Raw genomic sequence first — 115,343 nt, 5'->3', positions numbered from 1 at the left:
TGGAGGCTGGAGATTTAGTTGTTGCTGATGGTAGAATTTTAGAGAACTTCTCTCTTAAGGTTAATGAAAGTTCATTAACTGGTGAATCAGAAAGTGTGGACAAGTTTTCTGAAGTTATTAATAAAGAAGAAGTTGCTCTAGGTGATCAAAAAAATATGGTTTTCTCTAGTTCACTAGTTACTTATGGAAGAGCTACCGTTCTTGTAACTAATACTGGGATGAACTCTGAGCTTGGTAAGATAGCTACTCTAATGGAAGAAACCCAGGAAAAAAGCACCCCTCTTCAAGTTTCCCTAGATGAATTTTCTAAGAAGTTAGCCTTTGGAATAATTGGGATTTGCGTTATTGTATTTGGATTAAGTATGTATAGAGGTATTGATCTATTGGATTCATTAATGTTTGCAGTTGCTCTTGCTGTTGCCGCTATTCCTGAAGCTCTTAGTTCTATAGTTACGATTGTTCTTGCTATAGGTACACAATCAATGGCTAAAGAAAATGCTATTATTAAAAAGCTAAAAGCTGTTGAGGGTCTTGGCTGCGTATCAGTTATTTGTTCAGATAAAACTGGTACATTAACACAAAATAAGATGACTGTAAAAAAGATTTTTGTAGACAATAAGTTAATTGATAGTAATAAAATAAATCTTAAAGATTTTGATTCAAATTTCCTTTTAACTAGCTCTATACTATGTAATGATTCTACTTCTATAGATGGTGCTGAGATAGGTGATCCAACAGAAGTTGCCTTAGTAAACTTAGGACATAAATACTCTTTAAATGAAATTGAATGTAGAGGCATTTACCCAAGGCTTAAAGAAATTCCTTTCGATTCTGATAGAAAACTTATGAGTACGCTCCATGAGATTGATGGAAAAAATATAATGGTTACTAAAGGTGCTCTTGATGTATTACTTAATAGAGTGACTTCAATAAAAACTTCAAATGGAGTAATAAACTTCACCAACAATGATAAAATAAATATAAATAATGTTAATACAGAACTGTCATCTCAAGGATTAAGAGTTTTAGCTTTTGCTTATAGAGAACTTGACGAAAATAAAGACCTTAATTTAGATGACGAGTATAATTACACTTTCTTAGGCTTAATTTCAATGATTGATCCACCTAGAGAAGAATCTAAAGCAGCTGTTAGTGATTGTATTAAAGCTTCCATTAAACCAATTATGATCACTGGAGACCACAAGATTACGGCTTCTGCTATTGCTAAAGAAATTGGAATATTACAAGAAGGTGACTCAGCAGTAGAAGGATTAGAACTTGATAAAATGTCTGATGATGAACTTAATTCAAAATTAGAACACATTTCAGTTTATGCTAGAGTATCTCCTGAACATAAAATAAGAATAGTAAAAGCATGGCAAAATAAAGGTAAGATAGTTGCAATGACTGGAGATGGTGTTAATGATGCTCCTGCATTAAAACAAGCTGATATTGGTATTGCAATGGGTATAACAGGTACTGAAGTTTCAAAAGATGCTGCTTCTATGATTTTAACAGACGATAACTTTGCTACTATTGTTAAATCAGTTACTAACGGAAGAAATATTTATGCTAATATAAAGAATTCAATTAAATTCCTACTTTCAGGTAATACTTCTGGAATTCTTGCAGTACTATATTCATCAATATTTGCGCTTCCTGTTCCATTTGCTGCTGTACACTTATTATTCATAAACTTATTAACAGATAGTTTACCTGCTATTGCAATTGGTATGGAAAAATCTAAAAAAGATGTTTTAAAAGATAAACCTAGAGATGCTAAAGAATCTATTTTAACTAAAGATTTTATCATAGATATCTTCAGTCAGGGCTTGCTTATTGGAATATTTACTATGATCTCTTATCACATTGGTTTAGCTACAGGAAATCATGGACTTGCTATGACAATGGCATTTAGTACTTTATGTTTAGCTAGATTATTCCACGGATTTAACTGCCGAGGTAAAAAATCAATTTTTGCTCTTGGAGTTTTCAATAATAAATTCAGTTGGATTGCCTTTATATCAGGTGTTGTACTTGTAAATGCGGTTTTACTTATACCATCACTTCAAGGATTATTTGAAATAACTCCACTTACTACTAATGAATTAATGTTAGTTCACTTATTTGCTTTCATTCCAACTTTAATAATACAGACTGTTAAGGTTATTAGAGATTTTATTGAAGGAAATAAGGAAAAAATCAAGAAAAAAGACACTAGCACCTCAAATATGAGAGCTGCATAAAATACTCTTAAATTTATATAATTAGATCAAGTAAAAGGGCTATATCAAAATTATTTAATTATTTTGATATAGCCCTTATTATTCTTATTTCTCGTTTTTATTTATTGCCACCGCTATATGATTTTATATACATTTCCCTGATTTCACTCAAATTAAAGGATACCTTGGATTTGCACCTGTGCATTGATCATCAAAAGCTTGCTCAACCATTTCATCCATTGATGCATAGAATTTCTCTTCGGAAACACCAAATTCTTTTATACTCTTAGGAATTCCAACTTTTGCTTTTAAGTTATCTATTGCTCTAATTAATAGTTCAACTTTTTCTTCTTCTGTATTCCCTCCTAGATTTAAATAATCAGCTATTCTAGCATATCTCCATCCTGCATTTGGATACTTATATTGTGGGAAAGCTGCTTGCTTTCTAGGTGCATCTGTTGCATTAAATCTAATTACCTCATCTATTAGTAATGCATTTGCAATTCCATGTGGAACATGGTGGAAAGCGCCTAACTTATGAGCCATTGAGTGGCATATTCCTAAGAATGCATTTGCAAAAGCCATACCCGCCACAGAAGACGCATGAGCCATCTTTTCTCTAGCCTTGACATTTGTAGTACCGCCGTTATATGCATCAGGTAAGTATTTAAAGGTTAACCTAATAGCCTCTAATGCTAATCCATTTGTGTATTCAGATGCTAGCACTGAAACGTACGCTTCAATTGCATGAACTAAAGCATCTATTCCTGATGCAGCAGTTAACCCTTTAGGCATGCTCATCATAAGTTCTGCATCTATTATAGCCATATTAGGAGTTAATGCATAATCTGCAAGTGGATACTTAACTCCTGTTTGCTCATCAGTTATAACTGCAAATGGAGTTACCTCTGAACCTGTTCCTGCTGAGGTTGGTATTGCAACTAAAATCGCCTTTTCTCCCATTGGTGGGAATTCATATACTCTCTTTCTAATATCCATAAATCTCATAGCCAAATCTTCGAATCTAACATCTGGGTGTTCATACATTACCCACATAATTTTTGCAGCATCCATAGATGATCCTCCACCTATGGCTATAATAACATCTGGATTAAATTCTCTCATAGCATCTGCTCCTAATTTAGCAGCTTTTAATGTTGGATCAGGCTCTACATCTGAAAATATTTTATATTCAATATGATTTTTACTTAGAATATCTGTAATTTTATGAGTATACCCTAGGTCAAATAATACTCTATCTGTTACTATAAATGCTCTTTTCTTCTTCATTGCATTCAATTCTTCTAAAGCGACCGGAAGACATCCAAATTTAAAGTAAATTTTATCCGGAACTCTAAACCAAAGCATATTTTCTCTCCTCTCGGCAATTCTCTTAACATTAATTAAGTGCTTAGGACCTACATTTTCTGATATTGAATTTCCTCCCCAAGATCCACAGCCAAGAGTTAATGATGGTGCTAATTTAAAGTTATATATATCCCCAATTGCACCTTGAGATGCAGGCATATTTATTAAAGTTCTAGCAGTCTTCATAGCTACTCCGAACTTCTCTATTCTCTCAACTGACTCTACTTGATTTGTATAAAGTATTGATGTATGCCCAAATCCACCTAATTCTATCATTCTTGAAGCTAATCTTAAGGCATCATCGAAAGTTTTAGCTTTGTACATTCCTAATATTGGCGATAATTTTTCATGTGAAAATGGTTCTTCTAATTCAGGTGATTCAACCTCTCCGATTAACACTTTAACAGCTTCGGATACCTCTACCCCAGCCATTTTTGCTATCTTGTAAGCTGATTGACCAACAATTTCTGAATTTAATGATCCCTTTGAATCTAATATTATGCTTCTAACCTTATCGATTTCTTCTCCCTCAAGGATATACGCACCTCTTTCATCTAATTCTTTTCTAACTTCACCATATACTGATTCCATTGCTATTATGCTCTGTTCTGATGCGCAAACTACTCCATTATCAAAAGTTTTAGAAAGCAAAATTGAGTTTACAGCCATTTTTATATGAGCTGTATCATCAATTATTGCTGGAGTATTTCCTGCACCAACTCCAATAGCCGGTTTTCCTGATGAATATGCTGCTCTAACCATTCCTGGGCCACCTGTAGCTAATATAATATCAGATTCTGCCATTACATTTCTGGATAATTCTATTGATGGCTCATCTATCCATCCAATTATTCCCTTTGGGGCCCCAGCTCTTTCTGCTGCTTCTAGAACTATTTTTGCTGATGCTATTGTTGAATTTTTTGCTCTTGGATGTGGACTTATAATTATTCCGTTTCGCGTCTTCAAAGCAATCAAAGTTTTAAATATGGCTGTTGATGTAGGATTTGTTGTTGGTACGATTGCAGCAATTACTCCTATAGGTTCAGCTATATGAGTTATTCCAAACATTTCGTCTCTCTCAATAACACCACAAGTTTTTGTATCTTTATATTGATTATATATGTACTCTGCTGCAAAGTGATTTTTTATTACCTTATCTTCTACTATACCCATGCCGCTTTCTTCTACTGCCATTTTAGCAAGAGTAATTCTTGCATCATTAGCCGCCATAGCTGCCTGTCTAAATATTTCATCTACATCTTCTTGAGAGAACTTTGCGAATTCTCTTTGAGCTTCTCTTATTTGCTCTATTCTTTTTGTTAGTTCTTCTGTATTTGTAACTCTCATTTCTTACCTCCAAATTTTTTTATTTTTATCGTAAATGTTGTTTATTACTATTAATCAGTTTTCTTTATTCCAAATAAACTTATGCATGGTTTGTGCTAAAATTAAAATTTAATCACTTGAGCATATGTAATATTTTACACAAACAACTGTATTGTTATGTTGTTAGATTCTATAGTATACTAATAGCAGTTATCTATTAATTTCTTTTAACTTAGGAGGAACTATGAACAAAATTATTGAAAAGGCTAAAATTACCCACGACTTGAATAAAGAAGAAATACTAGAATTATTACAAAATGATGATATAAATGAAGAACTTTTTAAGGCTGCCGATGAAGTCCGTCAAAAATATTTAGGTGATTATGTTCACTTAAGAGGATTGATCGAATTTACAAATATCTGCAAAAGAAATTGTCTTTATTGCGGATTAAGAAAAGATAATAAAAATCTTGAGAGATATAGATTGACTCAGGAAGAAATAATAGACTTCGCTAAAAAGGCTATCAGCTATGGTTATAAAACTCTTGTACTACAAGGTGGTGAAGATGATTATTTTACTAAAGAAAGAATGGTAAACATAGTAAAGGAAATAAAAAAACTAGGTGTCGCTTTAACCTTAAGTTTAGGTGAAAAAACCTATGATGAATATAAAGCATTTAAGGATGCTGGGGCTGATAGGTACTTAATACGTATTGAAACTACTGATAAAAAACTCTATGAAGATATGGATCCTAATATGAGCTTTGAAGAAAGATTAAATTGCTTAAACAACTTAAGAGAATTAGGATATGAAGTTGGAAGTGGTATACTTATCGGTTTGCCAAATCAAACTTTAGACTCCATTGCTAGTGATATTCTTTTCTTTAAAGAAATCAATGCAGATATGATAGGAATAGGTCCATTTATACCAAATGAAGATACTCCTTTAAAAGATGCTCAAGGCGGGACACTTACTTTAGCATTAAAGGTTATGGCTTTAACTAGATTAATGCTTCCTGATATAAATATTCCTGCAACAACTGCAATGGAATCCTTAGCTCCAAACGGAAGAATAGTTGCACTTCAAAGTGGCGCTAATGTTGTAATGCCTAATGTTACTGAAGGTGAATATAGAAAGCTTTATGCACTGTATCCTGGTAAAATATGTACAGGTGATACTCCTGCACACTGCAGAGGATGTATCACAGGTAAAGTAACTGGAATAGGTAGAATAATCTCAGATGGTTACGGCTTTAGAGGTAACCAAAATACCAACCCACACTAAAACTAGATTTACGGAATAATCAACCGAAAGGGAGAGGCATCTGTTGCTCGATTGCTAGAGAATATGTCTGTGGATTTCTATCAGTAAAAGTTGTGCCCATTCCTGCTTGCTCCTGAGCCAACGCTCAGGACAAGCAAAAATGGAACAACTTTTGCTGAAGAAATACCAACAGTCATATTCTCAATGCAACACTGCGCAAAAGATGCCTCTCCCTTTCTGGTAAGAACATATATCTTAATATTCTACTATAGCCTCTATAAAAGTTTTATGCATTGGCCGTGACCTGTAGCTATGAATTTAGGATTTAGCTTTAAAAGGTTTTGTTGTAATTCAGCTCTTTTATTTGAATCAGGCACTTGTTCATGGCTAATGTTATTCACTTCGTCATCCCAATTGGATTCTACAACTGTGCCTGATGCTTCACCTAAATTAAACATTAAATCACTGCTGAAAAATATATTACGTTTGTTTTCTAGGATTAATAATCCTCCCCATAAGTGCATTTCGGAAGGATAATTAATAAACTCTAATTCATATTCATTAGTCGTCAATCTTTCTCCATCTCTTTTGATAACAAACTCATCTGTTATCCCAAAACCGCTTAGCTGACGTGCTGTTACTTCTGAACAAATTGGTTTTGCCTGTGGAAAATTTTCCAGAATTATCTCTAAACCACCGCATTCGTCTCCTTCAAAGTGTGAAATGAAGATATATTTTAGTTCCTTTCCATTAAGCGCTTCTTTTAATTGTGGTATCAAAGCTTCTGCTTGATGTATATTCCCTGTGTGTACTAGCAAAGGATCATCAGCTGATAAAAGATATTGATGAAATGTTAAGTTAATTGGTTGAACATAATTACTAAATTGATGTAAATCATTATAAATAACTGTCATATCTTATCTCCTGTAAATCTAATATTTATTAAGTTTTTTAATGTTGATACTGATTATATGACTTAGATAGTTTAACGTCAAGCATGTAATCTATGCAATTCTTACTTAATAATCCTTCTTAAAAGGTTAATCTTATTCTTAAATGGAGCAAATCTAAACGGAAACTCCATATATGTTCCTCTCCTCACTATGCTTTTCTCATGAGTAAATGAATCAAAACTATGTTTTCCATGGTACGCTCCCATGCCGCTAGTACCTACTCCCCCAAAAGGAAGATTAGGTGTTCCTACATGCAAAATAGTATCATTTATTGTAACGCCTCCTGATGAAGTCTCTTTTATAATCCGTTTTATGTTATTTTCATCTTCCGAAAAATAATATAAAGCTAGAGGCTTGCTTTTATTATTTACATACTGTATTACTTCCTTTAAATTATCAAAAGTCATAACAGGTAGAATTGGTCCAAATATTTCTTCTTCCAATACTTTTGCCTTTTCATCTAAATCAGTTAAAATAGTTGGCTCAAAAAATAGTGACTTTTCATCATAATTTCCACCATAATATATATTTCCTTCATTCAAGTATTGGGATAATCTCTCTAATTCTCGTTTATTTATTATTCTAGGAAAATCATCGCACTCTCTAATATTGTGGCCATATTGAAATTTAATTTCTTCCACTATTAGATCCAATAACTTTTCCTTAACTTCGTTGTGAACAAATAAGTAATCTGGAGCAACACAGGTTTGACCTGCATTTAATAATTTTCCCCAAACAATCCTTTTTGCTGCCATCTTTAAATTAGCCCCTTTATCAATTATACAAGGACTCTTTCCTCCAAGTTCCAGCGTTACTGGAATTAATCGTTTCGCTGCCTTTTCCATTATTATTTTCCCAACTCTTATACTTCCAGTAAAAAAAATATAGTCAAATTCTTGTTCCAATAACTCTTCAACGCACTCTTTTCCTTTATCTGCCCCTACTACTTTGATATATTCTTCATTAAAATTATCATTAATAATTCTTTCTATTAAATGCGATGTATTAACAGCGCTCTCAGAAGGTTTAATAATTACAGTATTTCCTGCTGAAATAGCCCCAACAAGTGGCAGTATAACTAATTGAAAAGGATAGTTAAATGGACCTATAATTAAAACTGTACCATAAGGCTGTTTTTCAATATAAGTTTTACTTGGAAAAAACATTATAGAACTTTTAATGCTTCTTCTCTTACTCCACTTTCTTATACTTTTTAAATGCGTGTTTATCTCTTCATATACCATAGAAATTTCGGTAAGGTAACTTTCAAAATCTGATTTATGCAAATCTTTTTTTAATGCATCTATTATATACTGTTCATTATCTTTAATTATCTTCTTAAGCTTTATTAAAATATCTCTTCTAAAATTTATATCTAATTGTTCCCCTCTTTGAAAAAACTCTATTTGTTTATTTATTAATTCCTTAACTCCCATAATTACTCCCTTGAAAATTCGGCTATTTATAAACCTAGCCCTTATAATAAACAAAATCCTTACCAAATAAGTTTAATGGAATTTTGAATTCAGGGAATCCAAATACATATGGTGCCAACTCATATAGTTGATAATAAATTACAAGATTATCATCCTCTATATAGAAATTCTGATTTTCGCTAATACCTTTAAATTCAGCCCCTGAATCAAAATAGTTTTCAGGATTCTTGTTTATCTGTTCTTTTATTTCTTTATTAATTATACCAGTATAATTATACCCTTTACTAAATAATTCTTTTAATGTTACTAAACCTTCTTTTTCTTTATCAACTGTATATGATGTCTTGGTCGTCATTCCATGAGCCCCACCTAAGAACTCATAATAATCATTATATAAACTAACAAATAACTTATTATCTTCAACTACTTTATACCTTGAATAAATTTCATAAGGAAATCTCGGCCTTTCTTTCTTTATATCATCAAAATATTCTTTTGATGTCTTTTCAGCTTCCTCTACTTTAGGCAGAATATCACTATTTATTTTATCATTTATCGTCTCTACCTTTTTTTCATCATATCCATCAGAAAACTGCGGTATCTTTAAATCTTCTTTTAAGTAATCTAGATTCTTATTTACAGACTTTTCCCCAAGTTTAATTTGTCTTTGAATTTGTATTTTATTACTTATACACATTTGCTGTGGATAAGTTGTAAATAACATTGAGCCTATCATTATTATTCCTAATATATTAGCTATAGTGCCCATATCAGCACCTCCTTTATTTATACCATTTGCGACTTTATTCGTTATATATCCACAAAACAAACATGTCAAATTATGTATATTAACATTTTTATAACATGTTATCCACAACCGATTGTGGATAATGTTAATAAGTTGTACTATTTTTATATTATGCTACTCTTTTAATAATCTTATTCTAACTACATACTCTAAGATACATATAAAATATCTATAAATAGAATACTAATTATTATATTAAAGGACATAATTATAAGAGATAATGTTAAACATTTAATTTGGAGGTGATTAATAAACTTATGTATGAAAAAAATACCTTAAGAAAAATTTTCAACTCTAATAAATTATTGATTGTTATAATCGCTTTTTTTATATTATGTGGATATTTAATATATGAAAACTTTTTATCTAAAAAATTTATAAACGACAACTTTTCTTCAATAAATTATTCAGATTTTAATACTAAAGAACTGCCAAACCAAAAATCTGATATTGATAGTAAAAATACCGCCTTACAATCTAGATCATTTAATACAAGTGAATTAGTTAATGATAATAGAGGTGTTCCTGTCTTATATTATCATTCTGTTAAAGAATCAGCTGATAATGAAGTTACTATAACTCCTAAAATGCTAAAACAGCAGCTTGAATACATAAAAGATCAAGGTTATACCACAATAACTATGAATGAATTAAAAGATTATTTATTAAATAATTCTCCAATCCCTAAAAAAAGTATGATTATTACTTTTGATGATGGTTATATGGATAATTATAATTATGCTTTTCCAATACTAAAAGATTTAAATATGGTGGCTACTATATTTTGTATTACATCTAATTTAGATGGTTCCTACTATTTATCAAAAGATGCTATAAAGGAAATGTCTGATTACGGAATAGATATCGAAAGTCATACTGTCACTCATCCAAAATTAGATGCTCTTTCCTACGAAAATCAATTGACTGAATTAAAAAACTCAAAGAAATCATTAGAGGAAATAACAGGTAAGGAGGTTAATTCTATAGCTTATCCTTTTGGTAATTTTAATGATGATACTATAAAAGCTTCAAAGAATGCTGGCTATATATTAGGATTTACTACTAAAAGAGGCTTTTCAGATAGGAATGATAATACACTTAGACTTGACAGAATTTATATAAGCTCCAAATATAATATGGATACTTTCAAAGAAATTATAAATAAAACAGAAAAATAACTCCTGCGCAAGAGTTATTTTTCTGTTTTATTTTCATCTTCCGATAAATATTTAGGTAACTTCTGCTGATTACCTGCATTATTTATTACTATAGGAATTTTATTTTCAGTTATAATTTTATTTGTCTTATCAAATAATCCGTACTTTATCGCTTGTCCATTTATTGTAATTAAAGTTTTCTTACTTAAATCTAACATATTATTATTAATAGCATATTCGAAGGTATCAGCAATAGCCTCATCAACATCTTTATTTAACATATTAACATCATTAATAAGTTCTTTCCCCTTCTCCGTAGGTGAATATGCATATATAACTTTATTATATTTATTGATATGTATCTTAATGACTGATGTAGTTTCTATCACGACTATACTTTGAGCTCTTCTATATTCAATAATAATACCACTTACAATCACTATTAGGATTAATAAAAGGATAGAAATATGTATTCTATAATTTTTTAAAGTTTTTTTCAAACTCCCCTCACATACATCTCCTGGATTTATTTTATCATTAGTTTTTATTCTTAAAAATTCACCTTTTGACGTTACTATGTATGCAGATTTTTTTGATGACTTTATTACTAATCCTTTATATATCTGTTGTTTGTTATTTTTAACATATCCTCCATTGTTATCTTCTCTTAATACTATTCTCAGATAATCCTGTATTCCCCTATAGTTTGGATTAGATAATATCAAATAATAAGCTAGGATATAATCCCTCCACTTTTCTATGTACTCTGATTTAATTTTAGTTAATTTACTCAATCTCGATATAGGCAAATCTAATTTATTGACTATTATGTTAAGTAATTCATCATTTTCAATTATGTAATGTGCAACATTTAAAGCTATATTCCTATCAACTTCCTTTAAATTATAGTTTACTAAATCTTTAATCAAAACATTGTATTTAGTTAATTCTTTTAGAAATAAGGCTATCTGCCTATTTCTAGTATCTTCTGCCGAATCTCCTACTAATAACATTGATGGGATGGAAGCAAATATATATTTATCTTTAATAAAGTTTATATTTTCCATGAAATTAACACCCCTTTAAAATATTAACCCTTTATATAACTTCTTCATACTATGTTATTATAGCATAGAAAAATGCTTATCCATAAAGTTTTATCTACCTAGCTTCTAATTTTAAAACAATATTTGGGAGATATTTTATGAAAGGAAAAGTAATATATGTAGATTTTATAAAAAAACATCGAATAACATTAGTGCGGTTTATTCTAAATAAAATTGTTAATTTATTATTCAAAAAATTAAATACGTCTAGAACTAAATATAAGAAAGATATCTATATGACTAAAAAGAAAAGCATTTCTAATTAATACATCAGCCAACGCTATATTATATTTAATTTATATAAACCTTATATTATGTTAGAATGTATATACATTACTAAAAACATTAAATGAGGTGAATATATGAGAGTAGGATTAGGATACGATGTGCATAAGTTGGTTGAGAATAGAAAGTTAATACTAGGTGGAGTTGAAATCCCGTATGAGAAAGGTTTATTGGGTCATTCAGATGCGGATGTTCTTCTTCATGCGATAATGGATTCTTTGTTAGGAGCATGTGCACTTGGAGACATTGGCAGACACTTCCCTGATACGGATAATAGCTTCAAAGGTATTTCTAGCATTAAATTACTTAAAGAAACCGGAATACTTATTCTCAAAGCCGGATATAAGGTAAATAATATAGATGCCACAATAATAGCTCAGAAACCCAAAATGCTTCCTTACATTGAAAATATGAGAGAAAATATATCAAAGGCTCTTAATATAGATATTGATTGTATAAATATTAAAGCTACAACTGAAGAAGGCCTCGGATTTACTGGTGAGCTGCTAGGAATTTCTGCTCAAAGCATAGCTTCTGTTGAAAATCACGAAAATTCTAAGATCTTGAAATAAAAATCAACTAAATATTTTCAATAAAAATAGAAGAAAAATTAGCTATAATTTCTCTTCTATTTTCTTATTATTAATTATAAATGATTATACGATACTCATTTGGTGCCTAATAACACCTTAAAATACTTCAGTTAAGTCTTTACACAAGACCTTTCTAAACTTCTCTCCTTTAACAGGATCGGTTGATGCACACTTGCAGATATCTTTCCATTCATCTATTTTCATATTTATCTTAGCTTCTAATTCTTCTTCTGTACCTGTTAATAGAGTAGATGAAATTACAAATTCGCCCAATTCCTCAGCGGTCCAAAAAATTTTAAAATATATAAATTCTCTGTTATCTCCCATCCATTTCTTGTTAAAGTCTATAACAAACTTTTTTAACTCTTCCTCTGCTCTATTAGATGGCAAATTCCATAAACTCCGCACAAATTCATAATCTCTTCTCATATTAAAAGCTGTATCCTTATTTATTTTCTTTTCTTTTTCTCCTTCACGTATAATCTTATCAACAGTTAAGCTTGGTATTTTAGTTACTAGTCTCTCTTTCCCATATATCCATCTATAAAAAGATTCCTGTAAAAATGAATATTGGATATATCCAATTATACTTTGAAAATTAGGGAAGTATCCCCATATATTATTTATCCCATTTCTATCTCCAAACATAAGACTATGAAAATAAATGCTTCTTTCAGTAGGAGGTTTCTGCATAAACATATGTCCCCTTATTGTCTTATTCTTGCTGATAACGTTTTCCCAAAAAGTTAATGAATTATAATTTTCCCTCACTTCTACTCACCTTCCCAATAAAAAATCTATAAGATATAATATATTATTAACTATCATTATATTATATGGTATGTAATACTCTATATTCCAAATTAATGTACTGTTTTAAAGAGACAATATCTCTTATTACTATACTATCCCTTAATTTCATTTTTATTCCTATAGTTCAATTATTTAATATATATATATTAAATTTGATATTTTCAATTGATTACTTTATAATAATACATGTTAAATACTTTGATGTAAGATACGAGTTATTTTCATTTCTGTCAATAGTTGAGAACTAATAATTCTAATTTAATATAATATAAATAAATTTTTAAATACTCTATATATCTAGGTATATGAGTTAAATTCTAAGGAGGATTTAAACATTGTGTTTATGTGAAATATGTAATGCTGAAGCTGATATACATCATATTGTTCACAGAAGTGAAGGCGGCTTTGATATAGAATTAAATTATAAATATTTATGTCCATCTCATCATAGAGGAAAATATGGGCCCCATCAATCAAAGGAAGTTGATCTTAGATACAAACTAGATCTTCAAGTTAAGTTATATGAAATGTTAAAAAAAGACTATTACTCTTTTAAGGAATTAGCTCTAGAATTAAATATACCTAAAAACACTCTTAAACGAATAACAAAAAATTTAAAACTATATAAAGAAGGCTATAAAAAATCAGAAGTAATCTTCAAAATAATGGGAGAAAAAACTTATTCTGAGGAAATGATTGTTAACCTAACTTTAGATAAATTGATTGAAGATAATTATTAAATTTTTCAATTCTATTATATAGGTTATCTATATAATTATGATTTTTTAACACTAAGGCCACTAGCTTAATTAATAAGCTAGTGGCTTCACTTTATATATTTACTATTAATAAATTATGTTATCTGTGTGTATTGGTGCAGATGAAGGGAGTCGAACCCTTACACCCTAAGGCGCTAGATCCTAAGTCTAGTGCGTCTGCCAATTCCGCCACATCTGCATACCAATATTATACATCTTTTCAATATATTAAATCAAGTTAAATTTATGCTCTATATTAAATCATTAATTCACGATATATTATAACGGCTTAAATCTTCATACTCATCTTCGTACTCTTTAATCTCTTTATATCTTATATAATTTTTTAGTTCTGCTACTTTTGCACACCCCCAACCAAAATCTTTTGTTGGTGGTAAGTCTGCCTCTAATTCTTCTAAAGGAGATAAACTTAGATCAACGAAGTTTTCTACTAATGATAAGTGTATATCCTCATAAGCTGAGTATCTAATAATATATTCATCATTTGAAGGAATTATTAAGTCTTTTAGTTCTTCTTCTAATGGTAAATCAGATTCTCTCATATAATCTAAATCTTTTAATACCACTTCCGGAGTTTTCTCAACTATTGATTCTTCATCAATAACAGATTTTTCTATTATATTTAATTCTTCAATAGTGAAGGTTTTCTCTTGAATATCATCTTCCTTTTCAATCCTAAATTTCCTTACTTTGTTGATTAAATCTTCAGCCTTATCTAATAGAACCTCTGAACTTCCATTTACCTTTTCCGCAAGTATTGCAAGTTCTACTGATGAATCTGTTACTTGTTCTAGCGAATTTGATGAATTTTTTATTTCTTCCGATAATTCATAAACTGTTTCAACTATTAAGTCCTTATTATGACTAATATCCTTAAATGCACTATCTATACTCGAAACCTTAGGAGTGATTTCTTTAACCAATTCAGCTATTTCTGAAAAGGAATCCGACGCCTCATAAATTTTATTTTTTTGATTTTCAAGTTCGCTATCCATGTTTTTGGATTCTTCTACAACTTTATTTAACACGTTAACAAGTCTATTTATTATCTTATGTATATTTTGTGCTGATGCTTTACTCTTATCTGAAAGTTTCCTAACTTCTTGTGCTATAACATTAAATCCTCTTCCTGCTTCTCCTGCACTGGCTGCCTCAATAGCTGCATTAAACGCCAAAAGATTTATCTGCTCTGATATTCCGTTCATAATGTTAATAACTTCACTTACGTTTTTCATATCCCCTTGTATATACTCAATACTAACCGCAAATCTTTCAAAGCTATTATTAACACTTACAATTCCACTATTTAATTCCTCGATATCTTTAGTACCTGCTAGTGATTTATTGCTTATTACTGAGACATCTTGATTAATTAGATGCACATTATTTTTAACTAAATTTATCCTATCTCCAAACTCAGCTAGTTTATTTGTTATATCTTCAAATTCAGAGCTTTGCTTACTAGTAGTGATTGCAACTTCTCCTATTGATGCAGATATTTCTTCTGTAAGAATTGCTAATTTTTCTGCAACTTCAGTTAGTGATAGTGAACCGTCTCTAACTACATTAGCATTATCTCTTACAGATTTAATCATTACTCCTACCGACTCTTTAGCTTGCCCTACACTTGTACATATTTCACTAATTTCATCATTTACTTTAGTATATTTCTTATCAATCTGTGAGTAAAAGTCCCCTTTTGCTATGCTATCTACGTAATTTTTAGCTCCTAATAGCCTGTTTATCATCTTTATAGTAAATCCTATTATTATAACTGATATTAATAAAATCATAATTATTGTCACAATGGCATCAACCATTCCTAAACTGTCTAGTGCACTTAATAAATCTTTTTCTTCAACTGTGATTCCAATAGAAAGACCTGTCTCTCCTATTGGGCTATATGTCATATATCTTACCTTTCCATCATAAGTGTACTTTCCAACTCCAGATTGGGTTCCAATAATCATGCTTTTACCAATATTATTTAAATCGCCTAAGGATTCTTTATCAGACGTCATATTAGTTATGTTTTTATTTTCAGTCACAAGACTTTCATCTTCCGCTACTATAAAATTTCCATTCCTATCGACAATTAATGAATTTCCTGTTCTTAAGAAAGTTGTTTCCTTATTTATAGTAGAAAAATCCATACAATCCTTTACTGATGTAATAACTCCAATAACATTACTTGATGAATCTTTAATCGGCACTGAATATGATATAACCTTTTTATTAGTAATTGGATCCACATATGGATTAGTTATCGCATTATCTCCTTTTATTGATTTCATGAAACTTTGCGTTGTTTTTATCTCTTTTTTATTCCCTAATGTATCTATTGATTTTCCATTCTTATCACTAATACTCATCACTAGCTGACCAGTTGCTTTTAATGCAGGTATAAGAATCTCCACTTTTTCTTCTAAAGGGATACCTTCATTACTAATTATAGGATTGCTTGCAATCATCTCAAGATTCTTAATTTCACTTTTAATTTGGTCATCTGCTCTTCCGGCTGCAGTCTTGGTTACTTCCGACATTACATTTAAGTTACTTTCCCTTAATGAATTGCTTGCAAATTTATACCCAAGTTCAGATAACAATATAAATGCTATTAGCAGCATTGGTATTAAGAACATTATAATTTTTACTTTTATACTTTTATTTTTCTTATTCATTTCTACCTCCTGAAATAAATACCTAAATACAACTTTACATATTTCAATCTTATTCCATCTTGATAAACTTCTTATTAAAATCAGATTAAAACATTGTTAAAACAGGTAAAATATTTTTCAAGAATTTTTCACTTATAGATTTTTTTCTTAATTTATTGACATTCAAAAATTCAATGATTATAATGAAAATATTAATTACTATAATAAACACGTTGATGAGGACAGTAAGCTAAAATTTTATTTTTCAGAGAGAGAATATACTGGTGTGATTATTCTTAAATAAATTTAGACTGAAAACCACCTCTGAGTGGCTCTAATAAAGCCCGTATTTATCGCGTTATGATAAGCTTAAGTGACCTATTTTGTTGGTTTTTAGATAGTTATGTACTTTTCTATATAATTAAACTATTAATAGGTAATTAGAGTGGAACCACGGATATTACTTCGCCTCTATTTTTAGGGATGAAGTTTTTTTATTTGAAAAAATTATATAATTTATATAATGATTACTTAATCAATATTATTATTGAAATTATGTAAATTACAGAAATTATAATGTTTTATATATTGAAAGGAGTTTTAACAATGATAAAAGTAACTTTAAAAGATGGATCAGTTAAAGAATTTGAAGCTGGTTTATCAGTTTACGAAATTGCTAAATCAATTAGTGAAGGTTTAGCTAGAAATGCCTGCTGTGGTGTTGTTAACGGCAAGGTTGTCGACCTTAGAGAAGAAATAAATAAAGATGTAGAGTTAAGTATATGTACCTTTGATTCTCAGGAAGGTAAGGATGCATTGAGACACAGTGTATCTCACGTTTTAGCCTATGCAGTAAAAAGATTATTCCCAGAAACAAAATTAGCTATAGGTCCTTCTATTGTGAATGGCTTTTACTACGATTTTGACAGTGAAACATCATTCACTGCTGCTGATTTAGAAAAACTTGAAGCAGAAATGCAAAAAATAATAAAAGAAAATCCTTCAATCGAAAGATTTACACTTCCAAGAAACGAAGCTTTGGAATTAATGAAAGATGAACCATATAAAGTAGAATTGATAAATGATCTTCCTGAAGGCGAAGTGATTTCTTTCTATAAAATAGGTGAATTCACTGATTTATGCGCTGGTCCTCATCTTATATCAATAAAATCAGTTAAGGCAATTAAGCTTATTAGAAGTGCTGGCGCTTATTGGAAAGGTGACGAGAAGAACAAGATGCTTACTAGAATTTATGGTACTGCATTCTTAAAGAAAGCAGATTTAGATGAGCACTTAGAAGCTTTGGAAGAAGCTAAAAAGAGAGACCATAATAAATTAGGTAGAGAACTTGGAATCTTCACAACTGACGAAAAAGTAGGTCAGGGTCTTCCATTGCTAATGCCTAAGGGTGCTAAGATATTCCAAACTCTTCAAAGATGGATTGAAGACGAAGAAGCTAAGAGAGGATATGTATTAACTAAAACTCCTTTCATGTCTAAGAATGATTTATTTAAAGCTTCTGGACACTGGGATCACTATAAAGATGGTATGTTTATTTTAGGAAACGAAGAAACAGATTCAGAAGTCTTAGCTTTAAGACCAATGACTTGCCCATTCCAATTTACTGTATATAATGCAGAACAACACAGCTATAGAGATCTTCCAATAAGATATAATGAAACTTCTACTCTATTTAGAAAAGAAGCTTCAGGTGAAATGCACGGTCTTATAAGAGTAAGACAATTTACATTAGCAGAAGGTCATATAGTTTGTACTCCTGAGCAAGTAGAAGAAGAATTTAAAGGGGTAATTGATTTAATAGATTATGTTATGTCTACTTTAGGAATAGATGGGGATATAACTTATAGATTCTCTAAATGGGATCCAAACAATACTGAAAAATATATAAATAATCCTGAAGCATGGGAATCTACTCAAAATCAAATGAGAATTATTTTAGATCACTTAAATATAAACTATACTGAAGCTGAAGGTGAAGCTGCATTCTACGGACCAAAGCTTGATATTCAATTTAAGAATGTTCATGGTAAAGAAGATACTATAATAACAGTTCAAATCGACTTTGCTTTAGCTGAAAGATTAGGGATGTCTTATATTGATAAAAATGGAGAAAAGAAAATACCATTTGTTATCCATAGATCATCAATTGGATGCTATGAAAGAACTATAGCAATGCTTATAGAAAAATATGCTGGTGCATTCCCTACATGGCTTGCTCCAGTTCAAGTAAAAGTATTACCAATCTCTGATAAATACAATGATTATGCTGAATCAGTTGTTAAAACTTTAAGAAACAACGGCGTTAAAGTTGAATCAGATTACAGAGCTGAAAAAATCGGCTATAAGATTAGAGAAGCAAGACTTGAAAGAACTCCTTACATCCTAGTTGTTGGAGAAAAAGAAGCTGCAAACAGCGAAGTTTCTGTAAGAAGTAGGAAAAACGATGATGAAGGTGCTGTAAAGTTAGATGCATTCATCGAAAGAATTGTAAAAGAAATAGAAAACAAAGAAAGATAAACTTAAGTATATAAGTTAACGAAATGAGAAGTATGTTTTATTCCGGTTTCTAGGAATTTAGATGGGTAATTCTAAGACTAGAAGTTGCATCAAAAATGCTAGCCTCAAAAACAAGTTTTGAACTAGCATTTTCGAACAACTTCTAGTCAAGAATTATAACCATCTAAATTCCAATGAAACACTTCACAAAACATACTTCTCATTTCTGTTAATATCTACACTTAAGTTATATATATGAAATATAACAAAAAGCACTAAATTGAAAGTTGCTCACTTTAAGTATATACAGCTTTCATTTAGTGCTTTTTATTAATTTGATAAAATACAGACTAAATATAATTTTATCTGTCTAAAAATATTGATTTAATATAACATTAAGTTTTTCTAATAATATCCCTCTTCAATATCTGGGTAGTGTTCCTTTATGTTATTTAACTGTCTTTGTAGTTTACTAATTTGTTTTTTTGTATTATCAATTAATGAATTTTTATCCTTAAGCTTCTCCTCGCTTTTATCTACTAGTTCATTACTTTCTTTAATTTGCTTTTCTAACTCTGAGAAGACAGAATATTCTTTTTTAAAATAAGGCTTTTGTTTTGCCTCCTCGATCAAGCGCTTTTCAGCTTCTACCATATTAGATTCATTAATTAGTTTACTAGCCTGCTCTTTCCACATGTCTGGAGAAAACATACTTTTTAAGGTCCCAAGCTTACTTTTAGATTCATTTATATTATTCTCTGCCATTTCTTTTTTATTGCGCAGTCTTTCAAAGCTTATATATGATGGTAAAAGAATTCTTTTATCTGATTTCAGTACAATCTCTTTGAATTCATCTTTATACATATTATATCTTTCAACCAGCACCCCATTAGTTCGCAATAATTCTGCATTATTAATTTCCAACTCCTGCTTTTCCTTTAGCAATGATTCTAATACGTTTTCCTTATTTTCTTTCTCTATGAAAATATCATTATATCGCTGCTGTTTATGTTTCCATAAATCAACCATTCTATCATAACAATCAAAGTTAACATTATCTTCTACATCTAAACTCATTATTTCAGCTATTAGTAATGGCAGTAATTCTTCCTGCTGTTTTTGACTTATGGAAGTAATTCCGCTGCTTAGAGCCATAAGAATCATAAAATACTCATTTGGAAATCTTAAATTTTGACGTTCTCCATCATAAAAGCTGTCTGATAATGGTCTTTTAGAAATTAAACTATCAATCTCAAGTATAACTGCTGCCACTTCTCTAAATGATGTAATATTACCCAAACTAACCATTATTGATAGGAAAACAAATACTTGGGATTTTATAGATATTTTTAATGTTGTTTCTGACATATTGTCTAAATCAAACTTATCATAATATATTTTAGTTTTCCCAATATTCTCTTCATTTTGTTTTAGTTTCATAATAATTTTATAGATTTTATCCACTAAAATATCATGTATTTGAATATTAGCATTTTTGTTTTTTAGTGAAATTAATATTTTCTCTAAATAATATGAACCTATAGCATCTAGCTTTCTTATTCTTCCTTTGAAATCTTTTTTATCCACAAGAATTTGATAAGCTCTCTCTACTATATTCTCTACAGATTGTACAAATTGTCTTCTATTATATATAACGCCTACATGCATTTGTGATAAATTTATTAATTTATAATATAACACTAATTTAATTTCATCATCACTTATATTGCTTAAATCCTCTAAATTTTTACTTAATGATGTTAGAAATTTTTCCTCATTGGATTTTAGTAAAGTCTCTTTAGATTTACTTATTATATTATTTGATTTATTAGCACTGTTAATAATAGTATATGCAATTCTAAGTTCCCTACCTTTTAAGCCAATGAACCGCTTATATATATAACCATTCCTTACTTCCCTTTTAATCCTTTCATCCAATATTCCCTTAAATATAGATATTTTTCTTTTGGCCTCAATTGTATTTTTATTATAAATAACTATATTTTCATTAAATATTGAATCTTCAAAGCTAATTTTCATATTAATATTATTCTTCTGTAATTCTAGTATTTTTTGCAAGTCTCTATCGTATGAAAATTCCATAGTTTCTAGTATGTCCTGATATTGATTAGTTAGCTTCGATAAGTTTTCATATGACTGCCTTACTATTTTTAATTCTTTCTCAATATAATGTTCTTTCGTCTCTATTGTATTTTCTTCTTCATCCAAAAATTTAATTGTATGCTTTAATTCTTGATTTTCTATCTCAGCCTTAACAAGTTGACTTTCTTTTTCAAACAGTAACTCCTGGTTCTCATTACATTTTTCTTTTAATATTTCTAATTTCTTAATATAAGTTTTATAATTTTTTTCTATATCTGAAACCTGTTTTCTTTGAAATTCAATCTTTTTAATTGATATTTTGTGACATTCTTCTAAAATTTCCTTTTCTCGCTTTATTTCAATTATAGTTTTATTTACATCACTAATTATTTTAGGTTTGTTGCTAAGTTGAATAATTTTTTTTCTTAGATTATTTATTTGTTTATCCTTTTGTAAAATATCTTTTTGTATTTTACAAATTTCCTTTTCCATATACTCAATGGTACTTGGTGCCCTAAAGTTTAAATCACCAATTAACTCTACCGTAAGTGGTTCCGTTTCTTTTAAATACCAACATAAAATATTATGCATAGTTTCCAAAATCTCTATTGGATGCTTAGATATCTTTTTATTATTTCGTGATACATGCTCATATCCATTAACCAGTATAATTTCTATATAATTATATATTTTTTCTGGCAACGAAAATTTTGGGCTAGAATTAATATTATTAAATAAATTCCAAGCTGAAACATTGCTTTCTATATTATTTTTTTCAGCTATATCTTTCAGAAAAACTTCTAGAACTTTTCTAACAATGACCTTTGTAATTATGGGAAAGTACTCACATGCATGTTCAGCTTTAATTAACTCACAGTAATATTTTTCTATACTAGTTCTTCTAAGGTAGGCAAAATTATTTTCATTGTGTTCCATAAGCTCTCCCCCATATATGTAAGTTATCCACTATATATGCACTACCCAATAAATTCTTTTTCAGTAATAATAAAATCTACCGGAACATCCTGTTCATTCATTGGCACTTTATCTAATACTTGAAAATTGTATGCCAATGCTAATTTTATTATTCTTTCTATATTATCTTTTGTAATTTTCTTAAAATATCTATCATAAAAACCTGCACCATAACCCATTCTACCGCCATTTCTATCAAACGCTACGCCTGGGACAACAATTAAATCTAGTTCATTGGGATTAATACACGGCTCATTCTTTGATGGCTCTAAAATACCATAATTACTTTTTATAAGGTTATCAAAGGATTTAATTTCTACAGCATCCATAATTCTCGTTTCAAATTCTGTTCTTGGTACATAAATTTTTTTATTATCTTTTAACGCCTTGTTTATTATTAATCTAGTGTCTATTTCTGAATCATAGGATATATAAACAAATATATTTGTTGCATCCTTATAAAATTTACTTTCGTAAAATTTATTTAATATCTTTTTATCCATCTTTTCTTTTTCAACATTATCTATATCTTTACGCTTAGTTAAAATCTCTTTTCTTAATGTTTTTTTATCATTAGAGATGCTCATAATATCAGCCTCCACAATTATATTTTCGCATGTTAATAAAGATCATTTACTTCATTTATAAATAGTCTTCCACTTTGATTATTTACCATATTAATTATAATTTTACTTATTTAATTATGTTGTGTCTACGCTTTTATTCATGCCCTTATATCTAAGGAATATTTGATGTAATATATACGTGATAAGTAATATTCTATAACGAATCTAATAACTGCATTGATTATGCATATATCTTTTAATATAATAGAATGAACATATAATACGTATTTAAATAGGAGATTAATTATGAAATACGAAATTGAGTTAATACTACAAGATAAATTTAAACCAACATTTTGGTCTGGTGGTATAGCCACTGAATTAATAACGTACCCACTAAATTCTGATTATGCTAGCAGAAACTTTTTATGGAGACTTGGTGTTGCTAAAATTGATATATCAGAATCTACATTCAGTAACCTGCCAAATGTTTCACGTAAGTTTATGGTTACTGAAGGGCAAATAACTCTTAATCATGAGGGTAAATATAACAAGTTACTTAAACCCTTTGATCAAGATAGTTTTATGGGTGATTGGACAACTACAACTGCTGGAAAAGCATCCGTTTTTAATTTAATGACAAGAGAAAATTATAGCGGTGAATTAATACATCTAAATATTCCTCCTAATAATTATATTGATTTTAAATATAATGCTTTACCTAATAAAGATTTAGTCTATATCTGCTTTTATGTAGTTGATGGAAGCTTTAAATCTGATGTTGATAGTAAAAATTTCGAACTTAATTCTAAAGATTTATTATTACTAAACAACGTAAAGTTGAATTCCATACACGAATTCACTCTATGGAACAATTCTTCTAAAGCAACCAACATAATAGTAAGTATAATTTATCATAAATAAATCATTTATATAAAGGTATATCTCAAGCTAGAAATTATAGTTTGAGATATACCTCTTCATTCTTTATACTACTTTTATAGTTGCAATTCCTTAATTTCAATTTTATTCTTTTTAAAGACAACTTCTTTTTTCACTTCGTGATTTTCTATATCTATAGTAATTCTATAAATTTCAGGACACCCTTCTTCTCTCCACTTTTTCATGTATTTTGCAGTTGCATCAATATCTGTATAGTAGTTTTGATCATAGTGATCCGAAAATTCTAAGTACGATATTATACTTTTCTTATCTAGTGAAAATCTTTCCTTATCTACATTATTATATATTGGGACAAAAAATCTTAAAGGTACTTCGTATTCATATCTAGATTTTCCTTTAATAAATTTTGATTCCATAAGTGCTCTTTTGAATAAAATATTATCCTTACTAGCCTCATCAACCTTTAACTTAAATATTATCTTTCCACTTTTATTTTTTTCTAACTTCGCCCTAATCATTTGCTCACCATCTGTCTGAATTTTTGTATTACTTCTTTTATTTTATCATGACTAGGGCCTGCTGTCTAAAACTAAAAAGTGTCATTATAAGCTTTCCACTTTCTGTTCTTATTTTTATACTTGATTAATACCCTAGACATACACCAAAATTACATAAAACTCCTCGTAATTTAAATATTTTCTTTGTCAAAAAGTAATATAAAAAAGAAACACTTATCCTTTTTAACAAGTGTTTCCTTTTAAATACATATCGTTAAGTTATCTCATATTATGATTAATAATTTTCTAAAAATACTTCAAAATATCCTTGTGGATGCACACAAGCAGGACATGCAATAGGTGCTTCTTGCCCCTCGTATATATACCCACAATTATTACACTTCCAAAGAACCACTTCATCCTTTTTGAATACTGTTCCTTCTTCTATGTTTTTCGCAAGCTTTTTATATCTAATTTCATGTCTCTCTTCAACTTCACTTATTTTCCTATAAGCTACTGCAACTTCTGGATATCCTTCTTGTTCAGCAATTTCTGCAAAACTTGGGTATAGGTCTGTCCATTCTTCATTTTCGCCTGCTGCTGCTGCAAGCAGGTTCTTTAATGTTTTATCATGAAAAGAAACAGGAAAAGACGCCTGTATTTCTATCGCCTCATCTACATAATCAGTTTTAAGAAATTTATAGAATCTTTTTGCATGTTCTTTTTCTTGTTCTGCAGTTTCTATAAATATGTTAGCAATTTGCACAAATCCCTCTTTTTTAGCAATACTTGAATAGTAAGTATATCTAGTTCTTGCCTGACACTCTCCAGCGAATGACTTCATTAAATTCTCTGCTGTTTTACTTCCTTTTAAACTCTTCATCGCTCTACCTCCCATGATTTTTCTATAAATTTATATACTAATTTATACCTAAATTATACCATTATATCTACAATTCATCCAGATTAACTTTTAACCTCCTTTCCTTTAGCCTATTACTAATTATGACGTAGATATTATATCCTCATAAAATTATCCAAATATAATATTTAACCTATAAAGAAAAGGAAATCAAGTTTTCATTTCTTAATTTCCTTTATTACTTATACATATATAATATTCTATTTATTAATCTAAATTAAAATTATTTAGTTCCGTATCTAATTTTTCCGCTAATACTTGGAGTTCATCTGCATATTTTGTAAATCTATCCATGGCAGCAGTTATTTCTTCTGTTGATGCTGTCACTTCTTCTGATGCAGAAGCTGTTTCCTGTGATATAGATGATATATTCTCTATTTCTGATACTGCACTTTGCTTCCTTTTATTTATTTCTACTATAGCTAATTTTACTTCTTCAACTTTATTAATCATTGTTCCAATTGAATTAAGGATCTCACTAAATATTTGTTGAGTCTCGCTTACTGCCAAATCTTGCTCGATAACTATGCTCTCCGTAGATTTAATAGCACTTACAGCTGTATCAGATTTCTTCTGTATGTTTGCTATAATTACCTTAATCTCTTCTGTTGATTCCTTAGATTGTTCTGCAAGCTTTCTTATCTCTTCTGCAACGACTGCAAATCCCTTACCTGCTTCTCCGGCACGTGCTGATTCTATACTTGCATTTAGTGAGAGAAGATTTGTCTGCTCTGTTATTTGAGATATTGTTTCAGATATTGTATTTATCTTTTTAGTACTTTCATTCATATCTTGTACTATATCATTAACTTCAGAAGTAGCTGTTTTGGTTTTATGTGATTTTTCTATTAAAGTATCAATCATAGATAATCCTTTATCACCTAAATCCTTAGCACTTATAGAAAGCCTGTCCATTTCGTTTGAGTTTACGCTGATTTCATCTAATCCATCTGATAAATTATTCATCTGCGCAACTCCATTTTGAGCATTTTGCGCTTGATCGGTAGCACCTTGTGAAACCCCTTCAATTGCTCTTGCAACTTCTCCAATTGAAGCTGTTACTTCTTCTGACATACTTGCAAGGTTTGATGACGTTTCCAACACTATTCTAGATGATGTTGTAACATTATTCATTAGCCCTGATATATTTTTCATCATTCCATTAAAAGAATGAGCTAAATCCATAAATTCATCATTTGTTGATGACGATATAGATACTGTTAAATCACCATTCGATGCTTTTTCAAATACTTCTTTTAATTTCTTAATATTTTGAGCTATCCCCTTACTTAAGAATAAAGATAATACTATAGAAATCAAGAAGATCACTAATACTATAATTAATGTTGTAATCCATATTGAATATGTGTCATTTGTTATTTCTTTCTCATCTATCGTGGCCACCATTTTCCATCCAGTAACATTATTGGTCTCATATACTCCAAACTTATTTGCATTATTATATTCATAAGCTACAAAACCTTTTTCTGATGTCTTCACTTCATTCCAAATTGAAAGTTTAGATGCTGCATCAGTACCTACTACGTCTTTGTTAGGATGTGCTATAATGCTCTTACCTTCAATATCAGAGATAAATACGTATCCTGTAGTTCCTACTTTTTTTGTGGCTACTTTTTCAGTAAGTGTTTCTAATGAAACATTCATTGCACATACGCCTATGACTCTTCCGTCTCTTTCTACTGTCTTTGCTAGTGATACAACACTTTTACCAGTTTGAGCATCTTTAAATGGTAGAGTCACTATCACTTTCCCTCTGTTATCCATAGCCTGCTTATACCAAGGCCTTTCCCTAGGATCAAATCCTTCAGGCATTTTATTATTAGGATATATTTGAAACTGCCCATCAACTGTCCCAAAGTATGAACTAAATATATTATTATTACTTTCTTTTACACCACGTAAAAGGTCTTGTATATATGTTGCCTGTTCGCTATCATCAGCATTAACGAAATTATGATTTGTCGATAGAATATTAATTATACTGCCAAACCCATTAAAATAATTATTGATACCATCATTTACTTCTAAAAGTGTCTGTTGACTTGTCACCTTTAATTTTTCATTAAGAATTGATTTGGCCTGCATATTTGCACCATATCCCAAAATAAGTAGTGGGATTATACATATTCCTACTAAGCTAATAATGAGTTTACTCCGGATGCTGTTAAGTTTAATTTTTTTCTTCTTCATCATAAAACCTCTCTTCACAAATAATATAATTCACAATTTAATATAAAGGTAAATTACTATCGTCCATTTTTATATTGTTCTATAGTTTCAACAATATGTTACATATTACTTTTATTATCGCACCATAATCCCATCTCTTTACTTTATTGCAGCAATATTATTAATTTTTTATCGACAAAAAAGTCGAAAAAAGAGTATAAATTCATTTTATCTAAATTCGAAACAAAGATCTCTTTGTCAGATAATTGATCTCTTTTTAATTTCTGATTTGCAAGTCCATCATATTTACTTATTTCTTTAAATCATATTCCCTAAGCAATATGCTCCAACAATAATTACTAACCTCAATTGCAACCTCAATTGCAAAAAGCTGATTTATCTTGATTCTATTTGTATACTTTTAATATAATATGTATATATACCATAAAAATATATACATTAATAACTATGTGGAGGAGGATGCATCTTGGACAATTCTTTCAAATCTGATATGAGTATTTTTAATAATGATATATCCTTTCTAATTGAACTTAGAGCCAAGCCACAAATATTAGAAATAGTTACACAGAAGCATTTAGCAGAAATTTCTGACGAAATACCTATACAAGATAAGAAAAATGATTTAATTATTTGGAATGCAATGTATACTCGGCAAATAGTTGAAAATGGAATTCTAACTAGGTACCTTCATCCTGTATATAACAAGTTTTATGATTTAATTCCAACCCTCAATACTTTGCAATCCCTTCAAGATCTTGAAATACAAATGATAGATACATATATAAACTTGCTTATAAATGATGTCGAAGTAAAAGATAACTTTGTTATAAATAGAATTTTAAAACATCTTCATCTAAATATTGAGAGTAAGATATCCTTGAAACAGTTATCTAGCGATTTAAATCTATCTGAGGGCTATATATCTGATTGTTTCAAAAAACATATGGGGATAACTATAATGAAATACGCAAAGAAAATAAGAATTGATAGGGCTAAGGTGTTACTTGTTACTACTACAAATAGTATTTTAGAAATTAGTTTAACGTTAGGTTTTCATGATCAAAGTCATTTTCATAAAGTCTTTAAATATTTTACTGGTGTTTCACCTTCTGAATATAGAAATAGTAATTTTGGATGAAAAACGTAGCTTTTACTAAAATAAAGAGACTAAAAATTTAGGCTCCTAAATTTTTAATCTCTTTATAAGTTTAATTCAATTCGGTATCGATACCAAATCAAACAAATTTAACTCAATATCAGAAATTACAACTTCCAAACATCTTCATTGTATTGAGCAATTGTACGATCCGAAGAGAAGAATCCTGCCTTGCTGATATTAATTAATACTTTCTTATTCCAAGTTTCCCTATCTTCATAATCCTTAAATACAATATCTTTAGTTTCAATATAATCTTCAACATCAAGTAAAGTCATAAACCAGTCTTTATTGATTAACTCTTTGTGAAGTCTTGTAAGGTTTTCTTCATCTCCAATTGCCACCATTTCATCGCTGATAATAAAATCAACTAATTCTCTGATTGCTGGCTTTTCATAGAATTTCTTAGAAACGTAATCTTCTTTCTTATAGTGCTCGATAACTGTTTCAGAAGATTCCCCAAATATATAGATATTTTCATCTCCGACTAACTCATGAATTTCAACGTTAGCTCCATCTTCAGTTCCTAATGTCAATGCGCCATTTAGCATAAACTTCATATTACCAGTACCTGATGCTTCCTTAGATGCAAGAGAAATTTGTTCTGATACATCACAAGCAGGTATTAATTTAGAAGCCTTAGTTACATTATAGTTTTCGACCATAACAACTTTTAAATACTTGTTAACCTCTGGATCATTATTAATAATTTCTTGTAAGCAAAGAATAGTATGAATTATATCTTGAGCAATTATATAGGCTGGTGCGGCCTTAGCTCCAAATATCATAGTTATAGGCGTAGTTGGCTTGTTACCGTTCTTTATATCTAAATACTTATGAATGATGTAAAGTACATTCATTTGTTGTCTCTTATACTCATGAAGTCTCTTAATTTGAATATCAAAGATAGAATTTTCATCGATTTCAACGCCTTGAGTTTCTTTTAAATATTCCTTTAATTCAAGCTTATTTGCTTTCTTGATTTCTCCAAGTTTATTTAATACTTCTTTATCGTCTATAAACTTAGCTAATTCTTCTAACTTAGTAGCATCTTTCTTATATCCTTCACCAATAAGTTCATCTATATAACTTGCTAACTTATTATTACAGTGAATTAACCATCTTCTGAATGTAATACCATTAGTTTTATTATTAAATTTTTCTGGATATATATCATAGAATGATTTTAATTCTTCTTCTTTTAAGATCTCAGTATGTAAAGCAGCAACTCCGTTTACACTGTATCCATAGTGAATATCCATATGAGCCATATGCACTCTTTTATCTTTATCTATAATAGCTACTTTCTCATCTTTAAATTTAAGCTTAACTTGGTTATCCAGCTCTCTAATGATTGGTAATAGATGCGGTACAACTTTTTGTAAATAAGCTATTGGCCATTTTTCTAATGCTTCTGCTAATATTGTATGATTCGTATAAGCACAAGTCTTTGATACTATTTCAATAGCCTCAGACATCGGTATTCCTTTTTCCCCGAGTAGTCTTATTAATTCAGGAATAACCATAGATGGATGCGTATCATTAATTTGAACTACAGCATATTCATGTAATTTATGAAGATCATGCCCGTTTTCTTCTGCTTCAAGTAAAATTAATTGAGCAGCATTACTAACCATAAAGTATTGTTGATATATTCTTAATAAATGCCCAGCCTCATCACTATCGTCTGGATATAAGAATAATGTTAAATTCTTTTTGATGTCCTCTTTATTAAAGTTAATTCCTTCTTTAACCAAAGTTTCATCTATAGTATCAATATCGAATAGACGAAGTTTATTTGAAGCCTCTTGATCATATCCAGTTACATCTATATCATAAAGTGTTGAAGTAGCTGTAAATCCAGCAAATGGAACTTCAAATTTAATGTTAGATTTGTTTAACCAGCTTTGACTTGTTATCCATGGATTCTTAACTGTGTTTTGTTTGCGATCTTCAAAAACTTGTTGAAATAATCCAAAATGATAGTTTAATCCTACACCATCTCCATTTAATCCTAAAGTTGCAATAGAATCTATGAAACAAGCCGCTAATCTTCCAAGACCACCATTTCCTAATGAAGGCTCTAATTCAACTTCTTCAATTTCAGCTAACTCCTTACCATTCTTAGCTAAAACCTCTTTAATCTCTTCATAAAGACCTAAGTTAATTAAGTTATTAGACATTAATTTACCTATTAAAAATTCAGCAGAAATATAATATAACTTTCTCTTTCCCTTATTAGCTCCCTTTTTCTTGATTGTTCCCTTTGTTAATTCTAATAATGCTAAATAGATTTCTTCGTTACTCGCCTTACTAATTACCTTGTTAAACCTTTTCTTTAAGATCTCACTTAAATTCTTTTCTAACATATAATTTCCCACCTCAATTAAATTATTTATTTTTATCCCATAGCTAGCATCTGTATCAAGTTTCACTTGATACCCATGAGTAATATCTTCGATTTAGCCTTATTATATCAATTTATATACAACTTGATTGTATATTTCATATATATTTTGTATATTTATAATGTGAATTTCAAAACATATTCTCTTTCTAGTAAGATAGGTTCAAATCTTATATTACTAATGTTGTTAACTGTTAAAAATATAAATTAATATTATGACATATTAGAAAAACATTGTATAATTTTTATAAAACACTTTATTAAGGAGATGCTTTTATGATTATAAAAAATGAAGATGCAGTTATGCAATTCCCTGATGATAACACAAATAGAAAAATTTTAGCTAATGGAGACAGCTTATTAGGTGCAAGAGTTATATTTGATAAAACAACTACTTCAGTTGTTCCTCACACTCATCCACATGACCAATTTACATACGTATTAAAGGGTAAATTAAAATTTATAATAGATGGAGAAGAAACTATAGTAACTGCTGGAGATTCTTTACTTTTCCCTTCAAATGTCCCTCATGGATGCATTATTTTGGAAGAAGGTTCGGAATTATTAGATGTATTCACGCCAACAAGAGAAGACTTTTTAAAATAATTGCTGACCTTTTATTTTAAAACTTTATAATCTGTTTTGATTTTATATGAACAATTAAAACGGCACATCACAATGCAGCATGACAACTGTACCTGTGATGTGCTCTCAAAACGTGATTAAAAATTTTTGTTATGTAATTAAAGTTGAATGACCAGAATTATCTTCTAAGCATTTATACATACCTCTGAAGCCTGCATATTTCCTATAAATATTTATATATTTTTCTATGTATATAGTAAAAAAGTTATATATATTTATATAAAAGTATTTTTCTATATACATATATACCTTTAAAAATATATTCCTAAGAATAGCATTTAAATTCTCTTATCTAAACTTTTACTGCTTTTAATATATACATACCAGTAAACTACCCCTACCAAAATGCCGCCTCCAATTATGTTTCCTAGTGTTACAGGAATTAAGTTTTTAATAAAAAATGTTTCCCAGTTCAAGTGCTCAAGTTTTTCTGGTGTCACTCCTAACACAAGAGCCGCATCCGTTAATGCCTTGCTGTTTTTAGCCAGGACACCTGCTGGAATGTAATACATATTAGCTACACAATGCTCAAATCCTGAGGTTATAAAAAGCCATATAGGAAAAAATATAGCGAATATTTTTCCTGTCATATCTTTAGCACCATATGCCATCCACACAGCCAAACATACAAGCCAGTTACACATGATTCCAAGAAATAAACCTTGAGTAAATGTAAGCCCTACTTTATATGCCGCAATTTTTATTGTTACTGCGCCAAGCATACTATCTCCACTGTTAAAAAGACCAGACTTATTCATCATATAGGCTATAAATACAGAACCTATAAAGTTTCCGACATAAACATAAAACCAGTTTTTTAGCATTGCTTTTATACTCACTTTTTTATCTAGCACACCAGCAAGCATCATTGTATTACCCGTAAAGAGCTCTCCTCCTGCAATTAAAACCAACATGAGCCCAGTTCCAAAAACAGCACCGGCTAAAACCTTCCCTAATCCATAAGTTTCTGCCTTTGCTAAAAGGTTAAAAGATGCCATATTTGAACCCTCAGCGGCAAAGGCAATGAACGCACCTGCTAGGAATCCAAGTATAAGCATATTAATAATAGTCATCTTTGATTTCTTAATACCAGTTTGTATTATTTCTTCAGTAATTTCTAATGGTGTTAAATAATTCTTTGTACTCATTTTAAATCTACTACTCAGTTCAGACGTTACTTATTAGTTTATATTTTTACGAGTAGCTTCTCCTTTCCACATTTGGTAAATGATATTCATTATCATTTTATATAACCAGTATACTTTATTTTTTTTATATAATCAAGAAAGGATATTATATACAAGAAATTCCCGATTTGGATATCGTAAATTCTACTAGTGCAACTCTATAAGTTACTGCTTAATTCGTTATTCTTTTCAATTCATCAAACTTAGCAACTATAATATCTACCTCATTATTTACCTTAGAAAAATTACTTCTAGCTTGCTGAATATTATTTACCCTATTTTTTAATTTTTCTATTTCATCATTTGCTTCCTTCGTCAAAGAATATATCTTTTTCAGTGTATCATTCATACTTACAACTAATTCCTTTGTACCAATAGAAAGCTTTTTAACTTCATCTGCAACTACTGAAAACCCTCTCCCCGCATCACCTGCTCTTGCCGCTTCTATTGATGCATTAAGCGCTAGCAAGTTAGTTCTAGATGCAACAGCATTTATTTCAGATGAAATATTTTCTATAAATTTTGTATGATTTAAGAGATCTTCAAAGGTTGAAATGAAATTACTCACTTCATTTCCTCCTCTGCTTGCTACTTCCTCTGAAAAATTTATATTCCCCTTCATATCGTTTAATAAATTTGATATAGTTTCAATACATTCTTTAACCTGAGTTTCTTCATTATTGACTATGCTTCTATTCTCTTTCCCTTGCATTTTCTTCTCCTCCTTAAAGTTCGCTTATTAAATCATCTAAAAAACTATTTATAATACTTAAGCCTTCTTTATCATATTTGCTTAATATTTTCACAAACTTTTCATGTTCAATTTTATGAAGTATTTCATGTATTTTAAAGACTTCTTTCCCTTGTGCTGTCAAGGTATAATAAATTTCTTTTTTATTATTTTCCAAATGATTCCCTTTTATTAACTTTTTCTTTAATAACTTACTAGTAATCTTCGATATGGCACCTTTCGTCATATTTAATTCTTTTGCTATAAATGTTGAATTAGTCAATTGATTTTTTCCAATACACTCAATCGCGTGAACTTCTGAAAGCATTAGGCTCATATTGTTAAAATCTTTATGATCATTTTTGATTAACAAATCCTTCATTTCTTTCTCATGACTATCTAACGAATTATTTATATTATCAAAGGCTGCTATCAATTTATTTATTGTTATATCTATCTCAAATTTTGTATTTTCTGTTTTCATAATTCTGATCTCCTTTTAATTATTAATTTCTTTGGAAACAATTATATTATATTCTATTTCAAGCGCTTATTCAATGCATTTTCCAAAAATAGTTTACAAGGAAATAATATTGTGATATTATAATATCGTTTCCTAGGAAATTAAATATTATATTGGAGGTTATAAAATGAAAATTGATTTAAGTTTTAAAATTGAAAAAGAAATATTGGACGAGATGCTATCTTCACTAAAAACTACTAATGAAGTTGCCGAAAGATCTGGGCATGTAGGAACCCATCTAGATGTCATGGACGGAGAATTTTCAATAGACAATATCATAACAAAAGGCAAAATATTTGATATAAGCCATATCAAAACTGAAGAGGTAAAATTAGAAGATTTAGATTTAAGCAGTGTAAAAGAAAATGATTTCATATTATTTCATTCAGGAATATTAAAGCAATATGGATACGGCTCTAAAGAATATTTATCAACATACATTGAGTTATCTGATGACTTAGTAAATTATCTTATTGAAAAGAAAGTAAGTTTTATAGGTGTAGATATGGCGGGAGCTAAGAAGCCTAAAGATCATCCTCGCATTGACTCACATTGTGCGAAAAATGGCATTTTTATTATAGAAAATCTTGTTAATTTAGATTTATTGTTAAAAGAAACTCTCAATAAATCCTTCACAGTATATACTTTCCCTATAAACATGAGCGGCTTTTCTGGTCTATCTTGTAGAGTAATAGCTGAAGTATAAATTTATAGATTCCAAACTATCAAGCGTTGTGATATTTTGGGGTTGAAACTGTAATGGCCATATAGGTTTATATGTTCCTAATTAAAAAATACCCGGAGCAGTATTGTTCCGGGTATTACCTTATTCAGGATTTTAATGATGTTTACCATTTGCTTTAGCCACTTAAGTTATTGTCCGTCCTCCTCTTTTGAAGAATAGTAATTTATGCTCGACGAGAACTTAATCGTAGAGATTAAATTACTTTAATAGAATGAAGCAACTAATTGCTAATCCCTCGCGCTTTCGATTCGTCTTAGCTTCTCAGTGTCTCTAGCTGGAGGTGCACCGAAGAAGCGGGAGTACTCTCGATTAAACTGTGAGGGACTCTGATAGCCAACTTGATATGCGGCACTAGCCACTGCATAGCCCTCAAATGCCATGAGATTTCTGGCCTCCAAAAGCCTTAACTGCTTTTGAAATTGAATTGGACTTAAACCCGTTGCCTGTTTAAACTGGCGGTGAAAGGTATTTATAGCCATACCAGACTTTAATGCGATCTCACTGATGTCAATTGACTTCGTATAGTTATCGCGAAGCCATTTTACAATCTGAGAAATCTTAGAAAAATTACTTTCTCTCAAGCCAAGTTGCCTCAGATACCATCCTTGTGGCCCCATCAGAACTCGATAAAGGATTTCGCGTTCATAAACCGGTGCAAGCGCTGGAATATCTCTTGGAGTTTTTATTAATCGTAATAACCGTAACCATGCCTCCATGAATTCGATGTCTATTTCACAAGTTGCAAACTTCTCAGAAGCAGTGGGTAAGAGGCCTTCAGGAAGATCTCTCAGCAAACTCTGAAGAACATTCTGATTTAGCTCAAGGCCTAGGGACATATAAGGACTACCATCACAGCTTGGATGTACACTCGCCGTTGCAGGAACATGTATTGGCAACACGTAATATGAAGGCCCTCTCATGGCAGTACTACGTTCCCCAATTAAAAGAATTTTTGTTCCTTGAATCGTAAAACCAATCATCGGCTTGTAGAGTGCTGTGAGCTGATGTGTTGGAATGTCTCCCTTAATCATGCTTAGCCCTGGTACTCCAGTTTCAATTGGTCGAGTGCCTGCTATTTTCATTAGGTCGATAATTTCATCTAAAATTTTATTCATGCACATATTCTATCACATCACTTTCTATTTTTCAACTGAATCCCAAACCCCAGGGCATTTTTAGGCTTTTTAAAATACAAAAAGCAGCGCATAATTCGAACAATTTTAATACTAGTGATATTTTTAGGCAATAAAGTGGCACCATTAGGTCTAGTTTATTTCAGCAGAAACAGCTAAAATAAAATCAAAATTGAACAACAAAACAAGGAGGATCTTATTATGAAAATTGCAATAGTAACAGGTGGAAGTAATGGAATTGGAAAAGCAACTGCACTTGAGCTTGGGAAACGCGGAATAAGCGTCATCCTCACATACAATTCCTATAAAAACAGAGCAGAGGACATTGTTAAGGAAATTGAAAAGAATAATGGCGTTCGGGCTGTAGCACTGAAATTGGATCTGACTCAAAGATTAACATTCGAAGGTTTCGTTCAGGAAGTGAAGAGGAAGCTCAAAGAAGTTTGGAATAGAACTACTTTTGATTACTTAGTAAATAATGGTGGTGTAGGTGGACCAATGATGTTCACGGAAATGAGCGAAGAGTACTTTGACAAGATTCTTAATACGAACTTCAAAGGACCAGTTTTCTTAACGCAACATCTTGTTCGATTCATGGAAGAATCTGGATCGATTGTGAGTACCTCGAGCTCATCCAAGAACCAATCATTTCCTGGTTATTCTGCCTACGGTTCGTTAAAAGCAGCGTTGTCATCTTGGACTCGCTACATCGCCAAGGAACTTGCACCACGAAAAATTCGAGTAAACGCAGTTTCTCCTGGCCCTACTCACAGCAATTTTGGCGATGGAGCATTCGATAAACATCCCGAATTCATTAAGCCACTAGCTGATCAATCTGCATTCGGCCGAATAGGACAACCAGAAGATCTTGCTAAGGTCATTGTGAACTTATTATCTGATGATTTCGGCTGGGTAACAGCCCAAGACATCGAAGTGTCTGGCGGACACTTGCTTTAAGAAGATTAAAAAGATATAGCAACTCAAATTAATAATATTTATGGAATGGGCACTTCTGTAGGTTTAGAATAAAGTTTGATCAAAAAAACAATGACTGTAAATCCTATTTCTCCATAAAATTAAAGAATAATATTTTGAACAAAGTTTAATCAAAATATTATTCTTTCAATTTTTATCTACTTTTCTATATATTTATACTTTATTATTCTACAGTTACTGATTTAGCTAAGTTTCTTGGCTTATCTATATCGCAGCCTTTATTTCTAGCTGTGTAATAAGCTAAAAGTTGTAATGCAACTACAGCTACTATTGGTGAAACTAAGTTAAGAAGTTCTGGTATTCTTATTATCTTATCAAAAATCGATTCATCTAAATCATCATTTTCATAAGCAATAGCAATTACTTCTGCTCCTCTAGCTTTAACCTCAACTATATTACTTATCATTTTTTCTCTTAATGATTTTTGAGTTAATAAAGCTATTACTTTAGTTTTTTCTTCAATTAATGCTATTGTTCCATGCTTTAATTCTCCACCAGCATAAGCTTCTGAGTGGATATATGAAATTTCTTTAAGTTTTAATGATGCTTCTATACATAATGCGTAATCAGCACCTCTTCCTAAATAGAACACATCTTTTTCGTCAGTTAAAAGATTTGCAATTTCCTCTATTTCACTTGCTCTGTCTAAGATTACTTTAACTTTTTCAGGTACTAATAATAAAGCTTCTCTTAATTCTTTATCTAATTCCTTAGTCATTAAACCTCTTAATTCACTGAACTGCATTGCTAGTAAATACATTACAACAACTTGTGTTGTATATGCTTTAGTAGAAGCCACTGCTATTTCTGGGCCTGCCATTGTATATATTACATTGTCAGCTTCTCTAGAAATACTGCTTCCTACAACGTTAGTTATAGCTAGAGTTCTAGCTCCAACTTTTTTACAATCTCTAAGAACAGCTAATGTGTCAGCAGTTTCTCCTGATTGACTTAATGTGATTACAAGAGATTTATTAGTTACTAATGGATCTTTATATCTAAATTCTGATGCAATATCAACTTCAACTGGAATTTTTGCTAATCTTTCAATAGCTACTCTTCCCATAAGACCTGCATTATACGCAGTTCCACAAGCAATTATAAAGATTCTATCTATATTATCAAGCTCTTCTTTTGTTAACTTAAAGTCTTCAAAAGTGATATCATGATCCATTGATAATCTAGATGTCATTGTATCTCTAAGAGCTTTTGGTTGTTCGTTGATTTCCTTTAACATGAATGAATCATATCCACCTTTTTCAGCAGCATCTTCATTCCAAGTTACTTTAAATACATCTTTCTTTATTTCTGTTCCGTCAGCACTAAAAATTTTAGCGCCATCTTTATCTAATACAACGAATTCTCTATCTTCTAAAAGATAAATGTCTCTTGTATAACTAATTATTGCTGGAATATCTGAAGCGATAAATGTTTCCCCTTCTCCTAAACCTACAATTAATGGACTATCTTTTCTTACTGCAACTAATTTATCAGGTTCCTGTCCACTTACTACTCCAAGAGCATAACTTCCGTTTAATCTTTCAGTCGCTTTTACAACTGCTTTGAAAAGATCTCCTTCATAGTAGTAATGAATTAAGTTTGGTATTACTTCAGTATCTGTTTGAGATATGAATTCATATCCTTGTTCTTTAAGCCAATGTCTAAGTTCAATATAGTTTTCTATAATTCCATTATGAACTACAGTAATATCTCCTTTTGAACTTTGGTGTGGATGTGAATTAATATCTGATGGTTCTCCATGAGTTGCCCATCTAGTATGACCGATACCTATTGTTCCTTCAGCTTTACCTTCTCCTAGATTATCACTTAAATTAGTAAGACGACCTTTGTGCTTTTCGATGCTTACCTTACCTTCATTAACAACGGCAATACCAGCTGAGTCATAGCCTCTATACTCTAACTTTGATAACCCATCTACTAAAAAAGATTTTGCTGATTTACTTCCAAAATATCCAACTATTCCGCACATATTTATTCTTCCTCTCTTTTTTCACATATTAAATTTTATTCTTCTTTTAATTTCATTCTAGCCAAATAAAAAAAGGCATAATAATCCTAGAAATTAAAACTAAAACAAAGGTTTTAACACCAAGCTGAATTTGTGCTGCAAATCGCTTTACAGTTTTACCAGCCGTTTACGGTAGTGCGATACCGTGGGGCACCCGCCGAAGTTTCGATACTCCCCAACCTCGTCAACGTAAGTGAAAGTCCAAATCTTCGATTTGGTAGCTTGAACTTACTCAGCGAACGAATGTGAGTCGAGTTTCCTTTAACAAAAAACCATCTTTTCACTAACTTCATTTCTAACTGAGCATCACTTAGTCCTGGCGCTTTTTTGAATTTAAAAATTTCTCTTACCTATACTCTTCACCTCCACATTTCCTTTTATGCCTCTTTGACTATTTTATCATATTATTTTCAATTGTCTATATTAATATATATATTTAAATATTACTTTTTGGTTACATTACAAATTCATAAACATTTAATGTAATTTATTGAATTTTAATAATTATTTTTACTAATCCGACATATTTTAAGGTGGATAAAAATCCACCTTAAATTTATTTCCTATATTGCTAAAACATCTTCATAAGCTTTTTCTATTCTTTCCAATAACTCATCATCGCTTATATTAGCTACCTCTGCCACAGCGCCTTTTATGCCCTTTTCTTTTATTAGTTCTTGTAGTTTTACACATTGAGCATCCTCTTCATTCTTATAGTGAAGAGCTGCACCAACTCCTAATAATAGATTATCTACATCTAAGTCAAAGCCTTTAGCAGTCATTAATGGTTTTATTAATCTATCGCTATCACTTAATTTTCTAAGTGGCTCTCTTCCAACTCTTGATACATCATCTTTCAAATAAGGATTTTTAAATCTTCCAATGATTTTATCAATATATTTAAAATGAGCTTCTTGATCAAGTTTATGTTTTTCTACTAATCCCATTCCACTTTCTTTCATAGCATTTTTAACAACATTATATATCTTTTCATCCGCTATACTTTCATCTATTGTACTATAACCTTTCAAATTACCAATGTATGCTGTAATTGCATGCCCAGTATTTAATGTAAATAATTTTCTTTCTATATATGCCATTAAATTATCTGCTAAATTCATGCCTTCTATTGCTGGAATTTCTCCTTTAAATGCTTTTTCTTCAACATTCCATTCATAGAACTTTTCAACTACAACATCTAAGATATTTTCACTTTTTACTGGCGGAACTATTCTATCTACTGAACAATCTGGGAATCCAACAAATTCTTCTAAGTAAGCTTTTTCTTCTTCATTTAAACATTTTTCAACTTCAGCTTTTAACTGCGAACTTGCTTTTATTGCATTTTCACATGCAATAATATTTAATGGTGTTTTAATTCCAGCTTCTTTTCTAAGTTGTATTCCTTTAGCAATTGTAGGCGCTATTCTTGGCAATACCACTAGGCCTACTGCAGTAGTTATAATATCAGATTCCTTTATTTCTTGTAAAACTTCATCATTTATTGAGATAACTCCGCTTATATTTTCAACAACTACTTCTTCACACTCTACATCCATAACATGTATTGTGTATTTTTTATCTTCATTGATTTTATCGATTACTTCTTTATTCACATCTGCAAAAACTACATGATATCCAGCTTTTGAAAGTAACGCACCTATGAATCCTCTTCCTATGTTTCCTGCTCCAAATTGAATCGCCTTCATATTACATTTCTCCTTCTTCAGATATAATTTCCATTATTTCTTCTGGAGTTTTTGCATTTCTAAGTTTTTCAACGTTTTCTTCATATTGAATAGTTAAAGCTATTTGAGATAATATCTCCATATGCTCATCACCTTTTCCAGCTATTCCTATTACTATATATGCAGTGTTACCTTCGCCAAAATCTACTCCATTAGGATATTGTGCTATTACTATTCCTGTTTCAAGTATTTCCTTTTTATATTCATTCATACCGTGAGGAATCGCGACTCCATTTCCCATGTATGTTGTAACTTCTTCTTCTCTTGCTTTCATTCCTTCTATATAATTATCTTTAACGTAACCTCCATCTATTAGAAGCTTACCAACTCTTTCTATTGCTTTGTCCTTAGATTCTGACGCAACATTTAATACTATTCCTTCTTTTACTAAAATTCCTTTTTCCATTAGTCTTCCTCCTCGTTATTAATGATATTAATTAAATAATCTCTAATATCTATTGCATTACTTAGTTTTAGTGTTTCAATAAATTCTTTCTTTTCTATTAATGAAACACTTATCTTTCCAAGAATCTTAAGTATATAATTACTTTCAGCATTTCTTGCAAACATAACTATAAATGTATCTACTTGTTCTGTCGAAAAGCCTATGCTCTTCATATCTAAAGGTGTATTTATTCTATATACCCCTACAAACGGAGAAGTAATTGTATCACTTCTAGTATGTATCAGCGCTACACGGCTGCCTGGTATAACTACATTACCATTTTCTTCTCGTTTAAAAATAAGTTCTCTTATTATTTCTTTGTCTCTTGCAATATTAATTTCGCGAAGATCTTCAACTATAAAATCAATTAAATCTACAAACGACTTACTATCTGATTTCTTTAATTGAAAATTCTTCACCATATTGTTAGCCAATTCATATTCATCATTTGTGACATCATTATCTCTTGTTTCTTCGAACAATTCTGATTCTTTTTTATTATTTTTTGCTTTAAAGTTGAAAATAAAATTACTGATATTCTCTATATCGGCTTCTGTCATAAAATGAGATACAACAATCACATTTTCCTTTTCTTTAAAATTAACCGGAACCGTTGATAAGATCAAATCATATTCATTTTTATTGATTATATTATTAATATCGTGTAAAGACACAACATCTATAACACCTATATCATTGAAAAGAGCCTTTACTTTATTACATAATATTCTTGCCGTACCTATACCACTTGGGCATACAACAAGTACTTTAATATTCTTTAACCTTGCTTGCTGCTTTTGAACCGAAACGGCAATATGCATAGTTATATACCCAACCTCTTCTGGAGGGATTTTAAAATTATACCTTGAAAATACTAATCTACAGGTATTTTTTATAATCTTATATAACTCTGAATAATGTTCCTTTATTTCATTAATTAATGGGTTTATAACTTTTAATCCTAAATTTAACATGTAAAAAGTTTGCCTAAAATGTTGAGCTAAGTCCTTTATTAACTGTTCATCTTTTGCTATATCCACATGTATTTTCTTCGATATCTCTTCTGTAACTTCTTTAGAGATATTCTCATAATTGATATCTGATTCTATAAGATTATTGTTATTAAATAAAACCTTATAGTCACTCAAATATAGACACAAATAAACTAATTCATCTTCAGGTATACTTATATTATTCTTTTCTAGCACTTCACCCAAATGTTGAATTGCCTTATATTCCTGTAGCGATAGGATATTGTTTTTAATTTCATCTGGCAGAGAAATAACTTCTTCATTTTCAGTCTTTCTTATAGATAAAAGCACTTGGATGAATAGACTCAGATATTTAACATCATTCCCCTTAAGATAACCTAAATCTATTTTTCTCAATACATCCTTTACCAATTTAACAACTTCATTTCCAAAAATAACATTAAAAAAAGTTGTAATTATAGGGTCAACTTTTTCATCATATAGAAATGCTACTAAGTCCTCAAAAACTTTAAAATCAAAGAATAATTCTACTAATGTGTTTCTTTTATTCCACTCTGATCCTTGAATACTTATTCCATAACTTCGTTTTCTAATTACACATAAGTTCTTAGAAAGAAGCCTTTCTTCAATAGCATCTATATCGAGACTTATGCTTCCCATTACCACATTAAATTTATGGCAAAAGTATGATGCTTTTAAGGGTTCCTTGCTAACTAGTAATTCACAAATGATTACTATCTGTCTTTGTTCCTTACTAAATATCCATGGAATTGGAATCATTTCTAATGATTTTTTTATTTCCCCTATATTATCTTTATTTCCTGAAATACTTAAATTCATATCCTCATCATTAAATATAACTGCACCATTTTTTTTTAAATTTTTATTTATAGACGAGATTTCTCTTAAAATTGTTCTTTCGCTAATATCAAGATCCTTTTGAATCCGTTTTATATTAAACGTTCCTTCATTCAATATTGTACTTAATATAAACTGTTGCCTAGGCGTTAAATTACTCATATACTTCACCTGATTCATTTATTATTTTTTAGAGTATTTATGACTTTGTAATACATAAAACATTCTATAGAATATTAACACGAGTGTTTAAATATCGCCAATTCAGCATTTTATGTTCTTTTGTAAATAGATTTTCCAAATACAGAAGGTCTCATACTCAGTCACAAGATAAAATTATTCATTTAACTTTAGTAAAATACTAATTTCATCCTTTTAATATCAAAATAATAACATAAACGTTATCACTAAACTGTCAGGTTATCTAATATTATTACTTCTTTCACTTTCTATATTAAACCATATAAAATTCGTTTTCAATTTAAACAAGTTCAAAATTGTGATACGTTTCCAGTGACAAATTTAAAGTATATGTATTTAACTTTGAAATTTCTTCTTTAATCTGCAGTATCTCTTCTCTTATGTACATTACCTCTTTGCTTATTTGACTATCCATCATTACCATGATCCCTCTTATGTGTGTAGTGCCTTGATGAGTATTAATACTTCACCAAGGCACTTATTCCCATCAATGATTAGCTACTATTCAGCCTTATCGAAAGCATTTATAAACATTTGTTTAATTTCCTTTATTAATGGATATCTTGAATTTGCCCCTGTACATTGATTATCAAAAGCCTGCTCTGACATCTCATATAAAGTTGCATAGAATTACTTTTCTGTTACTGCAGCTTCTTCCTTAATCTCTTCTTTATTATCATAAACATTAATAAACATTTGTTTTATTTCACTTACTAATGGATATCTTGGATTTGCTCCTGTACATAGATCATCAAAAGATAATTCGGACATCTTATCTAAAGTAGCATAGAATTTCTTTTCTGTTACTCCTGCTTCTTTAATTGTCATTGGAAGATTTAACTTCATCTTTAATTCATCTATTGCCTTAATTAATGCCTCTATATTTTCGTCATCTGTTTCTCCTCCTAATTGTAGATAATCAGCCATCTTTGCATATCTAGATTTAGCACTTGGATATTTATATTGTGGGAACGCAGTTTGCTTTCTTGGATCTTCTACTGAGTTAAATTTAATTACTTCATTAATTAATATTGCATTTGCAGTTCCGTGTGGTACGTGGTGTTCTGCACCTAATTTATGTGCCATTGAGTGACATACTCCAAGGAATGCATTTGCAAATGCCATACCAGCTATTGTTGATGCATGAGCCATCTTTTCTCTTGCCTTTACATTAATTGTTCCTTCAGTGTATGCAAGTGGTAGATATTTAAATATCAATCTTGCTGCTTCTAATGCTAAACCATTAGAATAATCTGAAGCAAGAACTGATACATAAGCTTCTATTGCATGAACTAGAGCATCTATACCTGATGATGCAGTTAATCCTCTTGGCATATTCATCATTAATTCTGCATCAATGATAGCCATATTAGGAGTTAATTGATAATCAGCTAATGGATATTTTACTCCTGTCTTTTCATCAGTAATAACTGCAAATGGTGTAACTTCTGAACCAGTACCTGCTGATGTTGGTACAGCAACAAAAGAAGCTTTTTTACCAATCTTAGGCATATTGTAGATTCTCTTTCTGATATCCATAAATATCATTGCTAAATCTTCGAACGCTACATCTGGTTGTTCATAAAGAACCCACATAATTTTAGCAGCATCCATTGGTGAACCTCCACCAACTGCTATTATTGTATCAGGCTCAAAGTTAAGCATTTCTTTAGCACCTTTTCTTGCACTTTCAAGAGTTGGATCGGGCTGAACATCATAGAATATTCTATAGTCTACACCTATTTTTTCTAATACCTTAGTAACATTTTCAAGAATTCCTAAATCATATAAAATCTTATCCGTTACAATAAATGCTTTTTTCTTTTCCATATCCTTTAGTTCTTCAAGAGCCATTCCTAAACAGCCATATTTAAAGTAAATCTTTTCTGGAACCTTGAACCAAAGCATATTTTCTCTCCTTCTTGCTACACTCTTAATATTTAATAAATGCTTAACTCCAACATTTTCTGATATTGAGTTTCCCCCCCAAGAACCGCAGCCTAAAGTAAATGATGGTGCTATTCTAAAGTTATATGTATCACCTGCTGCACCATGTGAAGCTGGCATATTGACAAATGTTCTTGAAGTTTTCATTGCTGCACCAAAGGCTTCAATTCTATCTTTGCAAGTCAATTCGTTAGTATATAAAACTGAAGTATGACCCATACCGCCGTATGCTAAAATCTTGCAAGCTTTATCTAAAGCATCATCAAAAGTTTTTGCCTTGTACATAGCTAACACTGGAGATAATTTTTCGTGAGATAATGGTTCTTCAGGTCCGATTAATTCTACTTCTCCAATTAATACTTTTGTATCTTCTGGAACTTCAATTCCAGCTAATTGTGCTATTCTAAAAGCTGATTGACCAACTATATCTCCATTTATAGCACCATTTATTAATACTGTTTTTCTTACTTTATCTATTTCATCACCAGTTAAGAAATAAGTTCCTCTTTCAATAAACTCATTTTTAATTTCATCATAAACTTTATCTATTACAATAATAGCTTGTTCTGATGCACATATAACACCATTATCAAAAGTCTTTGAAAGAAGAATTGAGTTAACAGCCATTTTAATATGAGCAGTTTCATCAATGATAACTGGTGTATTACCTGCACCAACACCTAGCGCTGGTTTACCTGATGAGTAAGCAGCCTTAACCATTGCTGGCCCCCCTGTAGCAAGGATGATATCAGCTTCCTTCATAACTACTCCTGAAAGTTCAATTGATGGTTCATCTATCCAGCCTATTATTCCTTCTGGAGCACCCGCTTTAACTGCTGCATCAAGAACTATTCTAGCTGCTTCTATTGTTGACTTTTTTGCTCTCGGGTGTGGTGAGAAAATTACACCATTCCTTGTTTTTAAAGATATTAATGCTTTAAATATAGCAGTAGATGTTGGATTAGTTGTTGGAACGATCGCTGCAACAACACCAATTGGTTCTGCAACTTTGGTGATACCAAAAGCATCATCTGTTTCTAAAATGCCGCAAGTTTTTTCATTTTTATATTTATTATAAACATATTCAGACGCTAAATGATTCTTAATAACTTTATCTTCAAATATCCCCATACGAGATTCTTCTACAGCCATCTTAGCAAGTGGTATTCTTGCATCAAGCGCTGCCATTGCTGCTTCTCTGAAGATTTTGTCTACCTGCTCTTGTGTATAAGTAGCATATTTCTCTTGAGCAGCTCTAATTTGCTCCATTTTTTTCTTTAACTGATCAACATTTGTAACTTTCATTAATATTCGCCCCTTTTAAATTATTTAATATATCTTCTGGTTTATACTTTTCAATAAAACTAAACATCTCAAACATTGTTTGTTAAATATCAATCAATATTTGAGGTAAAAAAAGAAAAAATGTTTATTTTTTCCCCTCTTAAAAAGCCATTATCATGGTTTTATTTCATTTTTTCCTATTTTATAGTTAATTTTTTAACACTCGTACGCCATATTTCTAATAAGATAAACATTTATTTGAATTATGATTATTATATAATTTAATTAAATTTATACTCAATCGAATATAATATTTGACTTTTTCATAATTCTGCTTATTACCATATTAAATTGAAGATTATTTCTAAATATTCTTAGATTGATATTTTTTTAACTTTCAATCTCAAAAAAAATTAATATAATTCTCATTTAATATTTACTTGTATACAATAAAGGACACTGAAATCAGTTGTCCTTTATTGTAACCATAATTTAGTTTATTATTTTAATGTGCTTATAAACTCATCATATTTAGAACGATCTAAGAAGTTCTTAACTGTGATTATATTGGCTGTATTTGCTGATTTTTTTGCTCTTTCAACTAAGTTTTCTTGAGTAAATACTACATCAGCATCTTGCGGAATACTATCAACTGATGAATGCTTAACTGCAACATCATTAATTCCAGCATCCTTTAAAGCCTTTTTAAGAATAGATTCTCCCATTGCAGAAGATCCCATACCTGCATCACAAGCGAAAACTATTAATTTAACATCAGATTTTGATACTTTAACTGTTGTTTCTGCAGCTTTTGAACCTTTGCTTTCTGCTTTCATACCTTTCATCTTAGCTTGAGCTTCATCAATATTTCCTTCATTCTCATCATCTTTTGAAGCCTTAAGAATTACTGATCCCACTAAGAAAGATACAATCGCACCTACTGCAACTCCTGCTAAAACTGAGAAATATCCTCCTTTTGGTGTCATTGCCATTACTGCAAATATACTACCTGGTGAAGCTGGTGCTGCAAGTCCAGCATTAGTTAATACGAAAACTAAATCTGCACAGATTCCTCCAGCTATTGCTGCTACTATTAATACTGGTTTCATTAAAATGTATGGGAAGTATATTTCGTGTATTCCTCCAAGGAAGTGAATGATTATTGCTCCTGGAGCTGATTGTTTTGCATTTCCCTTACCGTATAAAGTATAAGCTAAAAGTATACCAAGCCCTGGACCTGGATTTGCTTCAAGTAAGAAGAATATTGATTTACCCACTTCTTGTGCTTGTTGTATTCCAAGTGGAGATAATATTCCATGATTAATTGCATTGTTTAAGAATAGTACCTTAGCTGGTTCAATGAAAATATCTATTAATGGTAGAAGACCCATGTTAGTAACTATAGTTGCTAAAGCACCTAATGTGTTTGAAAAAGCAGTAACTACTGGTTCAATACACGTATAACCTATAAGTGATACAATCGCACCAAATATACCAGCTGAAAAGTTATTTACTAACATTTCAAATCCTGTTGGAACTTTTCCTTCAAATAATTGATCTACCTTTTTGATTACGAATCCACCAAATGGTCCCATAATCATTGCACCTAAGAACATTGGAATAGAAGCACCTACTACAACTCCTGCTGTTGCTATTGCACCAACTACAGCACCTCTTTGACCATATACTAGTTTACCACCAGTGTACCCAATAAGTATTGGTAATAAGTAAGTTATCATTGGACCTACTAGCTTACCAAAGTATTCATTTGGAACCCATCCTGTAGGAATAAATAATGCCGTTATTAAACCCCAAGCAATAAATGCACCGATGTTAGGTAATACCATACCACTTAAAAAACTACCTAATCTTTGTACGCTTCCCTTAAGAGACGTTTTGTTAGTTTCCATAATAAAACCTCCATTTATTTAATTAATATAATTTAATATTAGTTCTTTCATTTACTATCTTAAACTATGCGTAAAACCTTTTCAATTTAAACAACTTCAAAATTGAGTCACGTTTTCAATGACAAATTTAAAATTTCTAATATTCAAGGTCTAAAAAGCCATAAACACTAAACCAAGCGTACTTTACCCCCAATAAACTTCCTACTTAAACTAATACAGAAAACAGCAAAAAAAATAGTAACTTCTAATTAAATTATTAAAAGTTACTATTTCAGTTCACCTAATTATACTCTCGATATGATTTTAAAAAGCCAACCACGGCCTTTGTATTTTTTCTTTTAATGTATTATAACTATCTATTGCAGTCCTCAATTGAATATCTAAATCTTGACTATTTGCAACTTGGGTATCATAATCTGATTTTGTCATCAGACCTAAATCATATTTTAGTTTTAATGTACTAAGTTGTCTATTATTTATCTGTATGCTACTCTTCAGATAATTTATATTGTCTTCTGTGGCAAGCAAATTGGTATATATAGTTTTAAGCGATTCCTTGTAAGTTTTTTTAGTTTCTTCTAACGTAGTTTCTTGAGTGTACACTCCTAACTTACTATTTAAATAAGCTAATCTCAATGATAGAGTAGTTGTATATGCACTTATATTAGTATTGTATTGATTCATATCATCAACATATTTCATATATGCGCCTAAATCATCAGTGTTTGCAGGTTTTGAAGGCTTCTTCGTAATTGCTTCATTGGTTTTATCTTCTGCTTTCTTTACATCCTCTTCGGACACTTGATTATCTTTGTCATCATAGTAATCTTTTTTTAACTTCAATAATTCACTACTATATTTTAGATACTTATCTATTGCATTATCCAAATATTCATCTATTGAACCATCTATTTTAAGTTGTTCATACTTAATATCTTGCTCCAAAGTGAACTTTGTTACATCCTTGCCTGTTAGTACCTTAAAACTATCTTGAGCATCTCTAAGTGTATTTATGCTTAAATTTTGTTGATTTTGTAAACTTTGAATTTGTAACTCCGTACTATCAAAATCTATTGAAGTCATGATGCCTAAATCTTTCTTTAATTTAGCATTACTAATATCCTTCTTTTTAAGCTCTAATATTTTTGAAGCCTTGTCTATTTTCATTTGGCTTGTAACTATATTATTGTAAGCAGTAGTAGTTTTTTGTACAAGCTTATCTTCATCAAAGTCTCTTTGTTGTTTCAACTGGCTTAATGTATTATCATTAATATCTTCATCGTAGTCCTTGTGGTCACTATCAGCATCCTTGGCATCATCAATTTTTTCATTAATATCATTAACCTTATCTTGATAGCTTATTTTCTTTTCATCTAATGCTAGAGTATTACTATTACTTATTGCTGCTTTTATAGCATCATCTAAAGTAAGAAGGACTTTTCCGTTTACTTGTATTTGTACATTTGCAGTAGTATTATTAGTACTTTCTACATTGTCTGATGCAAAAGCTGGAACAATACTTCCGCTTATAATACTTATACCAATCGCAAATGCAACAATCTTATTTACGTTCTTTCTCATGTTTATTCTCCTCTTATTTAAATTTTATCTTACTATTAAATACATTATTTTAAAGAATTAAAGGTTCCATTTCTAACTTGTCCTAATAAATCTAATAATACTCCTTACTTACTAAGTTGTAAAATTAATAATAACTGGAATATATTATTTTTTTCTTAACTAAAACTTAATTCCACCTTATAATTCCTATTAAATTTTTAGATATTGTGTTAATAAATTGAAACTATATAATGATTATATTTTTATAACTATTATAAGTCAATAATCTTTTATATTGTTTTCAGATTGTTAATAGTTTATAATTAAGTAATATACTATTACGTAAGGAAGGATTGTTTTTATATGGATAAAGATAACTTATTCAAAGTAGCTGATTCTTTAGTAAACTTTTTATGGATTATTAAAAAGTATGTACTTAAGGAAAATGATATTGCAAAAAATTTTCAATCTCCAGAAAAAGTTATAGAAGGTTGTATTCCCGATTTTTCGATACCACCATCACATATTAAGGTTATCTTTTATCTTGCTGAATTCAATTCATCTCCTATTTCTCAAATTGCAGAAAACTTAAATATATCAAAGTCTAATATGACTCCAATTATAGATAACTTAATTAGTCACGGATTAGTTAATAGATATTCCGACTCTAACGATCGAAGAATTCTTCGAGTTGAGTTAACAAAAAAAACTTTCGATTTATTGGATTCTTTTCGAGTTGCAATTTGCAATTCATTTGTTGATAAAATATCCGAACTCTCAGACGACGAAATAAGCACGTTAGATGAATCCATCTCAAACCTTATAACCATAATACGAAAACTAAAATAGAATATAACGCATAGTTAAAGGTCTGATTGAATTGATATTCAATCAGACCTTATTTTTACTTTTATATTTCTTATTTTTCCATTGCTTCCTTAAATGACTCTATTAAATCGTCAATATCCTCAAGCCCAACAGATACTCTTATTAATGTATCTGTTATTCCAAGCTCTTCTCTCTCTTCTTTTGGTATTGATGCATGGCTCATCTTAGCTGGGTATGAAACTATAGTTTCAACACTACCTAAACTAACAGCTACAGCTACATTCTTTACGTTATTTAAGAATACTTTTGTTCTATCAAATGTTTTAAATTTAAAAGATAATACTGCCCCTGCTCCATCTGCTTGCTCTAGATGCAATTCTCTTCCTTCCATCGAAGGTAGTCCAAGATAGTACACCTTCTCAACTTCTTCTCTTGACTCAAGCCATTCGGCTAATTTTTGAGCACTTTTTTGAAGCGCATCTAACCTAACTTTTAATGTTTTTATACCTCTAACTAAAAGCCATGAGTCTTGTGGTCCAAGTACTGCACCAAAAGTATTTTGTATTTGATAAACTCTATCTCCTAATTCTTTTGTTTTAGTTACAACAAGACCTGCTATAACATCACTGTGTCCTCCAAGAAATTTAGTTGCGCTGTGTACAACGATATCTATACCAAGCTCAATAGGTCTTTGTAGATATGGTGACATAAATGTATTATCCACTATAGTTATCGCACCATTTTCTTTAGCTAATTTACTAGCTGCTCTTAAATCTGTAACTTTTAACAATGGATTTGAAGGTGTTTCTAAATAAAGTCCCTTAGTATTTTCTTTAAACGCTTTTTCTATCTCTTCAATATTTGACGCATCTACAAAAGTAAATTCGATATTAAATCTCGAGAATAATTTTGTAGTAGCTCTATACGTCCCTCCATATACATCTCCACAGATTATAACATGATCTCCTGATGAGAATATTGACAATACTGAACAAATAGCTGCCATCCCTGATGCAAATGCAAATCCACATTCACCACCTTCAAGCTCGGCTATCAATTTTTCTACCACATCTCTAGTTGGATTTCCTGATCTTGCATAATCATATTTTCCGAAATTCTCTATGTCAAATTGGTGAAATGTTGATGTTTGATATATCGGAGTGCTTACCGATCCTGTTGTAGGATCTATGTCTCCACTTGCATGTATTAATTTAGTTCCAAAATTCATATTTAACGCCCCATTCTTATTTTTATTGTTTCTTACTTTAAAGCTATATAATCTATTTTCCAATTGCATTTTCTAAATCTTTTATCAGATCATCTATATTTTCTATTCCAACTGATAATCTAAGTAAATACTCATCTACACCTAATCTTTTCTTTATATCTTCTGGAATTTCTGAATGGGTTTGAGTTATTGGATATGTTATTAGTGTTTCAACTCCACCCAAACTTTCTGCAAATCTTATTATTTTAACTCTTTCTAGAATATTCGGAATTAATTCTTTATCTTTTACTCTAAATGATAATGTTGCCCCAAAACCAGTTGATTGTCCTTTGTTTACTTCGTAACCCTCGAAATTCTCTAATCCTACATAATAAACTTTTTCTACCTTAGGGTTACTTTCTAAAAATTTTGCTATCTTTATTGTATTTTCTTGTGACCTTTCTAGTCTTATATGTAAAGTCTTTATCCCTCTTAAAATTAACCATGAATCAAATGGCGATAAAGTCGCACCTGTTGACATATGAATTCTCCTAAGCTTTTGTAGAATTTCTTCATCATTTGCTACAATAAATCCTGCCAATAAATCGTGATGTCCTCCTAAGAACTTCGTTCCACTGTGAACTACTAAATCAGCTCCCAATTCTAACGGCCTTTGATAGTAAGGAGTCAAGAAAGTATTATCCACAATTAACAATAAACCATTCTCTTTAGTTATCTCTGCCACCGCTCTTATGTCCGTTACCTTCATCATTGGATTAGAAGGAGTTTCTATAAGAATAGCCTTTGTATTTTCTTTAAGAGAATTTAATATATTCTGTGTATCTGTAGTATCAATAAATGTTGCTTCTAATCCAAAATCTCTAAAAATATCATCAAATAATCTATATGTGCCTCCATATAAATCATCAGACAAAATTATATGGTCTCCAGATTTAAACAAGTGTATACAGGCCGTAATTGCTGCAACTCCTGAGGAAAACCCTATTGCTGATTTGCCACCTTCTAAAACAGCTAATGTTTTTTCAGCTTCTTCTCGAGTAGGATTTTGAGCTCTTGCATAATCATACCCAGTACTATTATTAAGCCCATGATGTTTAAATGTGGCAGCTTGATATATTGGAAAGCTTATAGCGCCTGTAGCTTCATCTCCACCTGATATCCCACTGACTGCAATTGTTTCAAAAGATTTTTTTAAAGTCATTGTTTTGCCTCCTTTAATTTGTTTTGCTTAATGCATTCTTTATTGCTAATAACGTAGATAATAGTAATTAAAAAAGCCACTTCAAAAATAAGAAGTGACTTTGTAGCCATAACATAAGTTCTAATAAGACTTAATTCCTCTCATTTTTCAAGATATTCTCTTGCAGGATTTAGCACCAACGAAAAAACTTATATAAAATTTTTTTCAGGTTGCCGGGTTTCAAAGGGCCAGTCCCTCCACCACTCTTAATAAGATTAACTTATCCAGATATTTTTTTGTTAATACTAATTATACATAGTTACAGAGACTTGTCAATAAATATTAGTAAAAATATCGACTTTCTATGTCATTAAAATTATAGAATGTTTTTTTATACTTTGAAAATTCTTTTCAATAAAAGAGAAGATAGCCAAATTAGGTTTTCAATCAAACCATAGTGACTATCTTCTGAAACTAAATTCTACTTATGCATACTTGTATTAAATATGTGATTGAGATTTACTCATTATTATTTTTATAAACTTATTCGTATCTTAAGGCTTCAATCGGATCAAGGCTTGCCGCTTTTTTAGCTGGATAGTATCCAAAAAATACACCTATTGCCATTGAAAAAGTGAAACTTATTAAAATTGTTGGTACAGATATCGATATTGGTGATTTTAATACCAGACATGCAATTATTCCCATTCCAATTCCCAGTACTATTCCTATTGTACCACCAATTGTACATATTATGACCGACTCAGTTATGAATTGCATTTTTATATGGCTACTTTTAGCCCCAAGAGCCTTTCTTGTTCCTATTTCTCTTGTTCTTTCTGTAACAGATACAAGCATTATATTCATTACTCCAATTCCACCTACGAGTAATGCTATTGCTGCAATTACAGATATGCCCATGGATATCATACCAAGTACTGATGTAATTGATTCTGCTTCATTTTGAAGATTCATAACTTGCAATTCCCAATACTTATTATTTTTATATAACTTATCTGTATACTTCTTCATATCCTTAACAAATTTTTCTGAATCAACATTTGTATTTGGTTTAATCATAAAACCATAGTAATTTTTATTCTTCTGCTCTGCTTTTGCAGTAGTTATAGGAATATATAAGCTAGTTTGTATATCCTTTTCTTTTGCCGCGGTCCCTCCTCCTTGAAGAAATGATGGAGGCTGATATTTATATACTCCTACAATAACATAGGTTTCAATACTATCTTGTACATAGACCTTTATTTCTTTTCCTATAGGATCAGACTTTCCTTTAAAAATATTATTTACGAGTTTATCTGAAACTACTGCGCTTTTTTTCATGCCTTTAATATCTTTATCGGAAATGAATCTCCCACTAATCATCTTTACATTATTAACGTCTTTATATCCATCATTTACTCCTGTAGTCGTTATATTAGCATACACGTATCCATCTTTTACTTTTCCTTGTCCTGTATCCGAATCTATACTTATATTGCTAATTCTATCCGAAAACGCTTCCTTAATTGAGTTTATCTGCTCCAAAGTAATAAGGTCACTATCTTCTGGTGATTTACCCGAATATCCTCTGTCAGAACCATCTTCACTCTTTTCTCTTACCTGAACCATCATATTATTAGCACCTAGCTTATCTAACTCACCTGATACTTTTGCAGTTATCGCACTTCCGATGGATACAATTCCTATAACAGAAGATATTCCAATGATAATTCCAAGCATAGTTAATAGTGATCGCATTTTACTTGCCCTTATTCCTGCTACTGCAAGTAATATATTTTCTTTTATAAACATATCTTTTCACCATCTGGAAATTTTTTAACATACTTGTCATTATACTCTTCTGATACTATATTTCCATCCTTTAGCGTTATAATTCTTTCCGTTTCCTCTGCAAGCTCATGGTTGTGAGTAATAAACACTATAGTCTTACCCTCTACTTCATGTACCTTATGAAACAAATCCATAACTAATCTTCCTGTTGAGGAGTCAAGAGCTCCAGTTGGTTCATCTGCTAATATTATACTAGGTTCATTTGCAAGTGCACGAGCAATAGCAACTCTTTGTTTTTGTCCCCCTGATAACTCGTTAGGAAGATGCTTCATTCTATCTTCCATTCCAACAAGTTCTAAAAGCTTTTCTGCTCTTTCTCTTCTTTCATGCCTATTCATTCCATAATAAAGCATTGGTAACTCAACATTTTTTAAGGCTGAGCTTCTTGGTATTAAATTATAGGTCTGAAATACAAATCCTATTTTTTTATTTCTCACTTCTGATAATCCATTATCTGTTTTTTCACCAACATTTGTACCATTTAAAATATATGTTCCGGAAGTTGGCCTGTCCAGTGCTCCTATAATATTCATTAAGGTACTTTTCCCTGATCCTGATGCACCAACTATTGATACAAATTCACCTTCTTTTATTGTTATATCTATATCTTTAAGGATATCTAATTGATTGGGAGTTCCAATATAAAAGCTTTTAACAATATTTCTCATATCTATTATATTATCTTTCAAAAAGTTCACCCCTCATTTATCTTAATTTTTTCTCCAACTTTACAAGTCGAAGGATCATCAATTATGATAATTCCATCAGAAATTCCCTCACCTGAAATTTCAACATTAAAATCAGATTCAACCCCTGTATCTACTGGAATCTCCTTAACTATATACTTATTAGGCTTATCATCAGCTTTTTCTGCTATATATATACTTTTACTATCATTATTTTGAACTATACTCTCAGATGAAACTGCAAAAATATCTGATTTCTCATTTAAAATAACATTTACTCTCGCATTCATACCAATTTTTATATTTTCATTGATGCCATTAATCTTTATTTTAGCTTCAAAACCTGTATCATTACCTGTCCCTTGTGATTGAGCTGTTGATTTAACTTGAGTCATATCACCCTTCTTAGCAGTTGGACTAACACTTATAACTTCTCCCTGAATAATTTCTTCTCCTGTTCCATCCGTCTTTATTTCGGCTCTTTGTCCTACTTTAATATTTGCTATATCAACCTCTTTTATTGATGCCGTTATTTCCATATTATCTAAGTTTTCTATTTGAAATAAAACCCCATTTCCAGAATTCCCGACAACAGCATTTACAACTGTAACTGTGCCATCAACCGTAGCTTTAATTGTACAATTATCTAATTGCTGCTTTTGTTTTTCTATTGCAATTCTTTGGCTATTATTGTTGCTGTTATTTTGTGCTGTATCATAAGTGCTCTTAGCTGTAGTCAGGGCTTGATTCACCTTAACTTTTGCATTATCTAATGCTACTATAGATTTCTCATAATCTGATTTTGCAGTTTCATAATCTATTTGAAATTTATTTAATTCACTCTTTGAAATTGCTTCATTATCAAATAAAGCTTTGTTATTCTCATAGATATTTTTCTTATCATCATAATTAATCTTTGCTAATTTTAGAGTTTCTTCAGCGTTCTTTATCTCCCCATTCGAGTTACTATTATATAACCGTAATTCATCATCATATGCTTTTCTTGCACTATCAAGCTGCACCTTAGCATTGGCTTCTGATACGTCAGCAGTAACTACAGCTTGTTCAATATCTTTTTCTAATCCTCCCGTATCTAATATAGCTAAAACATCTCCTGCTTTTACTTTATCTCCAGCCTTAATCTTGACCTCTTTTACCGGATTACTTATTGTACTATATATATTGGTAGTCTCCTGAGATTTTATTTCTCCTAAGACATTCACACTATTTATGATTTTTCCCTTTGATAAAACTGTATGTTTGATCTCTAAGGCTGGTTTAGGCATAACTACTTTAACTATTACAAATATTGCTGCTATTAAAAATATTGTACACAGTAATATTACTTTTTTACTTGGTTTCTTTTTCAGTTCTAATCCTTTTAGGATTATGCCTTTAGGTTTTAATTTCTTAATATCTAACTTTGGCATTTATAAATTCCCCCAATCTTTATAATTTTCATTGATTCATATGTAATACAAGTAGTTAACATAAATTCATTCTACTCTTCTATGCTTTCCCCTCATTGGTTTATGTACTTTACTACCATTCACATTAGTTCACATATATGGTCCCGTCTAATACTCAATAAGTATATCATTACAAATATAATATAACTCTTAATAAAACATTAACTTTTCCTTAAACAACATTATTTATATAAATGTGAATCTGATAATTATATAGTAAATCACTTTCATTCAATGTTATATTGATAATCCTTACATTTATCTTTCAATTTTGTAATAAAAAAATATAAGAACACAGCCTTTGATATGCTCCCTTCTAGGTAGACAGTTGAAATAATAAAACTGTTTTACTTAGAAGGGAGTAATTTTATGTCTAGAAATATCTTACCTAAAGAAAAACTTCAGGCAGTAAAAGAACATTTAGATGGAAAAGGTAGCTATGATTCTATTGCAAAGAAATATGGGGTGACCAGCGCACCTTTTAGAAAGTGGATTGCTAAATATCGGACTTTCGGAGAAAGCGCATTTATCCGAACTGGACATAATGCATGCTATAGCTCAGCCTTTAAACATAAGGTTGTTAATGCTTATATTTGTGGAGAAGGTTCATTGCAAGAATTAGCCGTAAAATACAAAATTCCATCAAATGATACTATATCTAAATGGGTTTTGAAGTATAATGGTCATGAGAAGCTGAAAGCTTATGGAGCAGGAGGGAAAACGATCATGATCAAAGGAAGAAAAACCACATTTGAAGAACGAGTTGAAATTGTACAATACTGCATTGCACATGAACATAATTATAAAGAAACATCAGAAAAATACCAGATTTCATATCAACAGGCTAGAGGCTATACTGTGAAATATGAAAAGGTTGGAATAGATGGCCTTCAAGACAGGCGCGGGAAGTGTAAACCCGAAGCTGAGATGAATGAATTGGAAAAATTGCGAGCAGAGAACAAGATTTTACGTGCTGAAAAGGAACGAGCTGAAATGGAGGTTTCCTTCTTAAAAAAACTCGAGGAGATAGAAAGGAGGCGGGGCTAAGCCGAGTTCGCCATGAATATATTTATCAGGCAATCAAAGAAGAAAATGCAAAATATAATTATCCTGTGCAAGCCTTATGCAAACTTGGTCGGGTTTCAAGAGCTGGTTACTATAAGTGGCTAAAAAGAGATGTTACCTTGAATGAAAGTGAAAATAGGCTCATTGCTGACAAGATTGAAAAGATTCACGAGAAGAGTCCAGACAAAGGGTATCGACGAATTCGAGATGACCTAGAACGCTATCATGATATCAAAGTGAATGATAAGCGTGTATTGCGTATTTGTCGTAAACTAGATATTCAATCTACCATAAAATATAAGAATAACGGTTGTACTAGACAGGCTAAGAATCCTCAATATATTGCGGAGAACCTTTTAAATCGAGAATTCAGTGCTTCCGCTCCGAATGAAAAATGGCTTACTGATGTAACAGAATTCAAGTATTATGTTCATGGTGAGAAGCGTAAAGTTTACTTAAGTGCTATTTTGGATCTTTATGATCGCCGAATCGTATCTTATGTTATTCGAGATACTAACAATAACTCATTGGTATTTGATACTATAGATGATGCTATTGCGAAAGAACCGAAGGCTCATCCCCTTTTTCATAGTGACAGGGGTTTTCAATATACCAACCGTGTATTTCATCAAAAGCTTACAGATGCAGGAATGACACAAAGTATGTCAAGAGTTGGAAAATGTATTGATAACGGACCGATGGAAGGTTTTTGGGGAATTATCAAGAGAGAGCGATACTACGGAAAACAATTTACAGATAAGATGTCTTTAGTAAAGATGATTGAAGAATATATCGATTATTACAACAATATACGCTTGCAGAGAAATCTTGGTGTATTAACACCGATGGAAAAGCATGAAATATATTTACATGCAGCATAAAAACTGCCAGCAGGTTAGACCCACTGGCAGAAAATTTTTTTATTTTTTTAATTGTCTACTTGACGGGAAGCAGTTCACTTTATATATTCTCTTTCCATTTATCATTATACATTTCTTAATAATTAATAAAAAAAGATGTAAGCGGATTTCATATTTTTGAAATTCACTTACATCTTAAATTATATAGATCTTATAACCCCTATAATTTAAAATAATATTTCCATTTTTATCTATCATTAAATTAATTTTAACCTAATGTAAAAAATTCATCTTTAATTCTTCCATTTAATGTTGGTGATAATTCATTTAAGTTTTTTAATATATTTATCTTGTTTTCACCGCTAGCTAAGGTAGGGATATAATCATTTCTGTCGTTTCTTGATGATATCATAGCGGGTAACACTTTATATTCAAAACCAACTAGTTTATTATCTTCAACCTTAACTTTAGTTTGAAGTATCAATGTTCTTTTATCAGGAGGGTTTGAGTTCCCTCCAAAGCAAAAGTTTCCCATGGAATATGCTATAAGTCTGCCTTTATAGCTTTCCATACTTTGAATAACATGAGGATGTGAGCCTATGACAGCATCAGCTCCATTATCAATAGCAAATCTCGCCAAGTTCTCTTGAACATCATATGGCCTATATGATCGCTCTATTCCCCAATGAAAATATGGGATTACAATTTCTGCGCCTTGCTTTCTTAAATCACTAATATCATTTGCTATTTTTACTCTCAAATCTTTTGAGTATTCCCAACCTGTATATCCCAAAAATCCAAACTTAACTCCTTTGATGTCTTTTAATATCTTATATCCTTCACCACAAATATCAACACTATTTGATTTCAAAGTATTAATTGTATCACTTATACCTTGACTACCATAATCATAAATATGATTATTGGCTATTGTAACACCATCTATAGATGCATTCGTAAGAATATTAACATATTCCTTAGGTCCTTTAAAATTATAAAACACCTCTCCATCTTTATGCGCTTTAACATTTGAGTCAGTAAATGTAGTCTCTAAATTCACTAATGTATAATCATCATTCTTAAATATATCTGATACATTTTGCATGAAATAAGAATAATTCCTTCCGCTATTAATGAATGCTGCCGGTAAACTACCGTCATAAGTAAATTTAGTATCAGTCCCTAGCGTAAAATCTCCAGCAAAGGAAATTAAAATCTCCTTCTTAACTGATTCTTTTACGATATTATCTTCATGCTTATCTTCATTAGTTGTTTCACTTATGATTTCATTATTTATTATATTACTATTAATTTCATTTTTCTGGATATTGGGAGTATTTATACTTTTCAAATATAACCCGAATCCACTAACAATGAATATACTTGCGACAATTGAAATAAAACTTCTTAAATAACCATTTTGTTTCTTCAAAGCTCCTTGACGTTTTTTTTCATGCTTATTGTAATTTCTTCTACTCATATATAGTCCCCCAATTTCTAGACTTTGAGTTATCTTTATACAAATATTAACACATTATACATTAAGCTTCTATAAATATGATCTTATTTTCTTAGATTTTATATACATTAATAACATCTTTCAGTTCTTCTGCAATAGTAGTTTGTTCATAAATAGCCTTAACAATAGTCCCCACTTGCTCAGTAACTTCATCCACATTTTTTTGTATATCTTGTGATTTACTAGCTGTCTCTACTGCATTTAAGCTTACTCTATTAATTCCTTGGGTTATTTGCATAATAATTTCTTCAATAGTCATGCTAGTATTTTGAACCTCTTCTGCCATGTTAGTAATTAATCTTGAATCATTTTCATAGCTAGTTGCTGTCTCAATTAATAGTTCATAATCACTATCTACATCTTCTTGTAAAAATGAAAGTAAATCTTTGCTATGCTCGCTCAAATTACTAAAAGCACCTTGTACCTCGCTGATGATCTTTTTTATTTTATCAACGGTATCTGTGCTTTGTTCAGCTAATTTCCTTACCTCGTCAGCAACTACAGCGAAACCTTTTCCTTGCTCTCCAGCCCTTGCTGCCTCTATTGCTGCATTAAGTGCCAAAAGATTAGTTTGCTCTGATACTCCTGCAATTACATCTGCCATCATTTTGATATCTTGTACCACACTGCCTTGCTCAATCGCATTAGTAATATTCTCAATCTTCTCTAAGTATATTCTCCTCGCATTTTCTGCAGCTGTTTGTCCCTTTTCTTTAACATGAATTGCTTTGTTTCTTATAGTTTCCGCAGATTTATTATCTGTTACTGCAAGTTCATTTAAGCCCGATACTACTGTCTTTATTTCAAATGTTGACGTATTCACTTCCTGGGAAACTGCACTTAGCTGTTCAACCTCACTAGAAATCACTTCAGTTGAAGAATTAACTTCCAATATTCTATTATTTATGCTATTAACTATATTATTAAGTTCTTCACTTGATCCTATTAATAGCTTTGAATAAGAATATATATTACCAACCATTGATCTATTAGCATTTATTGCTTCATTTAAACTTTCTATAACGTCTCCGAACTCTTTATCATAATTTCCTACAAGTTTTATGGTTAAATCACCTGCTCTTAATGAATGTGAAAATTTGCTCAATTCATTTAGAGGCTTAAGTATTCCTCTAATAATTATAATCGCAAGTATTAGAGTAACTATAAATCCAGCAATGGAAACAATAATTGATATATTAGTAAATTTATTTACCGAATTCTCAAGTTCTGTAATAGATGCTCTCATGCTTTGCTTTGTCATTGTCTGAACCGCTGCATTATTGATTATCTCCTGAGTTACTCCTAATTCTTTCACAATACTTTTCATTTGATTAATGCAAACGCTTGCTATTATAAGCATAAAGCTTAATACAATAATATAACTAACTATGATTCTATTTTTTAAGCTTGTTCCATTTCTCTTATTTTTTTCTCTTTTTATCTTCATTGTACTCTCCCTTTCTATAATAGTTTTAGTAAATCATTAGTTCTTTTGCTTGATTTTTAATTATCTCACCATTTAATTTTGTCGTTAAACGTTAACAAATGTCGTAAATCATATGTACTACTCTTCCATAAATAATTATCCAAGAGTAGTACATATAAAATAAAAGAACCCTCTAAAACTAAAAATATTTTTAATTTTTATAAGAATTCTTTTGTATTACATACTTATTTTTATAATATTATTTTTTAGACTATGAGTGAGTTTGCCCATTTAATCATTTAAAATGCTTATTATTAATAAATCCAATCGCAATCGCTTGCAGCTTTAAATAATACTTATTAAATTGAAAGTATTATTTAAAGGACTCTCTTTTTACAAGTTTAGTATCAATAATATAGTGGTCTATTGATTTTTCATCATTTTCCAAGGAGTCTATTAAGATTTTTACTGCATAATATCCAAGTTCAGCCGAATTAATATCTATTGATGATAGTGATGGACTTTGAAATTCATCTAGTGGATTATTATTAAACCCTACTACATCTATATTTCTTATATTGTTCTCTTTAAGAACTTTTAATGTTCCAAAAGCTAACACGTCATCTTCTACTATTATAGCCGTAGGTGTAGCTTTCTCTAATAATCTTACAGTTCCAATTCTACCTTCTTGTTCATTAAACTCCTTAACCATGACAACATTATTATCTTGTATTGATATCCCATTAATCTCACACGCCACTTTAAATCCCTTAAATCTATCCTTAGTTACATTCCATTCCTTTTTAGCCCCTAGGAAAGCAATATTTTTATGACCTTTTTTTATAAGTTCATTTACTAAATTATAAGTAGCTTGGAAATTATCATTATCAACCCATAACACATCCTCTGTCTCTTCCGGTCTTCCAATTACTACAAATGGGAACTGTGTTTCCTTAAGATACTTAATACTTTTATCCTCAGTTCTCGCACGTAATAAACATATTCCATCGACCAAATTACTAGTGATAAAATTATTAATGTACTCCAATTCTGTCTTCTCATCCTCACTAAATGCGTAAGTTATATAATATTTCTTATTTTGAGCGTAGCTGCTCATACCTTTCATTGCTTGGATAAAAAACGTACTAGTTATCAAATCATGAGCTTCACTTGGTAAAACTACACCTAAAATTCTGCTTTTCTTATTAGCTAGACTCCTAGCTATGGCATTAGGTCTATATTTTAAACGTTTTATTGCCTCCCTAACTTTCTCCTTAGTTTCTTCACTTATTTGTGAACTATCGGATATAACCCTAGATACGGTTGATGGTGATACATTTGCTTCTTTTGCTACTTCTTTTATTGTAACTTTCATATCCTCTACTCCTTTCTATACTAATAAACCACTGTAACATTTATTAATATTTATTTTAAAGCTTCTAAAATAAAAGCTTAAAAGTAGAATCTATTATTATAAGACTCTACTCATCTTAAATATTCTTATCTTTGCAGATAATTTGCTCTAATAATCTTAATATTATCATACCTATAAAAATGTTACAAACAGTATATTACTAAGTTTTACTAACAACAAAATTTACCGTACGGTTGTTAGTAAAGCCTCCAAATAAATAATAAGAAACTCCTAAATAAACAAGTGAAAATACCCTCTATTTATTAATATGGAAATAATCTTCACAATATATAAATTAATATTGCAAAGATTATTTAAGTAAATTCATATTAATTTTATAGATCTTGTACACTGTCTATATTAGACTTTTTATTTGTTCTTCCATAGATTTCAGTAAGCTTATTAATTTTTTCAGCCAAATCATCTGTTATTAATGATCCTTTTACTCTCCAACGCCAGTTATTTCCCAGTGTTGATGGTAAGTTAATTCTCGCTTCATTTCCTAAATCTAAGAAGTCTTGCATCTGAGCTATAGCAATATCCGCAATGCTACTCCAAGCCCCTCTTATGAACCCCCAATTATAGCCTTCCTCTTTGCTTAAGCCTAAATATTCTATAGCATTTTTAACTTGCTCTTTTGGCGCTGTTGTCTCCATCCACCCTCTAACAGTATCATTGTCATGAGTACCAGTATAAACTATAAAGTTCTTTTCATAATTATGAGGTAAAAAAGGATTTTCACTATCTGAATCGAATCCAAATGTTAATATTTTCATTCCTGGGAAACCAGTATTATTTCTCAATTTAATGGTTTCTTCAGTTAATGTTCCCAAATCTTCAGCAATTATATTAACATCTCCTAGCTCATCCTTAATTGCATTAAATACTTTTATTCCAGGTCCTTTTATCCATTCACCATTTTCTGCTGTATCATCACCATAAGGAATTGACCAATATGATTCAAATCCCTTAAAATGATCTATTCTAAGCACATCATATAGATTTAAACTTTGTCTTATACGATCAACCCACCATTTGTAATCTGTTTTCTCCATATAGTTCCAATCATAAATTGGATTTCCCCACAATTGTCCCGTTGCCGAGAATATATCAGGCGGACATCCAGCAACCTTTAGTGGCTTTAATGTCTTTTTATGAAGTAAAAACGCCTCAGGGTTGGCCCACACATCAGCACTATCTTCTGCAACATATATAGGCATATCTCCTACTATTTCAATATCTAATTCATTTATATATGATTTTAAGTTTTCCCATTGTTTATAAAATTCATATTGTAGGAACTTCCAGAATCCTATTTCATCGATTAATAGTTTTTTATACTTTTCGATAGCTTCTGGTTTCCTTAGTTTGATGTCTTCATCCCATGTCTGCCAGCTTTTTAAACCGAAATGATTTTTAACAGCCATATATAATGCATAATCTTCAAGCCAATATGTCTCTTTTTCTTCAAATTTTTTTGCATCTTTAGAATCTTGTATTTTAAAATTTTCATACGCTTTTCTTAAAACCTTGAATTTTTCTACAAATATTACACCATAATCAATATCCTCAGTATATTCACCAAAGCTAACTGTCTCGTAGTCTTCCTTACTAAGTAAGCCATCTTTTCTTAATATCTCAAAATCTATGAAATACGGATTTCCAGCAAATGCTGAAAAAGATTGATAAGGTGAATCACCATAACTCGTAGGGCCTAAGGGCAGAATCTGCCAGTACCTTTGTCCTGCTTTCTTTAAAAAATCTCCGAATTCATATGCTTCATTACCAAAGGTTCCTATTCCGTATTCTCCTGGTAGCGAAGCAATGTGCATAATAATACCACTACCTCTATTCATATCTTCCTCCTATTTTCACCTTTCGTTCTAAATATTCTGCGGAAATTTATACTCTCTCACAGCTTAAGCAAGCGTTTGCGTAAAAACCTATAAATTAGTTATTGTTAACTATAACAATCTAAATAACTCTATTCTGCCATAGTTAAAAATCAAGAGACTATCCTCAAAAGTATTTCTTAAACTATTCTAATTTATAGAGTTTCTTAACTAAAATTTAAATTATACCTTTTCTAACCTGCTCTACAATATTATGATTTATTGATATATATTAAATCTTGATTAAAAATCCGCATTTCATTAAATTACTACATTAAGCAACTTTTAAAGTAGTCTCTAAATTCTTATCAATAATTATTTTATTGATCCTTGAACAATCCCTGCAATTATTTGCTTTTGAACAAAGAAGTAGAATATAACTATTGGAATTATAGCTAAAATCAATGCCGCCATTGCTAATTCCCATTGTTTTGAGAATGCTCCAAAAAAATTATTCATAGCTAGTGGTATAGTATTTATTTTGCCGTTTACTGTTAAGAATGGTAACAAGAAATCATTCCATACCCATATACTATTTAATACTGCTACTGTAACAGTAGTTGGTTTTAATAATGGTAATATTACTTTTAAATAAGTTTGCCATTTACTGCATCCGTCTATAGTTGCCGCCTCTTCAACTTCTTTTGGTATACCTTTAATAAATCCATGAAATAAGAATATGCTCATACTAACACCAAATCCTATATACATAAATATAAGACCATAGTGAGTACCTAACATCTTAATAGGACCAATTTGAATCTTTGCCATCCATTTTACAAGTGGTAGCATTACAGCCTGGAATGGTACTATCATTCCTGAAGTGAATACATAAAATATTATCTTACTCTTCTTACTTTGATCACGGACCAATACCCATGCAGCCATTGAAGAAAATAAAATTATTAATGCTACGCTTCCAACTGTTATCACCATTGAATTAATAAATGAGTTTAGCATATCCATTCTATTTATAGCATCTAAATAGTTTTTTAAATTCCATGTAGTTGGTAACCCTGTGGTATTCGCAAAAATTTCCCTTCTTGTTTTAAATGAATTTATGAACATTAAGTAGAAGGGTGCCATGTATAATATTAGTAATGCCCACGCAAATCCTTCTAGGAATTTCAGCCTTCCAGTATAGCTATCTAACGTTTTTAACTTTTTATTTGATTTACTTTTTTCTGCATTATTAACCATTTTACTTGCTTCCATTATGCTTCTACCTCCTTCTTTTTGTTGAAGTAAACTTGTGTTAAAGAAATAGTAGTTACAAGTATAAAGAATATAATAGCTTTAGCTTGCCCTATCCCCATATTATTTACTACAAACGCTTCTTTATATATATTTAAAGCTAACATTTCAGTAGTTTTTGCGGGTGTTAGAGAGAAGTTTAAGTCAAATAATTTAAACGAATTAGCTAAAGTTAAAAATAAACAAATCGTCATTCCTTGTCTTACCATAGGTATAGTTATATTCTTAAACGTATGCCATCCATTTGCTCCATCAATATGTGCTGCCTCTATTAAGTCAGTTGGGACATTTTCAAGAGCCGCTACGTAAATTACCATTATATATCCAGCATATTGCCATGTTGAAACAATTAGCATCGCAAACATTGCTGTACCTGCATCCTGTAATAGGGATGTCGAAAGCGCTTTGCTTCCGAAAACCTGACCAAGTCCAGTAAATACTGAGTTAAACATAAATTGCCATATAAATCCTAGGATAAGCCCTCCTATTAGATTTGGCATAAAGAATCCAGTTCTTAAGAAATTATTAGTTTTTAATTTTCTTGTAACTGCATATGCTAGTCCAAAACCAACTAAATTAATACTTATTACACTTGCAATTGTGTATAATATAGTTATTTTTAAAGAATATATGAATTGTTCATCTTTAACAAGATTTATATAATTCTTTATTCCAACAAAATCATATTCCGGATTCGCACCATTCCAATTTGTAAATGTATAATAAATACCAATTATGAATGGGATTATTACTACCATTGTTATTGCAAATAGAGATGGACCTACAAAAATCCAAAAATCTCTACTATCTTTCATTTTCTTACCCATATACTTGCTCCTTTCTAATAATATTTATTATTATGTTCTAAGACTTATATATAAATTCTTATAAAATATTCATGAGGAAGTTTTAGTTTCCCCATGAATCCATTTTGAACTTTTTAATTTATTATTGTTTAGCTTTTTGTTCCGCGTCCTGAAGACCTTGTAACATATCTTTCTTAGCTTGCGCTCCCATGTCAGTTGTAAGGAACTTAGAGAATACAGGTCCTATATTATTCATTGTAAATCCATCTGGTAGATTAGTAAATGCCCATGGAAGTGTTTTCCCTGCTTTATTATACTCAGATATTGATTTATTTAATTTATTGTCACTTTCAACTGCAAAGTTTGTGAATGCAGGGATCATGTTCATATCTTTAACTAGTGATTCTTGACCAGTTTTGCTATTAACCATCCAATCTAAGAATTCTTTAGCTTCTTTATTAACTTTTGAGTCTTTATTTACTACCCAGTACATTGGAACCCCTACTGGAATTGATCCACTTACCTTTGTATCATTATTGATAGCTAAAGGTGCAAATCCCATATCAAATTTAGCATCTAAATTCTTTAAATCTCCAGCAACCCAGTTACCTTGGTGTAGGAATGCAGTTTTTCCAAGTGCGAAGTTACCAACTTGATTACTGTAATCTATTGTATCTAATGTTTTTCCTCCGCCATATTTGCAAAGTAATTCTACAAGATTCATCCAATCATTAAATTGTTTATTATTAACTAAATCTGCTTTTCCTGCAACGTAGTCTTGCGTAAATTGTTTTGGATTTTCTTGAGCTGCTAACGGAATATTAAATGTATGATTACCAGTTACCCAAGTTTCTTTAGTTGTATATGATACAACATTATCAATTCCTAATTCAGCTTTTTTGCTATCCAATTTTTCAAATGCTGCTTTTAACTTATCAAATGTATCTATAGATTTGGCATCGATTCCAGCCTTGTCCAAAATTTCTTTATTATATATTAGTCCATAACCTTCTGTTGCTGCTGGCATACCATATACTTTTCCGTCAAAGGTAACTGTATCTAATGTTCCCTTAACAGCATTACTTACCCATTTTTCTGAGCTTAAATCGTCAATTTTATGTTTCCAAACTCCATAATCTCCTGCACCTTGGATCATAAATATATCTGGTTCAGTACCTTTTTGGAATTCTGCTTTTAGTGATGCACCATAGTCTGCACCTCCACCTACTGAAGTAATTTCTACTTTGACTCCTTTTTCTGCCTCATACTTTTTAGCTAGTTCTTGAAGCGCATCGTTAATTTCAACCTTTAATTGAAATACTTTAATTGTTTTTCCACTTCCAGAATCGCTTGTATTCTTTGACTCAGTGCTTGATGATGTTCCACATCCAACCATAGTTCCAACTAATAGCGTAGAAGCCAAAATTGTTGATAAAAATTTTTTTGTTTTCATGTGAATACCCCTCCATTAAAATTCATTTGATTTTTGATTTTTTTCAAAAACCTTATACTATATTATATAACATATATCTAAAATTTTATTTTTAGATATATAATGTTAACATATTTTGAAATTTCTTTCGCAAGCGTTTGCGCAATTTTGAAAAAATTTAGTCCTTCTAGTATTTCTCATACTATCTAGACTCATGTTAACCTTTTCTCGAAGTAAATTCTTCTTTATGATTTAAGTATATCAATTAAAGAAAACTTTTACAAGTAATATTTTTCTTAATTATAAGGAAATTTTGATAGTTTTTCTTTTATTTATTATTAATTTCTCCGTTATAATACGGTTTTAACAAAATCGGTTGCATAAATTTATTATAATACATTTATTCATAAACTCGTACTGTTTTCCTTTATTAATAATGATTTTTCTCTTCTAGTTAATCTTTTTATTTCATACTCTCTCCTCATAGCATCTCTTTTATCCTCAAATATTTCGTGATATGCTAACTTAACAGGGCCTCTGCCTTTTGTATATTTCGCTCCAATTCCATTTGAATGCATTTCAATTCTCTTTTCTAGATTATTTGTCCACCCCGTGTAAAATGTCCCATCTGAACATTCCACGATATATACATAATTCATTTATTACCTCTACTTCTACATTAAAAATTGTATTGATTTCTGCATAAACCAGAAAATCTTTCATAATAAATTATATCAAAAAAGAAGACGAGCATCTAATATAAATCTCGTCTTCTAAAAATATAAATATTATTTTATATTAGTCTACCTTAGCTGTATCTATCCAGCTCATCATTCCTCTTAATTCCTTACCAACTTTTTCGATTGGATGTTCAGCTTCCATTCTTCTTCTTGCATTGAATCCTGGTCTATTAGTTTCATTTTCTAATAACCAGTTCTTAGCGAATGTACCGTCTTGGATTTCAGTAAGAACTTTCTTCATTTCTTTCTTAGTTTCATCAGTGATTATTCTTCTACCAATTTGGTAATCTCCATATTCAGCTGTATCTGAAATTGAATATCTCATCATGCTTAATCCACCTTGATATAATAAATCAACGATTAATTTCATTTCATGCATACATTCAAAATAAGCATTTTCCGGAGCATATCCTGCTTCTACCAAAGTTTCAAATCCTGCTTTGATAAGTTCTGAAACCCCACCACAAAGTACTGCTTGTTCTCCGAATAAATCAGTTTCTGTTTCATCTTTAAATGTAGTTTCAAGAATACCAGCTCTTGCTCCACCAACTCCATTAGCATATGCTAAAGCGTATTGTTTTGCTTTTCCTGTTGCATCTTGGTGTACAGCAATTAAGCAAGGTACTCCAGCACCTTCAGTATATGTTCTTCTTACTAAATGCCCTGGTCCTTTAGGTGCAACCATAAATACGTCAACGTATGATGGCGGAACTATTTGACCAAAGTGTATGTTAAATCCATGAGCAAATACTAATGCATTTCCTTCTTCTAAGTTTGGAGCAATTTCTTCGTTATATATTTTTCCTTGCTTTTCATCTGGTAATAAAATCATGATTAAATCTGCTGCTTTTGCTGCATCTGCAACTGTAGCAACTTGTAATCCAGCTGCTTCAGCTTTAGCCCAAGATTTACTTCCGTTATATAATCCAACAACAACGTCCACTCCACTTTCATGAAGATTTAGCGCATGCGCATGACCTTGGCTACCATAACCTATTATAGCAACTTTCTTTCCTTTTAATAAATTTAAATCTGTGTCCTTTTCGTAATACATTTTTGGCATTTTAATTACCCTCCTAGTTATTATTAATATCTTCTTCGCTTATTATTTGATTAATTGGTGCACCAGGTGCAACCATAGGAAAAACTTTTTTATCACTGTTTATTAGATAATCTATAAGAACTGGACCTTCTGAATCCAGAGCTTTTCTAAGTATATAGTCTATTTCATCCACTTCAGTTATTCTAAATGCTTTGGCTCCAAAAGCCTCAGCAAGCTTAACATAATCTGTAGGTCTATCTAAGGTTGTTTGAGAATATCTTCCTTCATAGAAAAAGTCCTGCCATTGTCTTACCATTCCTAGGCAATTATTATTCATAATTACTTGGATTAATGGAAGTCTATTTTTAACTGCAGTAACTAATTCATTACAATTCATCCCAAAACTTCCGTCACCAGCAATATTAATTACTCTTTTATCTGGCTTACCAACTTGAGCTCCGATTGCAGCCCCAAGACCATATCCCATTGTTCCAAGACCGCCAGATGTTATGAAAGTTCTTTCATTTCTAAAATTGAAGTATTGTGCCGTCCACATTTGGTGTTGACCTACTTCAGTAGATATTATGAAACTTCCGTCATTTAACTTATTTAACTTATCAAAGAATAATTCTGGTGTTAAACCACAATCTGATTTAACCTTCTTATTTTCTTTTAAGCTGTTTATTGTATTAATCCATTCTTCGTTTCGCTTTACGTTAATTAAAGGTATTAATTGACTTAATGCTACTTTCAAATCTCCTACAATACAAGTATCAACTTTAACATTTTTATTTATTTCTGCTGGATCAACATCTATTTGTAGCACTTTTGCATTCTTAATATGATTTTGATTACTTATAACTCTATCACTAAATCTAGCTCCAAGTGTTATTAATAAATCACATTTAGTTGCAGCAATATTTGATGCTTTTGTTCCATGCATGCCTATCATTCCTGTATATAATTCATGATTATTAGGAAATTCCGCCATACACATAAGTGATGTTGATACAGGTGAATTTATCTTTTCCGCAAAGCTTAAAAGTTCCTCTGTTGCCTCAGCTATCCCAATACCACCGCCTGCATATATAAGTGGTCTTTTACTTTGATTTATTAAATCTACGGCTTCTTGTAAAGACTTTTCTGTAATATATTCAGATTTTCTAACGACTTCTTTAGGAAATATTTTATTGTACTGAGTTTTATCAGCAGTAATATCCTTTGGAATATCTATTAATACCGGTCCTGGTCTACCCTCCTGTGCTATATAAAAGGCTTCCTTAATTATATTTTGAAGTTCATTAACATCCCTTACAATATAATTATGTTTTGTTATGGGCATTGTTATTCCAGTTATATCAACTTCTTGGAAACTATCCTTTCCAAGCAATGGTTGAGCCACATTTCCTGTAATAGCAACCATAGGAATCGAATCCATATATGCTGTCGCGATGCCTGTTACTAAATTAGTAGCTCCTGGCCCTGATGTTGCAAGACAAACCCCTACTTTTCCAGTAGCTCTTGCATATCCATCAGCTGCATGAGATGCACCTTGTTCATGACAAGTTAAAATATGATTTATTTTATCTTTATACTTGTATAATTCGTCATATATATTTAATACTGCTCCACCTGGATATCCAAATATAGTCTCTACTCCTTCATCAAGTAATGACTTTATTAAGATTTCAGCCCCCGTTAATAACATTTTACTCACTCCCTTGCTTATAAAATGGTCTTAAATTCACAATTAAGGATGAAATCTCTTTGAAATTTCTTAAGTATACCTATTAATCAAAAACTTTTTTATTCCTTCATTATATATTGTGAATTATATATTATTAAAATTTTCTTCTATTACTTACAGAGCCTATTGTACCGTAACATTCAGTAGTTAATGGATGAAATTTCTTTATACCCTCTATAAAGTAAATCTCTCCATTAACAATAAATTATCTTACTATTTTAGTTTCCCACAAACTAATTTTCCCATTTCAACTGTTCCAACTTTTTTCTTACCTTCTGTCATTATATCGCCTGTTCTATACCCATCTTCAAGAACTGCAAGAACTGCTTTTTCGATTTCTTTAGCTTCTTCCTCTAACGAGAAGCTATATCTAAGCATCATAGCCGCTGAAAGGATAGTTGCTAGTGGATTTGCAATTCCTTGTCCTGCTATATCAGGTGCACTTCCGTGGATCGGCTCATACATTCCAAGAGTTCCTTCCCCAAGTGAAGCTGATGGTAACATCCCAATTGATCCTGTAACCATACTAGCTTCATCTGATAAGATATCTCCAAATATGTTCGAAGTTACAATCACATCAAATTGATTTGGATCTTTAACTAATTGCATCGCTGCATTATCAACATATAAGTGATTCACCTCAACTTCTGGATAGTCCTTAGCCATTTCATTAACTACACTTCTCCAAAGTCTTGAGCTCTCTAATATATTCGCTTTATCAACACTTGTAAGCTTTTTATTTCTCTTCATTGCTGTTTCAAATCCGATTTTAGCGATTCTCGTTATTTCATTTACGTTATATCTTTCAGTATCATAAGCGCTCTTTACTCCATTGATTTCTTCTAATCCTCTTTCTCCGAAGTAAATACCACCAGTTAATTCTCTAACGATGCAAATATCTATTCCATCTTTAACAATGCTATCTTTAAGTGGTGATTCATTTTTTAATGGAGCATATAGTATAGCAGGTCTCAAGTTACAGTAAAGATTTAACGCCCCTCTTAATCCTAATAACGCTTGTTCCGGTCTTATTTTTGCTGTAGGATCATCCCATTTAGGTCCTCCGACAGCTCCAAGTAAAACCGCATCACTATTTTTGCAAGCTTCTAAAGTTGCTTCAGGAAGTGGTGTTCCTTCCTTATCTATAGCACATCCTCCAGCTAATACATACTCATATTCAAATCTATGCCCAAATTTATCCCCGATAACTTTTAAAACTTTTATAGTTTCATCTATTACTTCTGGTCCTATCCCATCTCCAGGTATTACAGCTATATTATATTTCATTATAAAAATCCCCCTCTTATAATTACCTATTTTCTTATTGCTTTTTATAAATAAACTCTTTATATATTTAATTATTATTATCTCTTTATTGATAAAATATATCAAGTTAACTTTTCTATAATCTTCTTATTATCTATATTTTATTACTATCTATTTTTTATATATCCGATTAATCCATCATTATCAATTATCTTTTGCATAAATTCCGGGAATGCTTCTCCTTGATATTCCTTATTCTTAGTTAAATTTTTAATAAGCCCTGTTGTGAAATCAACTTCTAACTCATCACCCGCATCAATATTCTTCACCGCTTCATCACATTCTAAAATTGGTAAACCAATATTAATTGAATTTCTATAGAATATTCTAGCAAAAGTCGATGCAATAACACAGCTAACTCCAGCTGTCTTAATTGCAAGTGGTGCGTGCTCTCTTGAGGAACCACAACCAAAGTTTTTATTGGCAACAATTATGTCCCCATCTTCTACATTTTTAACAAAATCAACATCTATATCTTCCATACAGTGTGCAGCAAGTTCTTTAGCATCTGATGTATTTAAATATCTTGCTGGGATTATTACGTCTGTATCTACATTATCTCCATATTTGAAAACTTTACCTTTTACGCTCATTACTAAATACCTCCTATACTAATTCTGGGTCAGTTATTTTCCCAGTTAATGCAGATGCAGCAGCCACTGCTGGACTTGCAAGATAAACTTCAGATTCAACATGCCCCATTCTTCCTACGAAATTTCTATTTGTTGTTGATATGCATCTTTCACCTTTTGCTAAAATCCCCATATGTCCACCTAAACATGGTCCACAAGTTGGTGTCGAGAATGCCGCTCCAGCTTCAACTAAATCTGTCACTATTCCTTCTTTTATTGCTTGTAAGTAAATCTTTTGAGTTCCAGGAATAACTATACATCTGATACCTTTCTTAACTTTCTTTCCTTTTAGGATATCTCTAGCTACTCTTAAATCTGAAATTCTACCATTAGTACATGACCCAATTACTACTTGATCAATAACTACATCTCCAGTATTATCAATTGTTCTTGTGTTATCTGGTAAATGAGGGAACGAAACTGTTGGTCTTAATGCGCTTAAATCAATTTCAAATACTTCATCATATTCTGCATCTTCATCAGATTCATATTTAGCCCATTCTCTAGACGCGTGATCTTTTAAATATTCAATTGTTTTATCGTCAACTGGGAATATCCCATTCTTTCCACCAGCTTCGATTGCCATATTTGCCATTGTGAATCTATCATCCATTGAAAGATATTGTAATCCATCACCTACAAATTCCATTGATTTGTATAATGCTCCATCAACACCAATCATTCCGATTATGTGTAATATTATATCTTTTCCACTTACCCATTTTGCAGGCTTATTCTTAAGAACAAATTTTAAAGCTGATGGCACCTTAAACCAGCACTTTCCTGTAGCCATACCAGCTGCCATATCAGTTGATCCTATACCTGTCGAGAACGCTCCAAGAGCTCCATATGTACAAGTGTGTGAATCAGCACCTATAACAACATCACCTGCAACTACTAATCCTTTTTCAGGTAGTAAGCAATGCTCAATTCCCATTTCCCCAACTTCAAAGAAATTTTCTATTTCCATATTTTGAGCGAATTCTCTAATATACTTAACTTGTTCTGCTGCTTTTATATCCTTATTAGGAGTAAAGTGATCTGGAACTATAGCTATCTGACTTTTACTAAATACTTTATCTGTTCCAAACTTTTGAAATTCATTTACAGCTACTGGAGTTGTAATATCATTCCCTAATACTAAATCAAGATTTGCCTCAATTAATTGCCCAGCTTTTACTGATTCTAATCCTGCATGTGCTGCTAAGATTTTTTGTGTCATCGTCATTCCCATTTTTTAATCATCTCCTTAAAAATATGCTTTTACTTTTCTCTCAATATCTTTGATTAGTTTATATTCTATTGAATCTACAAGAGCTATCCAACTAGCTTGAATTACATCTCGAGACACCCCAACAGTACTCCAGCTTTCAACTCCGTCTGTTGATTCAATCAAAACTCTTACCTTTGCTTCTGTTGCATTTTCTGAGTCCAAGACTCTAACCTTATAATCCACAAGTCGTGCTTGTTTTAATTCTGGATAAAAAACCTCAAGGGCTTTTCTAATTGCTTTATCCAGTGCATTTACCGGCCCCTCTCCCTCTGCTGCTGTCATCTCATTCTTTCCATCAACAGTGATGTTTATTAATGCGGTTGAGGAGAATTCTTCCAACCCATAAGGTTGCTCTCCAATAATCTTAAAATGATTTAATTTGAAGAACGGTTTATATTTGCCAATAATCTTTCTTATAACCAGCTCAACTGTCCCTTCTGCCCCTTCAAATTGGTAGCCTTCATACTCCAATTCTTTTAATCTATCTGTAATTTTTTGAACCGAGTTATCATCCTTAGATATATTAGGGAATACTTTTTTTATCTCTTGCAGAATTGTGCTTTTTCCACTAACTTCTGAGACCAAAAATCGCCTCTTATTTCCGACTAATTCCGGTTCTATATGTTCATAGGATTTCGGCGCCTTAGTTACCGCATCAATATGCATTCCACCCTTATGAGCAAATGCCGAATTTCCCACAAATGGGTTTTCATCTGCCAAAGTCATGTTACAAATTTCCGCTATATATCTAGATGTTTTTGTCAGATTCGTTAACTCAATATTATTTAATATCTCATATCCAATCTTCAATTTTAATGTTGGTATTATCACGCTTAAATTAGCATTTCCACATCTTTCACCTATACCAATAAAAGTTCCTTGAACTTGTGTTGCCCCTGCTTGAACTGCCATAATAGAATTTGCAACGGCCATTCCCATATCATCATGGCTGTGAATTCCTATCTCTATGGATACTTGCTTTTTTACATTTCGGGTTATATCATATATCTCTTGAGGTAAAGTCCCTCCATTTGTATCACATAATACAATTACTTTAGCACCAGATTCCTCAGCTGCTCTTAAAGTCGCCATTGCATACTCTTTATTCGCTTTATACCCATCATAAAAGTGTTCTGCGTCAAAAATTACTTTTCTTCCGTTTTTACACAAGTATTTAATTGTATCTTTAATCATATTAATATTTTCATCTAAAGAAGTTTTTATAATATCTGTCACCTGAAAATCCCACGATTTCCCAAATATAACTATTGTACTTGCTTCTGATGATAACAAATCCTGTAAATTCTTATCAGCTTCTACATTAATGGTAGGTTTTCTTGTCGAGCCAAACGCTACAACACTAGAATTTTCAAGGTGCACATCCTTAAGCCTTTTGAAGAATTCCATATCCTTTGGATTTGATCCTGGATTACCAGCTTCTATATAATCAACTTGCATCTCATCCAATGCCTTTACAATCTTTATTTTATCTTCTAGCGAAAATGAAATTCCTTGACCTTGGGCTCCATCTCTTAGAGTAGAATCAAATATTTTCACCTGATTCTGAGCCATATATCATTATCCCCCTTTTTATTTTTTTACTTATTGCTATTACTCAATTGCCATTATCTTTATTTATTATTCCTTAATAACTTTCAATAGAATTTTTTATTGTTTTTTCCCCTCTTTGCAACGCTGTTACTCCAGTTCTAACCAACTCTTCTATTCCATATTCATCCATCAAGTTAATTAATGCAGATACTTTATTTTCATCCCCGGTTAATTCTATCGTTAATGTATCAGTAGATAAATCAATTATCTTACTTCTAAAGATTTTTACTGTCTCATTTATGGCTGCTCTATTTTCTGCATCAGCCCTTACTTTAATTAAAACTAATTCTCTGTATACAGATTCATTAGGCTTAAAGTCAATAACCCTTATCACGTCTTCTAATTTATTCAATTGTTTCTTCACTTGTTCTAATACATTTTCATCACCCATAAGTGTAATTGTCATTCTCGAAATTGAAGGATCCTCAGTTCTACCAACAGTTAAACTATCAATGTTATATCCTCTTCTCGAAAACAATCCACTAACTCTACTTAAAACACCAGATGAATTCTTAACTAAAGCAGATAATACATGCTTCTCCATTGTCTTCCCCCCTTAAAAATGGTTAAAAAAATCCACCCTTAATGATATGAATCATAAGAAGTGGGATAATATTCCGCCTTATATAATATCACTAGGTTCTAACAAACCCTTGCATATAACGGATGCACACCGGATATCTTTTACTCAAGAAACTTCTTTCTCTTTCTGGATTCTGCTCAGGAGCGATAATTCTAAAGCTAAAGTATCGATTCACACCATCCATCGACTCTCTGCAACTTGTCTGCTAAACAATTGTCTCCATCTCAGCATTTAATAACTAAAGGACCTATTAAATTTTCCTGTTAGAGTAGATTTTACTCTTCGTTTTTGCTATTGTCAACATGTTCATAATATATTTTTCATTATTGTTTTTTTATCCTTAAATCTCACAGGCAAATTGATTATTTATTATTTAATCACTAATTATTTTACCAATTTAATAATTAATTAATATTTTATTTAACTATATGAATTGTTTAATTATCATTAATTGATAATTTAAACATGCCTATTTTTAGAACACTTTTGTAAATACTTGCATTTATTATCTAAAACTTTCCAACATGAGTTCCAAAATCCTCCATATACTCAACCTCTTGAATATTAGCAAGAACTGTATCTAAACTATAATCATATATATTGAAATTTATTTTTGCTTCACACAATTTAGAGATTATTTCTTCCTTATCATCCTCAAAAATTAATTCTTTATCGATTTCTTTAATAAATGCCCCTGTTTTATATATCTCGCATTTAGCTCCTTCTTCTGCACCTAGTTGCGTAAATACATTATATCTATATTCATCTCCTCCAATTTCTGTTGCATCGTTATAACCATCTTTATGAAAAACATTATCTAGTCTTCTTTCATAATAGTTATTTATGTATGCCTTGGCTCCCTCTATATCATTAAATCCCTTGCAGCTTCCACTTGGAAATACTAATAAGTACTCATTATAAGGCTCTTTTTTCATATAAATTACCTCCTCTTTCATACATATAATTTGTATATTAATCTATTTTATTTATCCCCTTATTAAGCACTTGTTATACACGAGAGATTTAATTCAATTATTTGATAATTTCTTTTAAAGTTGGTATTATAATATTATTTTCTTATGGCTTATTATAATATAATATCATTTTCTAATAATGTATTTCTTAAGACCTCTATCATTATGTTGTATCCTTTAGTATTAGGATGCAGTCCTTCCGCTGTAAGTCCATCTTTAACATAAGTTTGTCCATTTTCCACAAAAGCCGAGTAGTAATTCACATATATTAATTCTTCCTTATTGGAAACTGCCTTTAATTTTTTATTAACTCCTAAAACATAACTATTTCTTTCTTTGTTTTTATTTGTAAATTCCATATTTGTGGGCAGTATAGAGCAGAGGATTAAATTAATATTATTCTCTTTTGCCTTTTTAATCATTTCATAAATATTGCAGTAAGCTCGTGAAATCACATCCTCTATATCTATTCCTTTTTTCTGAGTCCATGGATCATCTTCTAAATCCCACGCATCATTAATACCAATCATAAGTATACAATGTTTTGGCTTTAGCTGAACCACATCCGCATCAAATCTTTTTAAAACAAACTCTGTTGTGTCCCCTCCTATCCCTCTATTTATAACCATTTTATTACTTTCACCTAAGTATGCATTTATCTCCCAAAAATCAGTTATAGAATCTCCAATAAACACAAAATCTACTTTGACATCGTTTTCTACTATAACAGCATTTTTAAAGTTAAATTCTCCTCTTTTAGTATCTGCAGCAACTTGCTTTGAAAAAAGCCCCGGATCTATTATTTTTCTCATATTAATCCTCCTTTGAATTAAAAACGATTATTTTAGGTTCATCTAGCATATGAAAACACTGATAATTTAAACATTATAAGTATTCATGGCCTGCCAAAATGAAATATTTAGCAGGTAATTCTCAAGAAAAAGTATCAATTATTAATATCTACAATAATTATATAATTATATTTCATAATAGAAAACTATGTAACCTTACATATTTTCTCCTAATTATCAGTGAATAATTACAAAGAGGAATCCTTCTTTAATAGGAAGGATTCCTCTCTTATTAATATATAATAAACTAATTATATTTCTTTTCAATTAAATTAGCTAAATTATGCGCCATTTTATCTATTTCCGTTTGATCTTCCCCTTCTAGCATTACTCTAACTAGCGGTTCTGTTCCGGATGGTCTTATAAGCACTCTTCCAACACCATTTAATGCGTCTTCAATTTTCTTAATTTCTTCTTGTATTTCAGCATCAGTTAAATATAAATCTTTTTTATCGTTAGGAATTGTTGCATTAGCTAATACTTGTGGTAATTCCTTCATTACAGTACATAACTCTGATAGCGGTGTTTCTTTTTTCTTAACTATATTTGCAATTTGAAGCGCAGTAACTAAACCATCTCCAGTTGAATTATAATCTAAAAATATTACGTGACCAGATTGCTCCCCACCAAGAACATACTTCTCTTTAACCATTTCTTCTAAAACATATCTATCGCCAACACTAGTTTTAACAAGATTTATTCCTTCTCTTTTACTAGCAATATCTAATCCAAGATTACTCATTACAGTTACGACTAAAGTATCGTCTTTTAACTTTCCAAGCTCTTTTAAGTACTTAGCACATAACATTAATATAAAATCACCATTTATTAGATTACCTTTTTCATCCACAGCTAAGCATCTATCTGCATCACCATCAAAGGCAAATCCTAAATCGCACCCCTTTCTTACAACGTACTCCATTAACTCTTCAGGATGTGTTGACCCACAATTTTCATTAATATTTGTTCCATCTGGATTATCATTAATTACAAATACATCAGCACCTAATTCTCTAAACGCCTTTACTGATGACTTATACGCAGCTCCGTTTGCACAATCTAAAGCTACTTTTAACCCTTTTAGGTTATAAGGTATTGTACTTTTTGCGAATTCTATATACTCATCTAAAGCAGATATTTCAATTGTTTCTCTTCCCAAATCTGTACCTATTGGGCTTGGTACGCCCTCAAAATTACTTTCAATAACTCTTTGGATGTCATCTTCTAACTCATCAGAAAGCTTGTATCCTTTATCATTAAAGAACTTTATACCATTATATTCTACTGGATTATGTGACGCAGAAATCATAACACCTGCATCAGCTCCATATTTCCTTGTTAAATATGCAACTGCTGGTGTTGGCACCACTCCAAGAACTACTGCCTCAGCTCCAACTGATAATATTCCTGCTATTAATGCCGATTCCAACATATCCCCAGATATTCTTGTATCCTTTGCAACCAATATCTTAGGCTTATGAGCACCTTCTGTCAATATATATGCTCCAGCTCTACCAAGGTTATACGCAGTCATCGCTGTTAATTCAGCATTTGCAACTCCTCTAACGCCATCAGTTCCAAACATTCTACCCATAATTTTACCTCACTTTTTTATTCATTATAGCCACTTATTACTATAATATTTTTGATAATGATAAAAGCCACTACTTTTTATGACTTTAGTCTATTTATCACCTTAAATAGTATAATATTTTTAATTGCTATTTACAATCTTCTGTATTATTAAATTTTAATATTTAACAATGATTATTTATTGTATAATATGCAATAATAATCCTCAACATATTAATCAATATCTTCCTCTTTCAATCTTTCTAAAACTAAATTATAACCGTCACTTCCATAATTTAAACATCTATTTACTCTACTTATAGTCGCAGTACTTGCACCCGTAATCTCCGCTATCTCTGAATAAGTCTTTTTATATTTAAGAAGCTTTGCTACATGTAGTCTCTGAGCTAATGATTTAACTTCATTTATAGTTGCAACATCTTCAAAAAACATATAACATTCATCTATATCTTTAAGTTCCAAAATTGCTTTAAAAAATAAATCTAATTCTTTACTCTTAATCTTTGACTCTAAAGAACTCACTTTATCACCTCATTGCATAATCGTTTCTATTTAATTATAACCATCCAAAGTCTCCTTTACAACTTTAATATGCGAAAGCATTAATTCTATTTGTTCATTTATAAAAAACATCACTTTTTGCCATTATTTTGTTTATTATTTATCCTTGTTGGAAATAATTGTATTTATAAAAAATAAAAAACAACAGTTATTATATAATACATAGATTTGTATTTATAATTCACAAGGAGGAACAATATGTCTTTTAATTCCATACACTTTTTTATATTTTTCCCAGTGGTTGTTCTTACTTACTTTATTATTCCTAGAAAAATAAGATGGATATGGTTACTACTTTCTAGTTATTACTTTTATATGTCATGGAATCCAAAATACTCAATTGTATTAGCTTTTTCTACTATGGTCACATATTTAAGCGGATTACTGATTGATAGTAGTAATTCAATAAAAGATAAGCAGGTCTCAAAACAACTAAAGAACTTTTGGCTATTTCTAAGCTTTATAATAAATTTGGGAATATTATTTTTCTTTAAATATTATAATTTTTTCTCTGGCTTAATAATTACAACTAGCAACTTTTATCAAGTTAATTTCAGTCCTCCTATATTTGATATACTTTTACCAATTGGTATATCCTTTTATACATTTCAGGCTTTAAGTTATACTGTAGATGTATATAGGGGTGACATACCTTGCGAGAGAAACTTAGGTAAATATGCTCTTTTTGTTTCATTCTTTCCTCAACTAGTCGCTGGGCCTATAGAAAAATCTAAAAACTTACTTCACCAATTTAATCAAACATACAACTTTGATTATGAAAGGGTTAAAAATAGTTTAATCAGAATGCTATGGGGCTTTTTCAAGAAAATATTTGTTGCTGATAGATTAGCTATATTAGTTAACACTGTATATAATTCTCCAAATGATTACTTCGGCTTTCAAATTATCATAGCTACAATATTCTACGCCTTCCAGATATATGCTGACTTTTCTGCTTATTCAGATATAGCTATAGGTGCTGCTAATGTTATGGGCTTTAACCTTACAACTAATTTTAGGCAACCTTATTTTTCAAAATCTATTAAGGAATTTTGGAAGAGATGGCATATTACCTTAGGTGATTGGTTTAGAGATTATTTGTATATACCTTTAGGTGGTAATAGAAAAGGGAAAGTTAGAACATACATAAATATTGTTATTGTCTTTTTAATTAGCGGATTATGGCATGGAGCATCAATTACATTCATAATATGGGGATTACTTCATGGAATCTATCAAGTCGTTGGTAATTTGATTATGCCGGTAAAAAACTATGTAATAAAAAAGTTTAATATAAGAACCGATGTTTTTAGCTATAAGTTATCGCAAGTAATTATCACATTTATTTTGGTAGACTTTGCATGGATGTTTTTCAGGGCAAACTCATTTATCGATATAAAAATACTGCTTAATAATTTATTTGTATTTAATCCTTGGATCCTTGCAGACGGTTCATTATATGATCTAGGACTTAATTCAAAAGAATTCTTTATGAGTATAATAGGTATTGTAATTATATTAATTGTTAACATTTCAGAAACAAGATCAAACATAATAAATATGTTATCTGCTCAAAATTTGTTGTTTAGATGGACTGTTTACGTAACTACAGTATTGACAATAGTTGTATTCGGGGTATATGGATTCCAATATAGTGAGCAACAATTTATCTATTTTCAATTCTAGGAGTGTAGCTATGATTAAAAATTTCTTACTAAAGTCAATTATACTATTATCTATTATTCTCATTTCATTACATTGGCTTAGTTCTATCCTAGTTCGACCTGGTCACGCCGCAAAGTTATATCAAGGCTGGTATGATAAATCTCATCAATATGATGTTCTATTGCTTGGTTCTAGCCATATGAACGGCATGATTGATCCACAGGTTCTATTTAATAATTATGGTATAACCAGTTTTAACTATGGTACCGGAGGTCAACCTATAGATGTTACATACTATTTACTTAAAGAAGCATTAAAAACTCACCCCGAGACAAAAATTGTAGTTTTGGATATATATTACTTAGGCCTAACTAATGAATATGGCGAGGAAGGATATATAAGAAATGTTCTTGATAACATGAGATTATCAGAAAATAAGATAGATGCAATAATGGATTGTACCCCTAGAGAACAAAGACTATATTATTTATTTCCAATTCTAAAATATAAAAATAGATGGGCCAGCTTAACTCAATCAGATTTTAATGTTAATCTATATGCTAATCAGGAAGCCGCTGGCTTCGAGGCTGGAGATAATAAGTATGGAAAAGATATAGCTTCAGAACAATATAGCGATGAAATTGGAGAAATACCTCACAAAACTTTAGAATATTTATATAAATTTATGGAGTTGTCCAAAGAAAGAGGTTTTCAATTAGTATTAATAAATGCACCTTATGATTATAGTAGCAATGATGATAACTTCTGGTATAAAGATGATGCATCCATGTACAATAAGGTATCTGTAATAGCAAAAAATAATAATATCCCATTCATAAATTATTCTGATAAAAATAAAATGAAACAGATAAAATTTAATTTTAAAGAAGATATGAATAATCCTGGTCATACTAATATTTATGGTGCAAATAAAGTTAGCATAGACTTAGCAAATTTTCTAAATAATCATTATAAATTGGTCGATCATAGAACCAAATAGATTACACCAAGTATTTCATATATGTGAATTATGTCTATAAAATAATCAGCCTATTTATAAGACTTCTTTTATAAATAGGCTGATTTACATTATAATAACGTTTGAAACTTACAAACGTTACGTTTAGACTAATCATCTTCCTCATCAACTTGATATTTTATTGCTCTTAATCTGTTAGTTTCATTTATACACAAATCTTTGTATATATATCTAGTTGGCATAAGCCAAACCTCTCCTGTTCCTCTATACACATTAACTATTCCCTCGCCACTTACAGCTGTTCCAACAATAGATTTAGATGATTTCTCCACTGAAAATTCAATATTTCCTGTTCTTAAAATAGCTAAATTTCCATCAACCTTTAAGGTATCATTTATTAATATGCATTTAAATATTTCAGTCTCTGGAACTGGGATTTTGAGGACAACAATACCACTACCGTCTAATCTGGTTTGGTATAGTCCTTCGTTACCTAAAAGAGCAGATGATACATTCTTCTGCATCGCGGCACTTACCTCTATCCCTTCTTCACATGCATAAAACATATTATCACTTATTATAATTTCATCATCTTCTAACTCTATTAATGCAAAATGTCCAAAAGAAGGTTCTAGAAATATCTCGCCTGTTCCGCTATACGTAGGTCTAACTACAGTTTCTCCAGTTAATTTACTTGATATTATCTTTTTACCAAACCCTAATAATCCGCCTTGTTTACTTCTTACCTCTATAGTTCCTTTCATATAGCTTAGTGAACCTGGCTCAAGCCTCACTGAGCTATCTTCTAGTATTATTCTTATCTGCTTTAATTTTATTCCACTTTCTTTCATTATATTAAGCCCTAAAGCAGATTGAACATCAGTGGCTCCATCCAAATTTTCGTACTGCAATATTTGAAATTTAGATTCACACTCCATTTCAGATAACATGCTTAATTTATTAGTAAATTTTAATGAACTTCTCATAAACCCCTCCATACCTTAACTATAAGCTATTTCTATTATTGACTAATTATCTGTATTTAATTCTTCCAATAATGTAAATATCCTCTTATTAAGTACAGGATGCATCAAATATGGTGCTATCTCATTTAAAGGCCTCAATACGAACTCTCTTTCATGCATTCTTGGATGTGGCAAAATTACTTTTTCATTAGAAGAAATTATTTCATCATACATAATAATATCTAAGTCAATCGTTCTAGGCCCCCACTTTATGACTCTTTCTCTATTTAATTCTTCCTCGAATTTAAGTAACAAGTCCATAAGTTCATCTGCTTCTAATATTGTATCTATTTCTATAACTGCGTTCAGAAAATCTTCTTGATCTAAATATCCCCATGGTTTTGTAATAATAAATGATGATTTTTTCCTTAAATTAATATTATTTTCACTTGATATTTTTTCTATTGCTTCTTCTAGATACTTTTCTTTATCTCCGACATTTGAGCCTAAGCCTATATATGCCCTATGTCTCCTTCTCTCAACCATTATCTCCACTGTATCTAGATGCTTTTTAATAGGCGCCCAAGGCTTTTTCAAGAAAACCTTGGCCCCACTAATTACGTTATACTCATTAAGAATAAAGTCTGCCAAATTTAAAGCTACTGTTTCTATAAGGTCATAATTTTCCCTGATAAATTCCGCCTCAATTTTCTCGCACAATTCACCATAGTGAACTGACTTAGTCAAATCCCCAGTCCTACCGGCAGTTTTTAAATCTAAATCCAATTCAAAGGACAAGATGAATTTTTGACCCAATTTTTTCTCCGCTTCAAATACTCCATGAAAACCAAACAACTCTAAATCTCTTATATACATTTTATCCAAAATTCATCCATCCTATCTTCTTACAATTACATCAGTCATTTTTGCCGCTCTAAAATTTTCAAGTACATCATGGACTCTTACAAAGTCACAAGCATCTTTCATTATACCGATAACGGTTGTGGCCACTGTACCTTCTACTCTTTCTTCCACTGGTAAATCTAAAGTTAATCCTATCATTGATTTTCTCGATGTTCCAAGCAATATAGGATATCCTAACTTCTTAAGTTTCTCTAGATTATTCATAGTTTCTAAATTCTGCTCATAAGTTTTTCCAAAGCCTATGCCTGGGTCTAAAATAATATTTTCATCTTTTACTCCAGCATCCTTAGCGATTTTTATACTCTCTTTCAAATCCTCCAATATTTCTTCCATTAAGTTTTTATAATCTGTATTATCTCTGTTATGCATTAAACAACATGGTACATTATATTTTGCTGCTACTTTTGCAATGTCCCTTTCCATTTTAAATCCCCAGATATCATTAATAAGGTTTGCACCTGCCTCTAAGGCCTTTTCTGCTACCTTTGCTTTATATGTATCTATAGATATAGGAATATCAAACTTTTCTCTTACAGCCCTTATTATAGGAATAACTCTACATATCTCCTCTTCCTCATCTACTGGAGCATGATTAGGTCTTGTAGATTCCCCGCCAATATCTATTATGTCCGCTCCATCTTCTATCATCTTTTTAACGTGAGCTATAGCTATCTCCATATCATTAAATTTTCCTCCATCTGAAAAAGAGTCTGGCGTAAAATTTAATATTCCCATAATATATGTTCTTTCTCCTATTTTAAATTCCTTACTTCCTATTTTCATTATATGTAAAACTCCTCTTAATAGTATATTTTAAAATTTTTCTTTTCATCGCTCCAGTTGCATTCATCTGCAGACTTACAGGTTAAGCATAATCTTGAAAGTTTATCTGCTCTATATATTAACAACGAAAATCCCTCACTCCTTTTGTTTCTATGGCCCAATATTCCTTGTTTTATAAGCTCGGCTTCTTCTTCATAAAATTTATAATCCTCTAAAATATCTTTTGCAATCTCCCATGAAGCTATTTCATGAGGTGTTCCATTTTCATATTGAAAAGATTTGCCTATATCATGCAAAATTGAAGTTACATATATAATCTCCTTCTTGAATCCCAAAGCTTCTTCTAAGTTTATTAATTGGGCTATTCTAGCTACATCTAAGAAATGCTTTAAGTTATGTTTACAAAACTTTCTGCCCTTCTCAAATTTTTTATTTCTTTTTAAATAGTACATATATCTTTCATCATTTAAAATACAATTTAGTCTATCCATAATATACCCCGACTTTTATTAATATTCACTACTCATGGTGGATCATCAAGATTACTTATTATTATATCATTTGCATACATTTTAATCATATTATCAACATGATTATACTAATCATTTATTTCAAAATAAGTATTCCTATATTATTTACTATTTTAATACCCTTTTAATTAAATGCAAGATATAATTTCAATTTTTTCAATCATGTTCAAAATAAAAATAACACTTAGAAATAATTAAAATATAATTTCTAAGTGTTATTTTATATTAATAAACTTTAGCTTGTTCTTCTCCGTCAAGTACTCTTATAGCACCTTGGGCTAAAGCAAGTAATTCATCTTCTCCTGGGTAAACTGTAACTGGGGCAATCCATTCAACTTTTGATTTAAGGTCAGGAACAAGAATTGGTGAGTATGCAATACCTCCAGTAAAAATAATTTGGTCAACTTTACCTTCTAATACAACTGACATCTCTCCAATTGCTTTTGAAATTTGATAAACAAACGCTTTATATATTGATTCGCATTCTTTATCTCCTTCTTGCATTTTGTCAATAACAACTCTTGCATCATTTGTATTTAGGTATCCAACAAATCCACCTTTTCCTACAACCTTGCCATATACTTCTGCTTCGCTATATTTTCCACTAAAACACATTTTAATTAAGTCACCAATTGGAACTGATCCAGCTCTTTCTGGTGAGAATGGGCCATCTCCATCTAAAGCATTGTTTACATCAATAACTCTTCCATGATTGTGAGCTCCAACTGAAACTCCTCCACCCATATGTACAACTACAAGGTTTAGATTTTCATATCCTTGTCCACTTTCTTTGCCATATCTCTTAGCTACTGCTTTTTGATTTAAAGCATGAAACTTACTTTTTCTTGGTAGTTCTGGTACCCCTGATAATCTAGCTACATCAGCTAACTCATCTGTGACAACTGGGTCCACTATAAATGATGGAATATTTTGCTCATCCCCAATTGATTTAGCAATTATTCCGCCAAGATTAGAAGCATGTGGTCCTTGGACTCCAACTTTTAAATCTTCCACCATCTCGTCATTTACTGCATATGTTCCACCTTCAACAGGTTTAAGCATTCCACCTCTACCAACAACAGCACTTAGAGTAGTTATATCAAAATTCTTTTCTTTAAGAACATTTAATATAACATCCTTTCTAAATCCGAATTGATCATATATTGTATCATATCTTTTTATCTCTTCATTTGTGTGTCTTAAAGTTTCTTCAAATAGTTCCTTTTCATCTTCATAAACACCAATTTTTGTTGATGTTGATCCTGGATTAATTATTAATAGCTTATATGACATTCTGAATCCCCCTTAAATTTAATGCATAATATACAGTTAACAATGCACAATTTACGGAAAAAATTCTTATAGAATCTTAAAAGTGTGTTGCAAATTCCATACAAATCTCTCCTTAATTATGCATTGATAATTACGGATAGATTTATTACTTATTTTTTGCTGCAACTAATGCTGCAAGAGCAATTGAATTAACCTTTGTTTCAAATGAATCTGCTCTTGATGTTAGTATTACTGGTGCCGATGTACCAACTAAAAGGCCACCATTTCTTGATTTTGAGAAATATGTTAATGTTTTATACATAACATTTGCCGCTTCTATATTTGGAAGTAGCAACACATCCGCTTTACCAGCTACTGGACCTGAAACGCCTTTATGATGAGCTGCTTCTTCTGATATCGCATTGTCAAGTGCAAAAGGTCCATCAATTATACAGCCTTTTATTTGTCCTCTATCACTCATTTTAGCTAATAGCGCTGCATCAACTGTTGATTGCATGCTTGCATTAACAACTTCAACCGGGCATATAGGTGCTACTTTTGGAACGTCTATTCCACATGCGTGTGCAACAACTACTGCATTATTTATCATTCCAACTTTATCTTTAAATTCTGGATATGTGTTAAATGCTGCATCTGTTAAAAATAATAACTTATCCCAGCCTTCTATATCAAACACCGCAACATGTGACATTAGCTTTCCTGTTCTTAATCCTACTTCTTTGTTTAATACACTTCTTAAGAATGTAGCAGTATCTACTAATCCTTTCATTAACATATCTGCATGACCACTTGAAACTAACTTTACAGCTTCTAAGGTAGCCTTCTTCGGATCTTTTATATCCATTATTTCATAATCTGATAAATCTAAGTCAATCTTTTTCGCTATTTCATGTATTTGATGTTTGTCTCCAACTAATATTGCTTGAGCTATACCTTTTTCTGTAGCTTCCTTTATTGCTTCTAGCACTGGTTCATCTTGCGCTACTGCTACTGCTACTTTTTTTGTTGGAACTTCCTTTAGTCTTGATAATAAATCATCGAAGTTTTTACTCATTTTCTGCACCTCTTACCTTAATATTTTTAGCTTTATTTTATGATTAATTTAATTATTTGTTAAAATTATGTCAATCTAATTTAATAAATATTCCTTCTATATCTTATTGTAACAAAAAATTACTGGAAATGTTGAATTTTCAGAATATTAACTTTATTATTTAACAAAAATTTAATCTCTAACACACTAAACTCTGTATTAAAATTCCCTATATATCTATTTTCTATTATAGATTATTAAAAACCATCATATATAATTTCTAGTATTATTCGGGTAAATCAAATTTTTCAATTATATGCTCTGCTACCTTTATCCCATCAACTGCTGCTGATATTATTCCTCCTGCGAATCCTGCACCCTCACCTGTCGGATATAGTCCACATACATTCACACTTTCTAGCGTAGCATTCCTATTAATTCTAACTGGTGCGGATGTTCTTGTTTCAATCCCTATTAAAACTGCATCGTCCATTGCATATCCCTTTATCTTTTTATCAAAATTTATTATTCCCTCTTTAAGTGCTTCAATAACGTACTCAGGTAAACATTTCTTTAATTCTTTAAACTCATATCCTGCGGTGTAACTTGGTGTAACACGCCCTAATTTAGTTGATATTCTATCTTTCATAAAATCTCCAACCAGCTGAACTGGTGCTTTATAATTGCCTCCTCCAAGCTTAAATGCTAAGCTTTCATAATATCTTTGAAATTCCATACCACGAAGTGGAGAATTTCCTTCAAAATCCTCCGGTGAAACAGTTACTACTAATGCCGAGTTAGCATTTTCTAAATCTCTAGCATGATAACTCATCCCATTAGACACGAGTCTCCCATCTTCTGAAGCTGCTGCAACCACTATCCCTCCAGGACACATACAAAATGAATATATTCCTCTTTTTAATCTTTCACATTGATAAGTCAATCTATAGTCTGCAGCATGCAATTTAGGATGTTTATGATTATCCCCATATTGACTAATATTTATCAATTCTTGTGGATGTTCTATTCTCACCCCTATAGCAAAGGCTTTTGCATCCATAGAAACTTGTTCTCTATGTAACATTTCATATGTATCTCTTGAACTATGCCCTATGGCAAGAACTAATGCTTCACATGACATTTCCTGACCGTTAACAATTATTCTACTTAACTTACCATTTTCATATGATATTTTTTCTAGCTTAGAGCTAAAATTAACTTCCCCTCCAAGACGTATTATTTCTTCTCGTATATTTTTAACTACGCCCTTCAAAAGATCTGTTCCTACATGAGCTTTACTTTCATATTTTATTTCTGATGGCGCACCAGCATTAATTAATTCTTCTAATACAAATGTACATCTATGATCCTTAATTCTTGTAGTCAATTTACCATCTGAAAATGTTCCTGCTCCACCTTCACCAAATTGAACATTTGATTCAAGATTTAGCTCTCCAGTATTCCAAAACTTTTCTACGGATTTTGTTCTTTGTTCAACATCTTCCCCTCGTTCATATACTATCGGTTTATAGCCATGTCTTGCTAAAGTTAATGCCGCAAAAATTCCAGCTGGTCCAAATCCAATTACTACTGGGCGAGATTTAAGTTCTTGTGTTCCCTGTTTTATAGATTCTACTTCCTTAATTTCTTCTAATCTAATATCCTTATCATGTATTCTAGATAATATCTTTTTCTCGTTATCGCATATTACATCAACAGAATAACTAATTTTTATATCATTCTTTTTCCTTGCATCTAGGCTTCTTTTTATTATAATGACTTCATTAATATGCTCATTCAAAATATTTAACTTTTTACATATCCTCTTTTCTAAATCATCTATATCATCATCTAAGCCTAATGTTATATTATTTATTCTTATAGCCACAGTCTTTTCACCATATCCTTTCAAACTAAAATGACAGTTTTCTTAATTACTATTGTTTAAAAATCATGCTTAACTTAGTATACCCTACAAAGTATTAATTCAAACTACTCTAATTTAAACAAATTATATCATAAAAAGTCACAGTATTAATAATACTGTGACTTTTTATCAAGCTTTCTTTTTAACTACTACACTAACACTTCCAATACTTGATATTGCCGCATTATTCCCATCAACAAGCGTTGCTTTGGGCGTATACTCAAAAGTTCCCTCTTCTTTAATATTTGATAAATCCAATATTACATTTATATTCTGAGCTGTTACTTTATCCAGTTCGGTTTGTATCCCTGTTACTGACACATTAGTTGTCAAATTTGAATTTTCTAATATCAGATTTTCACTTAAATTCTTAATTTGAACATTACATACTATATTCTTAGTTACACTTTCTTCTTTCTTAACTTTAAACTTCACATTAATAATACCTTCCCCATCTTGTACTAAAATGCCCTCTGGTAAATTAAGTTTAACGTTCATTTGGCTATCTGATTGCAGTGACGACATGTCCACCGACTCAGTATCTATTGATGATATTTTATCTAAATTTTGACTATTACCTAATATATTTACACTACTTTTACTTAGTTCATATCCATCTAAGACAAATCCTTGTGGTATAGTACCATTTGTCTTAAGGTTTATAGGCACTACTTTTCCATTTGTTACTACAATAGATAGCTTAGCCGTTTTAATATCAGATTCAACATCATTAACCTCATTTCCAAATGAATCTACGAATTTTATGCTATAATCACTTTGTTTATTGTTATCCACATCTCTTTCATCTCCAGTTAGAATTGCATCACTAATCCTCTCAATCACGCTTTTACCACCTGTGACTTTTACTGTCTTCGGACTTATAGTTTGTTCCTTCTCATAGATGTGTTCCTTATAGTTAACCTTAACTTTTGATTTTATTGTAACTTCTTTTTGTACCAATTCCTCCAAATTTACCTTTATTCCTAGGAATCCATTGTTCTTAATATTAATATTCTGTGGATAGCTTATTATTTGAACTGGTATTGTATTTTCTCCGCCTTTCAATGCATAAGCCGACATATCAGCTGCAATCTTAAAATCTTCTTTCCTAATCTTTATCACTTCGCTAGATGGTCCTTCTAATTTTAAGTCTACTGTAAATTGCTGCTTATTCATAATTGCAAATTTTGAATCAATTAGAGAGTTCTCATTAATTAATTCAACTGGAATATTTTTCAGTTCATAGGTTCTAAGAGGATTCTCAACGTTTGAGATATATAACCATAAACAAAATGATAACAATATACAGATAATCTTAACAATTAACGTTCTGTTTTCACTTTTATCCATGACCTCACCTTCTCTCCCGCTGTTTTAACTTTCTTCTCATTTCTATTTTCTATAATTTTAGTTATTACACTTTTTAATCTTTCCTTATCGTATCCCCTAGTTATCCTGCCATTTATAGCCAATGATACAACACCAGTTTCTTCTGATACAATTATAACTAATGCATCTGACACTTCTGATAAGCCCAGTGCTGCCCTATGTCTAGTTCCTAGCTTTTTATTAATTGCAGTATTACTAGTTAGTGGAAGGACGCAACCTGATGCTAAAATTCTATTATTTCTTATTATAGTTGCACCATCATGAAGCGGAGTGTTCACAACAAATATATTTTCTAAAAGATTTGAGGTTACATTTGCATCTAACAATGTTCCTGCACCAATCAATTCATTAAGACCTGTACTTTGCTCTATTACAATTAATGCTCCAGTTTTGCTTTCAGCTAAATTCTGTATAGCAACTGAAATCTCGTTTATCATTGCATTCAAGTCTTCTTTATTATAAAAATAATGCTTATCATCAAAAGCACTTCTTCCTAAGTGTTCTAATGCTCTTCTAATTTCTGGTTGAAAAATAATAATTACAGATAATACCCCGATAGTTAATGTTTTATTTAATATAAAATATAACATATCCAATTTTAATAAATAGCTTATTGGAATAAGCGCTATAATTAGCAATATTCCCTTTAATAACTGTTCTGCCCTTGTTTCTTTTATTAGCGTATAGCACTTGTAAAATATATAAGATACCACTAGTATATCCAACACACTCCAAAGTGACATATTAGAAAAGCTTTTTTCTAGCATAGATAAAAGTTCCTGCAAATTTCTCACCTCTCTTCATTCTTAATTAAAATTATACAACAAATAGTATACGCATAGATATAAAGAGAATTATAATTTTCTTACTTTTTAATTATTTTTATAATAATTTTTTATTAACAGTAAATAGTTCCAATTTGAGCCATTATAAAATTCTATAAAATGATTATAAAAATAAATAGTGCATATAATTACTTTCTTTGGCAATAATATTATTTGTTGCACTATACCTAAGGAGGTTTTTTATGAAAAAGAAATGTAGTATTTTTGTAACTGCTTTAATACTATATCTTTCCGTTATTAATGTAAATCCAACTTTTGCCGTAGTTTTGGGCGAAACTAGTAGTGGAACTAATAATATTTCCATAAACCAAAAAACTGTGAAAGATAATTTAAATACTAATATAAATTCACAATCTAATGAAAAACATAAGGATGTTTTAGAAGTTTTTAATCATAATACTCAACAATTATATATAACGGGTGAAGATATAGAATTAATGGCAAAGCTTGTTTCTGCTGAAAGTGCTGGTGAACCATATGCTGGAAAGGTGGCAGTAGCTTCTGTTGTACTAAATCGTACTACTGATCCACATTTTCCAAACACTATTAAGGATGTCATTTTTCAAAAAAATGCCTTTTCTTGTGTTAAAAATGGTAAAATAAATGCTAATGCAAATCAAGATTGCTATAATGCAGTATACGACGCGATCAGAGGTACTGATCCAACAAATGATGCCTTATTCTTCTACAATCCAGCCATAGCAACGTGTAGCTGGATGAAAGAAACTCAAAAAATTAATCAAACAACTATAGGACATCATACCTTTTTCAAAACAAAAGCTTAAATATTGATGTAAAAACAGGGGGAAGCTACTTTAGATTAACATAGCTTACCCCTTTCTTATTTTCACTCCTCAAAAAAGCCTTTTGCGATAACTTCTCCATTCTCCATCATTTTTTTTCCATTTGCCAGAACCATTTGTATATCTAAGTTTTTTTCATCCACCATTACTAAATCTGCATCTTTTCCACTCTCAATATACCCTTTATTTTTAAGTTTCATAATTTTTGCAACATTCGATGTTACTACCTTAATCGCATCATCGATTGGAACATTTCGTTCAGTAATTGCATATTTAATTTCTTTATATAATGTTGATACCGAACATATTTCATATCCTGCTAATTTTCCATCTTTATCGAACTTCTCCATGCTCCCATTTCCGTCTGAAGTAAAAGTTATATGTTCTATAGGTAGTTTTTCATTCAAATATTTTTTTAAACCATCACCAGCTCTAAGTTCACCTTCTGCTAAATTATCTAAATCACAGCTTGTGGTTAAATCAATAAATCCACCTTTTTTAACATATTCTAAGCCACTTTCAAAAAGTTCTCCATTTCTATTAATATGTGTTGGCAACAATTGAGTTGCAGGAATTTCTGTTTTATCTATTAATTCAAATAAATAATTTAACTTTCTATCTCCTTCACCTAAATGTATATTAACAATTCCACTCTTATTTGATAACAACCCTCCAACTCTACTTTCGGCTACTGCTTTTGCAAATACATCAAAAGTTGGTTGAGAGCTTCTATGGTCTGAAATAGCTATTTCTCCAATTCCAATTATTTCTTCAACCAGCATCAAATCATTTTTAATTGAATCTGTTACTGTTTGGACTGGCAATTCATAAGAACCAGTTAAACAGTATGCAGACATACCATCTTGTTTTAGTGCCTTTGCCTTGGCTATCAATGCCTTCATACTTCTACATATCCCATCTGTGCCTATGCATCCAATAACTGTAGTTATCCCAGCTTTCACTAAGCTAGATAATGGCATTTCTGGCGTTCTTGTATTATATCCGCCTTCACCTCCAGCACCTATAATGTGAACATGGCCATCTATGAATCCTGGAAATAGTAATTTATTTTTACCATCAATAATCTCAATATCAAGTAACTCATTTTCAATATTAAGATCGTCATATATACCTTCTATCTTTCCACCAGATATCATAACATCCTTTATTCCAAGATGCTTAGGTGCATACACATTACATCCTTTAATTATTGAGATCATATTCTCACCTATCCTTCTTCTAAATATATACTAGTTAACAATCACGTTTATCCTAATGTGTTTATTGTATAATTATCTTTTCCTAATACATATGTTAATATGACATCAATTTATTAATTAATTATTAGTGGAATAATTTTCAAGATAAAACACCATTTTATTCATTAACTATTCCTTTAATAGTATCATTTGCATAAATCGAATCTGGATAGTTATTAATTAATATCTTTGCATAATTTATACTCTTCTGCTTATCTACCAAATTGGTTAATAATGTCAAATCATATAAAGCCTCTTGTGTATACACACCTTTAGGGTACAGCTTATAATACTCCTCATATTCGCCTATTGCGTCAGAACTATCAGGTAACTTAGAAGCACTACTCGCTCTGTAGAATAATATGTGCTCTTTTAAACTATTTCCTTCACAATATATATATGCTTTATCTAAGGAAATTTTTGCCTCAGAATAATTATTTTCATTGAAACTCCTTAGTCCATTTTCATAAAACTGTGATACACCTTGGTTTTTCATCAAATCAATAGACTTTTCATATACTTCAAAATCTTCATTGCTTATGCTTTCCTGCTTAACATCCTTTAGTTGTTCGAACAGGCCAACTAAATCATTATTATCTATTAATAATTTTGCCTTATCTTTATTAAAACCATTCTTTTGGGTATTATTTTTTGCTTCTTGTGATACTTCTAAATCAGACCGTGTGCTACCTTTGACTTCTGATTCCTTAACTTCCTCATTCACGTCACCTTCATTCTTTTTGACCTCTTCTGCAATATTATTCGAATCCACATTTTTGTATTTTGATATAACTGTGTATCCCCCAATTACAATAGCAACCACGGTGATTAAAATTGTAATTCCCAATAATACGCCTTTTGAAAAATTTCCACCATCTATATATATTCCACTCTCTTTTAATTCCTTTTGGAGGTTTCTTGCCGTGATTGCACCTTTGTCTATCCTTAAAGCTTTATCTACATATTCTTTTGCTTTATAAAAATCACCCTTTTTTTGATAACACATAGCAATTCCAGTATTTACTTTAATTGCATTAAAATCGCTTTCTACACATCTCATAAACAACTCCAGTGCTTTATCAACTTTTAATTGTTTTAATTCCTGCTCTCCTCGTTTATATAACTCTAACCTCTTCTCATCAGCAACTGCATCCTTTATGTAGTTCCTTGCAACATTATCATTATTTAAATCTCTATTCATATTCCAAATAGTAATTGCTTCATTCAACTCTCCTTTTTGATACAATAAAAGTCCTTTAAAGTTCAATACACTTGAATTATTTAACCCCTCTAATAATATATCTTCACATATATTCAAGGCTTTATTTATTTTTCCTTTCTCACAGTAATTCATAGCCTTATCATAAGCTCTTCTAGCCTTTTTATCCATAAAATTCCCCTTAATTATCCTTAATACAAGATATTTTATTATTTTATAATATATTATAGCGTATTTAATTATCATAATTAAATATAAAAATTAAAGCTACCTCACTTAATATTGAGATAGCCTTAATTATATAAACGATATATTCTATATTATTCTTGCTCTAACATTATCTTCTTAGCATTTAAGATTGATGTTGCACTCATTGAGAACTCATCTAATCCATATTCAACCAATGTTGCGATAGCTGCTTCATCTCCAGCCATTTCTCCGCACATTCCAACCCATTTACCGTGCTTATGAGCTCCATCTATAGTCATCTTTATTAATCTAAGTACTGCTGGATGCATTGGATTATAAAGATATGAAACTTTTTCGCTCATTCTATCAGCCGCTAAAGTATATTGAATTAAATCATTTGTTCCAATTGAGAAGAAGTCTACATGCTTAGCTAATTCATCAGCATAAACAGCTGCTGCAGGGATTTCAACCATTATACCCCATTGAATCTTTTCTGAATATTCTTTTCCTTCAGCCTTTAATTCCGCCTTACATTCTTCAACAACTTCTTTTGCTTGCTCAAATTCTTCTAATCCAGAAATCATTGGGAACATAACTGCAAGATTTCCGTATATAGAAGCTCTAAGTAATGCTCTTAACTGAACTTTAAATATGTCTTTTCTATCTAAGCAAAGTCTTATTGCTCTATATCCTAAGAATGGATTCATTTCTTCTGGTAATGGTAAGTATGGAAGTGTTTTATCTCCACCGATATCTAGTGTTCTTATTACAACTTGCTTACCTTCCATTTTTTCAAGAACGAATTTATATGATTCATATTGTTCGTCTTCTGTTGGAGCACTATCTCTATCCATGTATAGGAATTCTGTTCTGAATAATCCTACACCATCTCCACCATTTGCTAAAACACCAAGAACATCTTCTGGCTGACCGATGTTTCCACAAACTTCAATTCTTCTACCTGATTTAGTTGTTGTTTTAACATCTATTAATTTCTTTAATTCTTCTTGTTCTGCTTGGAATTTTTCTTTTTTAGCTTTGTATTCTGCTATAACTTCTTCTGAAGGATTTATAATTACATCCCCAGTTAATCCATCAACAATAACTGCATCTCCTGTCTTAACACATTCAGTTATATCACCTAATCCAAGTACAGCTGGAATTTCTAAAGTTCTAGCCATTATTGCTGCATGTGAAGTTCTTCCACCAATGTTTGTAATAAATCCTACAACTTTACTTCTATCTAATCCTGCTGTATCAGATGGAGTTAAGTCATGAGCTACTACTATTGTATTATTTTCAGTTATTGCAAAAGAGTCTCCACCCTTACCTGCAAAATTTGATATTATTCTCTTAGATACATCTTTAATATCTGCAGCTCTTTCTCTCATATATTCATCATCCATAGATTCAAATATTGCAACAAAAGTACTTGTCACACTTTCAATTGCCTTTAATCCATTAACGCTATTATTCTCAATTTCCATCATCATAGCTCCAGTAAATTCTGGGTCATCTAATAATGTTATATGTGCTTCAAAAACAGCTGCTTTTTCTGCACCCATTTCTTTTTCTGCTTTTGCTTTAATGATTTCTAATTGTGCTTTAGAATCATCTAATGCTTTTTGCATCTTTTCTTTTTCTGCACCTATATCTGCAATTTTAGTATCATTTATAACGATTTCTTCGTTTTCTTGTAAAAATACCTTACCTATTGCATAACCCTTAGAAGCCGCAATACCTTTTTTCATAATTTGGAACTCCTCCTTGATTGTAAATTTTGTTATAAAATATTAATTTTTACATTTTTGTATATTGCAAGTCTTATTTTAAGTATAAACCCTTTCTATTATAACATAATTCACAAAAAAATTAACTTAATTTAACCGTTTTTTTATGATTTTTTACTAAAAAGTCATACACAATATAGTTTTTATCCATTTTTTTCTATTATTTAATCATTTTAATAAGTCTAATTTACAAATCATCAACTAAAGTTGTGGATTTTGCATAGGCTGTAGACCTTGCTTCAAAGAAATCTGTCTTTACCGAGTTAGCATTTGATTGAATATCTACCCATAAAGCTGGATTTTCATTATGTTCACTAAAAAGTGGTTCTAGGCCTATCTCTTTTAATCTCTTATTTCCTAGATATTTTATATAATCTTCTATTAATTGTTTATTTATTCCTTGTATCTTATCCCCAATAACATAACGTCCCCATAAAATTTCTTGCTCTACACCAGTTTTCATCATTTCCGACAATTCTTTCTTTACCTCTCTTGTAAATAGTTCAGGATTTTCATTTTGTAATTCTCTTATGATATTCCTGAATAACCAGAGATGAGTATTTTCATCTCTATTTATATACCTAATTTCTTGAGCTGATCCCGGCATCTTGCCGTTTCTCTCTAAATTATAAAAAAACATAAATCCAGAATAGAAATAAATGCCCTCTAGTATATAGTTAGCCATAATAGTTTTTAGTAAAGTATGCTTGGTAGGATTATTTATAAATTCGTTGTATAGATCCCCTATAAATTTATTTCTATTTAATAGTATTTCATCATCTTTCCATTGATAAAGTATTTCATTTCGCTTCTCAGGTGAGCATATGCTGTCAAGCATATAACTATAACTTTGAGAGTGTACAGCTTCTTGGAAACTTTGAATTGTCAAACAAAGATTAATTTCACTTGCTGTTATATAATTATTTATATTGCTTAAATTAGCTGTTTGAATAGAATCCAAAAATATTAAAAATGATAATATTTTATCATATGCTATTCTTTCTTCATCTAATAAATTTTGATAATCCTTTAAATCTTGTGAAAGATTAATTTCTTCTGGTATCCAAAAGTTATTCATACTTTGTCTATACCAATCTGAAACCCAATTATATTTCATATTATTAAAATCATTTAAATTCGTTGTATTACCGTTTATAAGTCTCTTCTTACTAATCTCTCTATCTCCGAATTCATTAAAAAGAGGTTTTTTGTTTATACTCATACTGGTTAATTCTCCTGTTCTTGTATCATATTTAAAAAATTGACTCTTATTTATCTACTTTCGCCTTGCATAAGTTCCGCCGGCCAAATACACGATTTGGAGCGCCCTAAAGGAAACTCGACTCGCAATTCACTCGCTGAGTAAGCGATTCACACCAAATCATTTTTTAAAGAAGTTAAGCTGAACATGTTTCACATTCAGTTACTTCTAGTGATTTTGATCTAACATAATAAATAGATTTAACCCCACTCTTGCAAGCCTGTATATATAAGTTCATTATCTGCCTCATAGTATAATTATTTGTTATGTAAAGATTAAATGATTGACCTTGATCTATATGTCTTTGGCGTATACCATTCATTTTTACTGACCATGTTTGCTCTATATTGTAAGCAGAATTATAATACCAGTAATTTTCTTCTGAAAGATTTGGTGCTGTCTTCGGAATTATACTACCTTTTTTCTCTTCTAAATAAAATCTAGCCATAATAGGATCAATTCCTTCCGACGTTCCTGCAATAGTTGCTGTTGATCCATTTGGTGCTATAGCGATTAAGTATCCATTCCTCATTCCAAATTCATTAACCTGAACTCTTAACTCATTCCATCTTATATCATTATATTTTCTCAATTCAAAATAATTACCATTATCCCAATCAGATCCTGTAAATAATTCATAAGCTCCCTTTTCTTTTGATATTTCCATACTTGCTTTTATGGCAAAATAGTTTATTTTTTCATAGACTGCATCTGTAAAACTTTTATGTTCCTCTTCTGTCCAATGAATCTTATTGTTAGCAAGCATATGATGATATCCACTTGTACCAAGCCCTACCGCTCTATATTTTTTATTTGTAATCTCAGCAAATGGGACAGAGTAATAATTTAGATCTATGACATTATCCATAGCTCTAACTTGAGTCTCTATTACATACTCCATTTCTTCATCATTTAGAACATCTACATTACCGAGGACTACTGATGATAGATTACATACAACGAAATCTCCTGGTACTATCTTTTCTACTACTGTATAACAATCGTCTTCCTTTAATATCTGGCTCTTTTGCATTGTCATTGGACTCATATTCTGCATTATTTCCGTACATAAATTTGAGGAATATATCATCCCTTTATGCTTATTTGGATTCATTTTATTTGCAGTATCTCTATAAAATGCAAATGGTGCTCCTGTTTCAGCTGCACTCTTAATAATTAATCTAACCAAGTCCTTTACAGACATTATTCGTTTTTCTATTCTCTCATCATTAACACATTCATAATATTTTTCTTCCCATTCTTCACCATAAAAATCTTCTAAAGCGTATCCTTTAATAGATTTAATTTCATATGGACACATCATATACCAATCAGCATCTATGTCATTTTCAGCAAGCCTCCAAAATAAATCCGGATAACAAAGACCTGGGAATACATCATGAGCCTTCTTTCTATCATCTCCATTATTAGTTCTTATTTGAAGAAATTCAGGAATATCCTTATGCCATGCATCAAGCCATATAGCAACAGATCCATTTCTAACACCTAATTGATCCACAGCTATAGCTGTATCATTAAATAATTTGACCCAAGGAATTATTCCTCCTGACGCTCCTTTAAATCCTCTAATAGGAGAACCTAATGCTCTGATTTTTCCCATATAGATTCCCATACCTCCACCAAATTTCGATACCTTAGCAAAATTATCAAGTGATTTATAAATTCCTTCTAAGCTATCTTCTACAGAATCTACAAAACATGAACTTAACTGATAAAATGGTTTTCTTGCATTAGACATTGTTGGTGTCGCCATGGTTGCCTTTAAAGAACTTAACACATCATAAAATCTCTTTGCCCAATATACCCTATTCTCTTTCTTTTCAGGAATAGCAAGATGCATAGCTATTCCCATAAACATTTGTTGAGGAAGTTCAATAGCATCCCTATTATAATCCTGAACTAAATATCTCTTTGATAAAAGATTTATTCCACTATAATTAAATAAAAAGTCCCGTTCCCCTTTTATCTCCTTCTCTAACTCTAAAATATCCTCTTTTGAATAATTCTCAAGAATATATTCTCCATACAGACCTCTACTAGTTAAATCTTTTATAAATTCATAATAATTTTTGTATAAATCTGCTTCTTTATCTAAGTTTCTAATAGACCTTATCTTATTATACAATTCATATGTATATACCTTAGCCGCTACATATTGCCAATTCGGCTCCATATCTGTAGTTAATTCTAATGAAACTTGAATTAATGATTTCCTTATATCACTACTGTTCATTCCATCTCTAATAATATGATCTAATGCAGCTAATAATTTTTCCTCAGTATAAACTCCTTCTTTATCTTTAATTTCAGAAATTGCATCCTTGCATAGTTGATTTATAGTTGACATCTTCTAATCTTCCTCCACCACATATTGTGTTTTTTATATATAATTCATATCTTATATACAACATATTGTATATTATAATTGTTGATATAATATTTGTAAAACGCTAAAATTTATAGATATGTATGAAAAAAGTAGTTAATCTTTAATTTTACATAGATTAACTACTTAATTGATATATTTTGTTTATTAATATCTACTATCCCTTACTTAAAGGAAGTATTAGATAAATTTTAAACATATCTCCTTCTTTTTTTATCTTAACTTCTCCACCATGAAGTTCAACTATACTCTTAGTTATGGCAAGACCTAATCCTGAACCTTCAATTTTTGAGTTTCTGGATTTATCACCTCTTGCAAAACGTTCAAACATTTCATCTTCATTAAAGTCCATTTCATAATTTGATATATTTTTTACGCCAATTATAATATAATCATTTTCTGATTTAATGTCTATATATACTCTAGTATTATTTAGAGAATATTTCAAAGCATTGATTATTATATTTTCTATCGCTCTAGACATCATCTTACCATCAAGTTCCATGTATACTGCATCTTCTTCACTTGTCACTTTAAAAGATATGTTTTTTTCTTCATATAAAGTGCTATATTCCCCTACTCCCTGATATATTAAAGATAAAATATCTATTAGTTCTCTGTTTAATTTAATCTTCCCACTATTAATCTTTGACATTTCAAATAGATCCTCAATTAAAGCCTTTAATTTTAAAGATTTTTTTTCTAAGATTAATAAATATTCTGCTCTTTCTTCTTCTGTTATATCGCTACTCTTTAGTATGTTTACATAATTAATTATCGAAGTTAATGGGGTTTTTAAATCATGGGATACATTAGATATTAATTCAGTCTTTAACTTCTCATTATGAACACCATTTTCTAAAATTTCCTTATACCCAGCTTTTAACAAATTGATATTTTCTGCTAACTCTTTTATAGCAGGCGAACCATCTAGTTTAATATCCTCTTGTAAATTCCCTTCACAAACTTTCCTCAGCGCATCATTTACCACAATAATATCTAAAGTCTTTTTTAGTGCATACATCATTGTAATAAATAGTATAATAATAACAAATATACTACCTTTAAAGGGATACGTCTGAAAGAATCTAACAAATATATTGTTTTCGTATCCACCAGTGGCTAAAAAATATAAATATACGATTAGTAGTATCATTGCTAAAGATACGGATATTAATAAGGTATTCCTTGTTTCCTTATATTGCAATCCTTTTTTCATTACAAAGATCATATTGTTTATGAAATTAGATTGAATTTTGGGCGATTTAGGATTCTTTTTAACTATAAGAAAAGCCTTTGCGATGAACCCCATATATATACAGAACAATGCGCTTAACCCCAATGCATTACTTCTAATTTTGTCTGCAGCTAAATCGTGTTGTGCCTTATTTATCTGTATATAATCTCCTAAAATTGAAAATAGAATTAATGTTATTAGCGCTATAATCAATATATCTATTAAGTAAATACTGCTAAAATATACTTTAATCTTCCTTCTCAATCTTATATCCAATTCCCCACACCACCTTAATATATTCAGGCTCTTTTGTGTTAATCTCAATCTTCTCTCTTATTCTTCTAATGTGGACCGTAACTGTATTTTCGCTTTTATAAAATATTTCTTCCCATACATTTTCATATATTTCTTTTATAGAAAATACTTTTCCTAAGTTTGATGCCAATAGGTGAAGTATCTTGTATTCTGTAGCTGTTACTTTAACCTCTTCTCCCCTTAATGTAATTTTTTTAGCAATAGTGTCTATAACTAAATCCTTAACCTTAATTATATCCTTTCCCTCTTCAACGCTTAATGGCTTTTCATATCGTCTAAGTTGTGATTTAACTCTTGCCACAAGCTCTAGATGATTAAACGGCTTAGTTATATAATCATCTGCACCTACATTTAATCCTAATATCTTATCTGAATCCTCACCCTTTGCAGATAGCATTATTATAGGTAAATTTAGTTTTTCTCTTATTTTCAAGCAGGTACGTATTCCATCAAGCCTAGGCATCATTATATCTAATATTATTAAATGTATCTTCTCATCTTCAAGAATATCCAAAGCTTCTAGACCATCTTCAGCTTTAAACACTTTTAAGTTTTCGCCTCTTAAATATATTTCAATTGCATCTCGTATTTCCTTTTCATCGTCAACTACTAATACGTTAAACATGTTAATTCCTCCTAAAGCCACTTTTATAAAGTATATTACTAATCCCTGTTGAACCTATAAATTTGATCAATTATATACTGCATTTTGAAATTCCTTTGAATTTTTGACCGGATTAAAATCCTCTTCATTCTTTGCTACTTCCTTAACACCCGAATCCAACTTTATTGCTTTATTTAAGTATATCATTGTATTCTTAACATCCCCTCTTCTTCCATAGATAGATGCTATCCCATAATAACTCCATACATACTCTTCAATTTCTAATGCTTTATTATACCACTCTAATGCTTTATCCATGTTTCCATATAGCTCATATACGAGTGCTTTATTAAATCGTGCATAGCCATAGTTACTATTTATATTAAGAGACTTATCTATATCATTCATGCCACCATCATAATCACCATTATAAGCTTTTGAAATTCCTCTTATATTATATCCCATGGCATTGCCAGGAAACTCACTTACAAGATCATTCGCTTTACTAATTGCTTTAGAATATTCATGAGAAAAAAATAACTTATAAGCTTCATTATATAATTCATTTTCTTTGGATGAATATTCCTTCTCCTTATTCAATTGGTTCTTACTACTAGAACTATCAATTATTTCAGCATCTTTTTCAATAGTTTTGTTTAATTTTTCCTCACTTCCACTATTGCTTGATTCTTCTTTACTTTGAGGGCTGATTGCCTCTTCTTGCCTTTCATCATTACCTTGGATGCTTCTATTTCTTCTATTTTCTAATAACTGATAAGATATTACCCCTAGGGCAATTAGCACTAAAATAATTAATAGCATTCTCTTACTTTTCTCTTTTCCTAGCAACTTGATTCTATCCATATGTTTCTCCTTTTTCTTAATATGGCTTTACACTAACTTCCCTTACTTAGCTGAATTTAAATACTCTTGCTGCCCAATATCATAAAGATTGTTTCCATTAGCATCTATAATGACAACTAGTGGCATATCTTTAATTTCCATTTTCCTTATAGCTTCAGCACCTAAATCTTCATATGCTATCACTTCTGATTTGATAATGCTTTTTCCTATTAGTGCAGCTGCACCCCCAATAGCACCAAAATAAATAGCTTTATTTCTTTTTATTGCATCAATTACTTCATCATTTCGCGCACCTTTACCAATCATACCTCTTAATCCAAGATCCATTAATGTAGGTGCATATGCATCCATTCTATAGCTAGTAGTAGGTCCTGCAGATCCTATTACTTTTCCAGGCTTTGCTGGTGATGGTCCAACATAGTATATTGTTTCATCTTTTATGCTTAAAGGTAGCTCTTTTCCTTCATTAAGCAAATCTATTAATCTTTTATGAGCTGCATCTCTCGCGGAATAAATTACTCCACTTAGTAACACACTGTCTCCTGCCTTTAAATTTTGTATTTTATCTTCTGTAAGAGGTGTTTTCAACTTTATTTCCATTATTCTTTCCTCCAGCGCCGTAATAATTTTAAAATTTACACTTATCTTTAAATATGTAACCCAATATACAAGTATTAATTGCTTGAAATATTAACATATAACTTCTCTATTTCACATAAAATACTAGCATTAATAATTATATCCTAATATTTTATATTATAACTTCTTTATGTCTTGTAGCGTGACAGTTTATATTTACTGCAACCGGCAATCCTGCAATATGAGTTGGATATGTTTCAATATTCAACCCCAAAGCTGTAGTTCTTCCTCCGAAACCTTGTGGACCGATTCCTAGTTCATTTATTTTTTCCAATAACTCTATTTCCAATTCCTTATAGAAATCATCATTATTTCTAATATTTATAGGCCTAAGCAATGCCTTTTTAGCAAGATATGCTGCTTTATCAAAAGTCCCTCCTATTCCGACACCTACAACCATTGGTGGGCATGGATTAGGACCTGCAGATTTAACTGTATCTATTATAAATTTCTTAACACCTTCTAATCCATCTGAAGGTTTAAGCATACCTATTTTACTCATATTTTCCGATCCAAATCCTTTTGGTGCTAGGGTTATTTTGATTTTATCTCCATCAACTATATCATAATATATCACAGCTGGTGTATTATCCTTAGTATTTATTCTTTTAATAGGGTCTCCTACAACTGACTTTCTTAAAAAACCTTCCTCATAACCTCTACGTACCCCTTCATTAATAGCATCCTCTATTCTCCCTCCAACCAAATGGACATCTTGTCCTATTTCTACAAAAACACAAGCCATACCCGTATCTTGGCACATAGGCATTTGTTCATTACTTGCAATTTCAGAGTTAATTATTATCTTATCTAAGACTTCTGATGCTAATTTCCATGGCTCTTCTTCTCTAGACTTTTGCAATGCATCTTTAATGTCTGATCCTAAAAAATAATTTGACTCTATAGATAAATTTCTCACAGCACTTGCTACTAATTCAACATTAATTTCTCTCATTAATACAGCTCCTCTACTCTTTGCTTTCAATAAGAATAGAATTGCTATTTAATATTAATCCTATTCTTATTTTTATACTTATTACTACATATAAGTTTAAAAGCATTTCTCTCTATTTACAACCCTAAATAAACTTATATTTGTACTTACAATTCAGTGATAATATCTCACAGTAAATTTTTGAATTAATATATAATAATAGATAACACATATATTAATAATATGGTCAATATTTTTATTCTATACTTTCATATTTATGTTCTGACGCTACTATACTTAAATATAGTCAATTTATCCTGCAGGAGGGTTCATCAATGAGTAACAGTGATAATAATACTTTAAATAAAATTCTAACAGTAATAATTTACTTTTTAGTTATAGTTTTAATTTGTTTAATTCTATATAACTTAATTTTATTAATTAATAGAACTTACTCTTCAAATAGAACACCAACTAACAGTATTAAAGTTGGACCTATTTCTCTGAATATAAATCATTAGTCTTTCTACTCTCAAAATACTTATTAACGCCAGCAAGTATTCCTTCTACTATTTTACTTTGGTGCTCATCACTCTTTAGTTTTTGTTCTTCTTCATAGTTTGATAGAAAACCACATTCAACAAGTACACATGCACCTTCATAACCATCTCGTAGTATCTTATATTGATCTCTAGCCGCTTTTGGAACTCTTTTATTTTTATCGTCTATTGTTTCTTTTAGCGAAACTTGAATATTTTCAGCTAAAATTTTACTATTATCATTAGACGAATACCAAACCTGGGCACCGAAGCAATTTGCTTGTGGAAACATATTTTGGTGTATGGAAATAAATATATCACATTTAGTGTCTTTCTTCATTTGACATCTTGCACCTAAGTCCTTCGCCTTTTTAGAAGATAACTCAGAATCTTCTTCTCGCGTCATATAAACTTTGTACCCTCGATCCTCTAACTGCTTCTTTAATTTCGTAGATATTGCTAAATTTATATCCTTTTCTATTGTCCCATTTTTTGATTTAGCTCCTCCATCAATTCCTCCGTGACCTGGATCTATTAATATAATATTCTGAATTTTATTTTCGTCTGCATTTACTCTTACTGGTACTCCGAATATTAAACAGATTATACAAAATAGCATCACAATTCTTTTGATTTTCATTTTAATTATTCCTCCAATTATTTTTATTCTAAAGATATTGTTTGCTATCTAACTATAATTATTCAAATTCATTTATAATAATTTCTTTGCTTGCACTATACAACTATTACCATAAAAATAATTATTTATAATAAAAAAGATTCCACAAACATAAAGTTTGTGGAATCTGCACTCCAAATACTATCTCTTTGAGAATTGTGGAGCTCTTCTTGCTGCTTTAAGACCGTATTTCTTTCTTTCCTTCATTCTTGGATCTCTAGTTAAGAATCCAGCCTTCTTTAATTCTGACTTTAAAGCTTCATCTGATTTAACTAGTGCTCTAGCTATACCATGTCTGATAGCTCCTGCTTGACCTGTAAATCCACCACCGTGAACATTTACTAAAACGTCAAATCTATCTTTAGTTCCAGTTAAAACTAATGGTTGGTTTACGATAACTCTTAATGTTTCTAAACCAAAAAAGCCTTCTATTTCTCTTTTATTTACAACAACCTTACCACTTCCTGGTACAAGTCTTACTCTTGCAACTGATTTCTTTCTTCTTCCAGTTCCCATGTATTGAACTTTTGCCATTTCTTTTTCCTCCTCCCGAGATCGTATTAGTATCTTAATTCTAGTACTTCTGGTTTTTGAGCTGCATGATTATGTTCAGCACCTCTATATACGTTTAATTTCTTTAACATTTGTCTTCCTAATACACCATTTGGAAGCATTCTTCTTACAGCTTCTTCAAAAGCGAATTCAGGTTTTTTGTCTAATACTACTCTATAAGGAGTTTCCTTTAATCCGCCTGGATATAAACTATGTTTTCTCATTAATTTTTGGTCTAACTTCTTACCAGTTAATACAACCTTTTCTGCGTTAATTACAATAACAAAATCTCCGCAGTCAACATTAGGTGTAAAAGTTGGTTTATTTTTACCTCTTAAAATTGAAGCAACTTGGCTAGCAACTCTACCTAGTGGCTTACCAGCAGCATCAACAACATACCATTTTCTTTCAATTTCACTTGCTTTTGCAATGTATGATTTCATCTGTTTCCCTCCCTGAACTTACATTAATTATTTACTTTTCTAAGTAAAATTTTTTATGTCAAGACCCGGGGCTAGTGGATCTTATATACATAAATGATTTAACAAACAAACTTATTATAATACACGCACACGGGCGTGTCAACATTTTTTTGCCATTTAATAAAAAACTTTTTCTAATACCAACCCATTTGGAGGCACGCACATTCCAGCTCGTTTTCTATTGCCCTCGATTATTATCTTCTCGATTTCTTCTGCTTTTAATTTTCCATTACCTATTTTTAGTAATGTTCCTACTATAATTCTTACCATATTGTATAAAAAACCGTCAGCAGTTATAAATATTTTTATTCTATCCCCTTTTTGTTCAATATAAAGCTCCTTAATATTTCTTACAGTTGTTTTTATTGAGCTCCCTGGAGACATAAATGCCCTAAAATCGTGACTACCCATGAAATATTGACAAGCTTTCTTCATTTCATCAATATTCAAGTTATATCTATAATGATATAAATACTGATGTCCTAAAGATAATCTTTCATATCTATTTACAATAGTATAAGAGTATGTCTTTCCTTTTGACGAATATCGAGCATGAAAATTCTCTTCCACTTCTTCTGATTTAATAATAGATACATCTTCAGGTAACCTCGTATTCAAAGCCTCTCTAAATTTATCTCCGGGTATTGTACTATTAGTGATAAAGTTAGCAACCATTTCCCTTGCATGAACACCTGCATCAGTTCTAGAACTTCCATTGATCATAATTTCTTCACCAGTGGCTTTAAATATTGCAGTCTCTATTACCTTCTGAACAGTTCTCCCCTTGGGCTGTCTTTGCCATCCACAAAAGTCACTTCCATCAAATTCAATTATTAATTTTATATTTCTCATTCTATCCTCTTAATTACATATTAATACAATCTAACTGCTAAGCACCATATAAGTAGTATTCCAAAGATGATAAATGCAATCGTATCTCTATATGAAAATTGAAGCATTTTCATTCTAGTTCGTCCAGCTCCACCTCTATATCCTCTTGCTTCCATCGCCATGGCTAATTCATCAGCTCTTCTAAATGAGCTTATAAATAGAGGAACTAACAATGGTACTAGACTCTTAGCCTTCTTAATAATTCCACCAGATTCGAAATCTGCTCCCCTTGCCTTTTGAGCTTTCATTATTTTATCTGTTTCATCTATCAGTGTAGGAATAAATCTTAATGCTATTGTCATCATCATAGCAAGTTCATGAGCTATCTCCTTACCTATTGGTTTAAGTAACTTTTCTATGCCATCTGTTAATTCAATAGGAGACGTAGTTAATGTCAGTAAAGATGTTCCTATAATTAATAAAATTAATCTAATTGCCATAAAAGCAGCAATACTTAAACCTTCTGGATATGCTTTTAAAAAGCCTATACTAAATACTTCAGTACCTTCTGTACCCCTAACCATAAATATATTCATAATAGCTGTTAATGCAACTAGCAAAAATATTGGTTTCAACCCATTGAAAATAAATCTAAATGGAACTTTTGCTATTAAAATCACGCCTAATAAAAATCCTACTATTACTGTATATCCTACAAACTTATTTATTATAAATAAACATGCGATAAAAAGTATAGATAAAACGATTTTTGTTCTAGGGTCTAATTTATGAATAAAGGACTCCCCCGGCAAGTATTGTCCTATTGTAATATTTTTCAACATAACTTTGCCTATTCTCCTTTCACCTTATTTGTATTTAGAATAGACAAGAGTTCTTTCTTGGCTTCTTCTATTGTAAATACATTATCTGAAATATTAAAACCTTTTTTCCTTAACTCTCTAACTAAATATGTTACTTGAGGCACACCAAGCCCTATTTTCTCTAACGTATCTACTTCTTTAAATACCTCTGCTGGAGTCCCTTGTAATTCAACTTTTCCATCATTCATTACAATAATTCTTCCTGCAAATTTTGCAACATCTTCCATACTATGACTAACAATAACAATTGTCATCTTATAGTCCTTATGTAATTTAATTATTTGTTCCAATATATCATCTCTACCTTTAGGATCTAATCCCGCAGTAGGTTCATCTAATATAAGTGTTGTAGGCTGCATTGCCACAACCCCTGCAATTGCAACTCTTCTCTTTTGTCCTCCACTTAAGTCGAATGGTGATTTATCTTTATAGGTTTCATAGTCTAATCCGACCATTTCCATAGACTTAACTACTCTCTCGTGAATCTCCTCATCAGAAAGTCCAAGGTTTCTTGGTCCAAATTCAATATCTTTGGCTATAGTCTCTTCAAATAGTTGATATTCAGGATACTGAAATACTAATCCTACCTTTTTTCTAATATTAGTAAGTTTGGCCTTCTTATCTGTAATATCCACTCCGTCAACAATTATTTTTCCACTATTAGCCTCTAACAATCCATTGAAATGCTGAATTAAAGTTGATTTACCTGATCCAGTATGTCCTATTAAAGCTATAAATTCTCCATCTTCTATATTCAATGACACATTATCCAAGGCAATCTTCTCAAATGGGGTTTTAGGCATATATATATGTGTTAAATTTTCTATTTTAATTGACATAACGCATTCACCATCTCATCTACATTTAATATTTTTTCATTAATATATATTCCTGATTTCTTTAATTCATATGCTAATTCTGTAACTTGTGGAACATCCAACCCTATCTTTTTCATACGCTCTACTTGTGGAAAAATATCCCGCGGAGTACCTTCCATCTTTATTTTTCCACCATCCATTACTATAATCCTGTCAGCCTGAGCTGCTTCATCCATGTAATGTGTTATTAATACTATAGTAATACCATGTTTTTTATTAAGGTCTTTTATTGTTCTAAGAACTTCTCTTCTCCCTGATGGATCTAACATAGCAGTTGGTTCATCAAAAATTATACATTTAGGTTGTATTGCAAGTATTCCAGCTATAGCAATTCTTTGTTTCTGACCCCCAGATAAAAGATGTGGTGCATGTCTCTTATATTTACTCATCCCCACTTTTTCTAAACTTTCATCGACTCTTTTACGTATTTCTAACGGTTCAATTCCTAAGTTCTCTGGTCCGAAAGCTACATCCTCTTCGACTATTGTTGCAACTAACTGATTATCAGGATTCTGAAATACCATCCCAGCCTTTGACCTAATACTCCATACATTTTGTGGATCACTCGTGTCAAGATTATCTACTACAACAGTACCTTCTGTAGGTACTAAAAGAGCGTTCATATGTTTGGCCATTGTTGACTTACCAGAACCATTATGCCCTAATACAACTAAGAATTCTCCTTTTTTCACTTCTAAATTAACACCATTAACTGCGTATTTCTCTTCTTTTATTCCTTCTGAGTCCTTTATATATTTAAAAGATACATTTGTGCACTTTATCATTTCATCACTCATGACATAACCTCCATGATGTTTTATTATTAATATATTATACAAATGTTTTGTTCCAGATAGAGCTATATATGTTCAATTATAAGTTCTATTATATCTTAAAATTCAATACAATCAATAAAAAGCATTGATTTTTACTAAAAATGCAAAAAACCGCTCTATAATATATTAATTTTCTCACATTATAATTTTCTATGTTAAAATGGGGATTAAGTCTAAACTTAATCCCCAATTAGTATTATACTAATTCAAGTATTACTATCTCAGCTCCGTCCCCTCTTCTAGGACCTTTTTTTATGATTCTTGTATATCCGCCATTTCTTTCAGTATACTTTGGAGCTACATTATCAAATAAATTCTTAACAACTAGTTCTTCTTGAACATAAGATAATACTTGTCTTCTAGCATGAAGATCTCCTCTTTTTCCAAGAGTAATCATTTTTTCAGCTATTGATCTAGTTTCTTTAGCTCTTGTTTCAGTTGTCTCGATTTTACCATGTTTTAATAGACTAGTAACAAGATTTCTTAGCATAGCTCTTCTTTGGTCTGTAGGAAGACCTAATTTACGATGACCTGCCATGGATTTACCTCCTTACTCCTCGGTTAGTTTTAAAGCTAAACCTAATTCTTTAAGCTTTCTTTCAACTTCTTCTAACGATTTCTTTCCTAGATTCCTTACTTTCATCATATCATCCATTGATTTCGTTGCAAGTTCTTGTACTGTATTAATTCCGGCTCTCTTTAAGCAGTTATATGATCTAACTGATAAATCAAGTTCTTCTACAGTCATCTCTAGGACTTTTTCTTTTTTATCGTCTTCTTTTTCTATCATTATTTCAACGTCATTAGTATTATCTGTTAATGACATAAATAATTTGAAATGTTCAATAAGTATCTTTGCTGATAAACTAATAGCTTCATCTATTTTTATAGTACCATTAGTCCAAATTTCTAAAGTTAATTTATCATAATCAGTAATTTGACCAACTCTTGTGTTATCAACAGTAAAATTAACTCTTTTTACTGGTGTATAAATAGAATCAACTGCTATAGCTGAGATTGGTAATTCATCACTCTTATTTTTATTCTGAGTAACATAACCTCTTCCCTTATTAACTGTTAATTCCATATAAAGTCTTCCATCGTTATCTAAAGTTGCAATATGTAAATTCTTATTAACAACTTCAACATCACCATCAGTCTTTATATCAGCTCCAGTAATTTCTCCTGGTCCTTTAGCATCAATATAAATAACCTTTGGACCTTCACCATTCATTCTTAGAGCTAATGATTTAATATTAAGAATTAATTCAGTAACATCTTCTTTAACTCCTTGAACAGTAGAAAACTCATGAAGTACTCCATCAATTTTGACAGAGGTTGTTGCAACTCCTGGAAGTGATGATAATAATATTCTTCTTAGGGCATTTCCTAATGTGATACCATATCCTCTTTCAAGTGGCTCAACAACATACTTACCATAAGTACCATCTTCATTAGCTTCTATACATTCTATTATTGGCTTTTCGATTTCTAACATTGACAAACCCTCCTTATTTTAAAAATGGCAACCTTATTATGAGGGCAACTGATTCTATATTTGCATATATTGTGATAAATTTCTCTAACAAATATAAATATATTATTTACTGTATAACTCAACAATAAGCGTTTCGTTAACAGGCACATCTATATCTTCTCTTGATGGCTCTGCAACTACTTTTCCTTCATAGTTATCAACATTAGCTTCTAACCATTTTGGTAAAGTTTTTGGATTTTCAACAAAAGTTTTGAATTTTTCACTTGATCTGCTTTTTTCGCATACAGTAATTGTATCATTAACTGAAACATTATATGAACAAATGTCAACTTTTTTACCATTTATTAAGAAATGACCATGAGTTACTAATTGTCTAGCTTCATTTCTTGATGAACCATAACCTAATCTATAAACTACGTTATCAAGTCTCATTTCTAGTAATTTAAGTAAGTTTTCACCTGTTATACCTTTAATATGCTCAGCTCTTTCATAATATGCTCTAAATTG

At 30.8% G+C, this 115,343-nt stretch carries 95 protein-coding genes, 1 tRNA gene, 1 pseudogene, 1 riboswitch and 1 other annotated feature (2 of these 99 cut by a window edge); of the genes and pseudogenes, 18 read left to right on the top strand and 79 right to left on the bottom strand.

Annotation, left to right across the window (positions count from 1 at the left end):
• Nucleotides 1-2,246, top strand: the 3' portion of a protein-coding gene (locus D2A34_RS21365) for a cation-translocating P-type ATPase (protein WP_079439191.1). Its footprint begins 418 nt before the window's first position; only the last 2,246 of its 2,664 coding nucleotides appear in the window; the start codon falls outside the window, past its left edge; it ends in the stop codon at nt 2,244-2,246.
• Nucleotides 2,247-2,343: 97 nt separating this feature from the next.
• Here D2A34_RS21365 and adhE (D2A34_RS21360) read toward each other — a convergent pair.
• Nucleotides 2,344-4,940 (bottom strand): annotated as a pseudogene (gene adhE, locus D2A34_RS21360) (bifunctional acetaldehyde-CoA/alcohol dehydrogenase).
• Nucleotides 4,941-5,163: 223 nt separating this feature from the next.
• Here adhE (D2A34_RS21360) and hydE point away from each other — a divergent pair.
• Nucleotides 5,164-6,204, top strand: a complete 1,041-nt coding sequence (hydE, locus tag D2A34_RS21355; protein ID WP_119367873.1) for a [FeFe] hydrogenase H-cluster radical SAM maturase HydE — start codon at nt 5,164-5,166, stop codon at nt 6,202-6,204.
• A 254-nt stretch (nt 6,205-6,458) separates the two neighbouring features.
• Here hydE and D2A34_RS21350 read toward each other — a convergent pair whose 3' ends face one another.
• From D2A34_RS21350 to D2A34_RS21340, 3 genes are all read right to left on the bottom strand, one after another.
• Nucleotides 6,459-7,097 (bottom strand): oxygen-binding di-iron domain-containing protein, encoded by a 639-nt coding sequence (locus D2A34_RS21350; RefSeq protein ID WP_119367872.1) that lies wholly within the window; start codon nt 7,095-7,097, stop codon nt 6,459-6,461.
• Between the two features lie 101 nt (nt 7,098-7,198).
• Complete coding sequence (locus D2A34_RS21345) at nt 7,199-8,575, bottom strand: aldehyde dehydrogenase (RefSeq protein WP_182629441.1); 1,377 nt, start codon at nt 8,573-8,575, stop codon at nt 7,199-7,201.
• Between the two features lie 31 nt (nt 8,576-8,606).
• The gene (locus tag D2A34_RS21340) at nt 8,607-9,341 is read right to left on the bottom strand and encodes a DUF3298 and DUF4163 domain-containing protein (protein ID WP_119367870.1); all 735 of its coding nucleotides are present in this window, start codon (nt 9,339-9,341) and stop codon (nt 8,607-8,609) included.
• Nucleotides 9,342-9,637: 296 nt separating this feature from the next.
• Here D2A34_RS21340 and D2A34_RS21335 point away from each other — a divergent pair, with 296 nt between their 5' ends.
• Nucleotides 9,638-10,558: a polysaccharide deacetylase family protein gene (locus D2A34_RS21335; RefSeq protein ID WP_119367869.1), complete on the top strand. Its 921-nt coding sequence runs from the start codon at nt 9,638-9,640 to the stop codon at nt 10,556-10,558.
• 14 nt (nt 10,559-10,572) lie between these two features.
• On the opposite strand, the gene D2A34_RS21330 is transcribed toward D2A34_RS21335, so the two are convergent.
• Nucleotides 10,573-11,604: an anti-sigma factor domain-containing protein gene (locus tag D2A34_RS21330; protein WP_079442438.1), complete on the bottom strand. Its 1,032-nt coding sequence runs from the start codon at nt 11,602-11,604 to the stop codon at nt 10,573-10,575.
• 401 nt (nt 11,605-12,005) lie between these two features.
• On the opposite strand from D2A34_RS21330, the gene ispF reads away from it, so the two are divergent.
• A complete protein-coding gene (ispF, locus tag D2A34_RS21325; RefSeq protein WP_079442439.1) occupies nt 12,006-12,500 on the top strand; it encodes a 2-C-methyl-D-erythritol 2,4-cyclodiphosphate synthase in 495 nt (164 codons plus the stop codon).
• Between the two features lie 117 nt (nt 12,501-12,617).
• Here ispF and D2A34_RS21320 read toward each other — a convergent pair whose 3' ends face one another.
• The gene (locus D2A34_RS21320) at nt 12,618-13,214 is read right to left on the bottom strand and encodes a hypothetical protein (protein WP_182629436.1); all 597 of its coding nucleotides are present in this window, start codon (nt 13,212-13,214) and stop codon (nt 12,618-12,620) included.
• Nucleotides 13,215-13,669: 455 nt separating this feature from the next.
• On the opposite strand from D2A34_RS21320, the gene D2A34_RS21315 reads away from it, so the two are divergent.
• Entirely contained in the window at nt 13,670-14,074 is a 405-nt protein-coding gene (locus D2A34_RS21315) for an HNH endonuclease signature motif containing protein (RefSeq protein WP_079437732.1), read from the top strand.
• Between the two features lie 132 nt (nt 14,075-14,206).
• Here D2A34_RS21315 and D2A34_RS21310 read toward each other — a convergent pair.
• Nucleotides 14,207-14,291: transfer RNA gene (locus D2A34_RS21310), tRNA-Leu, on the bottom strand.
• Between the two features lie 70 nt (nt 14,292-14,361).
• Nucleotides 14,362-16,794, bottom strand: a complete 2,433-nt coding sequence (locus tag D2A34_RS21305) for a methyl-accepting chemotaxis protein (RefSeq protein WP_079437731.1) — start codon at nt 16,792-16,794, stop codon at nt 14,362-14,364.
• 203 nt (nt 16,795-16,997) lie between these two features.
• Nucleotides 16,998-17,249, top strand: a binding site (T-box leader).
• A gap of 130 nt (nt 17,250-17,379) precedes the next feature.
• On the opposite strand from D2A34_RS21305, the gene thrS reads away from it, so the two are divergent.
• Entirely contained in the window at nt 17,380-19,311 is a 1,932-nt protein-coding gene (gene thrS / locus D2A34_RS21300) for a threonine--tRNA ligase (protein WP_079437730.1), read from the top strand.
• Nucleotides 19,312-19,695: 384 nt separating this feature from the next.
• On the opposite strand, the gene D2A34_RS21295 is transcribed toward thrS, so the two are convergent.
• The gene (locus tag D2A34_RS21295; protein WP_079437729.1) at nt 19,696-22,329 is read right to left on the bottom strand and encodes a hypothetical protein; all 2,634 of its coding nucleotides are present in this window, start codon (nt 22,327-22,329) and stop codon (nt 19,696-19,698) included.
• A gap of 41 nt (nt 22,330-22,370) precedes the next feature.
• On the bottom strand, nt 22,371-22,955 hold the full coding sequence (locus D2A34_RS21290) for a 5-formyltetrahydrofolate cyclo-ligase (protein ID WP_079437728.1): 585 nt from the start codon (nt 22,953-22,955) through the stop codon (nt 22,371-22,373).
• Nucleotides 22,956-23,240: 285 nt separating this feature from the next.
• On the opposite strand from D2A34_RS21290, the gene D2A34_RS21285 reads away from it, so the two are divergent.
• On the top strand, nt 23,241-23,858 hold the full coding sequence (locus D2A34_RS21285; RefSeq protein WP_079437727.1) for a HutD family protein: 618 nt from the start codon (nt 23,241-23,243) through the stop codon (nt 23,856-23,858).
• Between the two features lie 74 nt (nt 23,859-23,932).
• On the opposite strand, the gene D2A34_RS21280 is transcribed toward D2A34_RS21285, so the two are convergent.
• The 3 genes from D2A34_RS21280 to D2A34_RS21270 form a co-directional block, all read right to left on the bottom strand.
• Entirely contained in the window at nt 23,933-24,355 is a 423-nt protein-coding gene (locus tag D2A34_RS21280) for a hypothetical protein (RefSeq protein ID WP_079437726.1), read from the bottom strand.
• 274 nt (nt 24,356-24,629) lie between these two features.
• Complete coding sequence (gene rbr / locus D2A34_RS21275; protein WP_079437725.1) at nt 24,630-25,217, bottom strand: rubrerythrin; 588 nt, start codon at nt 25,215-25,217, stop codon at nt 24,630-24,632.
• A 246-nt stretch (nt 25,218-25,463) separates the two neighbouring features.
• A complete protein-coding gene (locus tag D2A34_RS21270; protein ID WP_079437724.1) occupies nt 25,464-27,467 on the bottom strand; it encodes a methyl-accepting chemotaxis protein in 2,004 nt (667 codons plus the stop codon).
• 466 nt (nt 27,468-27,933) lie between these two features.
• Here D2A34_RS21270 and D2A34_RS21265 point away from each other — a divergent pair, with 466 nt between their 5' ends.
• Nucleotides 27,934-28,605, top strand: a complete 672-nt coding sequence (locus D2A34_RS21265; protein WP_119367868.1) for a helix-turn-helix transcriptional regulator — start codon at nt 27,934-27,936, stop codon at nt 28,603-28,605.
• Between the two features lie 125 nt (nt 28,606-28,730).
• On the opposite strand, the gene D2A34_RS21260 is transcribed toward D2A34_RS21265, so the two are convergent.
• The gene (locus tag D2A34_RS21260) at nt 28,731-30,992 is read right to left on the bottom strand and encodes a glycogen/starch/alpha-glucan phosphorylase (RefSeq protein ID WP_119367867.1); all 2,262 of its coding nucleotides are present in this window, start codon (nt 30,990-30,992) and stop codon (nt 28,731-28,733) included.
• Between the two features lie 314 nt (nt 30,993-31,306).
• Between D2A34_RS21260 and D2A34_RS21255 the strand changes: the two genes are divergently transcribed.
• The gene (locus D2A34_RS21255; RefSeq protein ID WP_079437721.1) at nt 31,307-31,636 is read left to right on the top strand and encodes a cupin domain-containing protein; all 330 of its coding nucleotides are present in this window, start codon (nt 31,307-31,309) and stop codon (nt 31,634-31,636) included.
• A 317-nt stretch (nt 31,637-31,953) separates the two neighbouring features.
• Here the strand turns inward: D2A34_RS21255 and D2A34_RS21250 are convergent, their stop codons facing one another.
• The 3 genes from D2A34_RS21250 to D2A34_RS21240 all read right to left on the bottom strand — a co-directional run bounded on the left by D2A34_RS21250 (nt 31,954) and on the right by D2A34_RS21240 (nt 34,076).
• Nucleotides 31,954-32,823 (bottom strand): formate/nitrite transporter family protein, encoded by an 870-nt coding sequence (locus tag D2A34_RS21250; protein WP_079437720.1) that lies wholly within the window; start codon nt 32,821-32,823, stop codon nt 31,954-31,956.
• Between the two features lie 211 nt (nt 32,824-33,034).
• Nucleotides 33,035-33,574, bottom strand: coding sequence for a methyl-accepting chemotaxis protein (locus D2A34_RS21245; RefSeq protein ID WP_119367866.1), 540 nt, complete (start codon nt 33,572-33,574; stop codon nt 33,035-33,037).
• A gap of 13 nt (nt 33,575-33,587) precedes the next feature.
• A complete protein-coding gene (locus tag D2A34_RS21240) occupies nt 33,588-34,076 on the bottom strand; it encodes a MarR family transcriptional regulator (protein WP_119367865.1) in 489 nt (162 codons plus the stop codon).
• Nucleotides 34,077-34,242: 166 nt separating this feature from the next.
• Here D2A34_RS21240 and D2A34_RS21235 point away from each other — a divergent pair, with 166 nt between their 5' ends.
• A complete protein-coding gene (locus tag D2A34_RS21235; protein ID WP_119367864.1) occupies nt 34,243-34,821 on the top strand; it encodes a cyclase family protein in 579 nt (192 codons plus the stop codon).
• A 266-nt stretch (nt 34,822-35,087) separates the two neighbouring features.
• On the opposite strand, the gene D2A34_RS21230 is transcribed toward D2A34_RS21235, so the two are convergent.
• A complete protein-coding gene (locus D2A34_RS21230; RefSeq protein ID WP_119367955.1) occupies nt 35,088-35,975 on the bottom strand; it encodes an AraC family transcriptional regulator in 888 nt (295 codons plus the stop codon).
• A 219-nt stretch (nt 35,976-36,194) separates the two neighbouring features.
• Between D2A34_RS21230 and D2A34_RS21225 the strand changes: the two genes are divergently transcribed.
• Complete coding sequence (locus D2A34_RS21225) at nt 36,195-36,950, top strand: SDR family NAD(P)-dependent oxidoreductase (RefSeq protein ID WP_119367863.1); 756 nt, start codon at nt 36,195-36,197, stop codon at nt 36,948-36,950.
• Nucleotides 36,951-37,152: 202 nt separating this feature from the next.
• Here the strand turns inward: D2A34_RS21225 and glmS are convergent, their stop codons facing one another.
• From glmS to D2A34_RS21190, 8 genes are all read right to left on the bottom strand, one after another.
• Nucleotides 37,153-38,979 carry a glutamine--fructose-6-phosphate transaminase (isomerizing) gene (glmS, locus tag D2A34_RS21220; protein ID WP_079437715.1) on the bottom strand — a complete coding sequence of 609 codons (1,827 nt, stop codon included), beginning with the start codon at nt 38,977-38,979 and terminating at the stop codon, nt 37,153-37,155.
• Nucleotides 38,980-39,581: 602 nt separating this feature from the next.
• Nucleotides 39,582-40,727 (bottom strand): mannitol-1-phosphate 5-dehydrogenase, encoded by a 1,146-nt coding sequence (locus D2A34_RS21215; protein ID WP_119367862.1) that lies wholly within the window; start codon nt 40,725-40,727, stop codon nt 39,582-39,584.
• Nucleotide 40,728: 1 nt separating this feature from the next.
• Nucleotides 40,729-41,172 (bottom strand): PTS mannitol transporter subunit IIA, encoded by a 444-nt coding sequence (locus D2A34_RS21210; RefSeq protein ID WP_079437713.1) that lies wholly within the window; start codon nt 41,170-41,172, stop codon nt 40,729-40,731.
• Entirely contained in the window at nt 41,172-43,223 is a 2,052-nt protein-coding gene (locus tag D2A34_RS21205; RefSeq protein ID WP_119367861.1) for a BglG family transcription antiterminator, read from the bottom strand. The genes D2A34_RS21210 and D2A34_RS21205 overlap by 1 nt, the downstream gene beginning before the upstream one ends.
• A gap of 319 nt (nt 43,224-43,542) precedes the next feature.
• Entirely contained in the window at nt 43,543-43,680 is a 138-nt protein-coding gene (locus D2A34_RS26895) for a hypothetical protein (protein ID WP_169896714.1), read from the bottom strand.
• Nucleotides 43,681-43,892: 212 nt separating this feature from the next.
• Nucleotides 43,893-46,514, bottom strand: a complete 2,622-nt coding sequence (adhE, locus tag D2A34_RS21200) for a bifunctional acetaldehyde-CoA/alcohol dehydrogenase (RefSeq protein WP_119367860.1) — start codon at nt 46,512-46,514, stop codon at nt 43,893-43,895.
• Between the two features lie 479 nt (nt 46,515-46,993).
• Nucleotides 46,994-48,403, bottom strand: a complete 1,410-nt coding sequence (locus D2A34_RS21195; RefSeq protein WP_079437710.1) for a PTS mannitol transporter subunit IIBC — start codon at nt 48,401-48,403, stop codon at nt 46,994-46,996.
• A 303-nt stretch (nt 48,404-48,706) separates the two neighbouring features.
• Nucleotides 48,707-49,984 (bottom strand): TolC family protein, encoded by a 1,278-nt coding sequence (locus D2A34_RS21190; protein ID WP_119367859.1) that lies wholly within the window; start codon nt 49,982-49,984, stop codon nt 48,707-48,709.
• 342 nt (nt 49,985-50,326) lie between these two features.
• Between D2A34_RS21190 and D2A34_RS21185 the strand changes: the two genes are divergently transcribed.
• Nucleotides 50,327-50,812 carry a MarR family transcriptional regulator gene (locus tag D2A34_RS21185; RefSeq protein ID WP_119367858.1) on the top strand — a complete coding sequence of 162 codons (486 nt, stop codon included), beginning with the start codon at nt 50,327-50,329 and terminating at the stop codon, nt 50,810-50,812.
• A 70-nt stretch (nt 50,813-50,882) separates the two neighbouring features.
• Here the strand turns inward: D2A34_RS21185 and D2A34_RS21180 are convergent, their stop codons facing one another.
• From D2A34_RS21180 to D2A34_RS21160, 5 genes are all read right to left on the bottom strand, one after another.
• Complete coding sequence (locus D2A34_RS21180; protein WP_119367954.1) at nt 50,883-52,019, bottom strand: trans-sulfuration enzyme family protein; 1,137 nt, start codon at nt 52,017-52,019, stop codon at nt 50,883-50,885.
• 52 nt (nt 52,020-52,071) lie between these two features.
• Nucleotides 52,072-53,220: a trans-sulfuration enzyme family protein gene (locus D2A34_RS21175; RefSeq protein ID WP_119367857.1), complete on the bottom strand. Its 1,149-nt coding sequence runs from the start codon at nt 53,218-53,220 to the stop codon at nt 52,072-52,074.
• Nucleotides 53,221-53,357: 137 nt separating this feature from the next.
• Nucleotides 53,358-53,475: riboswitch (SAM riboswitch) on the bottom strand.
• A 267-nt stretch (nt 53,476-53,742) separates the two neighbouring features.
• The gene (locus tag D2A34_RS21170; RefSeq protein ID WP_119367856.1) at nt 53,743-55,011 is read right to left on the bottom strand and encodes an ABC transporter permease; all 1,269 of its coding nucleotides are present in this window, start codon (nt 55,009-55,011) and stop codon (nt 53,743-53,745) included.
• Nucleotides 55,002-55,739: an ABC transporter ATP-binding protein gene (locus tag D2A34_RS21165; RefSeq protein WP_119367855.1), complete on the bottom strand. Its 738-nt coding sequence runs from the start codon at nt 55,737-55,739 to the stop codon at nt 55,002-55,004. The genes D2A34_RS21170 and D2A34_RS21165 overlap by 10 nt, the downstream gene beginning before the upstream one ends.
• 5 nt (nt 55,740-55,744) lie before the next feature.
• The gene (locus D2A34_RS21160; protein WP_119367854.1) at nt 55,745-57,166 is read right to left on the bottom strand and encodes an HlyD family secretion protein; all 1,422 of its coding nucleotides are present in this window, start codon (nt 57,164-57,166) and stop codon (nt 55,745-55,747) included.
• A gap of 408 nt (nt 57,167-57,574) precedes the next feature.
• On the opposite strand from D2A34_RS21160, the gene D2A34_RS21155 reads away from it, so the two are divergent.
• Nucleotides 57,575-58,252 carry a helix-turn-helix domain-containing protein gene (locus tag D2A34_RS21155; protein WP_119365407.1) on the top strand — a complete coding sequence of 226 codons (678 nt, stop codon included), beginning with the start codon at nt 57,575-57,577 and terminating at the stop codon, nt 58,250-58,252.
• 20 nt (nt 58,253-58,272) lie between these two features.
• Complete coding sequence (locus D2A34_RS21150) at nt 58,273-59,151, top strand: IS3 family transposase (RefSeq protein ID WP_119365406.1); 879 nt, start codon at nt 58,273-58,275, stop codon at nt 59,149-59,151.
• A gap of 247 nt (nt 59,152-59,398) precedes the next feature.
• Here the strand turns inward: D2A34_RS21150 and D2A34_RS21145 are convergent, their stop codons facing one another.
• The 19 genes from D2A34_RS21145 to D2A34_RS21055 form a co-directional block, all read right to left on the bottom strand.
• Complete coding sequence (locus D2A34_RS21145) at nt 59,399-60,610, bottom strand: CapA family protein (protein ID WP_119367853.1); 1,212 nt, start codon at nt 60,608-60,610, stop codon at nt 59,399-59,401.
• A 91-nt stretch (nt 60,611-60,701) separates the two neighbouring features.
• Nucleotides 60,702-62,096: a methyl-accepting chemotaxis protein gene (locus D2A34_RS21140; RefSeq protein WP_119367852.1), complete on the bottom strand. Its 1,395-nt coding sequence runs from the start codon at nt 62,094-62,096 to the stop codon at nt 60,702-60,704.
• A 352-nt stretch (nt 62,097-62,448) separates the two neighbouring features.
• The gene (locus tag D2A34_RS21135) at nt 62,449-63,450 is read right to left on the bottom strand and encodes a LacI family DNA-binding transcriptional regulator (protein ID WP_079437701.1); all 1,002 of its coding nucleotides are present in this window, start codon (nt 63,448-63,450) and stop codon (nt 62,449-62,451) included.
• 374 nt (nt 63,451-63,824) lie between these two features.
• Complete coding sequence (gene malQ / locus D2A34_RS21130; RefSeq protein WP_079437700.1) at nt 63,825-65,345, bottom strand: 4-alpha-glucanotransferase; 1,521 nt, start codon at nt 65,343-65,345, stop codon at nt 63,825-63,827.
• Between the two features lie 351 nt (nt 65,346-65,696).
• Nucleotides 65,697-66,596, bottom strand: a complete 900-nt coding sequence (locus D2A34_RS21125; RefSeq protein ID WP_119367851.1) for a carbohydrate ABC transporter permease — start codon at nt 66,594-66,596, stop codon at nt 65,697-65,699.
• Nucleotides 66,596-67,462 carry a carbohydrate ABC transporter permease gene (locus D2A34_RS21120; protein ID WP_119367850.1) on the bottom strand — a complete coding sequence of 289 codons (867 nt, stop codon included), beginning with the start codon at nt 67,460-67,462 and terminating at the stop codon, nt 66,596-66,598. The genes D2A34_RS21125 and D2A34_RS21120 overlap by 1 nt, the downstream gene beginning before the upstream one ends.
• A gap of 121 nt (nt 67,463-67,583) precedes the next feature.
• Nucleotides 67,584-68,894, bottom strand: a complete 1,311-nt coding sequence (locus D2A34_RS21115; RefSeq protein ID WP_119367849.1) for an ABC transporter substrate-binding protein — start codon at nt 68,892-68,894, stop codon at nt 67,584-67,586.
• 383 nt (nt 68,895-69,277) lie between these two features.
• Nucleotides 69,278-69,532 (bottom strand): GIY-YIG nuclease family protein, encoded by a 255-nt coding sequence (locus D2A34_RS21110; protein WP_119367848.1) that lies wholly within the window; start codon nt 69,530-69,532, stop codon nt 69,278-69,280.
• Between the two features lie 139 nt (nt 69,533-69,671).
• On the bottom strand, nt 69,672-70,676 hold the full coding sequence (gene ilvC, locus D2A34_RS21105; protein ID WP_079437695.1) for a ketol-acid reductoisomerase: 1,005 nt from the start codon (nt 70,674-70,676) through the stop codon (nt 69,672-69,674).
• Between the two features lie 13 nt (nt 70,677-70,689).
• The gene (ilvB, locus tag D2A34_RS21100) at nt 70,690-72,363 is read right to left on the bottom strand and encodes a biosynthetic-type acetolactate synthase large subunit (RefSeq protein ID WP_119367847.1); all 1,674 of its coding nucleotides are present in this window, start codon (nt 72,361-72,363) and stop codon (nt 70,690-70,692) included.
• A 252-nt stretch (nt 72,364-72,615) separates the two neighbouring features.
• Nucleotides 72,616-73,689 (bottom strand): 3-isopropylmalate dehydrogenase, encoded by a 1,074-nt coding sequence (gene leuB / locus D2A34_RS21095; protein WP_079437693.1) that lies wholly within the window; start codon nt 73,687-73,689, stop codon nt 72,616-72,618.
• A 146-nt stretch (nt 73,690-73,835) separates the two neighbouring features.
• A complete protein-coding gene (gene leuD / locus D2A34_RS21090) occupies nt 73,836-74,321 on the bottom strand; it encodes a 3-isopropylmalate dehydratase small subunit (RefSeq protein WP_119367846.1) in 486 nt (161 codons plus the stop codon).
• 13 nt (nt 74,322-74,334) lie between these two features.
• Entirely contained in the window at nt 74,335-75,594 is a 1,260-nt protein-coding gene (gene leuC / locus D2A34_RS21085) for a 3-isopropylmalate dehydratase large subunit (RefSeq protein ID WP_119367845.1), read from the bottom strand.
• A 15-nt stretch (nt 75,595-75,609) separates the two neighbouring features.
• Nucleotides 75,610-77,205, bottom strand: coding sequence for a citramalate synthase (cimA, locus tag D2A34_RS21080; RefSeq protein ID WP_119367844.1), 1,596 nt, complete (start codon nt 77,203-77,205; stop codon nt 75,610-75,612).
• 73 nt (nt 77,206-77,278) lie between these two features.
• Nucleotides 77,279-77,788: an acetolactate synthase small subunit gene (ilvN, locus tag D2A34_RS21075; RefSeq protein WP_119367843.1), complete on the bottom strand. Its 510-nt coding sequence runs from the start codon at nt 77,786-77,788 to the stop codon at nt 77,279-77,281.
• Between the two features lie 548 nt (nt 77,789-78,336).
• Nucleotides 78,337-78,762 (bottom strand): hypothetical protein, encoded by a 426-nt coding sequence (locus tag D2A34_RS21070; protein WP_119367842.1) that lies wholly within the window; start codon nt 78,760-78,762, stop codon nt 78,337-78,339.
• A gap of 152 nt (nt 78,763-78,914) precedes the next feature.
• Nucleotides 78,915-79,613, bottom strand: a complete 699-nt coding sequence (locus tag D2A34_RS21065) for a GDSL-type esterase/lipase family protein (protein WP_119367841.1) — start codon at nt 79,611-79,613, stop codon at nt 78,915-78,917.
• A 286-nt stretch (nt 79,614-79,899) separates the two neighbouring features.
• The gene (glmM, locus tag D2A34_RS21060) at nt 79,900-81,246 is read right to left on the bottom strand and encodes a phosphoglucosamine mutase (protein ID WP_079437686.1); all 1,347 of its coding nucleotides are present in this window, start codon (nt 81,244-81,246) and stop codon (nt 79,900-79,902) included.
• Between the two features lie 212 nt (nt 81,247-81,458).
• The gene (locus tag D2A34_RS21055; RefSeq protein WP_079437685.1) at nt 81,459-81,767 is read right to left on the bottom strand and encodes a YerC/YecD family TrpR-related protein; all 309 of its coding nucleotides are present in this window, start codon (nt 81,765-81,767) and stop codon (nt 81,459-81,461) included.
• A gap of 237 nt (nt 81,768-82,004) precedes the next feature.
• Here D2A34_RS21055 and D2A34_RS21050 point away from each other — a divergent pair, with 237 nt between their 5' ends.
• Both D2A34_RS21050 and D2A34_RS21045 read left to right on the top strand, forming a co-directional pair.
• Nucleotides 82,005-83,492 carry an MBOAT family O-acyltransferase gene (locus tag D2A34_RS21050; RefSeq protein WP_119367840.1) on the top strand — a complete coding sequence of 496 codons (1,488 nt, stop codon included), beginning with the start codon at nt 82,005-82,007 and terminating at the stop codon, nt 83,490-83,492.
• A gap of 10 nt (nt 83,493-83,502) precedes the next feature.
• Nucleotides 83,503-84,471 (top strand): hypothetical protein, encoded by a 969-nt coding sequence (locus D2A34_RS21045; RefSeq protein WP_079437683.1) that lies wholly within the window; start codon nt 83,503-83,505, stop codon nt 84,469-84,471.
• Nucleotides 84,472-84,599: 128 nt separating this feature from the next.
• Here the strand turns inward: D2A34_RS21045 and D2A34_RS21040 are convergent, their stop codons facing one another.
• From D2A34_RS21040 to cdaA, 9 genes are all read right to left on the bottom strand, one after another.
• Nucleotides 84,600-85,436, bottom strand: coding sequence for an AIM24 family protein (locus D2A34_RS21040; RefSeq protein ID WP_119367839.1), 837 nt, complete (start codon nt 85,434-85,436; stop codon nt 84,600-84,602).
• Nucleotides 85,437-85,478: 42 nt separating this feature from the next.
• Nucleotides 85,479-86,300: a 2-amino-4-hydroxy-6-hydroxymethyldihydropteridine diphosphokinase gene (gene folK, locus D2A34_RS21035; protein WP_079437681.1), complete on the bottom strand. Its 822-nt coding sequence runs from the start codon at nt 86,298-86,300 to the stop codon at nt 85,479-85,481.
• A 12-nt stretch (nt 86,301-86,312) separates the two neighbouring features.
• Nucleotides 86,313-87,122, bottom strand: coding sequence for a dihydropteroate synthase (gene folP / locus D2A34_RS21030; RefSeq protein ID WP_079437680.1), 810 nt, complete (start codon nt 87,120-87,122; stop codon nt 86,313-86,315).
• Between the two features lie 17 nt (nt 87,123-87,139).
• Nucleotides 87,140-87,613 carry an HD domain-containing protein gene (locus D2A34_RS21025; protein ID WP_119367838.1) on the bottom strand — a complete coding sequence of 158 codons (474 nt, stop codon included), beginning with the start codon at nt 87,611-87,613 and terminating at the stop codon, nt 87,140-87,142.
• A gap of 264 nt (nt 87,614-87,877) precedes the next feature.
• A complete protein-coding gene (gene buk, locus D2A34_RS21020) occupies nt 87,878-88,945 on the bottom strand; it encodes a butyrate kinase (protein WP_079437678.1) in 1,068 nt (355 codons plus the stop codon).
• Nucleotides 88,946-89,090: 145 nt separating this feature from the next.
• Complete coding sequence (ptb, locus tag D2A34_RS21015; protein ID WP_079437677.1) at nt 89,091-89,999, bottom strand: phosphate butyryltransferase; 909 nt, start codon at nt 89,997-89,999, stop codon at nt 89,091-89,093.
• 265 nt (nt 90,000-90,264) lie between these two features.
• Nucleotides 90,265-91,866 (bottom strand): NAD(P)/FAD-dependent oxidoreductase, encoded by a 1,602-nt coding sequence (locus tag D2A34_RS21010; protein ID WP_079437676.1) that lies wholly within the window; start codon nt 91,864-91,866, stop codon nt 90,265-90,267.
• Between the two features lie 168 nt (nt 91,867-92,034).
• A complete protein-coding gene (locus D2A34_RS21005) occupies nt 92,035-93,255 on the bottom strand; it encodes a CdaR family protein (protein ID WP_079437675.1) in 1,221 nt (406 codons plus the stop codon).
• Entirely contained in the window at nt 93,228-94,079 is an 852-nt protein-coding gene (gene cdaA, locus D2A34_RS21000; RefSeq protein WP_079437674.1) for a diadenylate cyclase CdaA, read from the bottom strand. The genes D2A34_RS21005 and cdaA overlap by 28 nt, the downstream gene beginning before the upstream one ends.
• 242 nt (nt 94,080-94,321) lie before the next feature.
• Here cdaA and D2A34_RS20995 point away from each other — a divergent pair, with 242 nt between their 5' ends.
• Nucleotides 94,322-94,924, top strand: a complete 603-nt coding sequence (locus tag D2A34_RS20995; protein WP_079437673.1) for a cell wall hydrolase — start codon at nt 94,322-94,324, stop codon at nt 94,922-94,924.
• A 62-nt stretch (nt 94,925-94,986) separates the two neighbouring features.
• On the opposite strand, the gene iadA is transcribed toward D2A34_RS20995, so the two are convergent.
• The 10 genes from iadA to D2A34_RS20945 form a co-directional block, all read right to left on the bottom strand.
• Nucleotides 94,987-96,162: a beta-aspartyl-peptidase gene (iadA, locus tag D2A34_RS20990; RefSeq protein WP_079437672.1), complete on the bottom strand. Its 1,176-nt coding sequence runs from the start codon at nt 96,160-96,162 to the stop codon at nt 94,987-94,989.
• 157 nt (nt 96,163-96,319) lie between these two features.
• The gene (locus D2A34_RS20985; protein ID WP_119367837.1) at nt 96,320-97,591 is read right to left on the bottom strand and encodes a hypothetical protein; all 1,272 of its coding nucleotides are present in this window, start codon (nt 97,589-97,591) and stop codon (nt 96,320-96,322) included.
• 149 nt (nt 97,592-97,740) lie between these two features.
• On the bottom strand, nt 97,741-99,360 hold the full coding sequence (gene ptsP, locus D2A34_RS20980; protein WP_079437670.1) for a phosphoenolpyruvate--protein phosphotransferase: 1,620 nt from the start codon (nt 99,358-99,360) through the stop codon (nt 97,741-97,743).
• Between the two features lie 226 nt (nt 99,361-99,586).
• A complete protein-coding gene (locus tag D2A34_RS20975; RefSeq protein ID WP_079437669.1) occupies nt 99,587-100,621 on the bottom strand; it encodes a ribonucleotide-diphosphate reductase subunit beta in 1,035 nt (344 codons plus the stop codon).
• Nucleotides 100,622-100,796: 175 nt separating this feature from the next.
• On the bottom strand, nt 100,797-103,028 hold the full coding sequence (locus D2A34_RS20970) for a ribonucleoside-diphosphate reductase subunit alpha (RefSeq protein WP_079437668.1): 2,232 nt from the start codon (nt 103,026-103,028) through the stop codon (nt 100,797-100,799).
• 196 nt (nt 103,029-103,224) lie between these two features.
• On the bottom strand, nt 103,225-104,580 hold the full coding sequence (locus D2A34_RS20965; protein WP_119367836.1) for a sensor histidine kinase: 1,356 nt from the start codon (nt 104,578-104,580) through the stop codon (nt 103,225-103,227).
• Nucleotides 104,552-105,244, bottom strand: coding sequence for a response regulator transcription factor (locus D2A34_RS20960; protein ID WP_079437666.1), 693 nt, complete (start codon nt 105,242-105,244; stop codon nt 104,552-104,554). Before D2A34_RS20960 ends, D2A34_RS20965 begins: the two co-directional genes overlap by 29 nt.
• Before the next feature lie 66 nt (nt 105,245-105,310).
• A complete protein-coding gene (locus D2A34_RS20955) occupies nt 105,311-106,087 on the bottom strand; it encodes a tetratricopeptide repeat protein (protein WP_119367835.1) in 777 nt (258 codons plus the stop codon).
• Between the two features lie 42 nt (nt 106,088-106,129).
• A complete protein-coding gene (locus D2A34_RS20950; RefSeq protein ID WP_079437664.1) occupies nt 106,130-106,687 on the bottom strand; it encodes a Fe-S-containing hydro-lyase in 558 nt (185 codons plus the stop codon).
• A gap of 151 nt (nt 106,688-106,838) precedes the next feature.
• Nucleotides 106,839-107,681 (bottom strand): fumarate hydratase, encoded by an 843-nt coding sequence (locus tag D2A34_RS20945; protein ID WP_079437663.1) that lies wholly within the window; start codon nt 107,679-107,681, stop codon nt 106,839-106,841.
• Nucleotides 107,682-107,995: 314 nt separating this feature from the next.
• On the opposite strand from D2A34_RS20945, the gene D2A34_RS20940 reads away from it, so the two are divergent.
• Complete coding sequence (locus D2A34_RS20940; RefSeq protein WP_119367834.1) at nt 107,996-108,181, top strand: hypothetical protein; 186 nt, start codon at nt 107,996-107,998, stop codon at nt 108,179-108,181.
• Here D2A34_RS20940 and cwlD read toward each other — a convergent pair.
• The 10 genes from cwlD to rpsD all read right to left on the bottom strand — a co-directional run.
• Nucleotides 108,156-108,839, bottom strand: a complete 684-nt coding sequence (gene cwlD, locus D2A34_RS20935) for an N-acetylmuramoyl-L-alanine amidase CwlD (RefSeq protein WP_079437661.1) — start codon at nt 108,837-108,839, stop codon at nt 108,156-108,158. The genes D2A34_RS20940 and cwlD overlap by 26 nt on opposite strands.
• 180 nt (nt 108,840-109,019) lie before the next feature.
• The gene (rpsI, locus tag D2A34_RS20930; protein WP_119367833.1) at nt 109,020-109,412 is read right to left on the bottom strand and encodes a 30S ribosomal protein S9; all 393 of its coding nucleotides are present in this window, start codon (nt 109,410-109,412) and stop codon (nt 109,020-109,022) included.
• Nucleotides 109,413-109,438: 26 nt separating this feature from the next.
• A complete protein-coding gene (rplM, locus tag D2A34_RS20925; RefSeq protein WP_011967539.1) occupies nt 109,439-109,873 on the bottom strand; it encodes a 50S ribosomal protein L13 in 435 nt (144 codons plus the stop codon).
• 156 nt (nt 109,874-110,029) lie between these two features.
• Nucleotides 110,030-110,764, bottom strand: coding sequence for a tRNA pseudouridine(38-40) synthase TruA (gene truA, locus D2A34_RS20920; RefSeq protein ID WP_079437659.1), 735 nt, complete (start codon nt 110,762-110,764; stop codon nt 110,030-110,032).
• 20 nt (nt 110,765-110,784) lie between these two features.
• Nucleotides 110,785-111,585, bottom strand: a complete 801-nt coding sequence (locus D2A34_RS20915; RefSeq protein WP_079437658.1) for an energy-coupling factor transporter transmembrane component T family protein — start codon at nt 111,583-111,585, stop codon at nt 110,785-110,787.
• Nucleotides 111,586-111,593: 8 nt separating this feature from the next.
• Nucleotides 111,594-112,463 carry an energy-coupling factor transporter ATPase gene (locus D2A34_RS20910; RefSeq protein ID WP_119367832.1) on the bottom strand — a complete coding sequence of 290 codons (870 nt, stop codon included), beginning with the start codon at nt 112,461-112,463 and terminating at the stop codon, nt 111,594-111,596.
• Nucleotides 112,448-113,299 carry an energy-coupling factor transporter ATPase gene (locus D2A34_RS20905; protein WP_119367831.1) on the bottom strand — a complete coding sequence of 284 codons (852 nt, stop codon included), beginning with the start codon at nt 113,297-113,299 and terminating at the stop codon, nt 112,448-112,450. Before D2A34_RS20905 ends, D2A34_RS20910 begins: the two co-directional genes overlap by 16 nt.
• A 235-nt stretch (nt 113,300-113,534) precedes the next feature.
• Nucleotides 113,535-113,876 (bottom strand): 50S ribosomal protein L17, encoded by a 342-nt coding sequence (gene rplQ, locus D2A34_RS20900; protein ID WP_011967534.1) that lies wholly within the window; start codon nt 113,874-113,876, stop codon nt 113,535-113,537.
• 12 nt (nt 113,877-113,888) lie between these two features.
• A complete protein-coding gene (locus D2A34_RS20895) occupies nt 113,889-114,836 on the bottom strand; it encodes a DNA-directed RNA polymerase subunit alpha (protein ID WP_079437655.1) in 948 nt (315 codons plus the stop codon).
• A 102-nt stretch (nt 114,837-114,938) separates the two neighbouring features.
• Nucleotides 114,939-115,343 carry the 3' portion of a 30S ribosomal protein S4 gene (gene rpsD, locus D2A34_RS20890; protein WP_079437654.1) on the bottom strand. 216 nt of this gene lie beyond the right edge of the window, so the window shows 405 of its 621 coding nt (coding positions 217-621); its start codon lies off the right edge, out of view; the stop codon is at nt 114,939-114,941.

This window comes from Clostridium chromiireducens, assembly GCF_003575225.1.
Lineage (GTDB): Bacteria > Bacillota > Clostridia > Clostridiales > Clostridiaceae > Clostridium > Clostridium chromiireducens.
This window is presented reverse-complemented; position numbering and strand designations above follow the sequence as displayed.

Bases quoted from the DNA above. Each gene is read 5' to 3' on its own strand.
- hydE (WP_119367873.1), top strand. From the start codon at position 5,164: ATGAACAAAATTATTGAAAAGGCTAAAATTACCCACGACTTGAATAAA.
- D2A34_RS21350 (WP_119367872.1), bottom strand. From the start codon at position 7,097: ATGACAGTTATTTATAATGATTTACATCAATTTAGTAATTATGTTCAA.
- D2A34_RS21340 (WP_119367870.1), bottom strand. From the start codon at position 9,341: ATGGGCACTATAGCTAATATATTAGGAATAATAATGATAGGCTCAATG.
- D2A34_RS21335 (WP_119367869.1), top strand. From the start codon at position 9,638: ATGTATGAAAAAAATACCTTAAGAAAAATTTTCAACTCTAATAAATTA.
- D2A34_RS21330 (WP_079442438.1), bottom strand. From the start codon at position 11,604: ATGGAAAATATAAACTTTATTAAAGATAAATATATATTTGCTTCCATC.
- ispF (WP_079442439.1), top strand. From the start codon at position 12,006: ATGAGAGTAGGATTAGGATACGATGTGCATAAGTTGGTTGAGAATAGA.
- D2A34_RS21320 (WP_182629436.1), bottom strand. From the start codon at position 13,214: ATGCAGAAACCTCCTACTGAAAGAAGCATTTATTTTCATAGTCTTATG.
- D2A34_RS21305 (WP_079437731.1), bottom strand. From the start codon at position 16,794: ATGAATAAGAAAAATAAAAGTATAAAAGTAAAAATTATAATGTTCTTA.
- thrS (WP_079437730.1), top strand. From the start codon at position 17,380: ATGATAAAAGTAACTTTAAAAGATGGATCAGTTAAAGAATTTGAAGCT.
- D2A34_RS21295 (WP_079437729.1), bottom strand. From the start codon at position 22,329: ATGGAACACAATGAAAATAATTTTGCCTACCTTAGAAGAACTAGTATA.
- D2A34_RS21290 (WP_079437728.1), bottom strand. From the start codon at position 22,955: ATGAGCATCTCTAATGATAAAAAAACATTAAGAAAAGAGATTTTAACT.
- D2A34_RS21285 (WP_079437727.1), top strand. From the start codon at position 23,241: ATGAAATACGAAATTGAGTTAATACTACAAGATAAATTTAAACCAACA.
- D2A34_RS21280 (WP_079437726.1), bottom strand. From the start codon at position 24,355: ATGATTAGGGCGAAGTTAGAAAAAAATAAAAGTGGAAAGATAATATTT.
- rbr (WP_079437725.1), bottom strand. From the start codon at position 25,217: ATGAAGAGTTTAAAAGGAAGTAAAACAGCAGAGAATTTAATGAAGTCA.
- D2A34_RS21270 (WP_079437724.1), bottom strand. From the start codon at position 27,467: ATGAAGAAGAAAAAAATTAAACTTAACAGCATCCGGAGTAAACTCATT.
- D2A34_RS21260 (WP_119367867.1), bottom strand. From the start codon at position 30,992: ATGTTAGAAAAGAATTTAAGTGAGATCTTAAAGAAAAGGTTTAACAAG.
- D2A34_RS21255 (WP_079437721.1), top strand. From the start codon at position 31,307: ATGATTATAAAAAATGAAGATGCAGTTATGCAATTCCCTGATGATAAC.
- D2A34_RS21250 (WP_079437720.1), bottom strand. From the start codon at position 32,823: ATGAGTACAAAGAATTATTTAACACCATTAGAAATTACTGAAGAAATA.
- D2A34_RS21245 (WP_119367866.1), bottom strand. From the start codon at position 33,574: ATGCAAGGGAAAGAGAATAGAAGCATAGTCAATAATGAAGAAACTCAG.
- D2A34_RS21240 (WP_119367865.1), bottom strand. From the start codon at position 34,076: ATGAAAACAGAAAATACAAAATTTGAGATAGATATAACAATAAATAAA.
- D2A34_RS21235 (WP_119367864.1), top strand. From the start codon at position 34,243: ATGAAAATTGATTTAAGTTTTAAAATTGAAAAAGAAATATTGGACGAG.
- D2A34_RS21230 (WP_119367955.1), bottom strand. From the start codon at position 35,975: ATGAATAAAATTTTAGATGAAATTATCGACCTAATGAAAATAGCAGGC.
- D2A34_RS21225 (WP_119367863.1), top strand. From the start codon at position 36,195: ATGAAAATTGCAATAGTAACAGGTGGAAGTAATGGAATTGGAAAAGCA.
- glmS (WP_079437715.1), bottom strand. From the start codon at position 38,979: ATGTGCGGAATAGTTGGATATTTTGGAAGTAAATCAGCAAAATCTTTT.
- D2A34_RS21215 (WP_119367862.1), bottom strand. From the start codon at position 40,727: ATGAAGGCGATTCAATTTGGAGCAGGAAACATAGGAAGAGGATTCATA.
- D2A34_RS21210 (WP_079437713.1), bottom strand. From the start codon at position 41,172: ATGGAAAAAGGAATTTTAGTAAAAGAAGGAATAGTATTAAATGTTGCG.
- D2A34_RS21205 (WP_119367861.1), bottom strand. From the start codon at position 43,223: ATGAGTAATTTAACGCCTAGGCAACAGTTTATATTAAGTACAATATTG.
- D2A34_RS26895 (WP_169896714.1), bottom strand. From the start codon at position 43,680: ATGATGGATAGTCAAATAAGCAAAGAGGTAATGTACATAAGAGAAGAG.
- adhE (WP_119367860.1), bottom strand. From the start codon at position 46,514: ATGAAAGTTACAAATGTTGATCAGTTAAAGAAAAAAATGGAGCAAATT.
- D2A34_RS21195 (WP_079437710.1), bottom strand. From the start codon at position 48,403: ATGGAAACTAACAAAACGTCTCTTAAGGGAAGCGTACAAAGATTAGGT.
- D2A34_RS21190 (WP_119367859.1), bottom strand. From the start codon at position 49,984: ATGAGAAAGAACGTAAATAAGATTGTTGCATTTGCGATTGGTATAAGT.
- D2A34_RS21185 (WP_119367858.1), top strand. From the start codon at position 50,327: ATGGATAAAGATAACTTATTCAAAGTAGCTGATTCTTTAGTAAACTTT.
- D2A34_RS21180 (WP_119367954.1), bottom strand. From the start codon at position 52,019: ATGAATTTTGGAACTAAATTAATACATGCAAGTGGAGACATAGATCCT.
- D2A34_RS21175 (WP_119367857.1), bottom strand. From the start codon at position 53,220: ATGACTTTAAAAAAATCTTTTGAAACAATTGCAGTCAGTGGGATATCA.
- D2A34_RS21170 (WP_119367856.1), bottom strand. From the start codon at position 55,011: ATGTTTATAAAAGAAAATATATTACTTGCAGTAGCAGGAATAAGGGCA.
- D2A34_RS21160 (WP_119367854.1), bottom strand. From the start codon at position 57,166: ATGCCAAAGTTAGATATTAAGAAATTAAAACCTAAAGGCATAATCCTA.
- D2A34_RS21155 (WP_119365407.1), top strand. From the start codon at position 57,575: ATGTCTAGAAATATCTTACCTAAAGAAAAACTTCAGGCAGTAAAAGAA.
- D2A34_RS21145 (WP_119367853.1), bottom strand. From the start codon at position 60,610: ATGAGTAGAAGAAATTACAATAAGCATGAAAAAAAACGTCAAGGAGCT.
- D2A34_RS21140 (WP_119367852.1), bottom strand. From the start codon at position 62,096: ATGAAGATAAAAAGAGAAAAAAATAAGAGAAATGGAACAAGCTTAAAA.
- D2A34_RS21135 (WP_079437701.1), bottom strand. From the start codon at position 63,450: ATGAAAGTTACAATAAAAGAAGTAGCAAAAGAAGCAAATGTATCACCA.
- malQ (WP_079437700.1), bottom strand. From the start codon at position 65,345: ATGAATAGAGGTAGTGGTATTATTATGCACATTGCTTCGCTACCAGGA.
- D2A34_RS21125 (WP_119367851.1), bottom strand. From the start codon at position 66,596: ATGGAAGCAAGTAAAATGGTTAATAATGCAGAAAAAAGTAAATCAAAT.
- D2A34_RS21120 (WP_119367850.1), bottom strand. From the start codon at position 67,462: ATGGGTAAGAAAATGAAAGATAGTAGAGATTTTTGGATTTTTGTAGGT.
- D2A34_RS21115 (WP_119367849.1), bottom strand. From the start codon at position 68,894: ATGAAAACAAAAAAATTTTTATCAACAATTTTGGCTTCTACGCTATTA.
- D2A34_RS21110 (WP_119367848.1), bottom strand. From the start codon at position 69,532: ATGAATTATGTATATATCGTGGAATGTTCAGATGGGACATTTTACACG.
- ilvC (WP_079437695.1), bottom strand. From the start codon at position 70,676: ATGCCAAAAATGTATTACGAAAAGGACACAGATTTAAATTTATTAAAA.
- ilvB (WP_119367847.1), bottom strand. From the start codon at position 72,363: ATGTTATTAACGGGGGCTGAAATCTTAATAAAGTCATTACTTGATGAA.
- leuB (WP_079437693.1), bottom strand. From the start codon at position 73,689: ATGAAATATAATATAGCTGTAATACCTGGAGATGGGATAGGACCAGAA.
- leuD (WP_119367846.1), bottom strand. From the start codon at position 74,321: ATGAGCGTAAAAGGTAAAGTTTTCAAATATGGAGATAATGTAGATACA.
- leuC (WP_119367845.1), bottom strand. From the start codon at position 75,594: ATGGGAATGACGATGACACAAAAAATCTTAGCAGCACATGCAGGATTA.
- cimA (WP_119367844.1), bottom strand. From the start codon at position 77,205: ATGGCTCAGAATCAGGTGAAAATATTTGATTCTACTCTAAGAGATGGA.
- ilvN (WP_119367843.1), bottom strand. From the start codon at position 77,788: ATGGAGAAGCATGTATTATCTGCTTTAGTTAAGAATTCATCTGGTGTT.
- D2A34_RS21070 (WP_119367842.1), bottom strand. From the start codon at position 78,762: ATGAAAAAAGAGCCTTATAATGAGTACTTATTAGTATTTCCAAGTGGA.
- D2A34_RS21065 (WP_119367841.1), bottom strand. From the start codon at position 79,613: ATGAGAAAAATAATAGATCCGGGGCTTTTTTCAAAGCAAGTTGCTGCA.
- glmM (WP_079437686.1), bottom strand. From the start codon at position 81,246: ATGGGTAGAATGTTTGGAACTGATGGCGTTAGAGGAGTTGCAAATGCT.
- D2A34_RS21050 (WP_119367840.1), top strand. From the start codon at position 82,005: ATGTCTTTTAATTCCATACACTTTTTTATATTTTTCCCAGTGGTTGTT.
- D2A34_RS21045 (WP_079437683.1), top strand. From the start codon at position 83,503: ATGATTAAAAATTTCTTACTAAAGTCAATTATACTATTATCTATTATT.
- D2A34_RS21040 (WP_119367839.1), bottom strand. From the start codon at position 85,436: ATGAGAAGTTCATTAAAATTTACTAATAAATTAAGCATGTTATCTGAA.
- folP (WP_079437680.1), bottom strand. From the start codon at position 87,122: ATGAAAATAGGAAGTAAGGAATTTAAAATAGGAGAAAGAACATATATT.
- D2A34_RS21025 (WP_119367838.1), bottom strand. From the start codon at position 87,613: ATGGATAGACTAAATTGTATTTTAAATGATGAAAGATATATGTACTAT.
- buk (WP_079437678.1), bottom strand. From the start codon at position 88,945: ATGTCATATAAGCTATTAATAATTAATCCAGGATCAACATCAACAAAA.
- ptb (WP_079437677.1), bottom strand. From the start codon at position 89,999: ATGAGTAAAAACTTCGATGATTTATTATCAAGACTAAAGGAAGTTCCA.
- D2A34_RS21005 (WP_079437675.1), bottom strand. From the start codon at position 93,255: ATGGATAAAAGTGAAAACAGAACGTTAATTGTTAAGATTATCTGTATA.
- D2A34_RS20995 (WP_079437673.1), top strand. From the start codon at position 94,322: ATGAAAAAGAAATGTAGTATTTTTGTAACTGCTTTAATACTATATCTT.
- iadA (WP_079437672.1), bottom strand. From the start codon at position 96,162: ATGATCTCAATAATTAAAGGATGTAATGTGTATGCACCTAAGCATCTT.
- D2A34_RS20985 (WP_119367837.1), bottom strand. From the start codon at position 97,591: ATGGATAAAAAGGCTAGAAGAGCTTATGATAAGGCTATGAATTACTGT.
- ptsP (WP_079437670.1), bottom strand. From the start codon at position 99,360: ATGAAAAAAGGTATTGCGGCTTCTAAGGGTTATGCAATAGGTAAGGTA.
- D2A34_RS20975 (WP_079437669.1), bottom strand. From the start codon at position 100,621: ATGAGTATAAACAAAAAACCTCTTTTTAATGAATTCGGAGATAGAGAG.
- D2A34_RS20970 (WP_079437668.1), bottom strand. From the start codon at position 103,028: ATGTCAACTATAAATCAACTATGCAAGGATGCAATTTCTGAAATTAAA.
- D2A34_RS20960 (WP_079437666.1), bottom strand. From the start codon at position 105,244: ATGTTTAACGTATTAGTAGTTGACGATGAAAAGGAAATACGAGATGCA.
- D2A34_RS20955 (WP_119367835.1), bottom strand. From the start codon at position 106,087: ATGGATAGAATCAAGTTGCTAGGAAAAGAGAAAAGTAAGAGAATGCTA.
- D2A34_RS20950 (WP_079437664.1), bottom strand. From the start codon at position 106,687: ATGGAAATAAAGTTGAAAACACCTCTTACAGAAGATAAAATACAAAAT.
- D2A34_RS20945 (WP_079437663.1), bottom strand. From the start codon at position 107,681: ATGAGAGAAATTAATGTTGAATTAGTAGCAAGTGCTGTGAGAAATTTA.
- D2A34_RS20940 (WP_119367834.1), top strand. From the start codon at position 107,996: ATGAGTAACAGTGATAATAATACTTTAAATAAAATTCTAACAGTAATA.
- cwlD (WP_079437661.1), bottom strand. From the start codon at position 108,839: ATGAAAATCAAAAGAATTGTGATGCTATTTTGTATAATCTGTTTAATA.
- rpsI (WP_119367833.1), bottom strand. From the start codon at position 109,412: ATGGCAAAAGTTCAATACATGGGAACTGGAAGAAGAAAGAAATCAGTT.
- rplM (WP_011967539.1), bottom strand. From the start codon at position 109,873: ATGAAATCATACATTGCAAAAGCAAGTGAAATTGAAAGAAAATGGTAT.
- truA (WP_079437659.1), bottom strand. From the start codon at position 110,764: ATGAGAAATATAAAATTAATAATTGAATTTGATGGAAGTGACTTTTGT.
- D2A34_RS20915 (WP_079437658.1), bottom strand. From the start codon at position 111,585: ATGTTGAAAAATATTACAATAGGACAATACTTGCCGGGGGAGTCCTTT.
- D2A34_RS20910 (WP_119367832.1), bottom strand. From the start codon at position 112,463: ATGTCAATTAAAATAGAAAATTTAACACATATATATATGCCTAAAACC.
- D2A34_RS20905 (WP_119367831.1), bottom strand. From the start codon at position 113,299: ATGAGTGATGAAATGATAAAGTGCACAAATGTATCTTTTAAATATATA.
- rplQ (WP_011967534.1), bottom strand. From the start codon at position 113,876: ATGGCAGGTCATCGTAAATTAGGTCTTCCTACAGACCAAAGAAGAGCT.
- D2A34_RS20895 (WP_079437655.1), bottom strand. From the start codon at position 114,836: ATGTTAGAAATCGAAAAGCCAATAATAGAATGTATAGAAGCTAATGAA.